The sequence below is a fragment of the Maritalea myrionectae DSM 19524 genome (genome assembly GCF_000423365.1).
In the GTDB taxonomy this organism is placed as follows: Bacteria; Pseudomonadota; Alphaproteobacteria; order Rhizobiales; family Devosiaceae; genus Maritalea; species Maritalea myrionectae.
The window spans coordinates 573,409-667,259 of the sequence record NZ_AUHV01000002.1; the positions used below are offsets into that span (position 1 = coordinate 573,409).

General features: G+C 52.9%; 108 protein-coding genes (1 of these 108 running past the window's edge). 42 read left to right on the plus strand and 66 right to left on the minus strand.

Features of this window, described 5'->3' with window-relative positions; all coding sequences use genetic code 11:
- Nucleotides 1–15, plus strand: the end of a protein-coding gene (locus G549_RS0102945) for an SDR family NAD(P)-dependent oxidoreductase (RefSeq protein ID WP_027833766.1). It extends 759 nt beyond the left edge of the window; the window shows 15 of its 774 coding nt (coding positions 760–774); its start codon lies beyond the left edge, outside the window; it ends in the stop codon at nt 13–15.
- Between the two features lie 28 nt (nt 16–43).
- Complete coding sequence (locus tag G549_RS18785) at nt 44–1,411, plus strand: MATE family efflux transporter (RefSeq protein WP_051213262.1); 1,368 nt, start codon at nt 44–46, stop codon at nt 1,409–1,411.
- Here the strand turns inward: G549_RS18785 and G549_RS0102955 are convergent.
- Entirely contained in the window at nt 1,408–2,520 is a 1,113-nt protein-coding gene (locus tag G549_RS0102955; protein ID WP_036220889.1) for a quinone-dependent dihydroorotate dehydrogenase, read from the minus strand. The genes G549_RS18785 and G549_RS0102955 overlap by 4 nt on opposite strands.
- The gene (locus tag G549_RS0102960) at nt 2,521–2,862 is read right to left on the minus strand and encodes a DUF952 domain-containing protein (protein WP_027833768.1); all 342 of its coding nucleotides are present in this window, start codon (nt 2,860–2,862) and stop codon (nt 2,521–2,523) included. It abuts the gene before it with no gap.
- A gap of 170 nt (nt 2,863–3,032) precedes the next feature.
- Here G549_RS0102960 and G549_RS0102965 point away from each other — a divergent pair, with 170 nt between their 5' ends.
- A complete protein-coding gene (locus G549_RS0102965) occupies nt 3,033–3,668 on the plus strand; it encodes a S24 family peptidase (protein ID WP_027833769.1) in 636 nt (211 codons plus the stop codon).
- Between the two features lie 82 nt (nt 3,669–3,750).
- Here G549_RS0102965 and G549_RS18790 read toward each other — a convergent pair whose 3' ends face one another.
- Nucleotides 3,751–5,361: a lysine--tRNA ligase gene (locus G549_RS18790; RefSeq protein WP_036220892.1), complete on the minus strand. Its 1,611-nt coding sequence runs from the start codon at nt 5,359–5,361 to the stop codon at nt 3,751–3,753.
- Between the two features lie 223 nt (nt 5,362–5,584).
- Here G549_RS18790 and G549_RS0102975 point away from each other — a divergent pair, with 223 nt between their 5' ends.
- Nucleotides 5,585–5,992 (plus strand): tellurite resistance TerB family protein, encoded by a 408-nt coding sequence (locus G549_RS0102975; protein WP_036220895.1) that lies wholly within the window; start codon nt 5,585–5,587, stop codon nt 5,990–5,992.
- A 110-nt stretch (nt 5,993–6,102) separates the two neighbouring features.
- Nucleotides 6,103–6,966 carry a sterol desaturase family protein gene (locus G549_RS18795; RefSeq protein ID WP_051213264.1) on the plus strand — a complete coding sequence of 288 codons (864 nt, stop codon included), beginning with the start codon at nt 6,103–6,105 and terminating at the stop codon, nt 6,964–6,966.
- On the opposite strand, the gene G549_RS0102985 is transcribed toward G549_RS18795, so the two are convergent.
- Nucleotides 6,935–7,774 (minus strand): transporter substrate-binding domain-containing protein, encoded by an 840-nt coding sequence (locus G549_RS0102985; RefSeq protein WP_051213266.1) that lies wholly within the window; start codon nt 7,772–7,774, stop codon nt 6,935–6,937. The genes G549_RS18795 and G549_RS0102985 overlap by 32 nt on opposite strands.
- Nucleotides 7,775–7,897: 123 nt before the next feature.
- On the opposite strand from G549_RS0102985, the gene G549_RS21140 reads away from it, so the two are divergent.
- The 7 genes from G549_RS21140 (at nt 7,898) to G549_RS0103020 (ending at nt 17,597) form a co-directional block, all read left to right on the plus strand.
- Nucleotides 7,898–9,784: a glycosyltransferase gene (locus tag G549_RS21140; RefSeq protein WP_169449598.1), complete on the plus strand. Its 1,887-nt coding sequence runs from the start codon at nt 7,898–7,900 to the stop codon at nt 9,782–9,784.
- A gap of 57 nt (nt 9,785–9,841) precedes the next feature.
- Nucleotides 9,842–11,101 carry a threonine ammonia-lyase gene (ilvA, locus tag G549_RS0102995; protein WP_027833772.1) on the plus strand — a complete coding sequence of 420 codons (1,260 nt, stop codon included), beginning with the start codon at nt 9,842–9,844 and terminating at the stop codon, nt 11,099–11,101.
- A gap of 5 nt (nt 11,102–11,106) precedes the next feature.
- On the plus strand, nt 11,107–12,861 hold the full coding sequence (locus G549_RS0103000) for a sensor histidine kinase (protein WP_051213270.1): 1,755 nt from the start codon (nt 11,107–11,109) through the stop codon (nt 12,859–12,861).
- Nucleotides 12,858–14,204 carry a sigma-54-dependent transcriptional regulator gene (locus G549_RS0103005; protein WP_027833774.1) on the plus strand — a complete coding sequence of 449 codons (1,347 nt, stop codon included), beginning with the start codon at nt 12,858–12,860 and terminating at the stop codon, nt 14,202–14,204. The genes G549_RS0103000 and G549_RS0103005 overlap by 4 nt, the downstream gene beginning before the upstream one ends.
- 266 nt (nt 14,205–14,470) lie before the next feature.
- On the plus strand, nt 14,471–15,472 hold the full coding sequence (locus G549_RS0103010) for a C4-dicarboxylate TRAP transporter substrate-binding protein (protein ID WP_027833775.1): 1,002 nt from the start codon (nt 14,471–14,473) through the stop codon (nt 15,470–15,472).
- Between the two features lie 80 nt (nt 15,473–15,552).
- Nucleotides 15,553–16,194 carry a TRAP transporter small permease subunit gene (locus G549_RS0103015; protein ID WP_027833776.1) on the plus strand — a complete coding sequence of 214 codons (642 nt, stop codon included), beginning with the start codon at nt 15,553–15,555 and terminating at the stop codon, nt 16,192–16,194.
- A complete protein-coding gene (locus tag G549_RS0103020; RefSeq protein ID WP_027833777.1) occupies nt 16,191–17,597 on the plus strand; it encodes a TRAP transporter large permease in 1,407 nt (468 codons plus the stop codon). Before G549_RS0103015 ends, G549_RS0103020 begins: the two co-directional genes overlap by 4 nt.
- 81 nt (nt 17,598–17,678) lie before the next feature.
- Here the strand turns inward: G549_RS0103020 and G549_RS0103025 are convergent, their stop codons facing one another.
- The 4 genes from G549_RS0103025 to G549_RS0103040 all read right to left on the minus strand — a co-directional run bounded on the left by G549_RS0103025 (nt 17,679) and on the right by G549_RS0103040 (nt 20,770).
- A complete protein-coding gene (locus G549_RS0103025) occupies nt 17,679–18,008 on the minus strand; it encodes a hypothetical protein (protein ID WP_156905459.1) in 330 nt (109 codons plus the stop codon).
- Nucleotides 18,009–18,013: 5 nt separating this feature from the next.
- Complete coding sequence (locus G549_RS0103030) at nt 18,014–18,646, minus strand: hypothetical protein (protein WP_156905460.1); 633 nt, start codon at nt 18,644–18,646, stop codon at nt 18,014–18,016.
- 177 nt (nt 18,647–18,823) lie between these two features.
- Nucleotides 18,824–19,267, minus strand: coding sequence for a cupin domain-containing protein (locus G549_RS0103035; RefSeq protein ID WP_027833780.1), 444 nt, complete (start codon nt 19,265–19,267; stop codon nt 18,824–18,826).
- A 12-nt stretch (nt 19,268–19,279) separates the two neighbouring features.
- Nucleotides 19,280–20,770 (minus strand): flavin-containing monooxygenase, encoded by a 1,491-nt coding sequence (locus G549_RS0103040; protein WP_027833781.1) that lies wholly within the window; start codon nt 20,768–20,770, stop codon nt 19,280–19,282.
- Between the two features lie 124 nt (nt 20,771–20,894).
- On the opposite strand from G549_RS0103040, the gene G549_RS18805 reads away from it, so the two are divergent.
- A complete protein-coding gene (locus G549_RS18805; protein ID WP_036220899.1) occupies nt 20,895–21,854 on the plus strand; it encodes an AraC family transcriptional regulator in 960 nt (319 codons plus the stop codon).
- A gap of 10 nt (nt 21,855–21,864) precedes the next feature.
- Here G549_RS18805 and G549_RS0103050 read toward each other — a convergent pair whose 3' ends face one another.
- The 10 genes from G549_RS0103050 to G549_RS0103095 all read right to left on the minus strand — a co-directional run bounded on the left by G549_RS0103050 (nt 21,865) and on the right by G549_RS0103095 (nt 30,224).
- The gene (locus G549_RS0103050) at nt 21,865–22,266 is read right to left on the minus strand and encodes a RidA family protein (protein WP_027833782.1); all 402 of its coding nucleotides are present in this window, start codon (nt 22,264–22,266) and stop codon (nt 21,865–21,867) included.
- Nucleotides 22,266–22,685, minus strand: coding sequence for an acyl-CoA thioesterase (locus tag G549_RS0103055; protein ID WP_027833783.1), 420 nt, complete (start codon nt 22,683–22,685; stop codon nt 22,266–22,268). Before G549_RS0103055 ends, G549_RS0103050 begins: the two co-directional genes overlap by 1 nt.
- Nucleotides 22,685–23,377: an ABC transporter ATP-binding protein gene (locus G549_RS0103060; protein WP_210162386.1), complete on the minus strand. Its 693-nt coding sequence runs from the start codon at nt 23,375–23,377 to the stop codon at nt 22,685–22,687. Before G549_RS0103060 ends, G549_RS0103055 begins: the two co-directional genes overlap by 1 nt.
- On the minus strand, nt 23,377–24,129 hold the full coding sequence (locus tag G549_RS0103065; RefSeq protein ID WP_027833785.1) for an ABC transporter ATP-binding protein: 753 nt from the start codon (nt 24,127–24,129) through the stop codon (nt 23,377–23,379). Before G549_RS0103065 ends, G549_RS0103060 begins: the two co-directional genes overlap by 1 nt.
- On the minus strand, nt 24,122–25,111 hold the full coding sequence (locus G549_RS0103070) for a branched-chain amino acid ABC transporter permease (protein WP_027833786.1): 990 nt from the start codon (nt 25,109–25,111) through the stop codon (nt 24,122–24,124). Before G549_RS0103070 ends, G549_RS0103065 begins: the two co-directional genes overlap by 8 nt.
- Complete coding sequence (locus tag G549_RS0103075; protein WP_027833787.1) at nt 25,104–26,024, minus strand: branched-chain amino acid ABC transporter permease; 921 nt, start codon at nt 26,022–26,024, stop codon at nt 25,104–25,106. The genes G549_RS0103070 and G549_RS0103075 overlap by 8 nt, the downstream gene beginning before the upstream one ends.
- Before the next feature lie 60 nt (nt 26,025–26,084).
- The gene (locus G549_RS0103080) at nt 26,085–27,233 is read right to left on the minus strand and encodes an ABC transporter substrate-binding protein (RefSeq protein ID WP_027833788.1); all 1,149 of its coding nucleotides are present in this window, start codon (nt 27,231–27,233) and stop codon (nt 26,085–26,087) included.
- Nucleotides 27,234–27,440: 207 nt separating this feature from the next.
- A complete protein-coding gene (locus tag G549_RS0103085; RefSeq protein ID WP_027833789.1) occupies nt 27,441–28,295 on the minus strand; it encodes an alpha/beta hydrolase in 855 nt (284 codons plus the stop codon).
- The gene (locus G549_RS0103090) at nt 28,288–29,433 is read right to left on the minus strand and encodes a 3-hydroxyacyl-CoA dehydrogenase NAD-binding domain-containing protein (protein ID WP_027833790.1); all 1,146 of its coding nucleotides are present in this window, start codon (nt 29,431–29,433) and stop codon (nt 28,288–28,290) included. Before G549_RS0103090 ends, G549_RS0103085 begins: the two co-directional genes overlap by 8 nt.
- Nucleotides 29,433–30,224, minus strand: coding sequence for an enoyl-CoA hydratase-related protein (locus G549_RS0103095; RefSeq protein WP_210162387.1), 792 nt, complete (start codon nt 30,222–30,224; stop codon nt 29,433–29,435). Before G549_RS0103095 ends, G549_RS0103090 begins: the two co-directional genes overlap by 1 nt.
- Before the next feature lie 137 nt (nt 30,225–30,361).
- On the opposite strand from G549_RS0103095, the gene G549_RS0103100 reads away from it, so the two are divergent.
- From G549_RS0103100 to G549_RS0103140, 9 genes are read left to right on the plus strand one after another with little or no spacing between them, the layout of a single operon-like run.
- Nucleotides 30,362–32,650 (plus strand): bifunctional salicylyl-CoA 5-hydroxylase/oxidoreductase, encoded by a 2,289-nt coding sequence (locus G549_RS0103100; RefSeq protein ID WP_027833792.1) that lies wholly within the window; start codon nt 30,362–30,364, stop codon nt 32,648–32,650.
- A complete protein-coding gene (locus G549_RS0103105; protein ID WP_027833793.1) occupies nt 32,647–33,393 on the plus strand; it encodes an SDR family NAD(P)-dependent oxidoreductase in 747 nt (248 codons plus the stop codon). Before G549_RS0103100 ends, G549_RS0103105 begins: the two co-directional genes overlap by 4 nt.
- On the plus strand, nt 33,390–33,857 hold the full coding sequence (locus G549_RS0103110; RefSeq protein WP_027833794.1) for a MarR family winged helix-turn-helix transcriptional regulator: 468 nt from the start codon (nt 33,390–33,392) through the stop codon (nt 33,855–33,857). Before G549_RS0103105 ends, G549_RS0103110 begins: the two co-directional genes overlap by 4 nt.
- The gene (locus tag G549_RS0103115) at nt 33,850–34,662 is read left to right on the plus strand and encodes an enoyl-CoA hydratase family protein (protein WP_027833795.1); all 813 of its coding nucleotides are present in this window, start codon (nt 33,850–33,852) and stop codon (nt 34,660–34,662) included. Before G549_RS0103110 ends, G549_RS0103115 begins: the two co-directional genes overlap by 8 nt.
- Nucleotides 34,662–35,798 carry an acyl-CoA dehydrogenase family protein gene (locus tag G549_RS0103120; RefSeq protein WP_027833796.1) on the plus strand — a complete coding sequence of 379 codons (1,137 nt, stop codon included), beginning with the start codon at nt 34,662–34,664 and terminating at the stop codon, nt 35,796–35,798. The genes G549_RS0103115 and G549_RS0103120 overlap by 1 nt, the downstream gene beginning before the upstream one ends.
- 19 nt (nt 35,799–35,817) lie before the next feature.
- Nucleotides 35,818–37,443 (plus strand): AMP-binding protein, encoded by a 1,626-nt coding sequence (locus tag G549_RS0103125; RefSeq protein ID WP_027833797.1) that lies wholly within the window; start codon nt 35,818–35,820, stop codon nt 37,441–37,443.
- Complete coding sequence (kynU, locus tag G549_RS0103130; RefSeq protein WP_027833798.1) at nt 37,440–38,636, plus strand: kynureninase; 1,197 nt, start codon at nt 37,440–37,442, stop codon at nt 38,634–38,636. Before G549_RS0103125 ends, kynU begins: the two co-directional genes overlap by 4 nt.
- Nucleotides 38,633–39,469, plus strand: coding sequence for a tryptophan 2,3-dioxygenase (kynA, locus tag G549_RS0103135; protein ID WP_027833799.1), 837 nt, complete (start codon nt 38,633–38,635; stop codon nt 39,467–39,469). Before kynU ends, kynA begins: the two co-directional genes overlap by 4 nt.
- Entirely contained in the window at nt 39,466–39,702 is a 237-nt protein-coding gene (locus tag G549_RS0103140) for an Lrp/AsnC family transcriptional regulator (protein ID WP_027833800.1), read from the plus strand. The genes kynA and G549_RS0103140 overlap by 4 nt, the downstream gene beginning before the upstream one ends.
- Nucleotides 39,703–39,848: 146 nt before the next feature.
- Here G549_RS0103140 and G549_RS0103145 read toward each other — a convergent pair whose 3' ends face one another.
- Nucleotides 39,849–40,469 carry a TetR/AcrR family transcriptional regulator gene (locus tag G549_RS0103145; protein ID WP_027833801.1) on the minus strand — a complete coding sequence of 207 codons (621 nt, stop codon included), beginning with the start codon at nt 40,467–40,469 and terminating at the stop codon, nt 39,849–39,851.
- 79 nt (nt 40,470–40,548) lie between these two features.
- Here G549_RS0103145 and G549_RS0103150 point away from each other — a divergent pair, with 79 nt between their 5' ends.
- A complete protein-coding gene (locus G549_RS0103150) occupies nt 40,549–41,190 on the plus strand; it encodes an HD domain-containing protein (RefSeq protein WP_027833802.1) in 642 nt (213 codons plus the stop codon).
- 24 nt (nt 41,191–41,214) lie between these two features.
- Nucleotides 41,215–42,252 (plus strand): carbon-nitrogen hydrolase family protein, encoded by a 1,038-nt coding sequence (locus G549_RS18810; protein ID WP_036220904.1) that lies wholly within the window; start codon nt 41,215–41,217, stop codon nt 42,250–42,252.
- Nucleotides 42,253–42,312: 60 nt separating this feature from the next.
- Here the strand turns inward: G549_RS18810 and G549_RS0103160 are convergent, their stop codons facing one another.
- A complete protein-coding gene (locus G549_RS0103160) occupies nt 42,313–43,482 on the minus strand; it encodes a M20 aminoacylase family protein (RefSeq protein WP_027833803.1) in 1,170 nt (389 codons plus the stop codon).
- 167 nt (nt 43,483–43,649) lie between these two features.
- On the opposite strand from G549_RS0103160, the gene G549_RS0103165 reads away from it, so the two are divergent.
- The 3 genes from G549_RS0103165 to G549_RS18815 all read left to right on the plus strand — a co-directional run bounded on the left by G549_RS0103165 (nt 43,650) and on the right by G549_RS18815 (nt 45,350).
- On the plus strand, nt 43,650–44,231 hold the full coding sequence (locus G549_RS0103165) for an ATP-dependent Clp protease proteolytic subunit (protein WP_027833804.1): 582 nt from the start codon (nt 43,650–43,652) through the stop codon (nt 44,229–44,231).
- A 263-nt stretch (nt 44,232–44,494) separates the two neighbouring features.
- Nucleotides 44,495–44,899, plus strand: coding sequence for a hypothetical protein (locus tag G549_RS0103170; RefSeq protein WP_027833805.1), 405 nt, complete (start codon nt 44,495–44,497; stop codon nt 44,897–44,899).
- Entirely contained in the window at nt 44,892–45,350 is a 459-nt protein-coding gene (locus G549_RS18815) for a hypothetical protein (RefSeq protein WP_036220906.1), read from the plus strand. Before G549_RS0103170 ends, G549_RS18815 begins: the two co-directional genes overlap by 8 nt.
- 556 nt (nt 45,351–45,906) lie before the next feature.
- Here G549_RS18815 and G549_RS18820 read toward each other — a convergent pair.
- Together G549_RS18820 and G549_RS21145 are read right to left on the minus strand one after the other, a co-directional pair.
- Nucleotides 45,907–46,695, minus strand: a complete 789-nt coding sequence (locus G549_RS18820) for an EAL domain-containing protein (protein ID WP_036220909.1) — start codon at nt 46,693–46,695, stop codon at nt 45,907–45,909.
- Nucleotides 46,696–47,116: 421 nt separating this feature from the next.
- Complete coding sequence (locus G549_RS21145; protein WP_051213272.1) at nt 47,117–47,647, minus strand: MarR family winged helix-turn-helix transcriptional regulator; 531 nt, start codon at nt 47,645–47,647, stop codon at nt 47,117–47,119.
- A 43-nt stretch (nt 47,648–47,690) separates the two neighbouring features.
- Here G549_RS21145 and G549_RS18830 point away from each other — a divergent pair, with 43 nt between their 5' ends.
- On the plus strand, nt 47,691–48,146 hold the full coding sequence (locus tag G549_RS18830; protein ID WP_084633924.1) for a VOC family protein: 456 nt from the start codon (nt 47,691–47,693) through the stop codon (nt 48,144–48,146).
- Nucleotides 48,147–48,150: 4 nt separating this feature from the next.
- Here G549_RS18830 and G549_RS0103200 read toward each other — a convergent pair whose 3' ends face one another.
- The gene (locus tag G549_RS0103200) at nt 48,151–49,128 is read right to left on the minus strand and encodes a DUF808 domain-containing protein (RefSeq protein ID WP_027833808.1); all 978 of its coding nucleotides are present in this window, start codon (nt 49,126–49,128) and stop codon (nt 48,151–48,153) included.
- 145 nt (nt 49,129–49,273) lie between these two features.
- Here G549_RS0103200 and G549_RS18835 point away from each other — a divergent pair, with 145 nt between their 5' ends.
- Nucleotides 49,274–49,810: a substrate binding domain-containing protein gene (locus tag G549_RS18835; RefSeq protein ID WP_051213277.1), complete on the plus strand. Its 537-nt coding sequence runs from the start codon at nt 49,274–49,276 to the stop codon at nt 49,808–49,810.
- A gap of 22 nt (nt 49,811–49,832) precedes the next feature.
- Here G549_RS18835 and G549_RS0103215 read toward each other — a convergent pair whose 3' ends face one another.
- A complete protein-coding gene (locus G549_RS0103215; protein WP_027833809.1) occupies nt 49,833–50,249 on the minus strand; it encodes a universal stress protein in 417 nt (138 codons plus the stop codon).
- A 305-nt stretch (nt 50,250–50,554) separates the two neighbouring features.
- Between G549_RS0103215 and G549_RS0103220 the strand changes: the two genes are divergently transcribed.
- The 3 genes from G549_RS0103220 (at nt 50,555) to G549_RS18840 (ending at nt 52,682) form a co-directional block, all read left to right on the plus strand.
- Complete coding sequence (locus G549_RS0103220; RefSeq protein WP_027833810.1) at nt 50,555–51,397, plus strand: urea carboxylase-associated family protein; 843 nt, start codon at nt 50,555–50,557, stop codon at nt 51,395–51,397.
- A gap of 89 nt (nt 51,398–51,486) precedes the next feature.
- Nucleotides 51,487–52,161 carry an SDR family oxidoreductase gene (locus tag G549_RS0103225; RefSeq protein WP_027833811.1) on the plus strand — a complete coding sequence of 225 codons (675 nt, stop codon included), beginning with the start codon at nt 51,487–51,489 and terminating at the stop codon, nt 52,159–52,161.
- 149 nt (nt 52,162–52,310) lie between these two features.
- Complete coding sequence (locus tag G549_RS18840) at nt 52,311–52,682, plus strand: DUF2513 domain-containing protein (RefSeq protein WP_084633925.1); 372 nt, start codon at nt 52,311–52,313, stop codon at nt 52,680–52,682.
- Nucleotides 52,683–52,706: 24 nt separating this feature from the next.
- Here G549_RS18840 and G549_RS21150 read toward each other — a convergent pair whose 3' ends face one another.
- The 4 genes from G549_RS21150 to G549_RS0103250 form a co-directional block, all read right to left on the minus strand.
- Nucleotides 52,707–53,213: a hypothetical protein gene (locus G549_RS21150; RefSeq protein WP_027833812.1), complete on the minus strand. Its 507-nt coding sequence runs from the start codon at nt 53,211–53,213 to the stop codon at nt 52,707–52,709.
- Nucleotides 53,206–53,814 (minus strand): response regulator transcription factor, encoded by a 609-nt coding sequence (locus G549_RS18850; protein ID WP_051213281.1) that lies wholly within the window; start codon nt 53,812–53,814, stop codon nt 53,206–53,208. Before G549_RS18850 ends, G549_RS21150 begins: the two co-directional genes overlap by 8 nt.
- Before the next feature lie 219 nt (nt 53,815–54,033).
- Nucleotides 54,034–54,417, minus strand: a complete 384-nt coding sequence (locus tag G549_RS21900) for a hypothetical protein (protein WP_169449599.1) — start codon at nt 54,415–54,417, stop codon at nt 54,034–54,036.
- Between the two features lie 132 nt (nt 54,418–54,549).
- Nucleotides 54,550–55,389 carry a DNA adenine methylase gene (locus G549_RS0103250; RefSeq protein ID WP_027833814.1) on the minus strand — a complete coding sequence of 280 codons (840 nt, stop codon included), beginning with the start codon at nt 55,387–55,389 and terminating at the stop codon, nt 54,550–54,552.
- 154 nt (nt 55,390–55,543) lie between these two features.
- On the opposite strand from G549_RS0103250, the gene G549_RS18855 reads away from it, so the two are divergent.
- Nucleotides 55,544–55,987 carry a hypothetical protein gene (locus G549_RS18855; RefSeq protein WP_036220912.1) on the plus strand — a complete coding sequence of 148 codons (444 nt, stop codon included), beginning with the start codon at nt 55,544–55,546 and terminating at the stop codon, nt 55,985–55,987.
- On the opposite strand, the gene G549_RS0103255 is transcribed toward G549_RS18855, so the two are convergent.
- The 31 genes from G549_RS0103255 to G549_RS0103415 form a co-directional block, all read right to left on the minus strand.
- A complete protein-coding gene (locus tag G549_RS0103255) occupies nt 55,941–56,270 on the minus strand; it encodes a hypothetical protein (protein WP_027833815.1) in 330 nt (109 codons plus the stop codon). The two genes, G549_RS18855 and G549_RS0103255, sit on opposite strands and share 47 nt — an antisense overlap.
- Before the next feature lie 54 nt (nt 56,271–56,324).
- Entirely contained in the window at nt 56,325–56,804 is a 480-nt protein-coding gene (locus G549_RS0103260) for a hypothetical protein (protein ID WP_027833816.1), read from the minus strand.
- Nucleotides 56,804–57,727, minus strand: a complete 924-nt coding sequence (locus G549_RS0103265) for a glycoside hydrolase family protein (RefSeq protein ID WP_027833817.1) — start codon at nt 57,725–57,727, stop codon at nt 56,804–56,806. Before G549_RS0103265 ends, G549_RS0103260 begins: the two co-directional genes overlap by 1 nt.
- 70 nt (nt 57,728–57,797) lie before the next feature.
- Nucleotides 57,798–58,382: a hypothetical protein gene (locus G549_RS0103270; protein ID WP_027833818.1), complete on the minus strand. Its 585-nt coding sequence runs from the start codon at nt 58,380–58,382 to the stop codon at nt 57,798–57,800.
- Entirely contained in the window at nt 58,382–60,265 is a 1,884-nt protein-coding gene (locus G549_RS22085) for a tail fiber domain-containing protein (protein ID WP_027833819.1), read from the minus strand. The genes G549_RS0103270 and G549_RS22085 overlap by 1 nt, the downstream gene beginning before the upstream one ends.
- Nucleotides 60,266–60,304: 39 nt before the next feature.
- Nucleotides 60,305–60,778, minus strand: coding sequence for a hypothetical protein (locus tag G549_RS0103280; RefSeq protein WP_027833820.1), 474 nt, complete (start codon nt 60,776–60,778; stop codon nt 60,305–60,307).
- Nucleotides 60,775–61,161 carry a hypothetical protein gene (locus G549_RS0103285; RefSeq protein WP_156905461.1) on the minus strand — a complete coding sequence of 129 codons (387 nt, stop codon included), beginning with the start codon at nt 61,159–61,161 and terminating at the stop codon, nt 60,775–60,777. The genes G549_RS0103280 and G549_RS0103285 overlap by 4 nt, the downstream gene beginning before the upstream one ends.
- Before the next feature lies 1 nt (nt 61,162).
- The gene (locus tag G549_RS0103290) at nt 61,163–61,585 is read right to left on the minus strand and encodes a hypothetical protein (RefSeq protein ID WP_156905462.1); all 423 of its coding nucleotides are present in this window, start codon (nt 61,583–61,585) and stop codon (nt 61,163–61,165) included.
- 3 nt (nt 61,586–61,588) lie between these two features.
- Complete coding sequence (locus G549_RS0103295; RefSeq protein ID WP_027833823.1) at nt 61,589–64,267, minus strand: phage tail protein; 2,679 nt, start codon at nt 64,265–64,267, stop codon at nt 61,589–61,591.
- Nucleotides 64,268–64,618, minus strand: coding sequence for a DUF6950 family protein (locus G549_RS0103300; RefSeq protein WP_156905463.1), 351 nt, complete (start codon nt 64,616–64,618; stop codon nt 64,268–64,270).
- A complete protein-coding gene (locus G549_RS21160; protein ID WP_051213283.1) occupies nt 64,603–65,184 on the minus strand; it encodes a hypothetical protein in 582 nt (193 codons plus the stop codon). The genes G549_RS0103300 and G549_RS21160 overlap by 16 nt, the downstream gene beginning before the upstream one ends.
- Nucleotides 65,184–65,828, minus strand: a complete 645-nt coding sequence (locus G549_RS0103310) for a hypothetical protein (protein ID WP_027833825.1) — start codon at nt 65,826–65,828, stop codon at nt 65,184–65,186. The genes G549_RS21160 and G549_RS0103310 overlap by 1 nt, the downstream gene beginning before the upstream one ends.
- The gene (locus G549_RS0103315; protein WP_027833826.1) at nt 65,828–67,618 is read right to left on the minus strand and encodes a hypothetical protein; all 1,791 of its coding nucleotides are present in this window, start codon (nt 67,616–67,618) and stop codon (nt 65,828–65,830) included. Before G549_RS0103315 ends, G549_RS0103310 begins: the two co-directional genes overlap by 1 nt.
- A 133-nt stretch (nt 67,619–67,751) precedes the next feature.
- Nucleotides 67,752–68,087 (minus strand): hypothetical protein, encoded by a 336-nt coding sequence (locus G549_RS0103325; protein WP_027833827.1) that lies wholly within the window; start codon nt 68,085–68,087, stop codon nt 67,752–67,754.
- Nucleotides 68,087–68,482 carry a hypothetical protein gene (locus G549_RS0103330; protein ID WP_027833828.1) on the minus strand — a complete coding sequence of 132 codons (396 nt, stop codon included), beginning with the start codon at nt 68,480–68,482 and terminating at the stop codon, nt 68,087–68,089. Before G549_RS0103330 ends, G549_RS0103325 begins: the two co-directional genes overlap by 1 nt.
- Before the next feature lie 9 nt (nt 68,483–68,491).
- Nucleotides 68,492–68,938, minus strand: coding sequence for a hypothetical protein (locus tag G549_RS0103335; protein ID WP_027833829.1), 447 nt, complete (start codon nt 68,936–68,938; stop codon nt 68,492–68,494).
- Nucleotides 68,938–69,264 carry a head-tail joining protein gene (locus G549_RS0103340; RefSeq protein ID WP_027833830.1) on the minus strand — a complete coding sequence of 109 codons (327 nt, stop codon included), beginning with the start codon at nt 69,262–69,264 and terminating at the stop codon, nt 68,938–68,940. Before G549_RS0103340 ends, G549_RS0103335 begins: the two co-directional genes overlap by 1 nt.
- Nucleotides 69,236–69,421: a hypothetical protein gene (locus tag G549_RS0103345; RefSeq protein ID WP_027833831.1), complete on the minus strand. Its 186-nt coding sequence runs from the start codon at nt 69,419–69,421 to the stop codon at nt 69,236–69,238. Before G549_RS0103345 ends, G549_RS0103340 begins: the two co-directional genes overlap by 29 nt.
- Entirely contained in the window at nt 69,396–69,932 is a 537-nt protein-coding gene (locus G549_RS21165; protein ID WP_027833832.1) for a hypothetical protein, read from the minus strand. The genes G549_RS0103345 and G549_RS21165 overlap by 26 nt, the downstream gene beginning before the upstream one ends.
- A 77-nt stretch (nt 69,933–70,009) precedes the next feature.
- On the minus strand, nt 70,010–70,942 hold the full coding sequence (locus G549_RS0103355) for a Mu-like prophage major head subunit gpT family protein (protein ID WP_027833833.1): 933 nt from the start codon (nt 70,940–70,942) through the stop codon (nt 70,010–70,012).
- Nucleotides 70,943–70,954: 12 nt separating this feature from the next.
- A complete protein-coding gene (locus G549_RS0103360) occupies nt 70,955–71,377 on the minus strand; it encodes a hypothetical protein (protein ID WP_036220920.1) in 423 nt (140 codons plus the stop codon).
- Complete coding sequence (locus G549_RS0103365; protein ID WP_084633927.1) at nt 71,377–72,768, minus strand: S49 family peptidase; 1,392 nt, start codon at nt 72,766–72,768, stop codon at nt 71,377–71,379. Before G549_RS0103365 ends, G549_RS0103360 begins: the two co-directional genes overlap by 1 nt.
- A complete protein-coding gene (locus G549_RS0103370) occupies nt 72,765–74,318 on the minus strand; it encodes a phage portal protein (RefSeq protein ID WP_036220922.1) in 1,554 nt (517 codons plus the stop codon). Before G549_RS0103370 ends, G549_RS0103365 begins: the two co-directional genes overlap by 4 nt.
- 14 nt (nt 74,319–74,332) lie before the next feature.
- Nucleotides 74,333–74,566, minus strand: a complete 234-nt coding sequence (locus G549_RS0103375) for a DUF6148 family protein (protein WP_027833837.1) — start codon at nt 74,564–74,566, stop codon at nt 74,333–74,335.
- Nucleotides 74,566–76,653 carry a terminase gpA endonuclease subunit gene (locus G549_RS0103380; RefSeq protein ID WP_027833838.1) on the minus strand — a complete coding sequence of 696 codons (2,088 nt, stop codon included), beginning with the start codon at nt 76,651–76,653 and terminating at the stop codon, nt 74,566–74,568. Before G549_RS0103380 ends, G549_RS0103375 begins: the two co-directional genes overlap by 1 nt.
- Complete coding sequence (locus G549_RS0103385; protein ID WP_027833839.1) at nt 76,646–77,287, minus strand: terminase small subunit; 642 nt, start codon at nt 77,285–77,287, stop codon at nt 76,646–76,648. The genes G549_RS0103380 and G549_RS0103385 overlap by 8 nt, the downstream gene beginning before the upstream one ends.
- 133 nt (nt 77,288–77,420) lie before the next feature.
- A complete protein-coding gene (locus G549_RS18875) occupies nt 77,421–78,200 on the minus strand; it encodes a hypothetical protein (protein ID WP_051213285.1) in 780 nt (259 codons plus the stop codon).
- A 243-nt stretch (nt 78,201–78,443) separates the two neighbouring features.
- Nucleotides 78,444–78,992: a hypothetical protein gene (locus G549_RS0103395; RefSeq protein ID WP_027833840.1), complete on the minus strand. Its 549-nt coding sequence runs from the start codon at nt 78,990–78,992 to the stop codon at nt 78,444–78,446.
- A 333-nt stretch (nt 78,993–79,325) separates the two neighbouring features.
- Complete coding sequence (locus tag G549_RS18880; RefSeq protein ID WP_051213287.1) at nt 79,326–81,125, minus strand: phage/plasmid primase, P4 family; 1,800 nt, start codon at nt 81,123–81,125, stop codon at nt 79,326–79,328.
- A complete protein-coding gene (locus G549_RS0103410) occupies nt 81,122–82,264 on the minus strand; it encodes a DUF7146 domain-containing protein (protein ID WP_027833842.1) in 1,143 nt (380 codons plus the stop codon). Before G549_RS0103410 ends, G549_RS18880 begins: the two co-directional genes overlap by 4 nt.
- A complete protein-coding gene (locus tag G549_RS0103415) occupies nt 82,261–82,509 on the minus strand; it encodes a hypothetical protein (RefSeq protein ID WP_036220924.1) in 249 nt (82 codons plus the stop codon). The genes G549_RS0103410 and G549_RS0103415 overlap by 4 nt, the downstream gene beginning before the upstream one ends.
- Nucleotides 82,510–82,640: 131 nt before the next feature.
- Between G549_RS0103415 and G549_RS0103420 the strand changes: the two genes are divergently transcribed.
- A complete protein-coding gene (locus G549_RS0103420) occupies nt 82,641–83,624 on the plus strand; it encodes a hypothetical protein (protein ID WP_027833844.1) in 984 nt (327 codons plus the stop codon).
- Nucleotides 83,625–83,632: 8 nt separating this feature from the next.
- Here the strand turns inward: G549_RS0103420 and G549_RS0103425 are convergent, their stop codons facing one another.
- The 3 genes from G549_RS0103425 to G549_RS22010 all read right to left on the minus strand — a co-directional run bounded on the left by G549_RS0103425 (nt 83,633) and on the right by G549_RS22010 (nt 86,269).
- A complete protein-coding gene (locus G549_RS0103425; RefSeq protein WP_027833845.1) occupies nt 83,633–83,890 on the minus strand; it encodes a hypothetical protein in 258 nt (85 codons plus the stop codon).
- Between the two features lie 112 nt (nt 83,891–84,002).
- A complete protein-coding gene (locus G549_RS0103435) occupies nt 84,003–84,560 on the minus strand; it encodes a GcrA family cell cycle regulator (RefSeq protein ID WP_027833846.1) in 558 nt (185 codons plus the stop codon).
- Nucleotides 84,557–86,269: an MT-A70 family methyltransferase gene (locus tag G549_RS22010; RefSeq protein ID WP_051213289.1), complete on the minus strand. Its 1,713-nt coding sequence runs from the start codon at nt 86,267–86,269 to the stop codon at nt 84,557–84,559. The genes G549_RS0103435 and G549_RS22010 overlap by 4 nt, the downstream gene beginning before the upstream one ends.
- 80 nt (nt 86,270–86,349) lie before the next feature.
- Between G549_RS22010 and G549_RS0103445 the strand changes: the two genes are divergently transcribed.
- Complete coding sequence (locus tag G549_RS0103445; RefSeq protein WP_027833847.1) at nt 86,350–87,495, plus strand: hypothetical protein; 1,146 nt, start codon at nt 86,350–86,352, stop codon at nt 87,493–87,495.
- On the opposite strand, the gene G549_RS0103450 is transcribed toward G549_RS0103445, so the two are convergent.
- Both G549_RS0103450 and G549_RS18890 read right to left on the minus strand, forming a co-directional pair.
- Complete coding sequence (locus G549_RS0103450) at nt 87,468–87,926, minus strand: phage regulatory CII family protein (RefSeq protein WP_027833848.1); 459 nt, start codon at nt 87,924–87,926, stop codon at nt 87,468–87,470. The genes G549_RS0103445 and G549_RS0103450 overlap by 28 nt on opposite strands.
- Nucleotides 87,927–88,215: 289 nt before the next feature.
- Nucleotides 88,216–88,434: a hypothetical protein gene (locus tag G549_RS18890; protein ID WP_051213291.1), complete on the minus strand. Its 219-nt coding sequence runs from the start codon at nt 88,432–88,434 to the stop codon at nt 88,216–88,218.
- 141 nt (nt 88,435–88,575) lie between these two features.
- On the opposite strand from G549_RS18890, the gene G549_RS0103465 reads away from it, so the two are divergent.
- The gene (locus G549_RS0103465) at nt 88,576–89,214 is read left to right on the plus strand and encodes a LexA family protein (protein WP_051213293.1); all 639 of its coding nucleotides are present in this window, start codon (nt 88,576–88,578) and stop codon (nt 89,212–89,214) included.
- Here the strand turns inward: G549_RS0103465 and G549_RS0103470 are convergent, their stop codons facing one another.
- Complete coding sequence (locus tag G549_RS0103470) at nt 89,215–89,553, minus strand: hypothetical protein (protein ID WP_027833851.1); 339 nt, start codon at nt 89,551–89,553, stop codon at nt 89,215–89,217.
- 171 nt (nt 89,554–89,724) lie between these two features.
- On the opposite strand from G549_RS0103470, the gene G549_RS0103475 reads away from it, so the two are divergent.
- The 6 genes from G549_RS0103475 to G549_RS0103500 are packed head-to-tail and all read left to right on the plus strand — an operon-like array spanning nt 89,725 to nt 92,259.
- Nucleotides 89,725–90,024, plus strand: a complete 300-nt coding sequence (locus tag G549_RS0103475) for a hypothetical protein (protein ID WP_027833852.1) — start codon at nt 89,725–89,727, stop codon at nt 90,022–90,024.
- Nucleotides 90,024–90,161 carry a hypothetical protein gene (locus G549_RS21770; RefSeq protein WP_156905466.1) on the plus strand — a complete coding sequence of 46 codons (138 nt, stop codon included), beginning with the start codon at nt 90,024–90,026 and terminating at the stop codon, nt 90,159–90,161. The genes G549_RS0103475 and G549_RS21770 overlap by 1 nt, the downstream gene beginning before the upstream one ends.
- Nucleotides 90,139–90,750, plus strand: coding sequence for an HD domain-containing protein (locus G549_RS0103485; RefSeq protein ID WP_027833853.1), 612 nt, complete (start codon nt 90,139–90,141; stop codon nt 90,748–90,750). Before G549_RS21770 ends, G549_RS0103485 begins: the two co-directional genes overlap by 23 nt.
- Nucleotides 90,743–90,994, plus strand: a complete 252-nt coding sequence (locus G549_RS0103490; protein ID WP_027833854.1) for a hypothetical protein — start codon at nt 90,743–90,745, stop codon at nt 90,992–90,994. The genes G549_RS0103485 and G549_RS0103490 overlap by 8 nt, the downstream gene beginning before the upstream one ends.
- Complete coding sequence (locus G549_RS0103495) at nt 90,991–91,215, plus strand: hypothetical protein (protein ID WP_027833855.1); 225 nt, start codon at nt 90,991–90,993, stop codon at nt 91,213–91,215. The genes G549_RS0103490 and G549_RS0103495 overlap by 4 nt, the downstream gene beginning before the upstream one ends.
- A gap of 18 nt (nt 91,216–91,233) precedes the next feature.
- The gene (locus tag G549_RS0103500) at nt 91,234–92,259 is read left to right on the plus strand and encodes a hypothetical protein (RefSeq protein ID WP_027833856.1); all 1,026 of its coding nucleotides are present in this window, start codon (nt 91,234–91,236) and stop codon (nt 92,257–92,259) included.
- Here G549_RS0103500 and G549_RS0103505 read toward each other — a convergent pair whose 3' ends face one another.
- Entirely contained in the window at nt 92,260–93,624 is a 1,365-nt protein-coding gene (locus tag G549_RS0103505; RefSeq protein WP_027833857.1) for a tyrosine-type recombinase/integrase, read from the minus strand.
- Nucleotides 93,625–93,851 lie beyond the last annotated feature (227 nt).

The following is a 93,851-nucleotide window of genomic DNA, read 5'->3' on the forward strand; positions in this document are numbered from 1 at the left end:
ATCACGCGCGGCTAATCGCACGCCCCCTTTAAGGTCCACCTTGATGACAGCGAAGACTTACCCCTTTGACGTGCGGCACAAGGATGTGTGGTACATCGCCCTGCCGACTGCGCTTGCCTTTGTCACCGAGCCGTTGCTCGGCATTGCCGACACAACCATTGTGGGGCGGTTGGGCGAAGTTGATCTGTTGGGCGGCCTGTTGTTGGGCGGGCTGGTGTTCGACTTCATGTTCGCCTTTTTCTACTTCCTGCGCATGTCGGTTACAGGACTGACCGCGCAGGCGTTTGGCGCACGAGATCAGGCCAAGCAAACCGCACAATTGGCGCGCGGCTTGGCCATTGGTTTGTTTGCCGGGCTGCTGATCATTTTGCTGGGTGGACCGTTGGCAAATTTTGCCAAAGTCGTTTACGGCGCCAGCGATGCGGTCAACGCCGCCTTCGACCAATATTTCTATATCCGGCTTTTGGCTGCGCCTTTCGCCTTGATGAACTTTGTGCTGGCCGGTTGGTTTTTGGGCCGCGGCCAATCCATCACCGCCTTAATGCTGCAGGCCGGGTTGAACCTGACCAATATTATCCTGTCCTATGTGCTCGTATTCGAGTTCGATATGGGCATTGCCGGCGTGGCCTGGGGCACTGTGATCGCCACAGGCATCTTCATGGTGATCGGTTTGTTTGGCGCTGTGCAAGCGCTTGGTGGCTTTTCCCAATTGGCGCGGCGATTGCACGAAGCCAATTTGTTCGACAAAGCCGAAATTAAAAAGATGCTTTCGCTCAGCAGCAATATTTTGCTGCGCTCGGTTTTGATCAATGCCGTCTTTTCCTTCTTCGCTCGCGAAGGGGCGCAAGCGGGCGATGTTATCCTCGCCACCAACGGCATTTTGCTGCATTTTTTGATGATCGCATCGTTCTTTTTGGACGGACTAGCCGCGGCCTCAGAACAATTATGCGGTAAGGCCATTGGCGCGCGATGGAAGCCTGCCTTTTTCAGCGCGATCAAACTGTCCTCCCTTTGGGGCTTCATTCTTTCGGGCTGTCTTTCGGTGATTTTTATCCTGACGGGGCCGATGATCATTGATTTTATGACCACGAGCGACGTGGTGCGCCAAACGGCTCGCGACTTTTTGTGGTTGGCGGCGCTCGCGCCTGTCTTTGGCGTGTTGGCCTTTGTGTTGGATGGAGTGTTTGCCGGCGCGGCCATGGGATCGGACATGCGCAATGGCATGTTTTTATCGGCCATCGCGTTTCTGGCCATCTGGGCCATCGCTGTGCCGTTGTTTAGCATCTATGGATTGTGGTTGGCGTTGCATGGCTTCTTTATTGCCCGCAGCGCGATCTTTTTGTGGTTGTTGCTGCGCCGCGTGCCCTCACTCTTTGAAGAAGGCACGCTAGAAAACGCTGCGGCGGGCTAAATCTCCAGCTTGCCGCTGGCCCAATCGTCGGTTTTATTGCCTGAGATTTCCGACACGCTCTTATAAGAGTGGCGCATCATTTCGCTCACCAAACCCTTTTTGATGCTGGTCATCAATTCCATGCCGCCAAACACGAGCGCGGAATATAGTTGCACAGCATCGGCACCGGCTTCGATTTTGGCCAAAGCGGATTCCGCAGAATAAATGCCGCCCACGCCGATGATCGGCATGTCTTTGCCCACACGTTGGCGCATTTGGGCCAAACGTTGGGTAGAGAAATTGAACAGCGGACGGCCGCTTAGCCCCCCTGCTTCTTCAGCATTTTCCGCCCCTTCCACCAGATCACGGCGGATGGTGGTGTTGGATATGATCAAACCGTCCAGATCAAGCGTTTCGATGACGGCGGAGATTTCGTCCATCTCCGTTTCGTTCAAATCCGGGGCAAGCTTCAAAAAGACAGGTACCCGCACCGATGCCCGGCTGCGTTCGGCCAGCACTTCGGTCAAAAGCCGCTTTAGCGCCTCCTTGCTCTGCAAGTTGCGCAAGCCCGGCGTGTTGGGTGACGAAATATTGGCGGTCAGATAATCGGCGATTGGGGCAAAGCGCTTCACGCCTTCCACATAGTCAGCGACAAAATCTTCGCTATCTTTGTTCGCACCCACATTAATGCCTATGGTGGTGCCTGGCTGCTTGTTACGGGTCAGGCGTTCAAATGCAGCTTCATGGCCTTCATTGTTAAAGCCCATGCGGTTGATCACGCCCATATGCTCGGGCAAGCGGAACAGACGCGGCTTGGGGTTTCCTTCCTGCGCACGTGGGGTAATGGTGCCCACTTCCACAAAGCCAAAGCCAATCTGCATCAGCTGGTTTGGCACTTCGGCATTTTTATCAAACCCGGCGGCCATGCCCACAGGGTTTTTAAGCTCAAGCCCGGCGATGCTGGTGGTTAAACAAGCCGGATCTACATCCTCTTGCTCTGGCACGGCACCAAGCTTCAACGCACTGATCGTTGTGCGATGCGCCTGTTCAGGGTCCATCTTCAGCAAAGCGTCCCGCGTTAGATTTTGAACCAGCGGGTTATTCAGAAATTTGGAAATGTAGGATTTCATTTATCGTATGTCATCGGGCAGGATAAACTGACCGTTCTCATCTGTTTCAAGGTCATGCGCTTTGATCACATGCGCCATATTCAGGTCGGAATAGAGATGAGGAAACAGATCCCCGCCCCGTGAAGGCTCCCACTTCAAATGGTTCTCCACCCGCTCTGCATCAACATAAAGGAGCACAAGCTCTGCCTGCCCTGAAAAATGTTTTTCCAAGGTTTCCCGCAATTGCGCAGCAGTGGAGAAATGCATATAGCCATCATCACGATCAATCGGCATGCCATAGTAGTGGCCCTCGGCTTTTGCCGCCTGATAGTCAGCATTTGGGCAGACTTTATAAATGATCATGAGTGTTAAACGCTAAATTGTTTAATTCAACAAAGGCTTAGTCCTTTCAGACAGAAAGTGCAAGCTCGCTAAATCGTTTTTGCTTTACAAATTTACCAAGAATAGTTACCAAGATATAGGATTTTAATCCGCTTTTGCGAAACTATTCCTGTAAACGACAGGGTCCAACCATGATTTCTCACCGCAATATTTGGAATGCGATTGACGCTTTGGCAGAGCGCAAGGGGCTCTCAGTGTCCGCGCTCGCACGCCTGGCGGGGCTGGATCCGACCAGTTTCAACCCATCGAAGCGCACCAGCAAAGATGGCCGCGAGCGGTGGCCCTCCACGGAGAGCTTGGCCAAGATTCTTGATGCCACCAACGAAGATATGGATGGCTTTCTAATCGGCGGCGGCGTCTACACCCAGCCTGATATTCATGAACACCCTATTCCGCTGTTAGGCTTTGCGCAGGCAGGCGCTGGTGGATTTTTTGACAGTGGCGGCTTTCCCGTTGGCCAAGGGTGGGATGAGGTGCATTTCCCTGTTGGCCCGGATGCAAACGCTTATGCGTTGGAGGTGAGCGGCGACAGCATGTTGCCGCTATACCGCGATGGTGACGTGATTATTGTATCCCCCACAGAGCAGGTACGCCGCGGTGACCGCGTGGTGGTGCGCACGCAGGATGGGGAAGTGATGGCGAAAATCTTGCATCGGCAAACCGCCAATCAGGTGGAGCTGCACTCAATCAATCCCGAACATGAACCGCGCATCATCAAGACGATAGATTTGGATTGGATCGCCCGTATTTTGTGGGCGAGTCAGTAGTTTCCCCTGACCGTTGAGCGATAAAAGGCATCCCCCTCCCCAAAATGGAGAGGGGTTAGCATAGGGGTGATCCCCATTTATACTAGGACGCGAATTTGCCCGCCAAGGCGTCAGCGATCAACTGCTTGGTTTCATTGACGCCATAAAGTGCGATGAACGAGCCGAAGCGTGGACCTTGATCCTGCCCCAACAGCACTTGGTAAAGCGCTTTGAACCAGTTGCGCAGCGGTTCAAATTCGAACTCTTTGCCGATTTCAAACACCAGTGTTTGAATGGCTTCCGCATCGCTTTGATCTTCAACTTCGTCCAAACGCGCAGCCAATTTTTCCATTGCCGCCCGCTCTTGGTCAGTTGGCGCGCGGAACTGTTTGGTTGGCTTCACGAAGTCATCGAAATAGCGAATGGCATAGCCCACCATCCGGTCCAACTCGGGATGCGTTGCCGGTGTCGCCTCTGGCGCATAACGGGTGATGAAGCCCCACAGCACTGATGCGTCTGATGCATTGGCGGCAGAAACCAAATTCAGCAACAATGCAAAGGTCAACGGCATGTCGTGCTTCGGCGGCATGCCTGCATGGATATGCACGGCAGGGTTTTCCAACACTTCAGCGGGTGACTGCGTCTCAGCTTTTGTGCAGAAGGTGTAATATTCATCCACCGCCTTCGGGATCACGTCAAAATGCAGCTTTTTCGCTGTTTTTGGCTTTTGATACATGAATAGTGCCAAGCTCTCGTCTGATGCATAGGTCAGCCAATCTTCAATCGATAGGCCATTGCCTTTCGATTTGGAGATTTTCTGGCCCTGATCGTCCAAGAACAATTCATAGCTCAAGCTCTCTGGCGGCGTGCCGCCCATGGCGCGCACGATGCGCGAAGAGAGTTTGACGCTATCGATCAAGTCTTTGCCGGACATTTCATAGTCCACGCCCAATGCATACCAACGCAGCGCCCAATCGGCTTTCCATTGGCATTTCACGGCACCGCCTGTCACGGGCACGACCACTTCTTCGTTGGTTTCTGGATCGACATAGGTCACGGTGCCATTTTCCACGTCGCGCGCGATCATGGGCACTTGCAACACAATGCCTGTGCGCGGACAAATGGGCAAAAACGGCGAATAGGTTTTCTGCCGCTCTTCACCCAAAGTTGGCAAAATGACTTTCATTACATCGTCATAGACCTCGAGCATGCGCAAAAGCGCCTTATCCAAGCGACCGGAAGTATAATAATCCGTGGCACTGGCAAATTCATATTCGAAGCCAAAATCATCCAAGAACTTACGCAAGCGCGCATTGTTGTGGTGCGCAAAGCTTTCATACTCATCGGAAAATGGGTCCGGCACTTTGGTCAATGGCTTGCCCAAATATTCGGCCATGCGCTCTTGGTTCGGCACGTTGGTCGGCACTTTGCGCAGCCCATCCATGTCGTCAGAAAAGCAGATGATTTTTGTTGGGATCTTATCATTGGTCAAAAGCCGGAAGGCGTGGCGCACCATGGATGTGCGCACAACTTCGCCAAAGGTCCCGATGTGCGGCAGGCCTGACGGGCCATAGCCCGTTTCAAAAATCGCTTCTTTCTTGCCGGTTTTTTCCACACGTTTGAGCACCTTTTTCGCCTCTTCAAAAGGCCATGCGCGGGCATTTTGTGCCGCGTCAAAAAAGTCTGCATCAAAAAGTGTGGGGGTGTTTGCCATTTTGGCGTCCCTTTCCGGAAAAATACTCTGTTTTAATGTGGGGCGCGCACCACATATTCGTAATGCGCGAAAGCCCGTGCCTGCGGCATTTCGCACGTTGCGCAGGTGGCGTCAATAGTATCGAATTTTTTGAAAATGGGTAAAGGCACGTGCAAACGCTTGTAATTGGTGCGCGTGCCGCCTAACTCTTAGTTAGGTTTTGGGGCAAGCAAAGAGGGTTATTATGTCGCTGTCACCGCAAGAAGCATTGATTTATATTATGGTTGTCACATCGGCAGCTGACCGCAAGATGGACGATTCAGAGCTCAAGCGCATTGGCTCGGTCGTGCGGCAACTTCCTGTTTTTAACGACTTCTCCGAAGACAGTTTGCCGCTTGTGGCCGCAGATTGCGCTAATATGTTGGACAATGATAGCGACCTTCAAAGCGTGATCAATGATATCACGGCTGATCTGCCCTCGCATCTAAACGACACCGCTTATGCCTTGGCGGTCGAAATTGCTGCGGCCGATCTGCAGATTCGGCCAGAAGAAAGCCGCGTGCTTGATTTGCTGCGTATGAAGTTTGGCCTTGATCGGCTGACCAGCTCTGCCATTGAGATGGCTGCCCGGGCCCGGCACCGCGTGGTCTAAGGCGATAGGTTTTTCGTACCGCTTCAAACACGCTCACGCAGTGTTGACCGCCATTTGACTTTTGCTGGCTTTTGTCGGCGTGGTAGATAGCGGGTGCGAAAGGAAAACAAATGCCTGAACTTGGATTTAATGAAGGCGCATGGCGCTTTGGCACATTTGCCGGGATTTTGTTGCTGATGATTGTGCTTGAGGCCGTTTGGCCACGGCGCAAACGGCGGCATACACGTCTGCGCCGGTGGGCCACCAATTTCGGGATTTTGTTTTCAGATTATCTTGCGGTGACACTCGTCGTGCTGTTGGTGCCCGTGACCGCTGTGATCACCGCCTTGTTCGCGCAACAATATCAGATCGGCCTGTTCTATTGGCTCGATTGGCCGCTTTGGGTTGAGTGGTTGATTGCATTTCTGGTGCTGGATTTTGTGATCTGGGGTCAACATGTCATCACCCACAAAATACCAATCCTGTGGCGTATTCACCGCGTGCACCATACGGATCAGGACTTGGATGCCAGTTCGGCTGTGCGGTTCCACCCTCTTGAAATCATCCTATCTATTTTTATCAAATCCGCTGCGGTGCTGTTGCTGGGCGCGGGTGCCGTTTTGGTGGTGATTTTTGAAGCGGTTGTGAACGGGTCTGCCCTATTCAATCATGCCAATTTCAAGATCCCGCCAAAGCTCGATCATATGTTGCGTTGGTTTATTGTCACCCCAGACATGCACCGCATTCACCATTCCATCGAGCGGCAAGAGCATGACACCAATTATGGCTTTGCGTTGAGCATTTGGGATCGGTTATTTCGCGTTTACAGTGTTGAACCGGAACTGGGGCATGACAAAATGATCATTGGCCAACCCGACGCGCAGGATACGGGGCCTGAGACGTTTTTGTGGTCGATATTGTTGCCGTTTTTCAAGCGGAAAATGCCTGCCTCAAACGCGCCGCCTAGCGATAAAAATTCACAGGAAACCACTTAAGGTAGAGTTCTGTAAATTTGCCGTTTTCCTGCACGCGGCGCAGGCCAATGTTAATCGCGCGCCGCGTTGCTTCGTTACCGCGTTTGACCGCAATCGTTAAACCCGAACCGAACGCCTCATTTGAAAAATAGGGGCCATCTGCAAAGGTGCAGCATTCGGGGTTTTCATTCAGCCAAAATGACGCCCGCATACCGTCGACAAAGGCGCGATCCACGTCAGCGAACTTCACCGCTTCCAGCGCCTGTTGTTCATTGTCAAAAGCGACGGCATCAAGTGCCTTGAAATGCTTGGCCAGAAATTTGGCTTGGGCAGACCCTTCGCGCACAGCCACCTTGTTTTTGATCACCTCACCTGAGGGCAATTGCCCCTCTGCCCGTGTCACAAAGCGGGCGGGAAATTTCAGATAGGCTTGGGAAAAATCCATCTTCGCAACACTATCCGCATTGATCGCAATGGCCGCAATCACTGCATCACCCTGATTGTTGTTAAGCGCCGTGACCAATTGCTCCCACGGCCAAGATTGCATGGTGCATTTGACGTCTAATTCCACGCAAATGGCTTCGGCCAGCTCAATGTGAAAGCCTGCAAGTTCGCCCTGTGAATTTCGAAAATTTAAAGGCGGGAAGTCAGTAGTGGTCAAAAATCGAATTGCACCAACTTGGCTGGCGTTGAATACATCCTCATGGGCGTCCAAATCCACGTGATTGGGCAAATTTTGCGCCAATGCGAGGCCGGCGAAAACGAAACAAACAAAACCCACGGTTGTGGATAGGGCTGATTTTACCAAACGGTTCAAATACTTATCCATAGTTTCTTTGACTCAGTGGGCGCGGTTTGGCACAGTAAACATTATTTTTTTGATTTTTTATAGTGATTTACATTAGTGCAGATGTGTAGCGATCTGCGAGACGCAGATCTTTTGCAACAGATATTGGCTCCATATCAAGTGGATCGGTCACAGGCCGCTGCGCTCATTTCCGATGCCAACGGGCAGCAGCTGGATGTGTTTCAACTCTGTATCGCCCGATTTGGCATTAGCGAGGCGGATATTTACGCGCGTGCCGCGGCCCTCCTCGGCCTCGCATATCACCCCACAATTCCCGTTGGCACTGTGCAAATGCGCCAAGTTGAACGGTTGGAGCAATTGCAAAATATCCGACAGGTGCGTGGCAAGGTGTTTGATCGGCCATTGATCTACGCGGCGCCCACACTTGAAAAATTTGTCCGCTTGCATGCACAACTGCAGCATTCGCCAGAAATACGCGGCAGGCTGTGCATCGTGCCGTTAAGGGCGCTACGTCAATCGCTGCAGGTTGCGCAAAACCCAGCGCTTTATCGTGAAGCAACCCAACGATTGGCGCGCAGCTGGCCGCACGCAAGCGCCCATCTGGGTTTGGGACGGTTTAAGCGTTTTTTGTTTTTAGGCGCGGTTATCGCGGTTGCACTGCTTTCGGCGTGGAACCCGCCCTTCCTTGCCGTTTTGATCTTTCTATTCTTGGCCCTCCTCTATGTTGGCCCGGCAGCATTTCGACTTTACGCCTCATTATATGGGGTGCTGCTCGGTACGTCTGACGACACAGAGCTGCTCGATGATGAGGCTTTGCCGACCTATACGGTTTTGGTGCCGCTATATAATGAAGCCAATCTCGTGCCGCAATTGGTGCAGGCGTTGCAGGCCATGAACTACCCACCGGAAAAGCTCGACATCAAGTTTGTTGTTGAAGCAAGTTCGCCCTCGACGGTGGCTGCTGTGCAGGCTGCGCTCACCCATGGTGCTTTTGAGCTGGTTGTCGTCCCCGATGGCAAGCCGCGCACCAAGCCAAAGGCTCTCAATTTTGCGCTGCCCTTGGCCCGTGGCGAGCATATTGTGGTGTACGATGCGGAAGACATTCCGCATCCGGATCAATTGCGCCTCGCGGCGACGCTGTTTGCCCAACATCCAGACATCGCCTGTTTTCAGGCAGAGCTCTTGATTGATAATGCCCATGAAACGCCGCTCACAGCCTTGTTTTCGGCAGAATATGCCACCCAGTTTGGTTTGATAATGCCAGCCCTGGCTGATCTCAACATGCCCATGCCGTTGGGCGGCACCTCAAACCACTTTCAACTTGCGGCTTTGCGGCATGTGGGGGGATGGGACAGTTTTAACGTCACGGAAGATGCCGATTTAGGTTTGCGCCTCGCGCGATTGGGCATGCGGTGCGCCATGCTCCCCTCGGCCACGCGAGAGGAAGCCCCGATCAGTATCTGGCCGTGGATTAAGCAGCGCACCAGATGGATGAAAGGCTGGATGCAAACATTGATGGTGCATTCAAGCCAGCTTCGCTTATTGCAATTGCAACTGGGTTGGCGCGACTTCCTTTTCTTCTACCTCTATATTGGCGGCATGGTGTTTGCCGCGCCGATGCACGGCATATTTCTGGCCAAGTTCTCTATGGAAGCCCTATATTATCAAGGCGACTTGCCAAGTCGGCTTGCCCATGCCTGGCCCTATTTTATTGTATTGTCCATGGCCTATGGCAGTGCGCTCATCACGGGCATATTGGGCCTCTTGCGGCTGCGCAAACCTTTGCTGATCGTCTTTCAACTCTTCCTGCCCCTTTATTGGCTGCTCACCTCATTCGCAACATTGCGCGCGGCTTGGCAGCTTGCTGTTGATCCGTTTAAATGGGAAAAAACCGCACACGGCAAAACGCGGGTCGCGCGCAAAATGTGGACATCGCGGCACCGCAAGTCCAAGCGATTGCTGGTGAAATATCGTCGCCTCCTTCGCCGCTTCGCGCCAAAAGACAAGACCACATTTTCCACCATAGATTGATCTTTGTTCAGAAAGCCAATAGGACAAAATATGGCGAGTAGGTAAAAAGAGGCACGCGTGGATAATTTTTTTGATCAAGTCACACAGGCAAAGAAGAACCTAAAATCGATTTTGCCCGCCACGCCGCTGCAGCGCAATGTGCATTTGTCGCAGCAATATGGTGCCGATATTTATTTGAAGCGCGAAGATTTAACGCCCGTACGGTCCTATAAACTGCGTGGGGCCTTCAATTTTATTTCCAAAGCATTGGCGAACCATGAGGGTGCCGAGAAGCCGCATTTTGTGTGTGCGTCCGCGGGCAATCATGCGCAAGGTTTTGCCTTTAGCTGCGCCCATTTCGGCGTGCATGGCACTATTTTTATGCCCGTCACCACGCCAAAGCAAAAGATCGACAAAACCAAAACCTTTGGTGGTGAATTTGTTGAAGTGCGGCTGACGGGGGATATTTTCGATCAGTGCTATGCTGCCGCGCAGGACTTCTGCACAGCGCAAAGCGCCCATTTGGTGCCCCCTTTTGACCATGCGGACATCATTGAAGGCCAAGCCACGATCGGCTTGGAAATTCTTGAGCAGCTTCAAAATGAAGCGCCGGACATGATTATTTTGCCTGTCGGGGGCGGCGGGCTAGGCGCGGGCTTGTTGCAATTGCTCGACACCCTTGCGCCGGACACAGAATTTGTATTTGTGGAACCTGAAGGTGCCCCGAGTTTAAAGCGCAGTTTGGAAACACAAACGCGGGTGAAGCTCGATAAAATCGATAATTTTGTTGATGGCGCCGCGGTTGCGCAGATTGGTGCGCTTAATTTCGATATTTTGAAAGACGTGCCCAGTGATGCAGTGCACCTGGTGCCGGAAAATCGTCTCTGCGCCACCATCAGTTCGCTGCTTAATATTGAGGGCTTGGTGCTCGAACCTGCGGGTGCCCTCTCAATCGATGTGTTGGCAGATTTGCCTGCTACAGAAATCGCCGGCAAGAAGATCGTGTGCATCGTTTCCGGCGGAAACTTCGACTTTGAGCGCTTGCCCGAAGTTAAAGAAAAGGCCATGAGCTATCGCGGCTTGAAGAAATATTTCATTTTGCGGCTGCCACAGCGCCCCGGCGCACTGAAAGACTTTTTGAACATGCTCGGGCCGAATGACGATATTGCCCGGTTTGAATATTTGAAAAAGTCCGCCCGCAATTTTGGTACGGTGCTTTTGGGCATTGAAACAGACGATCCCGCAAACTTTCAAATCCTGTTTGATAAGATGGTGGCTGGCGGATTTTCCTATCAGGACATTACGGAAAATGACCTGTTGTCCAGCTTGATTGTATAATCAAAATGAGTGAACGCGGCTCACCCCTTCGCCATCAACGACGACGCTTTGCTGTGGCGCTGATCGCGCTGTTTTTGCTCGCGGTGTCTTTTTTGGTGATTTATGCCGCTGCGTTCTCCACGTTCAAGTCCAGCGAGCTGGAACGGGCGCAAGGCCGTGCCGAATTCTATCGCACCACATTGGAAAGCGCGTTAGACAGGTTGGAGCACTTGCCCTTTATTCTGGGCCAAGATCCGGCGGTCGTACGCGGTTTGCAAGACCCCGAAAGCCGCTTCGCGCTCAATAGACGGTTGGCAGATTTTGCAGCCCGCGCCAATGCAGAGGCGCTCTATGTGATGGATTTAGATGGGCTAACCATCGCCGCTTCTAATTATAGCGAACCTGTGAATTTTTTGGGTGAGAATTACAGCTTCCGGCCCTATTTCCAAACCGCAAAAAACGGCCAGCGCGGCAAGTTTTTCGCCATTGGCGCCACCACCAAACGGCCTGGCTTTTTTGTGGCTGAGCCAGTGCGCGACAGCACCGATAACATTATTGGCGTGATCGCCCTCAAAATTGAGCTGGATGAGTTGGTGGCAGCGTGGCGCGCGTCGGGTGAGAAGATTTTGATCACCAATCTCGATACGATTGTGGTGCTGGCCAGCCAGCCAGATTGGCAATATCGCACCCTCGCGCCGCCGAGCGAAGAACGGCTTTTGCAAATTCGGCAAATGCGGCAATTTGGGCAAGAGCCGTTGGCACCGCTCGATTGGGAGCGACTGGAAAATGACGAGGTGGCGCTGGCCGGAGAACGACATATCCGTGTGCGCGTGCCAGTGACCAGCCAACCGTGGCAATTGCATTTTATCGTCAGCACAGCAGGACTGCAGGAACGCGCGCTGTTTGTTGTGTTTTTGGCCGCCATCTCGGTGGCGCTTTTGGCGATCATGTTTATCTTTTGGCGCTCAGAACGGCTGCGGCGTGCACTTGATGCATCGCACCAGGACCGCAAACGCCTATTGCGTGAAATCGAAGACCGTAAAGCCACGGAAAAAGCGCTGGCGAAAACGCAAAACGAACTCGAAAAATCAAGCCGAATGGCCGCGCTCGGCCAGTTGGCGGCCTCGGTCACCCACGAATTGGGACAACCCTTGTCTGCCATGCGCAATTATATCGCGATTGAAGAAATGAATGCGGCGCAAAAGCCTGAAAGTTTGGCAACGCGTCTTTCCGGCTTGGTCCGGCGCATGGAGAACATCACCCGTGACCTGCGCTTTTTCGCCCAACCCAAACAACATCAAAAAACCCCATTCGATGTGGCCAAAGCCATCGAAAATGCGGTTGGTCTAACGCGTCATGATTTACAAGCACGGCAAATAGAAATGGCGTTGAACCTGCCCACCCCCGCACCACAAATTTTGGGTGATGGTGCGCGCTTCGAGCAGGTGCTGGTCAATTTGTTGCGCAATGCCATGAGTGCGGTTGATGATGTGCCCGCGCCGAAAATTGAGATCGGTTGGGCACCTGCAGGAGACAACATTGCCATCTATGTGGCGGACAATGGCCATGGGCTGAAGGGCCAGCAGATTGAAGAGCTGCAAGAGCCCTTCCGCACTGACAAGCCTTCTGGCGAAGGCATGGGGCTTGGTCTTGCCATATCCGCATCTATCGTGAAAGAACATGCGGGTGAACTTTTCGCAGTCGATAATGAACAAGGCGGCGCAACATTTACAATTTTGCTGCCTCCCATTTCAAAAGATAAAGGGCAATCTGGCCAATGAGCGAAGCAGAGCAAAAACGGCGGCCCTTCCGTGCCTTGGTGATTGATGATGATAAGGAAATGCGGCTTTCGCTGGCCCATTTGCTGGAGGCTGCCGGATGGCGCTGTGAATTGTTGAGCGGCCCGCCACAGGTGGAGCAAAAGATCAATCAATGGCAGCCTGATGTTATTTTGTCCGACGTGCGGATGCCCAACGGCTCTGGTTTGGATTTGCTGCATTTGGATCAGCAAACCCCGCCGATTGTGCTTATTTCGGCGCATGGTGATATTCCAATGGCCGTGGAAGCCATGCGTGCCGGCGCCTATAGCTTTTTGGAAAAGCCGTTCGATCCGCAACGTCTATTGCGTATTTTAAACAACGCAGCAGAGCGGCATCGGCTAACCCAGAACACCCAGCGCTTGCAGGAGCGTTTGGCCAAGCTTTCCGGCATCGACCGGGTGTTGCTCGGGCAGTCGCCACAATTGCAAACTGTGCGCGAGCAAATCATTGATTTCAGTTCAACCCCTGCCCCGGTTTTGATCTCTGGCGAGACGGGCACGGGCAAAGAGCTTGTGGCCCGCGCCATCCATGATTTGAGTGATCGGGCAGATCAGCCCTTTATCGCAATGAATTGTGCGACCTTTGAAGCGAGCAGTTTTGAGCGCATGGTGTTTGGGGTGCAAAATGAAAGTCTGGGCACGTTCATGCAGGCGGAAGGCGGCACTTTGTTTTTGGACGAAGTCGCCTCGCTCAGCCCGGATATTCAAGCCAAATTACTGCGGGCGATTGAGCACCGTGAAATCACGCCGATTGGCTCAGACAAGCCGCAATCAGTTGATGTGCGCATCGTCTCCGCCTCCAATGAAAATTTGGATGATGCCATCGCCGCGGGGCGTTTTCGGGAAGATCTGTTTTATCGATTATCGACCGTGGTGATCGATTTGCCCAATTTGCGGTCACGGCGGGACGATATTGTTTTATTGATGCAGCATTTTCTGGCGCATTATGCAGCGCTTTATGAAACCACTGTGCCTGAGCTGGACGCGGAAGAGATCGCCACGCTTTTGGCTCATGACTGGCCGGGCAATGTGCGCGAATTGCGCAATGTGGCCGAGCGCCGCGTGCTCTCCGCCCGGCGCGGTGGAGGCTCCATCTCCACATCCATGCGGCTTGAAAATGATATGGGCAATGTGCCCGAAACATTGCGCGAAGCCGTGGCCAGCTTTGAGCGTAGCCTGATCGCTAAGGCCATTCAAACCCATCAGGGGCGCATGGATGCCGTGGCCGAGGCGCTTGGCATTGGACGGCGCACGCTGAACGAAAAAATCGTTAAACTGAATTTGGACAAGTCTGAGCTGTTATAGTTTCGGTTCCCTGTGTATCGGTGGTTTTGTGCCACCTAACCTGCTCAAAGCGATTGCTGTGAGCAACGGCGGCGCTTAAAAATTGGCGCCGCTTCCCTTAAAAACTCACCCTGCGGAAATCCGCAGGGCAGTGGTTTTCCCATCGGCAGTTTTCTTCATACCCAACAGATTTTGTGCGGCCTACTCTCTTGGCAGCACCGACTCGGCTCGTCCGAGTGCACATGGTGCATCGAGATTTGGTTCAGGTATTCCTTGGGAGGAACAAGATGAAGACCATTACGAAAACTGCAGTTGCGGCCCTTTTGGGCATGTCATTTGTCGGCGAAGCTGTCGCTGTTGAGTGGAATGTATCGCTTTGGGGTAAGAAGCGCGCTTTCACTGAGCACGTTGAAAAATTGGCCGAGTTGGTCAGCGAAAAGACCAATGGCGATTTTACGCTCAACCTGTCTTATGGCGGTCTGTCCAACAACCGTGAAAACTTGGATGGCATTTCCATCGGCGCGTTTGAGATGGCGCAATTCTGTGCGGGTTATCACGCAGATAAAAACCCATCCATCACTGTTTTGGAACTTCCGTTCCTTGGCGTTTCGTCTTTGGAAGAAGAAATTGAAGTGTCCATGGCGGTTTATAACCATCCCGCCACGCAAGCCGATCTGGGTCGCTGGAACGCAACCTTGTTGATGCCTTCACCGCTGCCACAATATAATTTTGTGGGCGTTGGCGAAGCGCCACGGAGCCTTGATGATTTCGAAGGTCTTTCTGTGCGTGCCACGGGCGGCATTGGCCGCGCGATGGAAAGCATTGGGGCTGTACCGAACTCTATGTCGGCTACAGAAGTGCGTCAGGCACTGGATTCTGGCGTGGTAAAAGCCGTTTCCTTTGCACCGCACGCGCATATGTCGTTCGGCACCATTGAGAGTGGCGAATGGTGGACCACAAACATGAATCCGGGCACTGTAAACTGCCCCGTTGTGGCCAACACAGATGCCTTGAACAGCTTGTCAGATGAGCATCGTGAAGCTTTGTTGAGCTCCATTCCTGCATCACTGCAGCACTATGTTGATAATTACAACAACAACACCATGGAAGCTTGGGGGCCTGCGCTAGACGAGCGTGGTATTGAACGCATCACCTATACCGACGAAGAGTTGGATAGCTTCCGTTCAGCCGCCGGTAGCATTGCCAAAACTTGGGTTGAAGAAAACAACGCCAAAGGCTTGCCAGCTCAAGAATTGCTGGACCTGGTGAATTCAACATTGGCAAATTAAGGCCGCAATAAACTTCGATCGGCCGCGCTGTTGCGCGGTCGATCTTCCCTTTTCGCTTTTGGTATTCGGGGGAGGACACCATGGCAGGCACTGCATCCGTTCTCACGGACGACAGCCTTTTAAGCCGTCTAGATCAACGGCTCTTTTCCATTGAAAAGATACTCGTTTTTATCGGTGGACTGGCGATTTTTTCGCTGATGGTCCTTGCCGTTTTTTCTGTAGGTGGGCGCAATTTTTTCAACCGTCCGCTTTCGGGCTATGTCGATTGGATCGAGCAAATCATGCCGCTCATTGCGTTTGTCGGCATTGCTTACACGCAACGCGTGGGCGGGCATATCCGCATGGATATTCTGGTCGGGCAGCTCAAAGGTCGCCCGCTGTGGTTGGCTGAATTTGTCGCCACTCTCGCCATGTTGCTGTTGATGATCTTGCTGGTCTGGGGCTCTTGGGCACACTTCCAGCGCTCATTTGATTTTAGCGTGCCGATGTGGAGTCGTGACTCTTCCATTGATATCGCTTTGCCCTTGTGGCCAGCCAAATTATTGGCGCCCGTTGCCTTCTTCATTTTGACATTGCGCCTCACCATTCAATTGGTTGGCTTTGGCCGGGCATTTGCCACCAACGCCACTCATCCAGTGGCAGTGCCGATGGTTGAAGACGCTGCGACACAGGCACAGCGTGAAGCTGAACATGTCTCCGGACTTGAGGAGGACAGCAAATGACCTCGATTGATATTGGTCTCATCGTTACGGCGATGCTGCTCCTGATGGTGATCATCGGGGTTCGCGTTGCTTTTGCTGCCGCCATGGCGGGCGTTACTGGGCTTGTGTGGATCTTCTGGTCCAAAAAGGGCTACGATCCGAACCAGTTTTTCTGGGCGCTCAGTGTTGCGGCGAAAACCGCAGGTCAGGTGCCGCACTCAAAGGTCTCCTCGCAGGCGCTATCGCTTATTCCGACTTTCATTCTGATTGGCTATCTCGCCTATTATGCGGGGCTAACCAAGGCTTTGTTTGAGGCTGCGAAAAAGTGGGTAGGCTGGTTGCCCGGCGGCATGGGCGTAGCCACAGTGTTTGCCACTGCGGGCTTTGCCGCTGTGTCTGGTGCGTCTGTTGCCACATCAGCCGTGTTTGCACGGATTGCCATTCCGGAGATGCTCAAGATTGGCTATGACAAGCGCTTTGCCGCAGGGGTTGTGGCTGCCGGGGGCACGTTGGCATCCTTGATCCCGCCCTCTGCGATTTTGGTGATCTACGCCATTATTGTGGAACAGGATGTGGGTGCTTTGCTGCTGGCTGGCTTTATCCCCGGCGCCGTCTCTGCGCTGATCTATGGCGGCCTCGTGGTGTTGATGGCCACATTCAACAAGAATCTGGGCCCATCCGTGAGCGGCTTCACCTGGGGCGAGCGCTTCAAGGCACTGCCACCTGCGTTGCCGATCTTTGCGGTGGTGATCATCATCATCTGCTTTATCTACAACCCGTTTGGCGGCGACGCGTGGGGCACACCAACAGAAGGTGGCGCGATTGGCGCGTTCATCATCTTTGTGATGGCGTTGATCCACGGCATGAAGTGGGGCCAGTTTAAAGATGCGCTCACCGAATCCGCCAAGCTGGCGGTGATGATCTTCACCATCATTTGGGGCGTGTTGATCTATGTGCGCTTTTTGGGCTTTGCCGATCTGCCCGGTGCGTTTTCTGACTGGGTCACCTCGCTAGATCAGCATCCGATGATCATCCTGATCATGATCCTACTCGCCTATGCGGTGCTGGGCATGTTTATGGATGCGATCGGCATGTTGCTGCTCACCTTGCCGGTGGTCTTCCCGGCGGTCATGGCGCTTAATGGCGGTATGGATGTTACTGCAGCTGAAAGTGCGTTCGGCATGAGCGGTTGGGGGTGTGCCATTTGGTTCGGCATTATTGTGGTGAAAATGGCCGAGCTCTGTTTGATCACCCCGCCCATTGGCCTCAACTGCTTTGTGGTGGCTGGGGTACGAGATGATATCTCAGTGCAAGATGTGTTCCGCGGCGCGACCCCGTTTTTTGTCGCGGATGCGATCACCATTGCGGTGCTTATTGCTTTCCCAAGCATTGTGTTGTGGTTGCCAAGCCTCTTGTTAGGCTAGTCATCTTCCATCGAGACCAAAAGGGCGGGGAAAATTCCCCGCCCTTTTTTCTTTGGTATGTTTCAACAATGTGAACTTAGGCTACGGCGTCGGCACACCGGATTGCGCGGCGTGCCAGGCCACAATTTTGCTGCCGAGGAAGAAGTTGAACCCCATCTTGTCGCTTTTCCGCTGCAGCACAGTTTCACCCGACAATTCAAAAACGGTGGTGCGGCCACCATCCTCCACTACAATCTCAAAATCTGGCGCGACCCTAGGATGTGCATTTGGCCCGGGAAATAGCCGCATGAGCAAACGGGCGAAGGGCCCCGGCTGCACGATCGAAATCTCGCTCGCCACCAGGTCCGCTTCTTGCTGAGAAAGCTGAACAGTTGTGTTGGTTTGAATGTCGGTTACAGTCACTTTTGCCATAGCACTCACCATGTCCCGTTCTTAAAACTGTTCCAGCAGGCATTGCCTGTCGCATCAACTGAGTTTGGGTAGGCGGTGTGGGTCACCACATCATCATATCCATAATAGGGAATGAACCCCAGCGCCCATTTCCACCGCCATCGCCTCTGGGTGAGTATCCGGGTGCACGTCTCTCCGCCCCTCGCGTGCGCGCCGGAAATATAGCCTTTGGCGCCATATACACGGATTTGGTGTGCAAAGCTTGAGGCGTTAAATGTGATTTCGCCAGCCAGTGTTTCAGCAACCGAGCCTGACCCCGCCGTCGTTTTCAGACCTGTGTTGCAACCGCCCAGATAAATGCTCGCGGTGTCGCACCAAGGCACCTTTTTCAGCTCCGCCCCCCAGGTCGCGGCATTTGCTAATTGCAAGCTATCAACACTTGTGGGATTGCCATGGGCGTAAATTTCCACATAGTCGACACACGCATTCGCATTGGCCGCAGATAGTGCTTTGATTTTTGCGACTAAGTCAGCAGCATCGGTATAGCCATCAATAAGGTGATACCCGCTGATCCCCTGCACAGCGTTGTAGTGACTGGCTTGGTTAGACGCCACAAAATCTTTTCGGTCGAAGGCAACAATCTTGAGAGTATTTACCATGACGCCCACCCAGGCGTTGAGAAACATTATTCATTTAATTATCCGGTTATATTATTATCATTTTCATTGAAGATGCAAGTTTTCGTCAGCAGTTGAGCAAGCTCACCTTTGTTTGACGCAACAAAAAAGGCGATGACCTAGAAGTTCACCGCCTTTTTCTACGTTTGGGAGACCATCTTATTCAGATGGTGGTGGGAGAAAGTTCACTTCGTGTAATGCGGAGAGGCGCACCACTTCGTCCGGGTCGCCCAAATCATGCAATGCTTCAAATAAATCAAAGAGTTTGCGGCTGGGGGCGACGCCAAAGAAGCAATTGGCGTCCTTGCCGGATTTGTTGGTGATGCCGTGAGCAATACCCATAGGCATGCGCACCGTGTCGCCCGCGCGGGCGGTCAAAATCTCATCGCCGAAGGCCAGTTCCAATTCGCCATCCAGCATGGTGATCCACTCATCCTGCGTGGGGTGGATGTGCGGCGGCACAAAGCTCTCTGCAGGCAAAAGTGCGTGCCAGATCATGGCGTTTTCCGAATAGAGTTTGGGGATATAGGTTTGGCCCAAAATGTTCCATTTGGTGCCTTCAATGCCTTCCCCTTTGGCGGTAATGCCTGGTGTTAATGTCATTTTCTTCTCCTCCTAATTCACCCGATAGTCCGGGGTTGAATCCAAAAAGCGGCGATAGGCGTCGGCATCGGGCGGGGTGAAGTTTTCCGCCAGCGGATTGCGCCGCCTGATCTTGGCGCCCATATCATCCAGCAATTCATCAAAATGTTTGAAGTGGTAAGGGGCCACGCACAGCCCGCCATAGACTTTGGCCGACGGTTTTTCATGCCGCTTCCAGTGCAGCATCTGCTCGATATTGTCGTTCATCTGCTGCTCTGTCGGCTGCTTGGCCAATTTGCCATCGGCATAGCGGACCAGCCAGTTGGCGGCGAGGTCGGCGCATAACACCGTGCAGAAGGATGAGTTGAAGCCCACAAAGCCCATGTCCGGCAAATCGGGATTAGCGATGATGCGGTAAAGGCGGTATTGCCCATCTTCTTCCACCAGCTTGTCCTGATATTCTTGCGGCAGATAAGGCACGCCCAACTTCCAGCCCACGGCCAGAATGGCGAGGTCTGTTTTCACCTTCTCACCGCCCGTCAACACCACGCTGTCGCCTTCATACTCTTTGAAGGTGCCTTTGATGCAGTTGATGCGGCCATCGGCGATCATCTCGAACAGGCCGGGGGTGACAATCGGCACCGAGCAATTGATTTCATCTTCAATTTTGATCTCTGGCCGCAGCCCCGTCTTTTTCAGCTTGAGCTGCATGGTCAGCAAGGCTTCAAGCGCGCGCCAATTGGCCCACACAAAGGGTTTGCCAATCACATGCGCAAACTTCTGCATTGGGTTCAGACCCCAACTGGGGAACATTTGCTCCTGCTTGCGGATATAAAGGATGCGTTTGAAATTGATCAGCCCGCCGATAAAATAGGGCACGCGCCACACCGATTGCAGATAAACAATGGTGACCGATTTTGCGCCAGACTTCACCGCATTCACCGCAATGTCGGTGGCGGATTTGGAGAATCCGAGCACGGTGACATTTTTGCCTTCCACAATGGACGGGTCGGTATATTCAGATGAGTGCATCACCTGCCCGCCCTGCGCTTCAAATGCCTCTTGGCCGGGATGGGTGAGAATATTTTTCTCGCTGAATTGTCCGGTGCAGACCGAGACGAAATCAAAGTCCTCTGTACTTTCCTTGCCAGCCTGATCCACCAAATGAAGCGTCCAGCCTTTTTGCCCGTCCGCGCGGCGGGTCATTTCTGAAACGCTGGTGTTGAAGCGGATATGGTCGCGCAGATTATAGTCTGCGGCATAGCTATCTAGATAGGCATGCACCTGCGGCCCCTTTGGCCATTCAGGATAATCATCCGGCATGGGCTTATCGGTATAGCGGTACAAATCTTTTGGGCTTTGGGTTTGCACATCGGGATAGGATCGCGACAGCTCCCATACGCCCCCTAGATCGTGGCTGCGTTCGATAATGGTCACATCGTGACCTTTTTCTTTAAAGGTTTTTGCGGTCACAAGACCGCTTACCCCAGCGCCGATTACGGCCACCTTTTTCTTCGTTGTCATCGTCCCCTCCTCCAAGCCGATTGCAACATTTATTATTTTATGCCTAAACTAAATGTCAGATAGAGGGAGGCGGCTATCCGAAAAACGCAAAATAATGCGGATGGCCGTTGGGAGAACAACAACAATGGAGCCTTTGGCTAAATATCGGCTGTTTCACTCGGCTGAGTTGGAGTGCGCACGGGAGATGGTGGCGCGCAAATACTGCGCCCATCGCTTGGATTTCGCGGCGCCGCAGTCGCGATTGGATGCAGTGCACAATCATGTGGCGCTACCCGGCTTGTCGTTTAATTATATGCGCTATGGCGGCGCTGTGCGCATCACCCCCGGTGAATTGGAGAGATTTTATCTGATCCAAATTCCATTGGCTGGTGGGGCGCAGATCACCAATGGCAAAATGGAAGTTGAGAGCACCATTGAGTTTGCCACCATCCTGAACCCCGATCTCAAAACCGATATGACCTGGCACTCGGATTGCGAAATGCTGCTGGTGCAAATTGAGGCAGAGCATTTGCGTAAGGAAGCCGAAATGATGCTGGGTCGTTCCTTGGATGCGCCCATTCGGTTCGATCCCAAATTACGCATGCGGGCCAAGCAGCTCCAGCCTTGGCGCAATCAACTGCGCCGCATTTTCGTGGATTTAGATGCGGGCGCCACCCCGCATGGCCTGTCGGAATTGCTGTTGCAATTTTTGGAAGCGGCGCCGAGCAATATTCAATGTTTCTTTGATGCAACGCCAGTGCATCTGGCCCCGGCGCAGATCAAGCGCGCCATGGCCTATATCAAAAGTGAATTCAGTGCCGAAATCGGCCTACATGATATTGCCCGGGCCGCTGGTGCCTCGGTGCGGGCGCTGCAATATGGCTTTAAACAGGCCTATGGGCTGACGCCGATGCAAATGGTGCGGCTGGAGCGTTTGCGCCGCGCCCACTATTTGCTGCAAGGGGCGTATGGGGCGCAAACCGTCACGCAGATTGCCTCCGCTTTGGGTTTCAACCATTTGGGGCGGTTTTCGCAGGAATATCGCGACGCCTTTGGCGAAACGCCGCAGCAAACGCTTAATTTCGCCAAGCGCCAATTGAGCTGAGGGCCGGCTCTTAGGTGTTGGGCAACACCGCAGTGCCTTCAATTTCGATCAGCGCTTCATCTTCCACCAGCGCCGACACCACCACCATGGTCATGGCCGGGAAATGATAGCCGAGTACGCGGCGATAGGCTGCGCCTACCTCTTTTTGGTGTGCCAGATAGGTTTGCTTATCGGTCACGTACCAGGTCAGGCGGGTCAAATGTTCGGCTGTTCCGCCGGCCGCTTCCACAACGTCCAGAATATTGCGCAGGGCTTGTTCCATTTGGCCGATAAAGTCCTTGGCTTCAAAGACTTGATCTTTATTCCAGCCGATTTGACCGCCCACATACAGCGTGCGCCCTTCAGCAAGCATGCCATTGGCATAGCCTTTTGCGGGCTTCCATCCTTCAGGGTGTACAACAATATGTGCCATTATTCTTTTTCCAAATAGAGTGTCATTTTGTCTTTAAGCTCTTGCGACCATTCAATGGGTCGCCCAGTGGATTTGGTGATGTGCACCAGCGTCATGGTGCTTTCCACCTTCGTTTGCGCGTCATGGGTGCCCCACACGCGCACTTTCACGCTGGTGCGGCCCACCCGCTCAACCGTCAGGTGCCATTGCCATTCTTCACCCAGCTTGCCCGGCGCGTTGAACGTTGCTTCCACACTGGCGGTGGGCACCGCCGTTTGGTCCGCCACATGCATTTGCGCGAAGGAATAGCCAATCGCCTTGTCGAACCAGCGCTCGATGGTGAGATTGATCATCTCAAAAAAGCGCGGATAAAACACAATGCCCGCCGGGTCGCAGTGCTGAAACAAAATGTCCTGATCGTGGGTGAAAATCTTGCTCATCAGACCCCCAAATAGCGATCGGCCAGATCGTCCGTTAGCGCATCCGGTGTGCCCGTCCACACGGTTTCACCGCGTTCCAAAATCACGCAGTGATCGGCAATCGGCAGCAATTCACTGAGGCTCTTATCCACGATCAAAATGGATTGGCCCTGCGCTTTCAACGCTTTCACAGCCCGCCAGATTTCCTCGCGGATCACGGGGGCCAAGCCTTCGGTCGCCTCGTCCAGCACCAGCAATTTTGGATTGGTGGTCAAAGCCCGGCCAATGGCCAGCATTTGCTGTTCGCCGCCTGACAGTGTGTTGGCCAATTGGTCCTTGCGCTCTTCCAGCCGCGGGAACAATTCATAGACCTTTTCAAGCGTCCATTCGCCATCGCGCTGGGCCGCCACCAGGTTTTCTTCCACGGTCAAATTGGCAAAGCAGCGCCGACCTTCGGGCACCAGCCCCACGCCCAATTTTGCCACCTTGTGACTGGGCATTTTGTTGACCAGCGTGCCATCGAAATGGATATCGCCCTTGGTGGGTTTGGACATTTTGCAAAGGGTGCGGATGGTGGTGGTTTTGCCCATGCCATTGCGGCCCATCAGCGCCACAACTTCGCCCTCTTTCACTTCAAGCGACACGCCAAACAGCGCCTGTGATGGGCCGTAAAACACCTCAATATCTTTGATGGAAAGCAGAATGTTTGACATTAGGCTGCACTCCCCAAATAGGCTTCGCGCACCGCTGGATTGTTGCGGATATCGTCCACCGATCCGGTGGCGATCACCCGGCCATAGACCAGCACGGAGATGCGGTCGGCCAGTGAAAAGACGGCGTCCATGTCATGTTCGATCAAAAGGATCGGCGCTTCGTGGCGCAGATCGTCGAGAAAGCCGATCAGCTTTTTCGAGCCTTCCGGCCCCATGCCCGCCATCGGCTCGTCGAGTAGGAAGGCTTTAGGATCAAGCGCCAGCGCCATGGCGATTTCAAGCTGCCGCCGTTCACCGTGCGACAGTTCCGCCGTCATGACATCGGCCCGCTCTTCCAGATTGACGCGTTTCAACGCCGCCATAGCAGGTTCAGTCAGGCTTTTATCGCCGCGCACATTTTTGAAAAAGCGATAGCTGGTGCCCAATTTGGATTGCACCGCCAACATCACATTGCGCAGGGCGGAAAATTCCATCACCAGTGAGGAGACTTGGAAGGTGCGCCCAAGCCCAGCCTTTGCCCGCTCGGCCATGTCCATACCGGCCAAGTCCCGGCCGTTAAAGATCACTTTGCCGCTGTCGGAGCTGAGCTGGCCGCAGATCTGTTTGATCAGGGTGGATTTGCCTGCCCCGTTCGGCCCGATAAGTGCGTGGATTTCACCCTTTTTTAGATCAAGGGTCACGTCATCGGTGGCGGTGAGTGCGCCAAAGCTTTTGTTCAGATTTTGAATTTGCAGAATGGGTTGATCAGTCATGACGCGCCTTTCCGGCCAGCAGGCCAATGGCGCCACCGCGGGCAAACAGCACCACGCCCAACAAGATGAGGCCGAGATAGAACTGCCAATAGTCAGTCAAACCGCCAAAGATAAATTCAAATATGATGTAGATGAGCGCGCCGACAACCGGGCCATAAAGGCGACCCACACCGCCCAAAATCACCAGCACCATAATCTCACCGGACATGTGCCAGGACAGCATGGAGGGGGAGATAAAGCGGTTCAGATCCGCCATCAGCGCCCCGGCCAAGCCGGTGATCATACCGGAGATCACAAAGGCGGTGAGTTTGATGTTGAACGGGCGAATGCCGGTGGCAGCTAGCCGCTCTTCATTTTGCCGTGCCGCTTGTAGCGCCGCGCCGAAACGTGAGTTTTTGATCATGGCCGACAGGCCCAGCCCTGCAAACATCAGCACCAGGCAGATATAAAAGAAGCTTGAGGGATCAAGCGTATTTACGCCCGGGAACTGGTTGCGCACATAGATGGACAAGCCATCTTCGCCACCATAGGTGGGCCAGGAGATCATGAAATAATAGATCATTTGCGCAAAGGCCAAGGTGATCATGATGAAGTAAACGCCGGAGGTGCGCAGGGACAAAAGCCCGATAAACAGAGCGGCAATGCCACTCATCACAATCGCCACCAGCCAAATGATCAGCATTTGGTTGGTGCCTTCAATCACGAAAGGCCAGGTGAAAATTGGCGTGTAGGTTTGCGCATGGCTGGCCAAAATGCCCATGGCATAGCCGCCAATGCCGAAAAAGGCTGCATGGCCAAAGCTCACCAAGCCGCCTGTGCCAAGGGCGAGGTTCAACCCCACCGCCGCGAGGCTCAAAATGGCCACGCGGGTCGCCAACGTGATGTAAAACGGTTCGTCCATTGCCGTAGCAATAAAGGGGAACACCAACAGCCCAAGGCTGATGAAAATGTTCAAATAGGTTTCGCGGGAAAGATTAGGCATTGTTGCTCACCAACCCTTCCGGCTTGAAGATCAGAATGATCGCCATCAGCACATAAATTGACATGGAGGACAGCGCTGCCCCGACCGAGTTAGCGGCAGCTGTGTCCATAAACAGGTTGAAAAAGCCGGGCAGCGTCACGCGCCCGAGTGTGTCGACAACGCCGACGAGAATGGAGCCGATCAATGCGCCCTTGATGGAGCCGATGCCACCGATCACGATCACCACAAAGGCCAGGATCAGCACTGGTTCGCCCATGCCCACCTGCACCGATTGGATGGCGCCCATCATTGCCCCGGCAAAGCCGGCCAAGGCGGCGCCGATGGCGAAAACGATCGTATAGAGCGTAGCGATATTTACGCCGAGCGCCGCGATCATTTCACGATCCGCCTCACCGGCGCGAATGCGAATGCCGAGGCGAGTTTTGGTGATGAGGAGATAAAGCCCCAGCGCCACCAGACCGCCAACAAGGATAATCGCCAGACGATAAGCAGAATATTGGAAGCCGCCAAACAGGGTGACGGGACCGGATAGAAAGTCCGGTGTGTCGAGATAAAGCGGGAATGAACCAAACACCATCCGACAACCTTCAGAAAGGATCAGGATCAAGGCGAAAGTGGCCAACACTTGGTCGAGGTGATCGCGATCATATAATCGTCTGATCACAAGCATCTCGATCAAGACACCTGCAAAACCCGCCGCCACGATAGACGCCACAAGGCCAAGCCAAAAGGAACCTGTGGCCGCAGCCACGGCGGCGCAAGCAAAGGCCCCGATCATATAAAGCGAGCCGTGTGCCAAATTGATCAGCCCCATCACGCCGAAAACCAGCGTCAAACCGGCAGCCATCAAAAACAGCGTCACGCCATATTGAAGGCCGTTTAAAAGCTGTTCGAATAAAAGAGTGGTGGACATATTTTCCCCAGCGGTTTGGATGTTGGCGGGACGCAAACGCCCCGCCAATCAACTCAGCTATTATTGCAATGGGCAATCTTCAGCATAAGCATCTTGGTGATCTGTCAGTGCCAGACCCAAGATCTTGTTGGTCAACACGTCACCCTCTTTCACGACTTCACGTACGTAAATGTCTTGAATGGGGTGGTTGTTGTTGCCGAACTTGAAGTCACCGCGGGTGGACTTGAAGTCAGCTTCTTTCAGTGCAGCGCTGAACGCTTCTGTGTCTTTTACATCGGCTTTGTCCAATGCAGAAAGGATCAGATTTGCCGCATCAAAGCCTTGGCTGGCATAAAGCGATGGCAAACGCTCATATTTCTCTTGGAACGAAGCAACGAACGCATTGTTGGTTTCGTTGTCGATGTCTTTGCTCCACTGTGAAGAGTTGCGCACACCAAGTGCTGCATCACCTACAGCGCCCAAAATGCCTTGGTCGAATGAGAAGGCTGGGCCCATCACCGGCAGATCAACACCAGAGGCTGCATATTGCTTCATGAACGCAATGCCCATGCCGCCTGGCAAGAAGAAGAACACACTGTCTGCGCCTGAATCGCGGATTTGTGCGATCTCAGCGGCATAGTCAGTTGCGCCCAATTTGGTGAACACTTCGCCCGCCAACTGGCCACGATATTCACGCTTAAAGCCGTTCAGCGCATCTTGGCCAGCCGGATAGTTCGGTGCCAAAATGAAGGTGTTTGTATATTCAGCCACATTGGCGTACGCGCCCATGGCTTCGTGCAAATTGTCGTTCTGCCATGCCACGTTGAAATAGTTGGCGTTACAGCCTTTGCCTGCCAAAGCAGATGGACCAGCGTTTGGCGACACGTAGATTTTACCTTGCGCCACGGCTGATGGAATAACCGCCATCGCCAAGTTGGACCAAATGATGCCGGTCAGAATATCCACTTTTTCAGACTGGATCATTTTGTCGGCGATTTGCACGGCCAAGTCTGGCTTGCGGGCATCGTCTTCGATGACAACTTCAACATCGTCGCGGCCGGCTTGTTCAATCGCCAGCATAAAGCCATCGCGCACATCTACACCCAAGCCAGCGCCACCGCCGGACAAGGTTGTGATCATGCCGATTTTTGCGCCTTCAGCCATGGCCGAGCCGCCAAGGGCTAAGCTCATCGCCACTGCGCTGGCCATTATTGTTTTTAGCGTCTTCATAGTTTCCTCCCAAACTGCGAACCTAGGTCCGCCGATTACAACACTTCACGACAGGTGAAGCATTTAATTTGCCCTTTGCCTCTCCCAAAGCAAAGGCCAATTCTTACAACAATGGGTATAGATACCCAATTGCCGCAAACCATTATAGTTACATCCATGCATGAATCTTAATATATTTCAATATTAAAAATTTCATGCTTAAAATATCTATTTCTCATTCACCCCAACGACCAATTTGGTCAAAGCGCTATCGGGCTCTTCCAAATCAGCGATTACGTCAAAATGGTGCTTGTGCGGTGCTTCCACCGCATTTGTTTCCACGCCAAGCCCGGTCCAAACATTGGCCAACAATTGATTTTGGCGCAAAAATTCCGGCCGTTCATCAGCACCCACCCAACAGGTGAGGCGCACATCCGCCAGTGGCTCCAATAGCGCTGCGCTTTCCGCGCGCGCTTCAGCCAAATCCAGTTGCAGCCCTTCATTCATGCGAGTGTTGAGCAGCGGGCGCAAATCATGCAGCCCGGACAAAGACACCACATGCTTCAACCGCGATTGCACTTCTTTGGACAAAGGCGTGTCTGCACACATCATGCGCGACACCAAATGACCGCCGGCAGAGTGTCCAGAAATGCGAATTGGCCCTTCAACTTTGGTCGCCGCATAAAGGATCGCCGCGCCAATTTGCTGGGTCATCGTGCTGATCCGCGCTTCAGGCGCCAGCGTGTAGGAGGGCAAGGCCACGGCCCAGCCATGGGCAAGCGCCCCCTTGGCCAAATGCGACCACGCGCTTTTATCAAAGCTCAGCCAATAACCGCCATGCACAAAAACAAACAGGCCTTTCGGCGTGCCTTCGGGCATAAACAGATCGAGCTTTTCCCGTTGCGCCTCGCCATAGGCCAAGTCTAGTTCCGCGCGGCCAGCTGCACCCATTTCCTCGCGAAATTGTGCCGACGCTTTCGCCCAATATTTTACATAGGAGTCCGAATCTTCGATATATGCGCTATTGGCATAGGCATCGTCCCAGTCGCTGGGCGTTGTCCAGTTTGGCAGTCCGTCACGCATCAAATTTTTCCCCTTGCAAGGCTGCGGCTGGCCGATAACGCCCTTCCAGATAGGTCGGGGCATTTTCTTCCAGATGCGCCAAAATCTCTCGCACTCGATCAAGCCCGATTTCGGCCAAAAATGCAAATGGCCCTTTGGGGAAATTCAACCCCAATTGCATCGCCAGATCAATATCTTGCGGCGCCGCCACCTGGTCATCCACGGCAGACGCCGCCTCATTGATCAGCGTGGCCAATATGCGCTCGGCAATTTGGTTCTGGTCGGCTTCAGCGAGGTCGACCTGAACGTCCTCGGTCACAAAGCCTTTGCCGCTTTTGCGGCCCAGGGCGCCCTCATCCACCTGCCGTTGCAGGCGATCAAACACATAGTAGCGCGGATTGTAATCAAAGGCTTTGGCCATGGTTTCGCTGGCGGCCAGATTTATGTCTGCGCCCACCAGATCGATCAGTTCAAATGGCCCCATGCGGAACCCCTGTGCCCGCATGGCCGCATCAATTTGATGGGCCGAAAAGTCACCTTCTTCCAAAATCGCCAGCGCCTCGCCATAAAAGGGCCGCGCACACCGATTGACGATAAAGCCCGGGCTATCCTTCACCTTGATTGCGGTTTTGCCGATCTGATTGAGATAAATGACGAGGTCATCACATCGTATCTGAGATACGGGTGGGGCTGTGATGACCTCGACAAGCTTCATAATGTGGGCAGGGTTGAAAAAGTGCAGGCCCAGCGCCCGGTCTTTATGGGTGAGATTGGCAAAAATATCGGCAACGCTGAGTGACGATGTGTTGGTGGCCAACAGCGTTTCTGCACCGCAAACTTCTTCCAATTGAGCGAAGAGCTGTTGCTTGATGTCCAACCGCTCGACGATGGCTTCGATCACCAGATCGCATTCGGCCAGATCGGCCAACTCGCTTGCCGCGCTCAGCCGCGCTTTGGTGGCCGCCGCGTCATCGGCACTCACCCGTCCTTTATCCACGGCCCGGGCCAAAGTTTGGCCCACCGCGTCCAGCGCTGAGGTCACCGCGTCATGGTTCACATCAAAAAGCTGCACCTGATGGCCGGATTGCGCAAAGAACAGCGCAATATTGCGCCCCATCACGCCTGCGCCCACCACGCCGATTTTATTCAGCTCAACCATTACTTGCCCTCAAATGTGGGTTTGCGTTTGTCGAGAAAGGCGGTCACGCCTTCGGCCTTATCTGCGGTGCCGAGCAGGTTTTCGAAATCGCCTCTGGTTTCGCCCATCACATGTTTGAGCGGGGTTTCGGCGCTGGCGACAATCGCCTTTTTCGCCGCCTGCATCGCCAAGGGTGCGCGTAGGGCCAAGCGCTCGGTCAGTTTCGCTGCAAAAGGCAGTGCGCCATCCTCGGCCATATAGCTGATAATGCCCCAATCATTGGCCGTGATCGCGTCGACAATTTCGCCGCCAAGCACAATGCGCCCGGCGCGTGCGCGGCCCACCATGGTGGTGAGGCGCTCAATGCCGCCTGCGCCGGGGATCAGGCCCAAATTGGGTTCCGGCAAGCCAAATTTGGCGGTGGTGCCCGCCACGATCAAATCGCACATCAGCGCCAGTTCAAACCCGCCGCCGAGGCAAAAGCCATCCACTGCCGCTACCAACGGCAGGGGGCAATTGCGGATACGTCTCCAATGGGCTTTGCGCGGATCGAGATAGCCTTCTTCCCGGCCTTTATCTTTAATTTCGTTGATATCGGCGCCAGCGGCAAAATGCTCGCCTTCGCCGCAAATCAGCACGGCACGCACGCTTGAGGATTGGGCAAAATCGTCCAGCGCATCGGCAATCTGCCCCAACAATTCTGTGTTGAGTGCGTTGCGTTGCTTTTGTCGATCAATGCTGAGAATCGCCCACGCGGCATTGTGGCCTTTAACGTCCACTTGCTCTATGCGCAGCATATTTTGCTCGCCCATATGTCCTCCCTATCGCCATTAAGTGTTCACCAAAATTAAATATATTTCAAGCCTAAAATTTTGAGCTTGAAATATCTTGTTTCTGATGCAATCATACCCGCCATGCGTGATCAACATTGCGCCATTGGGAGGACATTATGAAAATCGCATGTTTGGGCGGTGGCCCGGCCAGCCTATATTTTGCCATCAGCATGAAGCGGCGCGATCCGTCGCATGACATTACGATTTTTGAGCGCAACAAGCCAGATGATACATTTGGCTGGGGCGTGGTTTTGTCCGATGAAACCCTTGATAATATGGCCGAAAATGACAAGGAGAGCGCCGAAGCGATCCGTGAGCATTTCGCCTATTGGGACGACATTGCGGTGGTGCATGATGGGCACCGCACCGTTTCCACCGGCCATGGCTTTTGCGGCGTTGGTCGCATGCAGTTGCTGCTGACCTTGCAGGAGCGCGCCCGCGAACTCGGCGTTAAAATGGAATTTGAAACCGAAATCGACAGCGCCTCGCCCCTCATGAAAGAATATGATTTGGTGGTGGCGTCTGACGGGCTGAATTCCAAAACCCGCACCGAATTTGCCGACCATTTCAAGCCGCAGATTGATGTGCGGAAATGTCATTTTGTGTGGCTCGGCACCCATCAGAAATTTGATGATGCCTTCACCTTTATTTTTGAGAAAACCAAGCATGGTTGGATTTGGGCCCACGCCTATCAATTCGATAAGGACACGGCGACCTTTATTGTAGAGTGCGCGCCTGAAACATTCGAAAAGTTCGGGTTTGGCGAGATCAGCCAGCAAGAAACCATCGCCATTTGCGAAGAGATCTTCAAAGATCATTTGGGCGGCCATAGCCTGATGACCAACGCTAACCATATTCGCGGGTCAGCATGGCTGCAGTTCCCGCGCGTATTGTGTGAAAAATGGCACCACGAAAATGTCGTGCTGTTGGGCGACGCCTCGGCCACGGCCCACTTCTCCATCGGTTCGGGCACCAAACTCGCCTTTGAAAGCGCCATTGCGCTGGCTGAGTTTTTGCACACCGAGCCGACGCTTGACGCCGCGTTCCGCAAATATCAGGAAGATCGTCGCTTAGATGTGCTGCGCCTGCAAAGTGCGGCCCGCAACTCTACCGAATGGTTTGAAGATGTGGAGCGCTATCTCGATCTTGATCCGGTGCAGTTCAACTATTCATTGCTCACCCGCTCTCAACGGATCAGCCATGAAAATCTACGCTTGCGCGATCCGGAATGGCTGGAATCTGCTGAAACATGGTTTCAGGAGCAAGCTGGTGCGAAAGGCGTGCATCGTGCGCCAATGTTTGCGCCTTTCAAGCTGCGCGATATGGAATTGAAAAACCGCGTGGTGGTCTCCCCCATGGCCCAATATAAGGCCAAGGATGGTTGCCCCAATGACTGGCATTTTGCCCATTATGCTGAGCGCGCCAAAGGCGGTGCTGGACTTGTTTATGTGGAAATGACCTGCGTGTCGCCCGAGGGGCGGATCACACCGGGCTGCCCGGGGCTTTATGCCCCTGAGCATGAGGCGGCGTGGACCCGCCTTACTGATTTTGTGCATAGCGAGACCAGCGCCAAAATGGCCATGCAGATCGGCCATTCGGGCCGCAAAGGTTCGACCCAATTGGGGTGGGAAACCATGGATGCGCCGATCAAAGAGGGCAATTGGCCGCTCCTTTCCGCATCAGACATTCCTTGGTCGCCGGATAATGCTACGCCAAAGGCCATGGATCGGGACGATATGGATAAGGTGCGCGACCAGTTTGTCGCCTCCACCAACATGGCGGATCGGGCCGGGTTTGATATGGTCGAACTACACGCCGCGCACGGCTATTTGATTTCGTCGTTCATTTCACCCAAGTCGAATAATCGGCAGGATGAATATGGTGGCTCGCTGGACAATCGCATGCGCTATCCGCTGGAAGTGGCGCAAGCCATGCGCGATGCCTGGCCAGATCATAAGCCCATGTCCGTGCGGATTTCCGCCAATGACTGGGTGGGCGCAGAAGGTGTGACACCAGACGAAGCCGTGCAGATCGCGCAAATGTTCTCAGCCGTGGGGATCGACATTATCGACGTGTCCGCTGGCCAGACCTCAATTGATGCTGCCCCGATTTATGGTCGCATGTTCCAAACCCCGTTCTCTGACCGCATCCGCAACGAGACCGGGCTAAACACCATGGCCGTGGGCAATATTTATGAGCCGGACCATATCAATTCGATCCTGATGGCAGGCCGGGCTGATCTGGTGTGTCTGGCGCGGCCGCATTTGGCTGATCCTTATTGGACGCTGCATGCCGCAGCTGCCCTTGGCGACAAAGATAGCGAATGGCCCTTGCCCTATTTGCCTGGTCGGGATCAAATGATGCGACTGGCAGAACGGAATGAAGGCATCGGGATTAAGGTATGATCTTAGCGGGCAAAAACATATTGATCACAGGCGGCGGCACCGGCGTCGGCGCGGTGATGGCCAAGCGGTTCGCTGAAGCGGGCGGCACGGTCACCGTGGCGGGCCGCACGCGCGCAACGCTTGAGCAGGCGGCCAGCCAACATGCCAACATCAAAGTGGCGACGGTGGACATCACAGACGAAGAGTCGGTGAAGGCCCTGTTTGACGAGATCGGCGTGATGGACATTGTGGTCGCCAATGCAGGCGCCTCCTCCAGCGCCCCTTTGGCCAAGACCTCGCTTGCCGATTGGCAGCATATGATCGATGTGAATTTGACCGGCACCTTCCTGACCCTCAAAGAAGGTTTGGTGCGGCTGAAAGGCAAGGACTGGGGGCGCTTGATCGCTGTAGCGTCTACCGCTGGGCTGAAAGGCTATCCCTATGTCGCCCCCTATGCGGCGGCCAAGCATGGGGTGATCGGTCTTGTTAAAAGCATGGCGTTGGAAATGGCCAAAAGCGGCATCACCGCCAATGCGCTTTGCCCCGGCTTTCTCAATACGGAGATGACCGAGCGGTCCATCGACAATATTATGGAAAAGACAGGCATGAGCGCGGATGACGCGCTCAAGGCACTGGCGAAAAACAACCCGCAGGGGCGGCTGATCGAGCCGGAAGAAGTGGCCGCGGCGGCGCTTAATTTGTGCGGTCCGCATAGTGAGGGGCTGAATGGTGTGGCCCTTTCTATTTCAGGAGGTGAAATATGAGCGCAACTGACCCGGTGACGGGACACCCCATGAGCAAGCAGCGCTTGCGCCTATGGCTGCATATGCTGAAAACCGCCCGCTTTGTGGAGAATGAGCTGCGCGAGCGCATGCGCATCACCTACCAATCCACCCTGCCCCGCTTTGATGTGATGGCGATGCTGGACCGCACCCGCGAAGGGCTATTGATGAGCCAATTGTCTCAACAATTGATGGTCTCCAACGGCAATGTGACCGGGATTATCGATCGGCTGGTGCAGGATGGCTATGTGGTGCGAGTCTCTGTGAAGGGCGACAAGCGCGCCACGCTGGTGCGGCTCACCCCGAAGGGGGTCGAGAAATTTGCCGAAATGGCTGCCGAGCATGAACGCTGGATCGATGAATTGATGGACAATGTGCAGGACAGCGACATTGAGCATTTCGTCGACGCGCTCAACCATATCCGAAAGGATCATCAGCATGACTAAATTGGCCGATTATCAACCCGAACATTTTTTGCTGACCATGAAGGGCGACATTGCCATTGTGCAATTGAACCGCCCCGACCGGAAAAACCCGCTCACTTTTGAAAGCTATGCCGAGCTGCGCGATTTTTTCCGCGAGCTGCATTATGCCGACGATATCAACGCCGTGATTTTCGCCAGCAATGGCGGCAATTTCTGTTCCGGCGGCGATGTGCACGACATTATCGGGCCACTGGTTGGCATGGACATGAAAGAGCTGTTGGCCTTCACCCGCATGACCGGGGATTTGGTCAAAGCGATGCTCAATTGCTCCACCCCGATCATCTCTGCTGTCGATGGCGTGGCCGTGGGGGCGGGTGCGATTATCGCCATGGCCTCGGACATGCGGTTGGCGACACCGGAAGCCAAAACCGCGTTTTTGTTTACCCGTGTGGGCCTTGCAGGCTGTGACATGGGCGCGTGTGCGATGCTGCCCCGTTTGATCGGTCAGGGTCGCGCAGCGGAGCTGCTTTATACAGGCCGCTCCATGAGTGCTGAGGAAGGCTTAAACTGGGGCTTTTTCAACGCGCTGCACAGCGCCGATGAGTTGGATGATGCGGCCATGAAGCTGGCTGAGCGTGTGGTGGCGGGACCGACTTTTGCCCATGGGATCACCAAGACCCAGCTCAATCAGGAATGGAGCATGAGCCTCGAGCAAGCGATTGAAAGCGAAGCGCAGGCGCAGGCTTTGTGTATGCAAACCAAGGATTTTGAGCGCGCCTACCACGCGTTTGTCGCGAAAGAAAAACCAAAGTTTGAGGGCAATTAATGGCCGACCAAAGCTTTCTCAACTGGCCCTTTTTTGAAGAAAAGCACCGCGCCTTGCATGCCGAGCTGGAAAGCTGGGCCAGCGCCAATTTGCCCGTCGATCACAGCGATGTGGATCAGACCTGCAAAGATTTGGTGGCCGCGTTGGGCAAAGCAGACTTTCTGAAATATAGCGGTGCGAAGCAAGGCGAGACATTAGATGTGCGCAGCCTTTGCCTGATCCGCGAAACATTGGCGCGGCATGATGGCTTGGCCGATTTTGCCTTTGCGATGCAAGGCTTGGGCACCGGGGCGCTGTCGCTGTTCGGCACACCGGACCAGCAGGTCTGGCTGGACAAAACCCGCGCAGGCGAAGCGCTTTCTGCGTTTGCTTTGAGCGAGCCCAAGTCCGGGTCGGATGTGGCCAATATTGAGTTGAGCGCCGAAGATAAGGGCAATCATTATGTGCTCAATGGCGAAAAGACATGGATTTCCAATGGCGGCATCGCCAATGTCTACACGGTTTTTGCCCGCACAGGCGAAGCGCCGGGGGCCAAGGGGCTATCCGCCTTTGTGGTGCCAGCCGATAGCGAAGGTCTAGAGATTGCCGAACGCTTGGACGTTATCGCGCCACACCCACTCGCCCGGTTGAAGTTCAACAATGTGCATGTGCCGAAAACCGGCATGATTGGTGAGGCAGGTGCAGGCTTTAAAATCGCCATGAGCGTTTTGGACGTGTTCCGCTCCACTGTTGGGGCGGCGGCGTTGGGCTTTGCCCGTCGCGCGTTGGACGAAACATTGACCCGTGCCAAATCGCGGGAATTGTTCGGTGCGCCCTTGGCCGAATTGCAAATGGTGCAAGGCCATATTGCCGATATGGCCTTGGATGTGGATGCGGCTGCCTTGCTGATTTACCGCGCCGCCTGGACCAAGGATATGGGCGCTGCTCGCGTGACGCGGGAAGCGGCCATGGCCAAACTTTACGCGACAGACAAAGCGCAAGAGGTGATCGACAAAGCCGTACAAATTCACGGTGGCGACGGTGTGCGCAAAGGGTCGATCGTGGAGAGCCTTTACAGAGAAATTCGCGCCTTGCGCATTTATGAGGGCGCCTCAGACGTCCAAAAAATTGTGATTGCGCGCCAGACACTAAGCTAAAATTCCTTGGGAGGGGATCATGGAATTGGGACCAACAGGTCATGTGGACCATTTTTGCCGGGAGAACTTGCCGCCATTTGATCAATGGCCGCAGATCAACACGGAAGATTTCACCTATCCGGAATATTTGAATGTGGGCCGCGCCCTCACCGATGCGATGGTGGAAAAAGGCTTTGGCGACCACACCGCTTTGATCGGTAATGGCCGCCAGCGCACCTATAAGGAATTGGCCGACTGGACCAACCGTTTGGCCCATGCGCTGGTGGAAGATTATGGCGTGAAGCCGGGCAACCGTGTATTGATCCGCTCTGCCAACAACCCCGCCATGGTTGCCTGCTGGCTTGCCGCCACCAAAGCGGGCGCGGTGGTGGTCAACACCATGCCAATGCTGCGGGCGGGCGAGCTTAGCGGCATTGTCAATAAGGCCGAGATTGAATTTGCCCTTTGCGACACGCGGATGATGGACGAGATTGTTGCCTGCGGCAAAACCTCGAAACATTTGAAAACCATTATCGGTTTTGATGGCACCGCCAATCATGACGCCGAATTGGATCGCGTTGCCTTGGGCAAATCGGTCAAATATGAAGCCGTAAAAACGGGTCGTGACGATGTGGCCCTGTTGGGCTTCACCTCGGGCACCACGGGCGAACCGAAAGCCACCATGCATTTTCATCGCGACTTGCTGATTATCGCCGATGGCTATGCCAAAGAAGTGCTGCAAGTCACCCCGGAAGATGTATTTGTTGGCTCGCCACCTTTGGCCTTTACCTTCGGGTTGGGCGGCTTGGCCGTGTTCCCCTTGCGCTTTGGCGCAACGGCCACTTTGCTGGAAACAGCATCGCCCCCGAACATGATCGAGATCATCGAAACCCACAAGGCCACCATCTGTTTCACCGCCCCCACCGCCTATCGCGTGATGCTGCGGGCCATGGATGAAGGGGCGGATTTGTCCACCTTGCGCTGCGCGGTTTCGGCCGGGGAAACCTTGCCTGAGCCTGTGTTTGAGGAATGGCAACAAAAGACCGGCAAGCCGATGCTGGACGGCATTGGTGCCACCGAAATGCTGCACATCTTTATTTCCAACCGCTTGGACGATGCCAAACCCGCGTGCACAGGCAAGCCTGTGACGGGCTATGAAGCCAAAGTGGTCGACGACGAGATGAATGAAATGCCGCGCGGTGAACCAGGTCGGTTGGCGGTGCGTGGCCCAACAGGCTGTCGCTATTTGAATGATGAACGGCAGGCCAAATATGTCGCTGACGGGTGGAACATCACCGGCGACACGTTCGTGGAAGATGAGAATGGCTATTTCCATTTTGCCGCCCGCAATGACGATATGATCATTTCTTCTGGCTACAACATCGCCGGACCTGAAGTTGAAGCGGCGCTTTTGTCGCACGAGCATGTGCTTGAATGCGCTGTAATTGGCGTGCCAGATGATGCGCGTGGCCACATTGTGCAGGCGCATGTGGTGTTGACCGAAAACGCCACGCCATCAGAGGAAATGATCAAGACTTTGCAAGATCATGTGAAAGCCACCATTGCGCCGTTTAAATATCCGCGCTCGGTGATCTTCACTGATCAATTGCCCAAAACCCAAACCGGAAAAATCCAACGGTTCCAGTTAAGAGAGAAGCAAGCGTGACCGACATTTTCGCCCAGACCAAAGCCAAGTTTCATCTGCCCAAGGGCATGATTTATCTGGATGGCAACAGCCTTGGCCCGTTGCCAAAAGCGGCGATGGGCGCAGTGGAGCGCACCATTCAGGATGAATGGGGCGAGATGCTGATCACCGGGTGGAACAAGGCCGGGTGGATCAACAAGCCCAGCGAGATTGGCGACCGGATTGGCAAATTAATCGGCGCGCCCGCTGGTTCTGTGGTCATGGGCGACACCCTGTCGATCAAGGTTTATCAGGCTTTGGCTTCGGCATTGGAACTCAATCCGGGCCGCAAAGTTGTGCTATCCGACAAGGGCAACTTCCCGTCCGACCTTTATATCGCCGACGGTTTATTGAAGAGCTTGGGCGACGAGTATGAACTGCGCGTGGTCGCGCCGGAAGACGTTGAAACTGCGCTTACCGACGACGTTGCCGTGATGATGATCACCGAAGTGGATTATCGCACCGGGCGCAAGCACGATATGAAAACGCTGACCGAGAAAGCCCATGCCAATGGCATTTTGACCATTTGGGACTTGGCCCACTCCGCAGGCGCGTTGCCCGTTGACCTTGAAGGCTGCAACGCTGATTTTGCGGTGGGTTGTACCTATAAATATCTCAATGGCGGTCCCGGTGCACCTGCCTTTATCTATGTCGCTGACAAGCATAAAGATGCAGCCCGCCCTGCCCTTTCCGGTTGGATGGGGCACGAAGCGCCGTTCGCTTTTGATCTCGATTATCGCGCTGCGCCGGGCATTGAGCGGATGCGTGTGGGCACGCCGCCGATCATCGCCCTGAGCGTTTTGGAAGCTAGCATGGACATTTGGGACATGGTGGAGATGGACGCCGTACGTGAGCGGTCCATCGAGCTATGTGATTTGTTTATTGATGAAGTTGAGCGGCTTTGCCCGCAATTGCAATTGGGGTCGCCGCGTGAGGGCAAGCGCCGGGGTTCGCAAGTGTCATTCCATTTCGAGAATGGCTATGCGGCGATGCAGGCACTGATTGCCAACGGGGTTATCGGCGATTTCCGCGCCCCGGATATGATGCGGTTCGGGTTTACCCCGCTTTATGTTGATCATGATGATGTGCGTGGCGCTGCGGCCATTCTTGGTACTATTATAAATGAAAAAGTTTGGGACGATCCCAAGTACCAAAAAAGGTCAAAAGTTACATGATCAAGCCATATGATCCGAGCGAAGAAGGCGCTCAAATGTCATTTGATGGACGCATGTCCTATGGTGACTATTTGCAAATTGATACCATCCTCAACACCCAAAAGCCGCTCTCCACGGCGCATGACGAGATGCTGTTTATCATCCAGCATCAAACCAGCGAATTGTGGATGAAGTTGGCGGTGCATGAGCTGCATGCGGCCCGCGCGGCGATGCAGGAAAACCGCCTCGAGCCGGCCTTTAAGATGCTGGCGCGGGTGGCGCGTATTTTCGAGCAGCTCAACAATGCGTGGGACGTGTTGCGCACCATGACCCCGTCGGAATATACCCAGTTTCGCGAGACATTGGGCCAATCCTCCGGCTTTCAATCTTACCAGTATCGGCAGATTGAATATATTCTGGGCAACCGCAATCAATCCATGCTGAAGCCCCATGCGCACCGCGAAGACATTCACGCCATGCTCAAAAAAGAGCTTGAAGTGCCAAGCCTTTACGACGTGGCGCTGCAGCTGGTGCATGCCAATGGCGTTGATATTCCAAAAGCTATTTTGGACCGCGATGTCAGCAAAACCCATGTGGCCGACGAGGGTGTTGAAGCGGCATGGGCAACGATTTATAAGGACCCGGACAAATATTGGGTGCTGTATCAATTGGCTGAAAAGCTTGTTGATTTTGAAGATTATTTTCGCCGCTGGCGCTTCAACCATGTCACAACGGTGGAACGGATTATCGGCTTTAAACGGGGCACGGGCGGCACAGGTGGCGTGAGCTATTTACGCCGGATGCTGGATGTGGAACTATTCCCCGAACTTTGGCATGTGAGGACACAATTATGACCTGCGTATTTGTTCAATTGCGGTGCAAGCCGGGCAAAACTTATGAAGTTGCCGACCAAATTCACGAGCGCGAAATTGTTTCCGAGCTTTATTCAACCTCGGGCAATTTTGATTTGATGATGAAGATCTACATTCCCGAAGGCGAGGATGTGGGCATGTTCATCAATGACAATATTGTGGATATTGAAGGCATTGAGCGCTCGCTGACCACGCTGACCTTTAAAACATTCTAAGGGTCAAAATCATCGAAATTAGAAAGGGATTTCAGGTGTAAGCATCTGAAACCCCTTTTCTTTTGCGCAAAAACTGAAATCCGACGCCATAATTTTAGTTTATTTCAGCAAAATTACAGAAATTTACAGCGCCTTTTCAGCCTATTTTATGCCAGCGGTTTGAGGCTTTTTAAAAAGATATTTTTGACCTTTTGCAACTCGCCCAATGAGGCCCCTCCGCGCGCCTGAATCGCCAAACTGTGCAACGTGGAATTGACCAGGCTCGCCAACTCATCCGCACTCAAATCAGCTCCCTCAAAATGGGCTGGGAATTGTGCGGTGAGTTTTTCAGCAATCTGGACCTGCGCCGCATTCAAAAATTGATGCAGCGATTTTTGAATTTGATCATGTTCACCAGCGGCGGCGGGCATGGTGGTGAGCACCAAGCAACCTGACCGGCTGGGCGCGGCGGCAGCGAAGCGGGTGATTGAGATGTCCAACGTGCGCTCAATCGCCTCATAGAGCGAGCTTGCCCCCTCTATCCCCTTTTGCCATTCGGCCCATACATCCTCCATATAGGTTTGGGCCACCCGCTCGAACAATTTCGCCTTGTCGCCGAAAGCCCGGTAGAAGCTGGGTTTATTCAACCCCATCTCCTTGGCCAATTGGTCGATGCGCACCCCATCATATCCGGCGCGGCGGAACAGGTCTGTCGCCTTTTGGATCGCAATTTTCTCGTCAAATTGTTTCGGGCGCCCGCGTGGGCGCTTTTCATCTTTTGATACCATTTAGTACAAAACTCTTGCCAAGCAGATTTTTTTATGTACCTTTCAGTACACAAATTTAAACAAAGGAGCAAGTTGAACCATGTCCGCCCTTCAATCCGCCCCCGACATTACGTGGCCCGATTCTGATATTTGCGTGGCTGCCCATGATTTGGTGAAAGAGGTTTCGCCCGCCTTTTTGTACAATCACTTGATGCGTTCTTACGCGTTTGGGGCGGCCATCGGGCAAAAGCAAAGCAAAAGCTTTGATGCGGAGATGCTGTTTTTGGGCGCGGTAATGCATGACCTTGCCTTTGTTGACCAATTTGAAAATGGCCATCGTTTTGAAGTGGACAGCGCCAACGCCGCCAAGAATTTTTTGTCTGAACGCGGCTATGACGACAAGAAGATCGATGTCATCTGGCAGGCCATTGCCCTGCACTCCACACATGATGTGCCGCAGTTTATGGCCCCGGAAGTGGCGCTGGTGCAGTTTGGTGCCGGGTTGGATGTGGGCATGTTCCCCTATGACGCGCTTGAGGCGAAACAGATCGATCAGATTGTGGACCTCTATCCGCGCCTTGGGTTCAAGAAAGCCATTATCGAAACATTGGGCCATGTGGTGCAGCGCAACCCACGCGCCACTGTCACCACCTTTTTGGAGCATGTGGGCCACCGCTGTGTGGAGCATTATCGCGCGCCAAACTTTGTGGACATTGTGACCCGCTCACAATTTGCCGAATAACAACCAAGGAGATCGGGAGGAAATATGGGACGTTCTCATCCAAAATATATCGCAGGGGCGGTGCAGGCTGCCTCTGTTGTACATGACCTTGAAGGCGGGGTGCGCCGCACCATTGAGCTGATTGAGGAGGCCAGCGAAAAAGGCGTGAAAGTGCTGGTGTTTCCAGAAACATGGATCCCCGGCTATCCCTATTGGGCATGGCTTGGCCCGCAGGCCTGGGGCATGCAATTTGTGCAAGCTTATCATGACAATGCCATGGAAGTTGGCGACGAACATCACCAAGCCATTTGCGCCGCGGCGCGGGCCCACAACATGTATGTGGTGCTGGGCTTTGCCGAAAAGTTTGAAGGCAGTATTTACATTGCCCAAAGCATTATCGGGCCAGATGGCGTGGTGATTGCCAACCGCCGCAAGCTAAAAGCCACCCATGTGGAGCGGGCTGTGTTTGGCGAAGGCAGCGGGGTGGATCTTGATGTGCACCGCACCGAAGATGCGGGCAATTTGGGCGCGCTTTGCTGCTGGGAGCATATGCAACCGCTGTCTAAATATGCGCTCTACTCGATGAACGAGCAGGTGCATGCCGCCGCGTGGCCCACCCTGTCGCTTTATGAAGGCAAAGCCTTTGCCTTAGGGCCGGAAGCCAATATGTCGCTTTCGCGTACCTATGCCATGGAAGGGCAATGTTTTGTGATTGCGGCCACCTCTGTGATGACCAGCGGGATACAGGACGCGCTTGGCCTTGATGAGATGCAAAAGGATTTACTGCCCGTGGGTGGCGGCAGCTCTTCCATCTTCGCGCCAGATGGGCAATTGATCAGCGCGCCCTTGCCGCCCACTGAAGAAGGCATTGTGGTGGCGGAGCTGGACCTTAGTCTGATTTCCCTCGCCAAGGCCGCTGCCGACCCCGCTGGCCATTACGCGCGCCCAGACGTGACCCAGCTTGTGTTGAACCGCGCACCGACCCCCACCACATTGGTGCGCGCGCCCGAAAGACCTTCCGGACCAACTGCATTCGAATTTCGCGAGGACGATGTAGCTTTGGATGAAGAAGAGATGGTCTAATTCAGGGCGAACCCGTGGGCGCAAGTTTCCCGCTTGCGCCCACTTCCCTTTTAAAGGGACTTAGGAAAGAGGCATGCCCTCTTCGATCAGCTTGATCATAAAGCTGGAGCCGGTTGGGATGATTTCGTCGTTAAAATCATATTCCGGGTGGTGACAATTTGGCGTGTCGCCCTGCCCCAAAAACACATAGGCACCGGGCCGGGCCAAGAGCATGAAGGAGAAATCCTCCGCGCCCATCACTGGCTCAATATCGTCTTTCACCCGATCTTCGCCCACCACTTTTTTGGCCACGTCCAGCGCGAACTGGGTTTGCGCCGGATGGTTGATGGTGACCGGATATTCCTTTTGGTAATTCAGATTGACCTTGGCGCCGTGCAATTGGGCGATGCCGTTGCAGATTTCCTGCATCCGCTTTTCTGCATAGTCGCGCACTTCCATATCGAGGGTGCGCACGGTGCCGGAGAGTTTGGCGGTTTGCTCAATCACATTGTCCGCAGTGCCGCAATGGAAGGTGGTGACGGACACCACGATGGATTTCAGCGGGTCGACATTGCGCGACACGATGCGCTGAAAGGCTTGCACCAAATCGGTGCCGACAATGATCGGGTCAATGCCGTGGTCAGGATGTGCCGCGTGGGCGCCCTTGCCGATAATATCAATCTCAAAGAAATCCGCGGCCGCCATAAGTGGGCCGGTGCGGGCCTCAATATGGTTCACATCGGTGCCGGGGGAATTGTGCAGGCCATAGACTTCATCAATGCCGAAGCGCTCCATCATCCCATCTTTGACCATTTCATTGCCGCCGCCGCCGCCTTCTTCCGCGGGCTGAAAAATCATCACGGCGGTGCCGTCAAAATTGCGGGTTTCGGCCAGATATTTCGCGGCGCCGAGCAAAATGGTGGTGTGACCATCATGGCCACAGGCATGCATCACGCCTTGATTTTGTGACTTATAGTCGTGGTTTAAAATTTCGGTGATGGGCAGCGCATCCATATCGGCGCGCAGGCCGATGGTTTTGCCGGAATTGTTCTCGCGCCCTTTGATCACCGCCACCACGCCGGTTTTGCCAATGCCGGTGACAATTTCATCCACGCCATAGCTTTTGAGTTTTTCCGCCACCAGCGCTGCGGTGCGATGTTCGTTAAAGCCCAGCTCGGGATGGGCATGAATGTCTTGCCGGATTTCGGTCAGTTCTTTATGAAATTCAGCAACACGATTGATAACTGGCATTTGTCTCCCCTTGAACATTGGTGCAACCAATATCACGTAAGAGATCATGCCCCATTAACAATGGCAAATGGAATTGTTTGGCTGAACACAATTTTACGTTAGATTTAGCCGAATCATGAATTACAAAAGCCAAGATGCACTTCGAACGGCAAGGACAGATTTTAGCTATGGCAAATGAGAACGAAGACAAACAAGACAACAAGAACGACCCAACCGTTGAGAAAATCCTGTTTAAAAACCGCACGGTTTTGATCACAGGCGAAATCAACGACAAGCTCGCGCGCGAAGCTTCTGGTCGGTTGTTGGCGCTTGCCGATCAATCAGATGATCCGATCAATGTGTTTATCAGCTCACCTGGTGGCCATGTTGAAAGTGGCGACATGGTGCATGACATCATCAAATTCATCAAACCCACCGTGCGCACCATCGGCAGCGGCTGGGTGGCCAGCGCGGGCGCCTTGATTTTCGTGGGCGCGAAAAAGGAAAACCGGATGTGCCTCCCCAACACCCGCTTCCTGCTGCACCAACCAAGCGGCGGCGTGGGCGGCAAAGTGTCGGACATCCAAATTCAGGCCGAGCAAATCAAGCAAATGCGCGAACGGTTCGACATTTTGTTTGCTGAAGCCACGGGCCAAACCAAAGAAAAGATCGCCGAAGACACCAACCGCGATTTCTGGCTGAACACCAAAGAGGCCATCGACTATGGCCTGCTGGGCAAGGTGATCACCAGCATTGATGATCTGACCTAAGTGTTTTGAGAGAATGAGGAAGCCGCCGCGAGGCGGCTTTTTTGTTGGGGGGGGGTAATAACATAACGTTAGATTGCAAAAGAATATGTCATGTGCTTGGAGTTCAACCGAAATGGCTTCGGAGTTGACTACCCTTTCTACTGTACTCTAGACTCTGCAAGGAAACCATTGGCTATATACGAGCGACGAAATCCATCGCTGGCTGTAGCCTAATTTAATGCTGCAAGGTACTCCCGGGAACCAAAGTTTGAGGCTGCAATTCAGTGAGCAATACTGAATACCAAACACTTACCAACGAGGTCCATATCTCGCAAGAAGGGGTAATTCTCGGGTATGTAGTTAAGTACCCACTTCCAGAGCTAGAATTTGAGCGGATTGTCAATCCAGCTTCTCCAATCCGAGATCTAATCGTTGGCTCTATTGGCGTGACCCTATCTTACACGGTGACGGTACTGGTTAAACTAAACAACGAAGGTCTCAATTCATTTTCAAAATATGAATGGTGGATTTTGGCAGGGCTATTCATCCTACCACTTTGCATATGGTTGTTTGGCAGGGTTTTCTTAAATAACAAACGAAAAAACACGATTAGTAAGATAGAAGAGTTCTTTAGAAACCCATCATCTATCAGCCCGGAGTGGAATTCGACGGAACACGGCCATGAGTAAAAACAAGGAAAGACAAGAGAATAGCATAGCGAATTCCATTGAGCCTTATGATACTATTATCTTGTGTGGAAATAAAATCGTAGGTGGTGCCAATCTGTTTGATATTTCAGGAACCATACCACTTCAAATTGCCAAGGGAACTCCACCTAACATTTGGTTAAAAACTAAGCTCAAATCCGGTGGCGAACTCACCTTCGTTGAAGATTCAAAGTCCTCTCACCCAGACATAGAAGTTGCTGATATCGACGGGAAAATTCGTGTGACACTGGGCTCCGAAAAAATACTCGATCTCAGTGAGCTAGATGGCGAGGTCGTTGACATCGAATACTTAGACCTTCGACCAATAGGTCTTAACATACATGGAGACTCCAAGGCAGGTATTACAGTAGGCAACTCCAAATTTGTTGGAAATACTTTCAAAGGAAGTGGAACGTTTATAGGCATAGGTTAAGAAACCTTGAGCTATATTTGTCTAGATCCCCGGGTCAAGCCCGAGGATGACGTGTGCGGGGTGTCGGCGTTGTGCCAAATGGCTCCAACACCACCTAATTGTGCAGTCAAAATGTCTCCCCCCGTCACCCCAAGACTTGATCTTGGGGTCCATTTGCGATTGGCCAAGCGGCAGGCTTGTTCGGCCTTCTCATCTCTGGTGCCAAGAAGACAAGTGAAATGGATTGCAAGATCAAGTCTTGCAATGACGGTGGTGTTTGGGGCTTAGGCACTGCCATGGGCGCTGTTTGTGTGGCCCCCGGAACAAGTCCGGGGTGGTGGGTTTGATGGGCGCCACCAACACTTACCCAGTTCGGTTATCGCACCGCCGATACGTTCGTCATTCCCGCACAGGCGGGAATCCAGGTTGGACTTTCAGTTGGGCAAATCGTTTACGGCTTTGGCCTTGAGTTGTGCTGAACTGGATCCCCAGAGCTTTATGGGCGCTCGCGCCGTATGACTGGCCCCAGCATGACAAGCAGATCTGCTTTGCTGATGTCGATATGTCACGATAAGTTTCACGGAATAGCAAAGCCATCTGTGAGGACTGGCAAGTCAGCTTCACATGCAAAAGTCTCGACCGCGGGCTTAGCAAAGAAATAGCCTTGAAATAGATCGATGCCCAATTTGTGCAAAGTGCGGGTTTCTGCTTCCGTTTCCACACCCTCGGCGAGCACGTTGAAGCGCATGAGATTACTCATTGTCATGATCCCTTGAACAATGGCTTGCCGACTGGGTGACTTGTCAATATTTCGGACCAAGTCCATATCGATTTTGATAATATCAGTTTGAAAGCGTGCCAAAAGACCGAGACCTGAGAACCCTGATCCAAAGTCGTCAATCGCGGTCGTGAACCCCATTTTGCGATATTCTGTCACAATATGCTGAACATGGTCGGTGTCCCGCATTTCCTCTTGCTCGGTAAACTCGAACATCAGGCGTCGTGGACTGAAATTTGCCTTCGCCGAGGCTGCTAAGGTGGCGCGGATGCACGCCTTGGGCTCATAAACCGCGTTGGGTAAGAAGTTGATCGAAAGCATCGCATTTGACCGTGAAGGCATCTTCTCACCAGCCAGCTCGATGGCTTTTACACGACACGCTTGATCAAATGCGTATCTGTTCTCATCTGTGACTTGGCTGAGAACATCGAAAGCACTTTCTCCGTTTTGGCCACGAACCAGAGACTCATATCCCCAAACACGTTTTTTGGCCAGGTCAACGATGGGCTGAAAGGCCATCGTAAACGGCACCACAAATTGGTCAGCGTTCGCATCTTTACAGCCATTGCATCCAACATATTTAGACATTCCGTTCCAGCCTACTTTTAAAATATCCAGTATCTAGAAGTTGAGGCGAACTCATTAAGAATGGGATAATCCTGAAACAGCGAACCCCAACTCGCCCCGGTTTTCCTCTTCGATCACAACGTGCTGGGAAAAACGCATACGCAAAGCCAGGGGCTGCGGTGTAGATTTATCCGCAGGGGTTGATCGTTTTTGAGTTTTGCCAAACTGGATCCCCGGGGCAAGCCCGAGGATGACGTGGGAGAGTATTGGTGTTTTGCCATATGATTCCGCCCCGCTCTTGATCGCTTTTACGCTTGCGTCGGGCGGGTGGCCCTCACGGGGGCGGAGAAGCCCATTTGGTCGAGGGCGTGCAGGGATGATCGAGCCGCCGACCCAGAGCGTGGCGACGGTGTTGACGACCATGAGCGGGCTTATGATTGTGTCAGGTGGGTTTTTGAATTGCTGCGGCGCCTTCCATGGCGGCCTTGCGCAAGTTACCCATTGTTGGGGGCCCAAACATTTCGGCTAGTTCTGTCTCAATGCGGCTGAAGGCGGTGAGTGCGTGTTGGTGCAGCTCGAGCCCGGCATCTGTGCGCAGGATGATTTTTGCGCGCTTGTCGCTTGGGTCGGGGAAGCGGGCGAGGTAGCCCAGATCAATCAACTCCTCAACAATTTCGCTCATCGCCTGCTTTGTCATATCCGCCTTGGCCGCGAGTTCGGTAAGGCGGCACCCGTCGGCTGGCAAATGGATGAAAACCGGATTAAATGCCGCGCGCGCCTCCGGGAACACCTCACGCAGCAATTCGATAAGCCGGGTTTCGATCCATGCCACGATTGGCTTTATCGAAAAGATCAAAGGTGGGTTACGGGGACGATCGGTTCGGAATGCGCGAATGCCCTCGGCTTGAAGGCGTTCAAGCTCGGTGGGCTTTGGCGATTTGGGCGACTCACTTGATATATAGTCAGGTAACATGATTATATTTAGTCAGGCAAATTGACTAAATTGGAATGGAGCCATGCCTCTTAGCGATGGATGCAATCACGTCACGATGCTGACCAAGGATCTTGATCGGTTCGTGGAATTCTACACCCGTATATTCGATGCTGAGTTGCGATTTGGTGAGCTTGAGGGTGACCTTCGGCACGTCATGATTGACGTTGGCGGCGGCTTCTGCCTGCATCCCTTCGAATTGCCGACGCAGGACGCGCATGCCGAAGGGCTGCCCGATATTTTCCAACGTGGACATATCGATCATTTTGCGCTTGATTTTGTTGACGCGGAGGACTTCGAGACGGCGCGCCGCCGTTTATTTGAAGCCGGGGCGACGACAGGACAGGTTCGCGATTTCGGGATGATCAAGGTCCTCAGCTTCACCGACCCAGATCATATGGAATGTGAGATTGCACTTTGGAAAGAAGGCAAACCTTTGACCATGGCTCAAAGCACGGTCGAACCGTATGAAGTTGGGTGATGACCTATTCCGGTGCACCGACGGGCTTTGGGGCGAAGCGAGTCCAGAGGGGTTTGATGATTTTTACGCCGATGGGGATCAGGATGATGCCGAGGGTGAGGCCGAAGATGCCGTCTAGGCCCGCGGTGACGGTCCATTCTATGGCGCCTTGCCAGGTGCCGATGGCGTGGGCGGCGTTTACGGCGATGTGGTGAATCCAATCATAGGGGGCGGAGAAACCCATTTGGTCGAGCGCGTGCAAGATGATCGAGCCGCCGACCCAGAGCATGGCGGCGGTGCCGACGACCATCAATAGAGTCATGAATTTGGGCATGCCGTAAACAATGCCGCGACCGAGGGCGCGGGTGGCGCTCAGGCGGCCCTTTTCGGCCAGATAGAGGCCAACATCGTCGGCTTTCACGATCAGCGCCACGGCGCCATAAACCAGCACGGTGATGCCGATGGCGACCATGGCCAAAGTGGCGGCTTCCATCCACAAGGCGCTTTCCGGAATGGCGGCCAGGGCGATGGTCATGATTTCGGCCGAGAGGATAAAATCGGTTTTGATGGCGCCAGCCACCTTTTCTTTTTCCAGATGTGCGGCATCGCCTTCGGCGTGGCTGCCGTCCGGGCCGCCATGACCTTTGCCAAACCCCAAGAAATGCGCGATTTTTTCCGCGCCTTCAAAGCACAAATAGCCGCCGCCCAGCATCAGCAAAGGCGGAATCATCCATGGCGCAAAGGCCGATAGGGCCAGCCCGGCGGGCAACAGGAACACCAGCTTGTTGATCAGCGAGGCGCGGGCGATTTTGGCCACCATGGGCAATTCGCGCGCCGGGGAAAAACCCTGCATATATTTGGGGGTGACGGCGGCATCATCAATCACCGCGCCGGCGGCTTTGGAGCCTGCCTTGACGGCCTGCGCCGTCACATCATCCACTGACGCTGCGGCCAATTTAGCCAGCGCCGCCACATCATCCAGCAGTGCCATCAACCCGCTCATGCCTGTCTCCCGAATTATTCGCGCCGACAGTGCGGCGGGGTATATTCTGACCTGCCGAATGGCCTGTCTTTGGCAACATTATCGCCTGATTGGTTCGGTGGATCAAGGGTTTACCGCGTCACAAAACCTGGCTTTGCCCGACTGATTGAGCCAAGAGCGGCGCCCTCTGCTGGAACATGTTGCGGCGGAGGCCATTGACCTGGCCATTCGGCTGGTCCCTGCCCCAACGGCCGATTTGATCAGCACCCGCCTGATGAATACGCGCTACCGCGTTTGTGCGTCTCCGCATTATTTGGCGCACAATGAAGATTTGAAGGGGTCTCAAGACCCCGTTCGCCACCAATGTTTGCGCTTTGCGCTGCCGGAATATCGGACCCATTGGCGGTTCAAAACCCAGGAGAATGCGGCTTTTGAGGTGAATGTTTCAGGCCATCTTGTTATTGCCAACGCCTTGTCTTTGCGGCGTGCCGCCTTGGCCGGCTATGGCCCGGCGCTGATGGCAGATTGGCTTGTGGCATCAGACCTTGCTGAGGGCCGTTTGGTTGATCTGTTCCCCAACTATGAATCCACGGCCACTGAATTTGATACGGCCGCGTTTGCACTCTACCCTTCACGCGCATATCTGCCGCAAAAGGTGCGCGTTATGATTGACTTCCTGCGCGAGAAACTGGGTTCGCATTAGGAAGATGATCGGCTTGCCGCCGCTAAGGACGCACCAGCATGACGGAGCATTTCGCATGTTGTGCGATCTTGCCGCCATTGGATGGCCAGATATATTCCACGGCCCCGGGCAGATGGCTCGCCATCACAACAAGATCGGCGCCTGTGTCGTCAATCGCGTGTATCAGGGCATTATCGATTTCTGTGGCCGGGTCATTTGCCATGGCGGTGTGGGCCGTGGCCTCAATGCCGCGCTTATCGATCTCCCCATCCACAAAACTTTGCAGTTTCTGACTGAATTCCTTTGGGTTGTGGCCAAGCGCGCCGGGTGCGCTCGAGGTGACCCCGACATAGGTGATGGGCAAGCCATAATGCTTGGCCAAATCCGCAGCGCAGTCTAGCGCGCGCTCCAGCTTGTCGACATGGGCCAAGTCCACGGGTGTCATGATCCTATTGAACATATGCATGCTCCTTTTTGTGTTCGCGTGCACAGACTGTTCCAATTTTATCGCAGCAAAAGCTGCTGCATTCGATCCGTGCCTCTACTTCGTTTCACCCCCCAATGTTAAACGTTCCCAAAGGGTGTGCATTGATCTGCGTCACATTTTGTTAAATAACAATTTTGCACATTATTCCCGGATCGAAACCTGAAGGTTCGAACGGCAAATTAAAAGGGGCAGCACTTGATTGGCGGGCCAGAAAAAGCGATCTTGGCCCGCACCCAACGACCAGTTGTGGCCAATTGGCCAAAGCCTTGAGAGTGAATATGAAAAAGCCTATCGATGCCGAAGCGCGACGCGCCGTTAAACCTGTCATTTGTTACCCGGTGGACGCCCTGCCACAACCCGATATGACGGCTTATGAAGGATTTCGGGCGCAGGCGAAAAAGATCGATGAAGTGGTTGTGCCGCCGCGAGATGCGGCTACATTTAACGTGCCAGCAGGCGGATTTTTTCGCATCACCTCCGTCGAAGGCCCGCAAGTTGGCGATCTAAATTTGTGGCATGCCGACGATTTGACCGAGCGTTTTTATTCAGGCAAGACCCGCGCCCTACACGGCACCCATGTCACCACCGGCCAACGGTTGTGGTCGAGCTTTCCAGCGCTGCGCCCGATGGCCACAATCGTTCAAGACACGCTGGACTGGTATGGCAAGGATGAGTTTGGAGGATCGGTGCATGATGTGATTGGCACTCGCTGCGATCCCTATACGCACAATTTGCTGTCGGGCGGGCACTATCACCATTGCTGCCATTCAAACCTGACGCGCGCATTGGCAGATGCGACCGGATTGCCGCTGCACGAAGCTGAGACGCATGTGCATGATGTGCTCAATGTTTTTATGTGCACCGGATTCACCCGCGACACTGGACAATATTTTATGAAGGCCAGCCCAGTTCGGCCCGGCGACTTCCTTGAGTTTTTCGCCGAAGTTCCGTTGCTGGGTGCCTTATCAACCTGCCCGGGCGGCGATTGCTCTGCCGAGCATTCCTCGGACCAGGCCGCATGCTATCCGCTGTTGGTGGAAGTGTTTGAAACACCTCAAGGCGTACTGGCCGCATGGAACGAACCGCCCGCCAATGGCTATGACCGCAGCCATGGCCGATAAACGATCTTTTTGGCTGGCCGCTACGTACGAAACCAAAGCCGCGCGCATGCGTTGTGCTTAAAGCTGGTATTTAACCGAAGGAGTTTCTCATGAGCACGAAGACAATTTTGATCACAGGTGCATCAAGCGGCATCGGCGCGGCCACCGCACGGTTGGCAGTTGAAAAAGGCTGGCAAGTGGGCCTGTTTGCTCGGTCTGAAGAAAAGCTCAATGCGCTTGTTGAGGAACTCGGCGATAAGGCGACCGCATTGCCCGGCGATGTGACCGACTTTGACAGCGTGAAAGCAGCCATGGACGGTTTTGCCAGCAAGGTTGGCGGCATTGATGCGGTTTACGCCAACGCAGGCACAGGACTTTCTGCCCCCGGCACCGATGCGGGTGATCCAGACGAATGGGCAAATATGGTCAATGTGAACATACTCGGGGTGCTGTGGACGGTGAAGGCCGCCATGCCGCATTTGAAGGCACGCAAGGGCCATTTGCTGCTGACAGGGTCCGCCGCTGGTCGTCGGCATATTGCCGGTTCAGTTTATGGCGCCTCCAAATGGTTTGTTCATGGCTATGGCGGCAACCTTTCGGAAGAAATGAAAGAATTTGGCGGCCGCTGCACGGTGATCGCGCCGGGCATGGTGGACACGCCATTCTTTGATGAACCAAAGCCCGACAAATTGCAGCCAGAAGACATTGCCAATGCCGTCTTCCACGCGCTTGACGCTGATCCACGCTGTGCTGTGAATGAAATCTTCCTGATGCCAACGCAATAGCGACCGGCACCACAAACTCTGATGAGGGCGCCCCCGGATCATGTCCGGGGCCGCCACACGCCAAGCTCTGCCCCACTTGATCCAAAACAAGGCGCGACATGCTATCTGCTCGTATGCTTATATTTAGATAAGTGGCAAAAAGGTGGCTTATGAAGCGGGATATGGACTTGGTGCGCAAGATATTGATTGCGATTGAAAATTCGGTGGATGATGAACCCGGCACCATCGATCTGCCCCATGATGACTATAATGACGTGACCGTTTTTCAGCATGTGCGCCTGATGCATGAAGGCAATTTGATCCATGCCGTTGAAGGCCGCGGATTTGACAAATCTGCGCCATGGTATCCCCACTCGCTGACCTGGCACGGTCATGATTTTCTGGATGCCGTACGCGATGATGCGATTTGGGCCCGGGTGCGGATGCGCGAAAAAGAAAGCGGCTATACGCTGCCGCTGGAAGGGCTTTACCAGCTGGCCATCTTTGAGCTGAACAACAAGCTGGGCCTGATTGGCGGCTAGTGCACAAGGGTGCCAGATGCGGCGTTATTGCCCCTTTTTAATCGACTCGTGCAGCGAGTTGATCAGCTCGCTTTTTTGCAGTTTCACTTTATCATCATGCTCATGCTGCAGCGCCCAGCTGATGGCATTGATATGTAATTCCAGAATGTCTTGCTCTTTTTCCAGCAGATCGGGCACAGCACGAATGGCCGCACAAAGGCTTTTGCCGACCTCACCCACCAGCTGATAATTGAAAGTGGCGGCCTGCCCTTTCAGATCGTGAGCGCGCATAAAAATATCTTCCAACCGTTCCTTGAACGGCTTGCGCGCCGCCAGATCGGCCTTCATCGACGCCACCGCCTGTTTGACAATATCGGGATAGTTTTCGCCCAACTTGCGAATGCGTTGCTCTGCGGCAAACTCCATTTCTTTCAATGTATGCCCGGTATTCGGCCTTATGACCTCCGCCAGTCGATTGCGCGGGGTGTAAAACTCAACCTCATGATCGGCCTTAAGGCGCGGCGTGGAACTTGGCTTCTTGCCCTCACTCATGTGCTTGCGCCTCCTTTTGTTTTGTCATCTCGGGATTGTGCGGGGTTTGTATCGCCTCACCCTTGCCATCGTCAGCGATATTGGTGCCCTCCGGGTTTTTGCGCCGATCTTCCCCATCAAAACCGCGCAATGTTCGGCGACGATCTGGCCCCGTATAATCACTGGTTTTCACAAATTGGCGCGGATGATCCCGCATATAGGTGAACCGATCAAACAGGCCTGCCACGGAAACGGGTTTGCACAAAACCTCGTTGGCGCCACTGTCCCGCGCCTGGCGCACATGTTCCACTGTTGAATAGGACGTGAGCACCAAAACGGCCAAATCGCGGATGGCCTCATCATCGTGGTTGCGGACCTTTTTGATCATCTCAAATCCGCTGACCGGCTTCATCAACAAATCCACAATCATGATGTCGGGGAGTTCACTCTCGGCCATTTGCAGGCCCTCTTTTGCCGAAAGCGCATGGCGGATTTTCTTAATGCGCATGCCCAACAGCATGTCGCGCAGAATATTGTGCATGTGCTGATTGTCATCGACGATCAACACTTTCAAATCACCAAAATTATATTTCGTATTATGCCCGAATAAATTGCTCGACATGTGCCTGCCTATATCTTGGCGTTCAAGCTAACAGTCTTGAGTAAGGAAAAAGTGAATTGGCTGGGAAATGGAGCGGGTGAAGGGAATAACACCTGTTTTTCGCGGTAAAAGTTTCAACCGGTTAGCTCAAGTGCGCTCCAAAATGTACCGCAATATGTACCCCAGTTTGTACCACAGTTTGGAGCGCAGAACGGTCAGCAATCAAGCCGCCCGCATAGATCAATAATTCTCTTCTATCACCCTGGCGCCATGCTGCAGTGAAAGGCGCGCCTTTGGCCTTTCTTTCACCATTGCTTCAAATGCGGTCCTGGCGGTACCAGAGTCCCGTGCAAAAATTAGGGTGCTGACGTGTTTGTTGCCGTCCAGTTCCTTCACTACAAAAGAGTAATTGTTGATCACCAGTTCTGATGGACGTTGAAAATTTGCCCAAAGGAAGGATCCCCGGTGTCGGCACTTTGGGCAGCGCAGCCTTTCGCTAAAATGCAGTTCCCCCCGTCGTGGGACAAGCGGGTGATGCGCGCCTACATAGTGCGCCATCTTTCGCAGATCCAAAATCCGTGCATAGCGACATTCGATATTTGAGCAGACTGCCCAAATATCCATATGCTTGCAAACTGCATCCAAAATCGTCTTAATTTCACCTACCATACCTCCCAAATACCATGAGAACAAAAATAGAACAATTAGAATTCAGCGGGTAGAGATGCAAACCTCGACCCGCTGAATTGCCATCCGCTAAAGAGAAAACAGATTTCGCTCTTCGGGTAGATCAAAGTTATAGATCAACACCTCTTTTGCGTCTGTCGTGCGACCGGTTGCATGCCCAATCGTGTATTTGAGTTCAAAACTTTCTAACCGATGGCTGGCAAAGGCATTCCGTACACCTTCAGTGTCATTTAGCGAGACAATAGCTTTGGCAGCCATATTCGACATAGCGTTGCTGATCTTTTCAAACTCGGATCGAGCAAAAAGCTCTTTGCCATAATCATCCTCACAGCCCCAATAGGGCGGATCCAGATAAAACAAAGTGTCTGGCCGATCATAGCGCTCAACAAACTCCGCCCAATCTAGGTTTTCAATGATGACACCTGCCAACCGTTCAAAAATCTCTTCAAGCATCGGGCTTAACTTGCTCACATCAAACCGAGCTGGCCGACCCGGATCAACTCCAAAACCACGCCCCGTAACTTTACCACCGTACGAGGTGCGCTGAAGATACAAGAACCGCGCAGCGCGCTCTAAATCTGTTAGGGTTTGTGGATCCGTTGCCGAAAGGCGTTCAAATTCTTTCCTTGAAGTGAGCTGAAACTGCAAAAACTGCATAAAGCTCACATAATGGCGCTGTAACACCCGAAAAAGGTTCACCACCTCGCCACTTTTGTCGTTGATCACTTCTGCAGCGGGGCGGTGATTGCGTTTAAAAAACACCCCGCCCATGCCCACAAAAACTTCTGCATAGAGAACATGATCAACCCGATTGATACGGTCCACTATCTTTGAGGCCAGCAAACGCTTGCCACCCATATAAGGCGCAGGTGTGCTGACAGGGCGAACCATTTGATATTGATTATTCATTTAGATATTTGCCTTAGACATATCGACGCCAGCTGGCGAAGGCGGAGCCGATGTTTAAGGCTGACTTGACATTGGGCCGGGTAGATTGCCTAAATCTTTGTCCCGGTTAGGCGGCGTTGGCGCGCCGCTTACTCCGTCAAATGGAGATTGATGAATGATTTCGATTGAAGACGTAAAGTCACGTATCACTGGAGGCTTGCCAGAAAACATAGCTGACCAAGTCAATGAGCTTAATCAGCTGCATCCTGACGTTGTAACGAGCTTGTTGATGTCAGAGTCAACGAAAGCAGCCAGAATTCAAGTGTATGTTAAGGGCGACACATCAAAAATGGTGCAAAAGCTGGTCGCCATTGCTTGGTTAAGTGCTACGCGATACCAACAAGATGAAATCAAAGAAACGATCACCGAACGCCAAGAGAAAATAGCAAAATCCTCGGTTTATGCCGCTATTGCATCGGTAGTTTTCGCGTTCCTACTTGTAGTTTCATCAGCGACACAAGCGTGGATTGCTTTTCAAAAACTTGATGATCGTCCAGAAGCCTATCCACCTGTCATTTCCCCTCCGGTGGCTTCCGTCCCACCAACCGCAACACAATAGAAACGGGATCCTTTGAGCTTTCGCGCAGCCAGATAATCAGATTGCGTCCGGCAACGCCTAACGCGCCTGCCACAGCGTTGCCTGCAGTCTCATTGAGGCCAAACAGAACAATCACAGGTTCTGTGGCAACATAGGCGACAAACACGCCAGCGATCAGACTGATCGTTGCGGTCAAGAACGAATGATCGCGCAGATTAAGCAAGATGGAAATTACAGCTCCGACTGAAGCGGCGACGATAGTGGAAGACTTAGCGGCCAACACGGTCCAAAGATGATCCAGCATTAAAATTATCCAGAAATGAGCAAGAAAAAGGCGCACTCAAAGGCGCGCCTGAGATTATTTACGGCCACCGGTAATGTAGCCAGCAACTGTCGCAACCGTTGCGCTGGTCCCTAGCTTTACAGGATCAAAAATCCACTCCATCGACATTTTGAGATAAATGTCATAGGGCGGTGGAAAGGCTGCAATACTCCAAGGCTGCGGCCAGATACCATGCTCCCACCAGAGCACGTTATAAACCGACAGTAGCAAGTAGGTGCCCAATCCCGGTCCAACCGCCAATGAAAGAATGAACCAAAACACCTTGTGGTTCATTTTCCACTTTTGTCGCTCGGTACCCTCTTCAGCTGCCTTGGTTAGGAGGGTCACACGTCCCTCCCAAAATTCAACAGCCAGATCAGCCGCAATGCGCTGTTGCTCATTTTGTGCATTGAGACGATCTTTGTGCGCCTGGCTCAGCGCCTTAATGGCCTGTTTGCCCAGCCCGCCACCCAGCAGGCCGGTCACAAAGTCCGCAATAAGTTTGAAGAACTGCATTAGACCGTCACCACCTTATTCCGCATGGAGTTGAAGCGGCGAATAAATACATCGCGATAGCGCCACGCCGCCCACACAAACACGGCCAGAACAATCCAGGCCACAATCCAGCCCCAGGGCAGGCCACTAAAGAAAGCGGCCACACCGGCAAACAAGCCGCCACCAGCACCTTTTGAGGCGGTGTCTTTGACAATCTGGCCAGCGGCCTGCGCATCGCGGCGCAATTGCGCGAGGGTGGCTGGCCCCAAAATGCCATCATTCACAAGGTGTGGGTGCGCCTCTTGATAAGCCAGCACGGCGGATTTGGTGCGTTGCCCCATCCAGCCATCGATCGCGCCGGGGTTAAAGCCACGTTTGGTGAGGATCTGCTGTGCCTCTTTGACAACTGGATCAGGTTGATCTGGCGCATTGTGTTTGCGTTTGCGTGGCACGCCCTCACCCATCACATGAGCGGGATAGATACCATGCAACAAGATTTGTGCAGTTTCGCGGCGGCGGCGCACCAATCCGGCCAGCACCTTGCCATTTGCCTTGTGGTAATGGGTAGCCAGATATGTGGCAGCTTGGGTTTTCTTGCCCGCGCGCCATAGCTTCGCCCAATTCCAATTCAGCGATCGCGGCCCCATATTGTAGCAGCAATCAACACCGGCATCGAACTCATGCTGATTTGCGCCTGGCATCCCGTCGCGGACAGGCGGCTCATACTCTTCCTTCAGCATGGCGCGAAACAACTTGTCAGATTGTGCCTTGGTGATCTTGGTGACGCCAGGGATCAACTTGCCCCCAAAAAACTCATAAGCCACACGCGATCGCAATGTCGCGCCGGTGCCAATAGTAGGCACGCCAGCTGGATCCAGATAACAGGTCAGCACTTCACCTTCGTGGCCGCGCATATAGGCACGCCCACCGATTGAGGTTTCCATATCATTTCTCCGATTTCAGATATAAAAAAACCGCCTTGCGGCGGTGTGGTCAGGTTGGTTTAGCCAGCAACTATTCGGCAGGCGGAGTTAGGCCAAAAAGGGTGTCCACCTGCTCACTGGTAAGTCCGGCATAGCCAGCCCACAGATCAACCAAGGGATCACTGCGGCGATACCATGTGTTGTATTCCCAAATAATCCTCACCCGCTCAGCTTCGGCAGGATCATCGGCCTCCACTGAGGCAAAAACCTCCTCAATGCGGGTATTGTCAAAACCGATTTCCAATAGCTTCAAGCGCAAATCGGTCGCGCTGATGGTTCCCGCTGCCCCCTTGTTTGCCAGTTGTTGTTGAAGCTGTTGGATTTGCGCTGCCTTCGCGTCAACTTCATTCTGCTTTTCTTGAATGGTCAGGGCTTGCGATTGAACAGTCGCATTCAGGGCATCTACTTCCTCAGTCAGGGCGGTGACCCTTTCAGCATTCAAACCAACTTCTGTCCCCAAAATAGCCTCAATGTCGGCACGCTTGGCCGGTTCTTCAAACGGAGCGTCTGGGAAGGTGCCGGTTTCGTCGCGAGTAACACCCTGACGAATGACCTTGTGTTTGCCGTTTGCCTCATCCACATGGATCATGATTTTTGTTGTAATTTGAGAGGGCATTATGTGTTCTCCAAAGCTGTCAGACGCACCTCAAAGCTGTCTTGTTTTCGTTTAAGTTCTTGAATGGCTGAAAAGGCGGACATGACCAGTTTGGAATAATCCACCAGTTGGCTAACCGGGTCACCGTCAATGTCCACGGCGTCTTTTTCACCGGTCACCGCCCACGGGAAATGCTGCGCTATCTCATGGGCAAGCGCACCTATTTGGCGGCTGGTTTCATCCACAGTTGTGTCGGCCTCGTCACGCGGGTTTTTAAGGAAGGCCAGATCGTAAATGGGCAGCGCGACAATTTTGTCCAGAGCCGTGCTGTCTTCAATCTCACCAAAGGTAACTTTGAGGCGGTAATCAGAACTGGTGTTATAGGCCGTGCTAGAGCCATTTGTTGTGATTGAACCGATCTGGCCATTTGGGTTGTGAAAAGCGTGCAAAGTTCTGGTGCTTGTGGAATTGACCGATGTGCGCTGCCATGAGCCCGCCGAGTCAAACAGCACACCATCTGTTGCGCCATTCGTATCAAATGTACCAATCCCTACATCACCATTGTTTTCAATGCTCATGGCGTGCGCGTCAACACTTCCGCCGCCGCCGCCAGTTCGGAAAGCTATAGAACCTGTCCCGGCAGTTGCACCCCAGGCCCGCACTCGCAATTGGTTTCCCGACATGTCAAAACCACCAGCCAAAGTTTGATTGGCGGCTACGCCACCACGCGCAAGAACTGGGCCATTCACATCCAGTGCAGCCTTCCCGGATGAGCCACTTGCGGGTGTCGAAGTCCCAACACCTATATTGCCATCGGCATCGATGCGCATTGCTTCGGTGGCACTACCTCCAGTTTTAAATGCCAAAATGCCGGAGCTTGAACCATTTGTAGCGATCAGCTCAACAAGGCCAGACACGCCGGACGTTTTTATTTCACCATACGTGGCACCAGCAGATTGAACTCGTACGGCATTATCACCCGTTTTACTGATATGCAGAGCCGCTGCTGGGCTTGAAGTCCCAATGCCCAAATCCCCGACATCCGTTATCCGCAAACGCTCAACATCATTCGTTCCAAGGGATAGATCCTGCGCCCCATTGGTTTGCAAGAGTGACGTGCCGACACCAACCTTTAGATCAAGCCACTGCGATCCATTGCCAAAACGCATCGGGTTATTCCACAGATCGGCATTGTAAAAGTCAAACGCCGCGACTGCATCTTGGCCACCAAAGCCGATAAAGCCGTTGGGCAAAGTTTTGATATTGTTCAGTTCAAGATTGGTCCGCGCCAATCCCGCGTCCGTCAATTCAGAAAGGTTATTCGAACCAGACATATCGCCGGGGTCACCTTTTGGCCCCTGCGGCCCCTGTTCGCCTTGAATGCCCTGCGGTCCTTCCGGCCCTTGAATACCTTGCGGCCCTTGATCGCCAATGTCCCCTTTGTCGCCCTTATCGCCCTTTGGCCCTTTCATATTTCCAATCAGCGACCAGGCGTCATTGGATTTGCGATAAAGATCACCGGTCAGATTATCGATATAAAGGTTCTGATTATCGCCCAGCCCTGCGCTGGGGGCACCATCACCATCTAAAAAGGTGACCGGGTTCTCCAACGCCTCAATATAAGCGGCGATCCGTTCATTTACCGTGCGGTTCTGGCCCCATTCGTAAGAGGCATGCAAAATAACATAAGAAAGCCCTGAAGCACTTGCTGGGCCAAACGCCATGGACATATTCAGCCCGGTGGTGCTGGTCACCTCGTCCACCAGGTCAATATGCGCGCCGCCATCAATGATAACCAGATCGCCAGCCCGCACCACATTTTCAGTCCAGGCCCCGCCCGTAAGCACAAGCGCATTGCTGCCCTGCACCGCGGCAACGGTGCCAGCATTGTAAGTTTCAACCATGTTTGATTTACCTGTTGTGTAGGTTGTCGGTATTTCGGCCTAGAGCGTGTAGCTCATGACCGCATAGTGAATGGTCACGGGCTTAACTTCATACCCATCTTCAAAGGCCCATGTTTTAAATTCAAGATGATCATTGCGCGGTGTAATCACCACTTGTCCATAAGCCTTGGTGGTGTATAGCGATCCAGAAGGCTTATACACCTGCGATTTGAACATGGCCCCTGCAAGGCCGGGAACCCAGTTTACACCTGACCAACTATTGCTGCCCTGAATATGGGTGTTGTAAGCCCCTAACAGCACCATCGGCGGCACTGCAAAACTTCGTCCATAAGGCACCGTGATGGTCTTATATCGAAAATCAGCGCTACTCAGATAGCGCGTGCCACGTTTAACCAACCCCGGCGCGCAAAAGTCACTGTCAAACTGAAGCTGATAGGGAAGCGCAGTATCTGCATCTTGTCCCGGCGCAGAAACCTTCAGCCCATTTTGGTCCAGAATTACACGCTTGCTCAAAACTCATATTCCTCATTCATCACAGCCCAATAGATATCGCCGTTCAGATTTGGCGCTGACCCGAAAGTCGTGCGTTGGTCGAATGTCGTTTTGACGGTAAATCCAGTCGAGGTAAGAGTGCCGTTCTTAACCTCCAGCGACCAGCCGGAACTGGCGACCCAAATGCGCGGCTTTATACCGATCGCAGGGAAACTAACCGTCCGCTCAGCCCCAACAGAACCCGGATCTGCAATTACACCGGCATGCGCAAACTGAAAGCTCTTAAACCCTGTCGATAAAAACAACTGGTCATCCGCAGCGGCAAATACATCCACGCCGGGCTTGGAAACCTTCAGCCCATATTGCCCGCCACCAAGGTGTCCAAGTGCTAATCTAACAACCACATCATTGCTCCACATCTAGGATCAAAAGTGACATGGGCGTATAAGCGTCTCGCTTTATGTCCATTCCCGTCGTGGTCACGCTCACGCGAAACAGGCCCTGATTATAGTCAGACCGATAATCGACAATCCGCCCAATGGCAGCACCGCTCTTGCACTCATTTGGATTGAGGGAACTATAAGCATTCTGCTTGTCCATGTAGATAACCGGTGGCGGCAAGATGAATGTTTTATTGAAGGGCACATAAGTGCTCACAGAATTGTTGCCCAAAAAGGACACCTTCATATGCACTTTGATCTGATTGTTGAATGATGCATCAAAAGCTAATTCTGCGCCTTCAGCCACATTCACATCAAAACTCGGACGGGAAACCTTGAACACAAAATTTCCAGCCCCGTCATCACCCAGAAGAACTCGATCAACCATCATCTAATCCGAAATTATGATGCGGCTATCGTCCAGCTCAACCCGCATTTTGTCATCATCAGAGCGAATAAGGCCAGATGTCACTTCACCGATATTCGCCGAAATTGCCGACAAATCAGTTACTTCAATCATGTCAGAAGTAATTTGCGGGATCCGTGCGCCAACAAATGTGCCATCAGACTGGAACAAGGCAAGGGATGCACCCACATTATCCAGCACCACCGTTTCATCCGCCACCAGCACCACTTGCGATGTGCCGTTAGAATTGGCAATCAACCGTATGCCGCTATCCACAAAGCTGTCGCCCGTGCCTGCGCGCACCTTCAATGTCATGGTCGCACTAGCACCGCCGCCATCCACAGTGGCATCCACTTTGAACAGCCCTTGTGCATAAGCGGTGCCCATGGCTGCAGCCGTGTCGATAATTTGTTGCGCCAGCGCATCATCTTCAGTGGCCCGCGCCGTGCTTTCATTCACGATCGCAGCTGCATTGTCATCGACCTCAGCCGAAAGCACAGTCAACAAACTCGCCAACGCATCATCTTCACTGGCGCGCACCGTGGCTTCATTCAGGATCTCTGCCAAAGCATTGGCAATGCCAGCACTCAGCTTTTCACGCTGCACATGCGAGTTGACATTTTCGCCAATCGACACCACCGCCACCCGCTCAATTTCATCTTTCAAATGATCGATGATGGCGGAAAGCGACCCTGCGCCGGTGCCGTTCAATATGCCCACTTCATTGCCCAGGTCCGTGGCCAAATGGCTATAATCTACCTGCCCCGGCTGTAAAACCACAACCATCGGGCCAGTCGGCACATCGATCGGCATCCAGTTTGTCCAAATGGTTTCGCGCCCTGGCATGGCATCAAGCCGTGCCCGCGCCTCATAGGTATAGCCGGGCATCACCCCATCACTGGAATAATAAACACCATCGCCAACACTATTATCCACCGCCTTCAAAATCTCAGTGTCACCCACCACGCGATATTCAAACTTCACCGCACGAATGGCCGGATCTGTGATCGCGTTGTAGGTGAGTTTCAGCGCAGGCACGCGCGATCCGTCCGCGCCTTCAAGCGCTACCGCATCCACGCCAAAACCGTAGACCTGCTTTTGATAGCCAAACAAAGGCTGTTCGCGCGGCGGTTCAACCACATCATCAAGCGTGGCATTATCATCAAAAATACTGGCGTCGGTTTCCTCCAGCGACAGCTGAACCCGGCCGGCATACCAATCAAAAGTCGTGGCCACGATCTCATAGGTTCGGGTGCCCCGCAACGGATTTGCGCTGGCCCATATGATCCAGTCGCCAATCTCCAGAATAATATCTTTAATGTCCAACGTAATCTTACCGGATGCAGAAAAGCGTGAGCTAAGCACGGCCTGCTGTGTCAGCAAATGCGCCTGGTGTGCATTTTGCACTTCTGGCCAATCCAACCGATCCAGTCGGCTGCCCCCGTCTTCAGCCACATATTGCGCCGGTTCAATTGCCTTATAGGGCGCTTCGCGCAAATCATCCGGGCGCGTGTAGGTGCCATGCAAGCCGGTGAACTTCATGATCCCGGCTTGCTTGGGCGCAAACCTCACCGGTGCGTCTGCCACCAGATCATCATCTGTGATGGTTTTGACGATCGATTTGGCCTTGCCCGCAAAAAACGCGATATAGCCTTGCTTTTCCGCACGCCCACCGCCAGCTGTCGCGCATAGTCGGTCCAGCACATCGGCAAAGCGCTGATTATCAGTCCAGGTCAAATGGGCTTCAGCGCGATTGCGATAAGTGCCATCGGGCTGCAGCACCTGTTCGTCACAAACATTTATGCCGACAATGTTGGTGTCCAGATCCAGATCAGCCGCACTCAGCCCTGCCCCAAGCACACGACGGCCATTGTGGAAAAAACCCCGCGAAAAATGCTCGGCGGCCACAATTGGATTGACCGAATATTCCCATGTGGTCGGGTCATCAAATCGATGCGTGCCGGATCCGCCAACGCTGCTATCCTTGCGCCGATCATAAAGCCGCGCACCACGGGCGATAAACTCCATCCGGGGACGCTGACCGCCAAATTTCTCTTTGTCGCTGGTCAAGGTGATGGCCAGATAAGCCATGCCAGCATATCGCTTGTTGGCATCCCAGCCGGGCGAATAGGTCACCAAATCAGTGTCAGCCAATTGGCCGGGGCGACCATCATGCAAACGAATGTCGATCAGCGCCCCAAAACCGTCCACCTGAAAGCGTTCAGCTTCATTGTTGGTATATGGCCCTGCCACAGGCAAAAGTTCGTGCTGGCGGCCATTTATGACGATCCCCTCCAGCCCATCAATCCAATGGTCGGCCAACACATAAACGCACTGGCATTTTTTGGCGTCATCAAACTCATTGTAATGCACAAAGTGCCCGCCCAGCAGCTGGCGGCCAAAAAAGCCCTGGCGCGGCACGCGCTCACCATACGAAATCTGGCGCGGATCGTACTGTTGCTCTTGCTGCTTTGGGCTGAACCAGCGCGCCTGCACATATTGCAAGGCAAAGCTGGCAGCGGTGGTGAACCCGAAAGAGACCAACGCACCCGCAAAAGTGCCTGCAAATGCCTGACCAAACAGCGCAGCTGTCAACGCGGCAGCACTGGCGACCTCGGTCAAAGCCAAAACCAAGGCAAAAGAAAACAATAATGTTCTGAACATTTAGACCCTGTAAGCCTTGGTTAGCCGGGAAACCGGCAAGATGAATTCACCGAAAGGGGCAAGCCCCACCGCACGCCCGTTGCGCACTACGCAACCGGCTTCCAGCCCCTTGGCGCTGATCACGCCAATATCGCCATCGCGCGCCGATAGCGGGCTGATTTCTTCAAAGTGAGTGGCAAGCAAAGTGCAAAGCCCGCCAATCCGTTTCAACAGCGCCTTTGCACTTTGTTCATCTTCATATTCATGGAGATAATGCAAAATCGGATGTTCAGCATGCCGCGCCCGAATGGCCTTGGCCATATGGTGGGCACAATCATGCCGCCCCCACTCAAACTCTATGCCTGTCCCCATTTTGCATCTTTCTCCAACGCGCCACCCAATGTGCCGATACCCTCCAGTGAAGTATCGTTGGGATCAATCAGCTTTTGCGTGCTGTCATTTCGATAACCGCCCCCTGATCGAGACAGATCAATGGAGGTGGACACACATTTCGCCTCAATCCGGTTCACCTCACCTTCAACATATTCGGCATGTTCTAGCCGCCCGCGAAACTTCACCATCGCATGGGCAATCTGACCGGTATCAGGATCGAGCAGCCCATATTGCACAAGCACCTTTTTGTTGTGCCAATCCTCATCAAAAAGACGGATCAGCACATCATCACTAATGCCCTTTTCGGGATCCGCATTGAGGTGCAAGTTCATTCGTCCCACAGCGCCATTGGCTTTTTCAACAATACTGTCGATCTCAATCACGCTGCCACCGGCCATATAGGTCAGCCCATTATAGGGCATCTCGCCTGCCCCGGTCCAAAATGCATAGGTGCCGGTGCCAAACTCAAACACAAACAACCCCACACCTTCGCGATCATCACCGTCCAGGGCCGTTTGAAACGCTGTAGAAATGCTTATGGCCATCAGTTTGCCCTTGAAATTGCGCTAAAAGATATTGGGGAGGCGGACAGGTGATTTTCGATACCTGAAATTGACGATTGCTCCACAATAAATTCCCCGGTTGGTTCCTTGAAGCTCACAATGTCGCCAGCGACAATGGACGCCAGCAAAGGCGGGCGCACCTTAATGCTCACCGCACCACCTGCATCGCCGGTCACATCATCAGCGATCCGATGCAAATAGCGCCGTTCACCATGTCGCACCTCGACATAATCGCCCTGCTTCAATTCAAACAATGTGGGCAACTCATAGATGGTCAGATTGCGCCGGTCCTGGATGCTGAATATTTTGGCCAGTCCATCATCGAACGGATCTGTGGTCACGCTCAGCATGCCCGCAAAACTGTCATAGGCTTTAGGATAAAGCCGTTGCGGATCGGCAAGCAGCGCCACCGCCCCTTCCTCATTTAGATAGTCAAAAAAGGATCTCCAGGCGTCCTTTTCATCATTGTCCAGATTTGGCGTAGAGACAGTGGCAGCCCAATAGCTGGCGCCAAAGCGATATCCAAGCACCTTACCGGCGCGCAATTGATTGTTTGATCGCCGACCAACAATTTCAAAGCGGGCCGTTGTAGATCGCCAGCCAGGCGGTTTGATAAAATCAACCATTATGAATCCCGATAAATGTCATTTTCCATCTGCGCCTTGGCCACACGCTCATTGAGGCCCGCATCATATTCTTGAAGCGCCATACTCACACCGCGATGAACCATGTCCATGATTTCGCGATTGCCTTTGGCACCGACCACATTGACCTTCAATTCAAGCGGCCCGCCACCGCCACCAAGCCTGTGATTGGGAATAATCACGCCCTGGCTGTCGGGCACAAACAGCTCTTTGCCGCGCTCTCCAACCAAATAAGGCTCACCTACCGCCACATGCCCGCCATTGGCGCGTGCGCCGAACAGATCAAATGGCAGCCCGCCTGAAACGCCCGGCATCAGAAAGTCAAAGAGCTGATTGAAACCCTGCATGGCTTGCATGCGCAGCGCAGCAATAAGGATATCGTCAATTGTGCCGATAATCGCTTCTCCAAGGCTTTCAGTACCTGCGATCAGCTCATCAAAGTGGGTCATGGCCACGCCGGTCATATTGTCAATCTGCTGTTGCCGATCAGCTTCAGCCTTGGCCTGCGCCTCCACAGCGGCGGTCAGTTCGTTGTTGGCGATGACCTGCTTGCGAATTTGATCCGCCTCATCACTCATTACATCAACGCCCGCCCGACGAATTTGATTGAGAATGTCCTGTTCAACCTGCGCTTTGCCGATCAGTTCCGCCTCAAAACTCAGCGCTTCAATCACCTTGTCAAATTGCGAGATTTCATCGCTGCGATCCGATTTTGGCGGCTCGTAGCCATTGGTTTCCATGCCTTCAGGACGCACAGGTGGTAAGCTAGGAATCCCACCTAAAAATTTCTGCAGGTCACGTTCCGCAGTCCCTAGCCCAAGATCCTTGGTTTTGAACTGGAACGCAAAATCATCAAGCAAGTCCATATTAGGACCGTTTGCTCGCTGGTCATTCATCAAAGCCAGCTTTGCAGCAAGCGCTCCATTTTCACCATAGCGGTCGATCAGATCGGCATCACTCATCTCAGAAAGATCATTCACTGAAATCCCAGGATGGCTGTCGGGATTGGTGGTATCTCTCAGCCAACCAACCGTGCCCAGAACACTGCCCTTCCACCAGGCATCCCAGCGTTGCATCAAAAGATCGAACTCTTTGGCAACATCTTCAGCCGCGTCGCCCACATCATCTCGGAGCACAAGACCAAGCTCCTGGGCACGATCGCGCATTGCCACGATCCCGTCTTCACCCTCATTGATGAATCGGACAAATTGCTCACCAGCTGTACCGCCAAAAATCTCGTCAGCCACACGAAGCTGTGCGGCTGTCTCAAGCTCACCCAACCGCCCGATAATTTCACCGAAAAGGCGATCCGGCTCCACTAATTTTCGCGCCAACTCATCGCTGCTATAGCCGAGACGTTCAAACGCTTCTTTAGCCGGTCCCGCCTTGGTTTCGATAAACTCATCTGCACGCAGATTAAGCTCTTTCAACCCATCGGTCAGTGCCTCAATCCCGACACGCTGCTCCTGCGCAGCAAACTTTAGTTCCTGAAAAGCCTCAAAGCTAACGCCAGCTGTCTCGGCCTCTGCCGCCAAGTCCGCTACACTTTGGGCTGCATTATTCACGGCATATACGCTGGCAGTGATTGCAGTGGCAAAGGCCCCACCACGCATGATATTTGCGGTGGACATAAGCGACTTCGTAAACTGTCCAACATTCCGGTCAGCGACGGATATGCGGTCTCCGAGTTTATCCACATCACGCATAGCGTTGGTGAATGCGGGACGCCCGTCATACTGGGCTTTAATCCGCTGCATCAATGGCGTTAGCATTATTTCCGGCCTTCAATTTTCAAATAGGCAATCCACCCGTGAAATTCATCAAGGGTCATGTTCTCGATTTCCGAAACTGTTTTGTGAAGCCGATCCGCAAGACGGTATTTGTTCAATTCTTGCGGATCGGATTTTAGTTTTTTACCTGGTCAGCCACATTGTGATGCTGCTTCATCTGCAAGCCAATGCGAGAGACCACCCGTTCATCGGCGAATGTATATAGCGATTGGGCATCCCCTTCCGAAAACAACAGATTGCCGTCCTCATCCATCGCCTTGCGCACGATCATTTGGCATAGCGCTAAATGACTATTTCCATCCGATTTCTTATTGAACAAATGGGAGTCACTCAAAGTCGGCGGATCATAGAAGATGCACAACGGCTGGTCGCCTTCACCCCATTCTTCAACTTCAATCACAGATCGCTTCTGATCTTCATATTGCTTGGTGATGCGTTCAATTATGCTCATTACGCCACCGTTGTTTTGGTCAGCGATCCATTGGCTGAAGCGCTGAAATTTCGGGTCACAACACCATCTTTAGAACCGGATGAGTTGATCGCGGTGATGATGGCATTGCCAGCACAAGATTGATCGCCTGAACCATCGCCACCAGGAAACAAATCCAAGGCGACTTGAGATCCAACGGTTAAGGTCTCTTGTCCATCCGTATCTGTGGGGTCATACCAACAATCGATCGTCACCGACCAATCTTTGATGCCGCCAGGCTTGCGGGTTTTCGTGGTGTCACCCATGGCGGTGTCTTCTTTAACGTCAGCGGTTTCGCTCAATGACCAAGCCGTGACTTCAGCGATGATCGTTGTGCCAATTTTCACAACGCCATCATTGCCATCCAATGTGGACATGCTTGTCTCCTATTGTATCAAAATTGAAGGTTGGTCACTTTTGGTGCGATAGCGCACTTCATAGACCATTTGCATATTGGCGGCGCGCTGTTCACTGCCCCCACCAATGTCGCTTTCAGTTGAAGTCAGCCGGATTGATTTAATCAGCCCGCCTAATTTCGGATCGCTGCCAAACGCGGTTTCAATGTCCACCGCCAAATCGTCCAGATCGTCCTCAATATCCACATCGCCCTTCACATAGGCTTCAAGCGAGATACTTAAAGTGCGGTCCAGCGGTGGAGTGCTGCCCATCGCCGAAACGTCGATCTGTTCTTGTGGGGCGAAAACGATCAACACCGGCCCGTCAACCGGATCTACCCGATTTGTGCGGGCTTTCATCACCTTCGCATTGGCGATTCCAATTGCTTGAATTTTGGCGATCACAGCCTCACGGATCTGTTGCCTGGCATGTGCCATCAAACCAACTCCAATTGCAGTTCAACGACACCTTGTCCATCAACAGCCAATGGGGCACACACCTTGTATGCCTTGCCCCCGATCGTGACCAAATCGCCTTCACCAGCATTTTCTGGCAAATCATCCATTTTGCAGGTGATCGTCGCTTCATTCACTTGAACGGGCACTGAACCAAGATCATCAACTTGCGAGGATGAGTGGTCAAAAAGTCCGTTTAGCGTGTTGGTGACACCGCCAGATGCAAGCTGATAGGTAAATTCAATTGCGAACTCATCAGATCGAAAGAAACCGTCAATGTCACTTTTTAGCGTTTCGGCCAGCGTCACTGGATGGCTCCTTTTCAGTGTTCTTGTCGGCATATTCGGCTTTACCGACAGCCTTCAGATCGGCGGCTTCAGCAACGGGTGCATCAACAGTCTCACCGCGTTTTTTCCACTTGCCACCAACTGGTGCCGATTTAAGAAGTTTGATTTTGCGTTTCATTGGACGCACCGCCCTTCTTTGCATCCGCCTCATTTTCAGGTTTTTGACCACCTGTTTGGGCTGATGTACCGCCACTGCCAGCTTTGGCCGCTTCCAGCGTCGCCAGGGCCTCATCGGCTTCCGCTTTAGCCTTTTGGGCTTCTGCCTTAGCTGCATCGGCTTCCGCCTTGGCTTTATCAGCATCTGCTTTGGCTTTTTCGGCTTCTGCCTTTGCCTTTTCCAACGCTTCAAGGTCATCAGCGCTGGCAGCATCGGATAATGAATCAGGTGCAAGGCCACATGCACGCTCCTGATGGCGATCAAGTTTGCCCTCAATGCCAAGTTCTTCTTTGGCTTTGAAGTTCAGCAGTTGCAGCGCTTTATAAGGTTCACGCTTTTCAGCGCCTTTGCCTACCGCCTTGCCTTTAGCCTTGACGATCAGATGAGACCGCGCATCCGCCTGCGCCTTGGTCAAAAGAACAACGGTACCGGCCCCAACTGTTATGGCGGTAATTAACTTACGAATTTCCATTTTGGTTCTCCAAAGAGAAAAGCCCGCTCAAAGGCGGGCTATTTCTCAGCTATTGTTTTGGATTGAAGAAAATGTGCTTAGGTGAACGTCACCTTCACCGCACCAGACCATTGGCCATAGCCAACATTACCAGCCCAATCGACACCATAGAGGTGTTCTTTTTCCTTGACTTCGTGCTCAGTACCGTCACCAATTGCCCAAGGTTCGATCGGCTCTTCTTCTTGAATTATAAACGGCTTCACCTCAGAATCGGTCCGATAAAGCACAAAGCTATCCGACCAGGTCAAACGCGCATTGGGCACGATTTTGATCTGAAACTCGCCTTGCAATGAAGGCAAAACAGCAGACTTACCACCTTCACCCAAAACAGCGTTGACGGCTTTCAGCGCCGCACCCATCATCGCAATTGGCACCTGGATGGTGAATTGCGATGCAGACTGGTTGATCGGTTCTCCATGTTCATCCTTGAAACCAAGGATCGCCTCAATAGCTTTCAAAACCGCGTCTTCAAACTCACTGACAGTTGGGCTGGTGCCCGTTGCTGCAGTGACTGAAATGCTGTTTGATTGCACACCGCCCTTGGTGGGATGGTCCGTATCAAAGAAATATTGTCCATCGTAGCAAGGTGAAGATGCGCCATTCATGATCAGCTTCGAAATCAAAGATGCAGGCAAATCTTCTGCACGTGAAACAAGATCGTTCACCCGCAGCCGGATCATGCCGGTCTTGTCGCGCCGCATATCCTTCTTTTTGAAGGTGATTGAGTTATCAAAATCCTTATTCGCCAGGCTAAAGCTGTATTCCTTAATTTCAGCAGGAGAACGCGAATTGACAAATTCGCTCATGGCAGGCACGGCACCGAGCCAGCCATAATCTTCAGAGGCTTCATTAGAGGAAACCTTCATCGCACATTCATCAACCCAGCTTGTAGAGCCGGTATCAAGACGCGACATCATCATTGCAATCACCGCCTGAGACGAGATTGCCTTATATTGAGCAGCTGCTCCCATAGTCAAAAATCCTTATGCTTGCAACGCGGCTTTGGCCAGTGACGCATCATAAGCGACATCACACAGTGTGCCGCTGATGTGCCGCACAACATAGCCAATCAAAGAGTTGCTGGTTGCAGTGAGGGTGAAAGTGCCATCATCTGATGCATAGACAGGTGGGTGGTCATTGGAAGTGATATCCGCCCCCACCACATCAAGTTGAATGCGGCCGCGATGCTTGATTTGCACCTCAGTTTCGCCATTTGCGCCATCGCGGTTGTCGGCCTCGGCTTCGGCGAACCCACAAAATGGATCACCGGCATTGAGCGGACGGGCATAACCCGAGCCGTTTTCGCCAACAGCGCCACCTTGAAAGACACGGATGGATGCAGCCACCGGCAACTCAGATTTATCGCCGATCACATGCACCCGTGTTTGATTTGCTGTAAGTGCCATTATGATTTTGCCTCACGTTTTTTGAAGGCAACATAATCGGAGGCCTCGACAAACTGCTCTTGCAGTTCGGCGTTCGCTTCCCATTCAGCAGTCCACCCTTCAGGCGTTTGCTCTACTTTGTTGCCAGATTGCTGGGCAGCACTTGGGGCAGGTTCTGCGCCTTGTGCCAGTTGATCATCAGACTGAAGTGCAGAAAGGGTTTTGCCTTTCTTATATTCATCTGACGTCATTATCCGGTGCGCAGCTTCAGCCGGGGTGGTTTTCCCATCCGCCACCATTTCTGCGATCAGATCATCACAACCGGGTTCAGCCAAAGCTTGAATCCCGGCAATGCGGTCACGCTCTTCAGCTGCAGCTTTGTCGATCAGCGATTGCTGATCGTTTTTTGCTTCAGCACGAATTGCTTTGACCAATTCAGGATCATTGGCTTGAAGGGCCGAAACCCGTTCATCCAATGATGGCTGGGGCGCATCCCCAGCCGCCTGTTTATTGGGCATAGTCTTATGCTCCTTGCTCGTGGAAACCGCTGCGGCTCGGCCCCCTTGGTTTTCATCATTTGAACGGGCCGCAACCCCCGCCAAAACTTCATCAAATGTGGCAATGCCATCAATCATCCCGCGCGAAAGCGCTTCAGTGGCAGAAAACACCAACCCTCGACCGAATTGCGCCAATACCTGATCGGCTGAAATGTTCTTATATTCGGCAAGTGCCTCGACAAACATTTGCCCGGCATCATCAACGATTGCCTGCAACTCCGCCTGCCCCTCTTCACTTTCAGGGTCCAACCGTTTGTTTGGTGATTGCGATGCTGTAATTTCGATTTTGCGGGCACCCCATTTGGATAGGATCCCGTCCATTTCCCAATAGCTGATCACCGATCCTACGGAACCCACCATTGAGGTGCGCGTGGCCCATGCCTTATCAGCCGCACTTGCCAACCAAAAAGCTGCTGAGCAACCAATCCCATTGATCATGGCTTCAATCGGTTTATGCTTGCTAAACTCACGTATCCGTTTGGCTGCTTCATCCAAGTTGGAGCATTGCCCGCCTGGGCTATCAATTTCCAAAACCGCGCCAACAAACTCATCGCTTTTGGCCAGTTCCAGATCACGTTCAAACTCTTCATATGAATAGGTGTATGGATTGTTGCGGTGAGAAAGCGGCCCATATACTCGTATGACCGCAACATCGTCGCGCCGATAGGCCATCGATCCACGCACAAGCGCTTCAATTGGTGCGCGATCCTCAACGCTGATCTCGCCCAAATCCACTCCAAGTTTGTCGCCAACCACCCGCTGAAACAATTGAGGATTCCGCATTTGCAAAAATGCCGCCATGCTTGCCAGATTAAGCTGGTGGCGATCCATCATCCAATGTCCTGTAAAGCTCATTCTTCATCCTCATCATTGTCGGCATCTTCTGATGCAGGTTCTTCTTGGGTTGGGCTGGTTGTCGCATCTTGGGCTATGCGGCTGTCCTCATGCGCCAGCTGGTCATGCTTTTCATCAAACTGACCGCCCGTGCGCTCAATCATCACCTGCTGTCTTGTTTTGGTGCGCGTTTTGATATCCACCTCATCCGCTTTTGCTTCTTTTAGCGGATCGATAGACATGCGCTGCGATCCCAGCCACTCACCACTCAGCCAGGCTTGACGCTTGACCGGATCGTCATTGAAACCCGGCAGTTCAAGGCGACCGCTTGCGACCGCCTCCACCAAAATCCATTCAACAATCACATTGAGTGCATGACGCGACAGCCAACCACGGCGGCGCTTGAAATATTGCCAAGCCAACTCAAGCGCGGCACGGCTGGCCGTGTAGGACGCAGTAAAATGCTTGATGAGCAACTCAAAAGGGATCTCCAGTGCCACACCGATTTGGCGCAACATTGCAACGACAAACGGATCAAAACCTGAGTTTGGCCGACCATGTTCTGGTATCTTGATTGACTGCCCTTCCGGCAAATCAACAATCGAACCATCCTCGATATTGATTTCATCATCATCGGTTTTGACGTCCGAGCCGCCAGTATCCAGGACATGCTGGCCATCATCTATATCCGCGCCCGCTTGTCGCTCGATAAACCCAAATAGTTTCGCCGCATTCTTGGCCGCATCGGCCTCATAGACGGTGTAATCGGACAGTAGCTTGGCCAGTTCCATGATTGGCGCAAAATATGGCACCCCTCTTGGCTGGCCAGGGCGCAAATGCACCATGGGCAACAACATCAGGGGCAAGCCATTTTGTCCGACAGCTGGAACATAGCTCCACTTGCGATCTTCAGGTTTAGCGATGTCCCCCGGATGGTGCTTAGTGAAGTGATAGCCTTCCACCTTCCCATCTTTAGCGAATTGCACGCCACCTTTGATGCGGTCACTATCCGGCAGATTGCCCGGATTAGAAATCCGCTCGCCTTCAATCAGTACGATCTTTAAACCATAAGTATCCCCTGGGCGTTTTTGATAGCGTCGGGCAATGCCAATGTCGCCTTTTTCAAGCACCCCGCGCAGAATGATCTCTTGCAGATCAATCCAAGGGATATTCCCTTCCCAGCTCAATGTTTTGAAAGCCAGATTAAGTTCGCGGGTGATTTCATCGCTCTTTTTTTGCGCCTCTTCGCGGCTTAAACCCAACAGCTCACGCCGCAATGCGGGGCGAAACTGCAGACCCGTGCCGATCACGCCAGAAACATTAGTGTGCATCGCACCTGCAGCCAGCGGCGTATTGCGGATCAGATCACTTGATGCAGACCGCAATTCAGGTAGGTCCGGCAACGTTTCTGTCGCAGCGGATCCAGAACCCATTTGCCAGCCCCGAATGCGCTTGCTGCGCGATGGCACGCCTGTATAGCCAATGGATTGCGGCATCCGGACAAACAGATCACCGGAAAAGCGCGCAGCTATCCCGACCACCGACCGTCCAAGCCGTTGGCGAAGGTTCATTCTTTTCTTCATGATTATCCGACCAGGTTGACCGTGCGGCGGCGTTTGTTGGCGGGCAAGCTCAGTTGCCGCACCTTCTTATCCCAAAACTCAATCTGCTTTTGGATCCATGCAGCATTGGCACGCGTCAACGTGCGTGAACCAGTTTCGGTTTGAATGGTATAGCTTTGCGATTCCGCAACCCGTTCGCTGGCTTCCAACCATTTATCGAGGTTGGTTTGAGCCTGTTGCAATGTAATGCCCGGCATCAGTTTCCTTTCATGCGCCGCTTTCGTGGGCGCGAAGTTCTTTTGCGTTTTGCTTTTTCCATCAGTTCTTCAGCCTTGCCGATCGGCGCGGCAAAACTATTCTTCTCGACCGGCGCAGCCCAAACAGGTGGTGCAGCCCAATCAATTGTTTCGGCTTTCAAAACGATCACCAGCGCTTTGCCATAGACAGCCAAGTCCAGCTGCTCATTGGGTTGGGCTTTAACGATCTTGTCCCAACCTTTGTCAAACCGCTGTTCAGCGCATAGTTCCTCAAAAACACGATCCTCAAAATTGGATGAAAGATGGTGCTTGCCTGGGCCGTTTTCCTTACGGGTCAACGCCATGGTCACTTCATCTTTCAACTTGTCAGTGCCCACAAAAACGATGCGGATATCGGTGGTTTCTTTCCGCTTGGCCCCAAGCACTTTTTCCGGTTCACGATATTGAGCACGGTCTTGATCAAAACCACCCCGCCCCTTTGATAGATAGAACCGATTGCCATAGCCACGCGTGCGCATTGTGCGCAAAAACTTATAGGCATTTGATGTCGTACCCGGCGCGCCGCCGCTATCCACAATCATGGCGCGTGGCAACAATTCAAAGCCAGTGCCCACCACCTCGATCGGTTTATCAAGACACTCTTTCAACATTTCCCAATCTTCAATGTAGCGTGGTGGATCAATCCCACGTTTGTCCGCACCGTTTGGCGCGTCTTTGGGGGGCTGCACAATATCCAAGCGGTCAATGGTGTATCGTTCTAAATCCTCTGTCCAGGCATCCCAGCTCACCGCAAATTTGTTGGGTTGCACATCCACCTGCACAGTCACAAATCGAGTGCCCGTTGGTGCAATCCCAAGCGGATAGTTTTCGGACAGCTTTTTCAGCAATTCCACATTGATGGCATTTTCCGCAAGCAGCGCTTTAGGCAAATAGCAACGCCCCTGGTCAATGTTGGTCGTTGTCTTCAGCTTCGTTTCATCACCGGTGCGCTTAAAATGATCCTCAGCCTGCAATTGCCGGGACACAATCTGTTTCCATGACTGCAAAACCGCAGCTGGACCTTCATGCCAATAGCTCACAATGCCGCTGCCGCGTATATCCTCATGATCTATGCCCACCAACTCACCAGATGAGCTTTCATGCAGCCACTTGGATTGCCGATTAAGACCAGCCTTTTGGTCCGGATCAATCACGCCGCCACAATGTGGGCAGGCCATATAAGCAGATTCAGCGCTTTTGCCGGGATCTCCATGATCCTCCCATTTCAAATATTCAGTCAGCGGTTCAAACCAGTCTTCGCAAGAAGGGCACGGCCAATAGAGCTTGCCCCGGCTGCCCATATTGAACAGCGAAAGCAGCCCTGTTGTGGGAGGCGCTTCATGCGGTGACGCCGGTTTCCAGTCCGAGTCAAGTTGCGGACGCGAAGGCGAGCCTTCAGCTATGGCCATCCCGGTGGAGTAAAAAGACTGGATCCGCTTGATACCCAAATCAAACGGGCTACCCTCTTCATCCACGTCATCCGGCATGCGGTCATAGTCGGTCAAAAACACATCAGGCCAGTCCACCATTGAAAAGAAGTCGGCCACTGGCCATGCGATCTGCAAATTCATGCCGCCTTTGAATTTCTTTTCATACAGATTATCGGCCCCACGTCCCTTACCTTTACGTTCAGTTATTGCGGGCGATCCATTGACCAGCTTGTCCAGCTTGCTGGTCGAAAACAGTTTCGCCATTTTCTGGCTGGAGCACACCACAAGCATATCCCGTGGCATGCACACAATGCGCTGCCCGATCGGGTTTAAGATCATCGCTTCGGTCTTGATCGACCGCGCCGGTCCAACAAATATCACAGCTTCAAAGCGCCGGGATGTGGCCATACTCATCGGCTCGATCAGATGCGGCACGGTGTTGTTGTCCCATGGCCCCGTATATGCCGGTGTTTTGACCTTGCGGTCCTGTTCGGCCCAGGTCGGCACATCAATGCGTGAATGTGGCGCAATGCTGGGCAACGCTTCGGCGACAATTCCTTCCGGAGTCGCAAACGGTGGCGGCGGCATTGGTGGCAAAAACTTGTTTAGATCACGCATCAAACAAACTCCGCCTCACCGGCTTGCTTTTCTCATCATTAGCTTCAACAAAATCGGTCAATCTTGATTGGGCATCCGATAGCGTCTCATCGCAGATGATCACCGCCCTCTCCACCGTGTTCCCGTCAAGGTCACATTCACGCTCAAGCCGATCCGGCAACGTTGTGATCGTGTCCCGCAGTAAAACAAATACAGTGTCGAGTAAGGCCACCACCTCATCCCGATCTATCAATTCACCACGCTGCCGTTGAAAAGCCTCATAATCCATCTGGGCAGTGATGACTTCTTGCTTTTCCTTCGGCGTGAGGGCGTTGATCCCCTCACCAATGCTGCCTCCGGTCAGTTCCAACTGCATTGCCCGCACGGCACTTTCCGCTGCGCTGCTGCGGTTCTTGTCCGCCTCTTGTCGCGCATGCCACCACGCCCAGCAGTGCGACAATTGAAATTCGTAGGCTTGCCCGTTTCCCCCTTCATTCAGGATGGGCATGCCCTGATCGATCCACTTGTCGATTGTGTTGGTCGAAGTTGAAAAAGCATTCGCCAGCAGCTTTTTAGTGACGACCTCATCCGGCACATTCTCAGAAAGCGGAAAGCGCTTCACAATCTCATCAAGATCATAATCCTTGAAGTCCACAGCGCGCCTCGCCTTGGGCCGACAACAACATCAACGCCATCATCAACCCCAAAAAGTTTTGTTCCGAATAAAAGTAATGGGGCCCGAACTACCCACGGGCCGGTGTGTGCTGGCTGGAAGGACCCGCACTTTTTTATGGCCGGACGTTGGCCAGGTGATGGTTGAACCGTTGGGCGAAGTTGCGCCGCACATATTTCTCAGTTGGTTTGCCGAACGCATAACGTTTGCGATATTTCGGTGCGCCTTCCACAAAGATAAACACCGCCTTGATTTTAGTGCGGCTTTTGCGCTCATAGATGCCACGGGGCAATCGGTTGATGCCCCGGTCCATCCGTCGACCAGTTGGGACAAAATAGCGTGCTTTGCCCTGGCGAACGTTGCGGCGACCAGATCGCTTGGTTTCGGTTAGAGTTGAGTCCACACCAACGTGGCGCTCAAGCTGTGCCAAGATCTGCACGATCTTGTTGCCCGTGATGCCACCATACCGATCGCGCCGATAGCCTATGGCCGGGATTGCAAACTCATTTGGCCCGAGCAGCCCCAACCGACGCAACCGCACCTCAAATCCTTTTGCCCGGCGCGGCCCGCCATGCACTTGCGGTGCTATATATTTGGCGGGTGCGTTGCCCTTTGGTGCTTCATCCCTGATGAAAACAGAAGCTGTAAGTGTTTGCGGTGTCGCCTTGCGAACCTTTGGCGACTTCACCGTGAATGATTTAGGTCGATCAAATGACCGCCTGATCTTATTGCTTTCCGCTTTACGCGCGCCGAAGGCCACATCATTGATGGCATCCCGCAAAATGTAAGGCAGCTTGCGACGCTCCAATGCGGTCAGGCTATCGCTCACCTCATCAATGTTGGCAGCAACCTGCATCGCCATGCCGCTGTTGGACCGTCGCGTGATTGGTTTCATGATCCCACTACATCCTAACCCCCTAAACGAAAACACGCCGCCAAGCGGGTGCCGGGCAGCGTGTGGAATATTGGGCTTAGCCAGTTCAACCTTTTGCAAATTTGCACAAAGTCAATTGCGCAACAAAAAGGCGCGTCCGGTTGGTTTGTCCGTCGCGCCCGTCTTTGAACCTTTTTCGTTGTGGAAAATACTGTGCAAGTATGAGTGACTCGTCAACCCTCACTTTTCAGATTTTTTTAAACCTCACTCCCAGGGTTTGGCTGCAGCCCTTGGTGGCTGGGGATTATGGTCGTCCAAATTTTTTTCTAAATTATGCGCCAATTGCTCCAATGCGGCCCACCACACCGCATAAGCAGCACGCGCCTCATTCACGACATGCGGGGCAATACCATCCCAATCATAGATCGGATAGGCTTTGCCATCTGATTGCTTGATGGTGGCAGGCTTACCAAAGCGACCCACGCGCGGCACCCGCTTGCCAGCGCCTTCAGGATACCAATCTGGCCGCGTGCCCTTCTTGCCATGGAACAGAACCAAATCACGCGCCTCACTCGGCAAGGCTTGCACCGCATCGAACACGGCAAAGGCATCGGCATTGCAATTGTTGGCAATCAGCCGCTCCACTTCGCCCTCTTGCACATATGTTCCCAATTCCTGAACCGTGGCCAGCGCCCCGCGTGATGAACTATAGCCCAAGCCCACATGCTCACTCACGCTTGCTGCCACATCAGCTTGCTGATCAGCCAGTGCCCAATGCACCAGATTTTCAATATCAATCAACTTTTTCGGCATTTTCGGTCCTTTCAACGGCATGGGGAGGGTAAAACCCCGTCAGGGAGGCAAGGGGGAGGCAAAATCGTAAACTAATCGGCCAATTGCAAATTGCTATCTCATTGTTTTTATTATTATCTTTTCTCATTTGTAAGAGGCTAGGGAGCCTAGGGAGGGTAAAGTGAAGTCCTTGCGTGTGTAAAAATATGTTTCCCCCTAATACCCCGAATAACATACATGCGCGCGGGTAAACGCTAGGCTCCCTAGCCTCCCCCAATGGGGTAATATGTTGAATAATTTGAATAAATATGGGGAGGACAAGGATTTCTTGCCTCCCGCTAGGGTCCCTAAACCTCATCTGTGATAGCCAGGTGGATCAAATTTCGGGTCATCAAACCCATCCGCGACACCGGCTGGCACTTTCGGCACACCCATTTCAGTCTTTAATCGCACGCCGATATAGCGTGCTAAACCGTGGCGCTTGCCCTTCATACCCCCACGGCTTTCAATCTGATCGGGTAATCGCCGGGTGAAAGTGGTCGCAGCGAAGTGAGACCAGCCCTCCTTTTCGCGCACGCTTTCATAGAATTCATGAACTTCACCGCCTGCCAGTTCGTCAGCTTGATTGCCGGTAAACTCACAATAGGTGTCGAGAAACGCCCCAATCGGGTTACTGTCTGACCGATATTCAGCGGTGGCCGCCAACACGGCTTCAGGTGGATTGAGGCCATTGGTTAGATATTCCATCACCCCTTGCACCAACCAGGCAAAAATGCCGTTGCGTTCGTCCCACAGCTTTTTGCCCAACAATTTATCCACATTTTCCGATGGCACCTGCACTGACCAGGGCACCAGGTTCACCCGACGCCAAATCCCTTGATCATCATTGTGGATTTGCGGCTTGTGGTTGCCGGAAATGGTCAGCTTAAAATTCGGGTAAACCTCATTAAATTCCTTATTGAGACCACGGATCAAAATCGGCTCATCAGATGTGAGTGATTTGATCATGCTCTCCTTGAATTTCATGTTGCTTTCCGGCTCGGATGCACGCACCAGACGCGCGCCTGGGACTCGCATGAGGTCTGGAGTTGCGTCACTGCCCTTGCGTTTCTGATCCCCGGCCAAAGTCTCAATCGGCACCGTGGTCGAATAATCGTCCAAGATGCGGCAAACAATGTCCACCAGGGTAGATTTACCGTTGCGGCCACCACCATGGAAAAAGGCAAATACCTGTTCGTGGGTAAGGCCCGTGAGGCAATAGCCCAAATAGCGCTGAATATAATCGCGCACCTCATCATTGGGCTGCACCTCATCCAAAAACTTATGGAAATTCGGCGCACGCGCTTCAGGGTCATATTCAGCCTGCACCAATTTGGTCACATAGGCATCTTGCCGGTGCGGCTTTAGCTCCAAATCCCAATAAGGCCCGGTGTTATATTGATGCTCTTTGAACACCAACAGCCCATTCAAGCAATTGATCGCCAGTGGATCATTGTCCAACTCGCTCAATTCTTTGGTGATATAGGGCTGGGCTTCGCGCAAGATATTATCGATCTTGGACGAACCAGCCGAACTTTTGGCGTGGCGCTGGCGCGAACTGCGCCGCGACTGAAGTGCTTTTTTGGTTTGATCCGCCTCATCCATCAATTGGCGCAAATTGCGCAATCGATCGCGTTGTTTATCCCCAAGGTCGCTGGGCTTTTTGTTCTTCAACCCATTGTATTCGGGCATACCATCAGCAGCCTCATCAATAATGCGCTGCTCATAGCTGAGATATTCGATCAAAAAGCGCTCATTGGCGATGCGCTCAGCAGTATCGTGGGCCAGTTTGCGGATTTGGCTGTCCGTTTCATCCCACTTCCAACGCCGCCCATCATAGATGTGCCAACCCACATTGGGCACATGCATCACCTTGCTGCGATGCCGGTGTAAAAACCGCCGCCCATTACCGATGTCCGTTTCCGGTTCATCGCTGCAGTCAATCAGTTTTGGATCCTGCGCAATCAATTCCGCATTGCGCTCATCACGCGGCAATTTTTTATCGGCAACAGGGATGGTGCCTATATCGTCCGCTGGCGAACTTTGGGGAGAAGGGTTTTCACCCGCCTCAACCTCACGCGCATTATCAATCGCATCTTTTATCTTGCTGCTCATGCGCCCTCCACCAGCATATCGTTAAAGTCTTTGCCCGGCATGGCATCCGCAATCCGGGCTTTTAGTCCTGGCCGCAACGACATGGCGCGGCGCGCGCCGCGTATCAGCTTGTTTTCTGTGGCCGTGCTGTCGCTGTCGCCATCGCGCAAAAAGATCAGTTCCTGGCACCAATGCGGTGGCACAAAGGCGGGTTTGTTCAAATCGGGCATATCCAATTGCGGCTTATTGTCCGCATCGATCAGCACGCCACCAGCCATATTGTCGAGACTACAGCCCGCCCAATAGGCATAACCAGGCATAAACGCCTCTTGCATGGCGGTGAGTGTGGTTTCGATCCCCTCGCCCATCACAATCCCTTTGGGTTGCTTGGGCGTATAAAGCCGGATCGCCCCCTGCTTTTGAGAACCCATCATGATTTTGGCTTTCATCTCTTTGCCATCATTTGGGTCTGTCATTCGGGCCTTGCCCTTTGGCGCTGCAAAATCGAGAAACGTGAGATGCACGCCCATCGCCTGGTTGTTTGGCTGGCGGATAGAGGCCACCATCGCCGGCCCGGTCCAAATGGTTTTCCATGTTTTGGATGTGTCCGTGCCCACAAGCACGCGGCGTTCATAGGCGTTAATTTCAGCCAGCATCAGCTTTGAACGGCCCGCATCGATTGCGTCCGCAATTTTGCTCAGCCCACGGATACGCAAATAGCGTGAAACCGCGCCGTATGACTTGGGTGCATGCGCCTGTTTTAAGATGCGTCGTGCCCGTTCTTGCGATTTGCGCCGGGCACGTTCGGCAAATGCCTCTTGGCGCTGCTTTTTTGCGACCAACTCTCTGGCGCGCCGTTCCTGTTCTTTCGGGTCCACAGGATCCGCTGCCTTGCGGCCCGTAATGCGTTCCAGGGCAGTTTTAAAATCCACCTCTTCAACATGCATCACCAGGCTGATCACATCGCCGCCGCCCTTTTCGCACTTACGGCAATGCCATGCATTTTTGGTGATATTGATCGAGAAGCGATCTTCACCACCGCACTTGGGGCAAGGCCCGCATCGATCGACACCGCCGCGCGACAAGGGCCAGCCCTGTTGCAACGCCCAATCGATGATTTGCATGGCGCGTGCTTCATCTTTGAGAGGGTCAAGATTCAAACTGACACCTCCCGCCGCTTTGGCGCTTCAATATGCTCCCGCCCCAAATATTCCGTTTCAAACACCCCGTTACTATGCACACGCACAACTAGAAACTTATGCGCCGCGCTATGGCTTCCCTTCACAATGGAGCAGGTCATGCCAGGCACCGTTTGTTTGTCGCCTTCATCCGGCCAATCGAGAAAGATGAACGGGTCACCTGGCTTCAATTCGGCCAGCTTTTGCGGAAGTGTCTTAGTCTGCATCACGCACATCTCCAACAAAACTGACCCGGTTTACAAAGTACGATCTCGAGGATCACATCAACACTGGATTGACCTACCGAAAGAAATACGAAAGTCTGTTCATGTTTGTTTTGAAAGATACAGGTAAATAGATGACATTGCTTGAGTCTCTCGTACCGCTGATTGCCGCAATAATCAGTTTTGTCGGCCTTGTCACCGCGTCTGGTGCTATTAGAAAGCTTCCTCCCTGGACTGCGACTGCAGTTATCGTTGGCATCTATATTATCGGTGCGCTTGCCATGGGTTGGGCTAGTTATTCCTATTTTGGGCACGAGGCGCCTATCTTGGGCGAAGACCAATCGTTCTCCGACTTTATGTTCAAGGTCGCCACACTGTACGGCGCTATATTTGCTGGCGCGTTGGCCCTTTTTCGCACTCTGGAAGTTAGGCGCGCCAACAATCTCACCGAGCGATCTAAAACGACCGACGATTTGATAAAAGCGATAGAGCTTCTTGGAGAGAACAACCCGGTCAGTCAAATAGCTGCGGCGCAGATGCTCAGCAAAATCGCCCAGAACGACCACAATCACGAAGAGACTGTTAAATCGGCACTCGTAGCTCGCATCGATGCTAGTCATTTTAGAAAAAGGCGCGCAATCTTTAAGAACCCTGCACAAATACATGACGATCACGACGCCATAACTGATCTGATTACCGTTGGGTCTGCCTTGTTTGGCAATGAAAACCAAGCTTTTACAACAACATATTACGCCGTTATAAACTCTTACGTGACTGATGGTATGAAAAACTATCGCTGCAGGACCGCGGCAATTCGTGACGCCACCTTTAACGACATGGTGCTGAAAAACACAATTTTTGAAGATGCTCATTTTTTCGGCGAAAACAGATTTGAGAATGTTTCGTTTCACAACGTCCGAATTGAGTTGGTTGGCACAGAACAAATAAAAGATTGGAGCATTCATTTCGATGAACATTGTAGTGGGACGGTGAACTTGTCGCTGACAAACGAACAACTCGAGGATGTCAAAATTTCGCCCCCGCGCCTGCAGGGCTTGACGATTGATGCGGCGTGGATTGCCGATCAAGTAGCCAGTGCGCAACTTGAACCGAGTTAAATTTTTCATCATATCCCCTTCACGATCGGTTTAGGCACGACCCGGTCTCGCCCTTCTTCAAAGGTCAATTCGGCAACGCCCTGTCTCAGCAATTCAATTGCTTCAAGCGCTTCGCCCTGGCTCATTTCCAAAAAATAGGGCTGGCCACTCAGCGCCAGGCGCAGCCGGTTGTGGCCGGACGGATCCAACACCAATTCGCCCACCACATGGCGGCGGGGTGGCGTCAATGCCTGTTTCACAAATTCAGCGCGTTGGTGCCGGTTCATTGAACACCCCCAATCAAGCCGCACCAACAACCTGGTGCGATCCCGTCACACAGCAAGCCAATGCTCACCAGCAGCAGCGACAAAAGCGCCAAGCCGACTAAAAATTGCAGTTTCATGATGTGCCTCCAATCGGCGTTTCATCTTGCGGGGCCACCCATGTGCCATTGCTCAGCGCTTTGTGGGCGGCGCAATAGGACTTGGATGCGTCCGCCTTTGTGCAGCCGCAATATCGGGTGGTGGATCCCACCTCGATCGGCCAGCGGCATGAGTGGTCTTCAAGTTCAACAAGGGTCAACAAGAGCGCATTGCGGTTTGCCGGATGATCTGGTGAAAACACAGCTTTCACCGACTTCTTTTTAGCTTTGGCCCGCAATGATTGATCGAGCCGAAACGCCATTTTGTGATCAAAATCTCGCGACCTGCGCCCCCGCTTTCGTTTGATGGTGTGAGCTTTGTTTGCCGCCGCAGCCACCGCAACAGAAGTTGCCGCATCCGCCATCTTAATTTTATTGCGATAGGCAAAGCCGCAAATGGCACTGCGCGAACAATTCAGCAGTTCACCAAGGTCTTTGGCGCTTAGCCCTTCGCGGCGAGACATGCGCACAACAGATATTTTGCTTTCATGCGAAAGCTGATCCCAATCACCAATTTTGGAGAAAAGTGCATTCATGGCTTCACCGCTTTTTTGCGCGCCGCCACCGGGCTATCGCCCGTCCCCGGCTCCCCCGCCACAATCTCAATCTCAGCATCAATCGTGGGATCGATCGGCAATATCTTGCCGTTGATCGCCACCCAGCCGGTCATCCAGTTGTTGGCGCGGTGGTTTTTGTTCGGATCAAACCGCGTGGCCGAAATCGCTGCAATCGAATAGGTCTCATAGCCATGCCCGCCATAAGGACCATTCACCTTCAACACCACCAGATCCTGGCTTTTGCCATTGGCCGTGTGTTTGATGGCAGTGTGCGGCGGCAGCAGATCCTTGACCGTCTTTTGCCCTTTGGGCACGGGCCGATACATCGCGTTCGCCGCTTTATCCTTTTCCAACAGCCCTTTTTCAGCCTTGCTCAGCTTGCGCGGCTTGGGGTGTGGCGCGGGCAAATTGTCTTGGTCATCAGCTGATGGTGCAGGCGCTTCTTTGCCCCATACATCCCAGCCAGGACGTGCCACACGCGCATTCAATTCAATTTTGGGCAGATTGGGGAAATAGCTTTCAATGATCTGGTGAAACACCACAGGCTTTTCGCTGTGCTTGCCCACTTTCGCCTTCTGGATTGACCGCGCCTGTGTGCCTTGCGCCGGGCATGGCGGGTGGCCCCTAGTGCCGATCAGCAAATGCTCATGTTCATCCGTCGCCCAATAACCAGGGCCACGCTGTTTGCCGGGGCGGATTTTCTCCCAGGTGAAATCAGTCTGATGGGTAAATCCCCACGCCGCCATCACCTCAAGCGCTTGCGGCAGCATGGGGCGGGTGGCCCACAAAAACAGAACACAATCATCAGCTGCAATGCTGGCCACATCCCGCGCTTTGATGGTCTCCAAATCGCTGGTGGGGTAATGATTGTCCGCAGCCCGATCCATGCCCGTTTCGCGGCTATAAGGTTCGAACCGCCATTCAGGATCTGCCAGGATCACCCCATATTTTTTGCTGGGCAGCGCCATCTGCTTTTGCCCCAATGCGGCTTCACGCTGTTGGCGCTTGGCTTTCTTCTCAGCGGTCTTTTTGTCGCGCAATTCCTTCGCCACCCGGCCAAAGGCTTTGCTGTCCATTTGCTTGATCAGATCGGCTTGCTCATCAACAGATAAGCTGGTCAGATCAGCCGCAGCACTCACATGCACTTTGCCTTCGCGCACCGCTTCAGTCAGTTCGGGCGCAGCTTTGTCCTGCACCTTTTTGGCATTGGCCACCGAACGGGGCGACACATTCAACATCGCCGCCGCTTCTTTGATCGAAGTCTGCGCTTCAACCTTTTGCAAATTTGCATCTTTGTCCGGCGCATCTTCACCCTTGGCCAGGTCGCGCCGTGCCCCTTGCCGCAAATTGGCGATGCTGGCCGCCGCCAAGGCACGCTGGCTGGCGCTCAAATGGCGGCGATGGATATTGCGCGACACCACAAATTGCGCCGGGTCGGCATTTGTGCCCGTGCGGTTGCAGTAGTCTTCAAACGTCTCAAACCATTGTTCTTTAGCAAAGCCCAATTTCAGCAGCGCATTATAACGGTTGCGCCCATCCAAAATCATGCCATCCAGCATGATGATCGGCTCATGCAATCCATGCAGGGCGATATCTTCTGTCAGCCGCTCATGATCATCCCCTTCGATAAAGGGGAAGGCGTTGGCCAGGGGGTGAAAGTCGAGATCGCGAATAAAATCCCAGCTCATGCCGCCACCTGCCAATCTGATCCATTGACAAAGCCGCTGGCATTTTGCCCTATGAGGACATTGCTTTTGGGGGATTTTTTATGAACAGGCTTGCAGACAGAATTGCCACAGTACTTTTCTATCTGTTGGCAACCGCTATACTTGCGCTGGCCCTTTTGATCGCGACAAAAGCCTTGATCATCATATTTCCGGGATATGGTGAGCTCATTTCCAGTGACAAAATCAAATGGAGCATGCGTACTGGCACTCTTGAAGGATTTGGCTGGGCCGTGACCCTGCTTATTGCAGTGATAGGCATACAGCAAAGCATTAAACGCACGATCGCAATGGAAGACACACTTAGGCATAGTGTTGAAAACTCCAAGAGCCAGCAACTCCAACACGCCCTTGAAATGCTTGCCAGTGAAAAAGCCCCCCAACAGTTTGCAGCTATCACTTCCATGATCGCGATTAATGATGATTGTGGCGATGACTTGCGTAAGATAATGCTCAACGCACTTTGTCGCTATGCAAGTTTTAGAAATACCGCTGAAATGAACGAAGCTGAAAAAAGGGATGAGAATACACATTTCAATGTGACATTGGACGTAGGGACTGCGGAATTGCTTTATTCCGCCATCGCCAGCATCTCTAGCGCGATCGGTATCAAAACAGACGACCAAGTTTGCAAAATCGAAAAGGCAGAAGTCATTTGCGACGTCAAAGGTCTCGACTTTTATGCAATTGCATTCAATGAATGCACCTTTACAAAAGACGTCCTCGACTGCAGTTTTTGTCAATGCCAATTTCAAAGAACAAAATTGGTAGGCACCAAAGGAAAATGTGCATTTATTATCTGCGAGTTTAAAAGTTGCAGCTTCTATTATGCGGACTTTGAAAGGTTTGCAGATGGCGACTATGAGAACTTGCCCTTTTTTAATCCAAATGAGCCCACTCCTACAGTCAATTCGGCGTATTGCACATTTCAAGATTGCCGTATTGTGCGAATGAGGCTCGTTGCATATTTGTGTGAGGTAAGTGGCGGCTCTTATGAGGCAAACTCGGTTATGGATCTCTCGGCATGTTGGTATAAACAGCAGCCTATATGTGCATATGGCGATAGAACGCGGCCCTTCAAAAGCAACGACTACCAAAGTGTGGAAGGTTTGAAATTCAGAGAACGCCGCGGTCGGTTCTTGGACGTATATGGAGCCGAACATCACTCACCCTCCCCAACCGCTTCATAAAGCGCCAACAGCGCTTGGATCGCTTCCCAAATCTCAGCGCGGCACAGCTTGGTTTCTTTGGCATCAAACCGCCCATCGGCCATGCTTTCGCCAATGGTTTTGAACACGTCGCCAATCTCTTTTGAGGTTTGCCCCATCGCGCTTTGCAGCGCGCCATCGCCAAGGGATTTTGGCAGTGGGATCACCTCGCAATGCACCAAATGGGCAAAAGCGCGCACCAAAGAGGTGTCGCCACTGTCCAGCATCAAATCCCCGGCCACATCGATCGGCATAAAGATGTCCGGCTTGTTGTGGTTGCCATAATCAGAAAGGGCTTGATGCCGCACGCGGGTGACCATGGCGGCCCCCTCTTGCTTGCCTGATGCCCGCACCAGCTGGCGCGACGCGGCCTTTAATTCATGCAAATTATCTGCATTCATCATCCGGCTCATGCGCAAAACCTCCCTTTTTGCCGCATGACGCGCATTAAACGCCGCGCCAGAATGTCGGCATGAAAAACAAACCATGTTCCAATCTCAGTGCGGCCCTCACCCAATTGCGCCAGGCGCGGGCAAATTTGAAAAAGGTGGCGCAGCGCCAACAGGCTAAGGAGGGGCAAGTCCACCTTGCCAACCATGCAAGCGCTGCGCCCGGCCCGCCGCTCACGACGCCCAGGGAGACCAACGAAAAAGAAGTGCCCCGCCCAATGCGGGGCCCGTTTGGGAGGAAACAATAATGCGCTCATGCCCGCACCTCTTGCGCCACTGGCAACAACGCACCGGGCTTATTTACCCGCAACCATTCAAGCCGAACCTCATGCATATCTTGCGCGGTGACTTGGCCGTTGGTGAGATTTTCCAACCGAAATATCAATTCGCTGGGCATGGTCGCTGCGCCTTGTTCATAACGCTGCAAATTGCGCGCAGGATTCGCGCCAGCAATGCCTAGCTTTTCTGCCATTTCCCGCAATGAAATCTGTGCGTCAATTCGCCAATCACGTAACAACATGCCGGTATGTAGCACTGAATGCTACTTACATGTCAAGTTAGAAATAGCACTCAGTGCTAGGACAGATGTAGCATTTAGTGCTATCTGATTGATATGAAAAACAGAATTAAAGAACTGATGATCGAGAAAAAAATCTCGCGGGACGATTTGGCTCACGCTGTTGGCGTGCATCCCGTCACCATCAGTCGTCTGATTTCAGGTCGTATCGATTTGAGTGGCGAGCGGCTACAAGCGCTTGCAAAAGCATTCAATGTGTCGCCAGAAGCGATCATCAGCGACACACCAGTGGTGCCGATGCGCACCGTTAAGGTTGTGGCATTTGTACAAGCCGGTGCTTGGGCAGAAAGCAATGAATTGCCCGATGAAGACCAATTTTCTGTTGCTGTGCCACAAGATACGGATCTCGCGAAGTACAGTTTGACTGGCGTGCAAGTGCGCGGCCCCTCCATGAACCTCCGCTATCCTGAAGGCACTGTTCTGGTCATCACGAATGCCATTGAAACTCAGGAAGATATCCAACCAGGTAAGCGATATGTCGTGGAACGTGAGCGCCCAGATGGCCTGCGCGAATATACTGTTAAAACCCTTCACCGCGATGAAGAGGGCCACTTCTGGCTTATGCCAGAATCAAATGACCCTCGCCATCAACAGCCAATCGAAGTCAATGGTGATTTAGGCGACACCATCAGAGTACTAGGGCGCGTTGTCTATTCCCTACTTCGCGAAGACTGATCAATCTGAATAGTGTCCATCAACAATTGTCGCCAAAACATCACCCGACCGGTAACCGCGAATTGACACATTAGCGCGGCCATCCTCATCAGCGGCTGAGCAATACACAGCGACAGCAACATTTATCTTTTGATTGTGACTAAGCGTTCGCCATTCTCTTTCATTGGCCTTCCAACCGCTTTCTTTGACTAAAAATCCAAGTCGCTCTGCTTTTGCAACGTAGTCAGCCATCGCCCCCGGTCGAGCTTTACACTCTTTCCAGACAGCTTGATTCACGCCACCGCATGCAAACAACATCGCAGCGCCAATCACCAATAATGCTATTTTCAAAAAATTCACTTCATGCCCGTTGCTATAATATCGCCTTAAAACATCAACAACTTAGCAGAATTTGCAAATACCGATCAAACCAATTGAAGCGCACAAAGTAGCGCTCAATGCTACATTTATCTTGACATGTATATAGCACTCAATGCTACATTGCGCATCATCCAACAAAGGAGATGCGAAATGGATAGCCCATTTTTTGAAACTTATGAACCGGCCAATGATCCAGTGATGGACGATGCAGCTGCCAATTATGTGGAGCGCGGCAACCCCGAAAAGGGCGTGGCCGATTGTGATGTGCAGCACATCGGCATCAGCATTTTGCGCCAAACCCCGCCCAATGAAGTCGCCATCTATCAAGCGCTAAAAGATGCGGGCCTCACCCTGGAACAGATCCAACGCCGCCTTCCCGGCATGTTGCGCGCCATGGGCGGCACCTATGCCGAACTGGCCGACAATCTGCGCCAAAAGGATCTGCACTAATGCGCAGCCAATTGGTGTTTGGGATAGAGGCCATCGGCCTCATTCTGTTTCTCACCACCCTTTTTCTGTTGGCCACCACCCCGCACATGTTTGAAACCGCAAAGGTGATTGCAAATGCCCTCAAATCAGCAGCCTGATGTCGACCAGACCAAACAGTTTTTGGCCAACCGCATGGACGGGTCGCAGATCAATTTTGCCAATCCTGAATATGGCCTGTTTAATCCTCATGCCACTTTTCGCCAGCTTAGCTTTATCAATCGCTGGGCGGGCAATATCCAATATGAGTATTCGGTGCTGCAGCATTCGCTGTTGGTGGCGGAGCTGATCGATGAGCCGCATTTGAAAATCTATGGCCTGATCCATGACGTGCCAGAAGATGGAACAGGCGACGTCACCGGACCATTCAAGGGCTTTCTGGACATGTGGTGCAATGGCTTTGTGGCCATGCACGAACAGCGCATGTTTGCCGCTCTTTGCAACAGCATCGGGATTGGCGCGCCAGGCACGGCAATTCAAGCAAAGGTACACCGCGCTGATATGATTGCGCGCGCGACTGAATTGCGCGACGTGGTGGCCAACAAAAAAGGCATCACGATCCAATACGAACCGGCCAAACAACGGATCAAACCAATGCGCCGCGAAGAACTGGTGATGCAAGCACTAGACCTGTTTCACGTCTATCGCGAACTCCACTTCGATAAGTTTGGCGGAACGCAAAATGGCTGAGCAGATTGTGCCCTATCATTGGTTCGGCTGCAGCGATTGCGACACGGTGTGGATGGGCGCGCTAAAGCCCGTCAACGCCAAACAATATACCCGCATGTTCAAAGAGAACAAATTCTGCCCCCAATGCAACCGGCGCACCGCTTACCACCCCGGCCTGCCCAAAGGCCCAATCTATTCCCATCATTTCAGCGGCTCGATCCGCGAACTTACCCTAGACCTTCAATTGCAAAGGAACGCGGCGTGAAACCCGCTCCAAAGGATCCCCGGAAACGTATCGAGCTATGGGAGTGGGCACTGGATCAGTTGGCCCTGCGCATTGATCAGATGGGTGATGCGGGATTGGTCTATTTACCGCTGTATGAGCGGCTTGAACAGGAACTTGAGGCTGATCTGACAAATGCAGAAACAATAAACTCCATCAAACGACGCCTTGCAAATCGGGAAAAAGCAACGCAGTCGCTATAGTGAAATCTTGATGATTCCGTGCTATCAACTCGACATGCAGGTGAAGCCTCAGGAGATTTTATTGTCAAAACTGCTATCACCGGTTCGTCGGAGTCTTATTACCTCTTTGAAAATAAGATCGGCAGCAAAAAACTTCCAATAAATAAGAAACAGCACGAAGACATCAAAGACGCTATTTTGACAATAAAGTCAGCCGGTGAAATTGAAGAACTGTTTCAAATATTTGCAACATCCTTTCTGAGATTTGAGAAGGACCAGCTGGACACTAGTCTAGAATTTGCTTACTCGCAGCACAGTAAAGTAGATTATGTCACTCAATTATTTAAGAATGCTCGACAACGGTTCAATGTTAGCCTTATTACGATCCTCACTTCGTTTCAAAGCTATGTTGATCATAGTGATCGCATATTCAAACACTTGAAAAGCTTACCCGAAGCACAAGATTATAACAAAAGTTTGGGCAATACAGCGTACGATGGCCACTTGAGCTATCGAGTTTGCGCTGCACTTCGGAACTATGCTCAACATCACGCCCTTCCTCTCGAAGGCTTCGCTATTGATTCCACCAACATCTACCCCAATGATGACATTGCTGCAGGCAAAGCTGTGGCAAGAGCATATAACACGTCCCCTTGGCTCGACGTCCTAAAGTTTAGTGATTCATCAAAAGTAAAACGCAAGCTCAAAGATGAACTAGCAAACCTTGGCTACAAGCAAATTGACTTAAAATGGCTCGTTCGTGATTTCGTTGTTTCGATGTACAATCGCCACGCAGCATTGCGCGAATATCTAAAACCAACAGTTGAAACTTCAAGCGCCAAAATTACGGAAGCATACGGTCTCTACAACGCTAAACATAAAGGTGACGCAAGTCACCTTGCACTGCATGAGGAAGACGGTATTCATCATCTAAAACGAGGTTTGGCTGCGCAGGTTTTGGAGGACTTTAATACTTACACCTTATTAAAGTACGCAAACAAGGTGCACATTACATCCCAAATCAAATCAGAAAAATCTACATATACCGACCAACAATCCACCTAGTCAGCTACGCAATACGATCATTTCTAATTGCTCACGCTGCCACGCCAAATCACCAGCTTGCCCATATTTCGGCCTCTTAATGGCGTGCCCCATTAGCCGTTGACGCACTTCCAAATCCACGCCAGCCATGGCCATGCGATCTTCAAAGCTGTGACGCAAGCAATAGGCGGTATGCGCCTCACTCGGCACCAGACCGTTATTCTTCAGATACTTGTTCACCAAGGCCGACCAACTGCTGCTTTTGTCGCGATAGTGCGGAAAGCCTTCGGGGTGCGCTCGAAACACCTCCAAAGACGCCCCAACCAAGGGCACCAAGCGCTTTGAGCTGTCTGTTTTGATCTGGCGGCGATCTTCATAATTGTCGCGCGCGCCCACTGGCGCAATGATGATGTGCGGCACATTGTGCGTCAATTGGATGTGTTCGGGCAAAAGATTGCAAATCTCACTTGGCCGCGCACCCGTATCAATCAGTGCCAGAAAAATTGCCCTGGCTTCGCTGTTCAACCCCGCCAATGCATCGCCCTGCAAAAACTTGGTCTGGATCCACTCAACGCTAAATGATGGCCGCTGGCGCTCGTTCTCTTGTTTGAAGCTGAGATCCGCAAACGGGTTTTTATAGTCCGCTTTGGCAACACCAATATAGGTGTGATAATCGCCCAACATTCGTCGCAATGTGCCAATAACCCGATTGCCAGATGATGCCGTATGCGTTGGCTCTCTTCCACGCGGCGAAACGCGATCGCGCCATAGCCGATAGATCGCCAGCGCGTCCTCACGCGTCACTTCAGTGACAGCTTTGTCACCGCGCAATTCGACCAGCTGATCGATTGCCTTTTTCTTGATATTCCGCCAAATCCTGAATTGCGACTTAGATTTATCGCGCACCTCATCTGGTGCGATCTCAGCAATATAGAAATCCAACAGTTCACTAAGTCTAATGCTAGCGGTTTCTACCCCACCCAACAGGGCATCCGTAGTTTCCGGACGCGCGCCAACATCCATCAATTTTGTGATGCGTTGAAGCAATTCATCATCACTTGCTGTTGTCGCTAATGTAGTTGCCGGCTTGTATGAAAAGCTCAGCGCTTCCACTCTTTTCTGCGCTGCTCCCAGGGCAGATCGCGCACGCTGCAAATCGTCGCCATCGGTCAGACTGGCCCAATAATGATTGTCCGCCACTTCCAAAACGTCCCGCGCTTCACGGGCTGCTGCCAGATCCTTGGTCTTTAGCGACTGGCGCACCCTGGCACCACGCTCATCCAAATGCGCAGCCGCTTTGGGCACACGACGAACATAATAATATGTGCCGTTTCGCTGATCTAAAAACCGATCTGGATCATTATAATTTTTGCGCCCACGGCCCATAAAGAAAACTCAAAAACTGCGTTTGTACCACAATATGTACCGCAGTATGTACCACAAAATGGAGCCAAATCAAAATTAGAATTGAATTTCTCAATATAAGCTATTGTTTTATATGCATAATTCAACAGGAATATGGAGCGGGTGAAGGGAATAACACCTGTTTTTCGCGGTAAAAGTTTCAACCGGTTAGCTCAAGTGCGCTCCAAAATGTACCGCAATATGTACCC

Bases quoted from the DNA above. Each gene is read 5' to 3' on its own strand.
- G549_RS0103065 (WP_027833785.1), bottom strand. From the start codon at position 24,129: ATGACTGATCAACCCATTCTGCAAATTCAAAATCTGAACAAAAGCTTT.
- G549_RS0103225 (WP_027833811.1), top strand. From the start codon at position 51,487: ATGAGCACGAAGACAATTTTGATCACAGGTGCATCAAGCGGCATCGGC.
- G549_RS0103345 (WP_027833831.1), bottom strand. From the start codon at position 69,421: ATGAAACGCAAAATCAAACTTCTTAAATCGGCACCAGTTGGTGGCAAG.
- G549_RS0103035 (WP_027833780.1), bottom strand. From the start codon at position 19,267: ATGACATTAACACCAGGCATTACCGCCAAAGGGGAAGGCATTGAAGGC.
- G549_RS0103075 (WP_027833787.1), bottom strand. From the start codon at position 26,024: ATGTCCACCACTCTTTTATTCGAACAGCTTTTAAACGGCCTTCAATAT.
- G549_RS0103160 (WP_027833803.1), bottom strand. From the start codon at position 43,482: ATGCCAGTTATCAATCGTGTTGCTGAATTTCATAAAGAACTGACCGAA.
- G549_RS18810 (WP_036220904.1), top strand. From the start codon at position 41,215: ATGGGACGTTCTCATCCAAAATATATCGCAGGGGCGGTGCAGGCTGCC.
- G549_RS0103145 (WP_027833801.1), bottom strand. From the start codon at position 40,469: ATGGTATCAAAAGATGAAAAGCGCCCACGCGGGCGCCCGAAACAATTT.
- G549_RS0103360 (WP_036220920.1), bottom strand. From the start codon at position 71,377: ATGGCACTTACAGCAAATCAAACACGGGTGCATGTGATCGGCGATAAA.
- G549_RS0103295 (WP_027833823.1), bottom strand. From the start codon at position 64,267: ATGTTCAGAACATTATTGTTTTCTTTTGCCTTGGTTTTGGCTTTGACC.
- G549_RS0103420 (WP_027833844.1), top strand. From the start codon at position 82,641: ATGACATTGCTTGAGTCTCTCGTACCGCTGATTGCCGCAATAATCAGT.
- G549_RS18805 (WP_036220899.1), top strand. From the start codon at position 20,895: ATGGAGCCTTTGGCTAAATATCGGCTGTTTCACTCGGCTGAGTTGGAG.
- G549_RS0103485 (WP_027833853.1), top strand. From the start codon at position 90,139: ATGCCCTCAAATCAGCAGCCTGATGTCGACCAGACCAAACAGTTTTTG.
- G549_RS0103465 (WP_051213293.1), top strand. From the start codon at position 88,576: ATGAAAAACAGAATTAAAGAACTGATGATCGAGAAAAAAATCTCGCGG.
- G549_RS18880 (WP_051213287.1), bottom strand. From the start codon at position 81,125: ATGAGCAGCAAGATAAAAGATGCGATTGATAATGCGCGTGAGGTTGAG.
- G549_RS18855 (WP_036220912.1), top strand. From the start codon at position 55,544: ATGATTTCGATTGAAGACGTAAAGTCACGTATCACTGGAGGCTTGCCA.
- G549_RS0103505 (WP_027833857.1), bottom strand. From the start codon at position 93,624: ATGGGCCGTGGGCGCAAAAATTATAATGATCCAGATCGGTTTTTAGAT.
- G549_RS0103070 (WP_027833786.1), bottom strand. From the start codon at position 25,111: ATGCCTAATCTTTCCCGCGAAACCTATTTGAACATTTTCATCAGCCTT.
- G549_RS0103490 (WP_027833854.1), top strand. From the start codon at position 90,743: ATGGCTGAGCAGATTGTGCCCTATCATTGGTTCGGCTGCAGCGATTGC.
- G549_RS0103450 (WP_027833848.1), bottom strand. From the start codon at position 87,926: ATGAGCCGGATGATGAATGCAGATAATTTGCATGAATTAAAGGCCGCG.
- G549_RS18820 (WP_036220909.1), bottom strand. From the start codon at position 46,695: ATGTCTAAATATGTTGGATGCAATGGCTGTAAAGATGCGAACGCTGAC.
- G549_RS0103250 (WP_027833814.1), bottom strand. From the start codon at position 55,389: ATGAATAATCAATATCAAATGGTTCGCCCTGTCAGCACACCTGCGCCT.
- G549_RS0103445 (WP_027833847.1), top strand. From the start codon at position 86,350: ATGAACAGGCTTGCAGACAGAATTGCCACAGTACTTTTCTATCTGTTG.
- G549_RS0103425 (WP_027833845.1), bottom strand. From the start codon at position 83,890: ATGAACCGGCACCAACGCGCTGAATTTGTGAAACAGGCATTGACGCCA.
- G549_RS0103355 (WP_027833833.1), bottom strand. From the start codon at position 70,942: ATGGGAGCAGCTGCTCAATATAAGGCAATCTCGTCTCAGGCGGTGATT.
- G549_RS0103000 (WP_051213270.1), top strand. From the start codon at position 11,107: ATGAGTGAACGCGGCTCACCCCTTCGCCATCAACGACGACGCTTTGCT.
- G549_RS0103475 (WP_027833852.1), top strand. From the start codon at position 89,725: ATGGATAGCCCATTTTTTGAAACTTATGAACCGGCCAATGATCCAGTG.
- G549_RS0103050 (WP_027833782.1), bottom strand. From the start codon at position 22,266: ATGGCACATATTGTTGTACACCCTGAAGGATGGAAGCCCGCAAAAGGC.
- G549_RS0103010 (WP_027833775.1), top strand. From the start codon at position 14,471: ATGAAGACCATTACGAAAACTGCAGTTGCGGCCCTTTTGGGCATGTCA.
- G549_RS0102975 (WP_036220895.1), top strand. From the start codon at position 5,585: ATGTCGCTGTCACCGCAAGAAGCATTGATTTATATTATGGTTGTCACA.
- G549_RS0103140 (WP_027833800.1), top strand. From the start codon at position 39,466: ATGACCTGCGTATTTGTTCAATTGCGGTGCAAGCCGGGCAAAACTTAT.
- G549_RS18830 (WP_084633924.1), top strand. From the start codon at position 47,691: ATGCCTCTTAGCGATGGATGCAATCACGTCACGATGCTGACCAAGGAT.
- G549_RS21900 (WP_169449599.1), bottom strand. From the start codon at position 54,417: ATGGATATTTGGGCAGTCTGCTCAAATATCGAATGTCGCTATGCACGG.
- G549_RS22085 (WP_027833819.1), bottom strand. From the start codon at position 60,265: ATGGTTGAAACTTACAATGCTGGCACCGTTGCCGCGGTGCAGGGCAGC.
- G549_RS0103300 (WP_156905463.1), bottom strand. From the start codon at position 64,618: ATGGGGACAGGCATAGAGTTTGAGTGGGGGCGGCATGATTGTGCCCAC.
- G549_RS0103325 (WP_027833827.1), bottom strand. From the start codon at position 68,087: ATGAGCATAATTGAACGCATCACCAAGCAATATGAAGATCAGAAGCGA.
- G549_RS0103100 (WP_027833792.1), top strand. From the start codon at position 30,362: ATGAAAATCGCATGTTTGGGCGGTGGCCCGGCCAGCCTATATTTTGCC.
- G549_RS0103215 (WP_027833809.1), bottom strand. From the start codon at position 50,249: ATGTTCAATAGGATCATGACACCCGTGGACTTGGCCCATGTCGACAAG.
- G549_RS21145 (WP_051213272.1), bottom strand. From the start codon at position 47,647: ATGTTACCTGACTATATATCAAGTGAGTCGCCCAAATCGCCAAAGCCC.
- G549_RS0103125 (WP_027833797.1), top strand. From the start codon at position 35,818: ATGGAATTGGGACCAACAGGTCATGTGGACCATTTTTGCCGGGAGAAC.
- G549_RS21165 (WP_027833832.1), bottom strand. From the start codon at position 69,932: ATGGAAATTCGTAAGTTAATTACCGCCATAACAGTTGGGGCCGGTACC.
- G549_RS0103150 (WP_027833802.1), top strand. From the start codon at position 40,549: ATGTCCGCCCTTCAATCCGCCCCCGACATTACGTGGCCCGATTCTGAT.
- G549_RS0103265 (WP_027833817.1), bottom strand. From the start codon at position 57,727: ATGGAAACCTCAATCGGTGGGCGTGCCTATATGCGCGGCCACGAAGGT.
- G549_RS18850 (WP_051213281.1), bottom strand. From the start codon at position 53,814: ATGTCGAGCAATTTATTCGGGCATAATACGAAATATAATTTTGGTGAT.
- G549_RS0103330 (WP_027833828.1), bottom strand. From the start codon at position 68,482: ATGTCCACATTGGATGGCAATGATGGCGTTGTGAAAATTGGCACAACG.
- G549_RS0103030 (WP_156905460.1), bottom strand. From the start codon at position 18,646: ATGGTAAATACTCTCAAGATTGTTGCCTTCGACCGAAAAGATTTTGTG.
- G549_RS0103220 (WP_027833810.1), top strand. From the start codon at position 50,555: ATGAAAAAGCCTATCGATGCCGAAGCGCGACGCGCCGTTAAACCTGTC.
- G549_RS0103115 (WP_027833795.1), top strand. From the start codon at position 33,850: ATGACTAAATTGGCCGATTATCAACCCGAACATTTTTTGCTGACCATG.
- G549_RS0103110 (WP_027833794.1), top strand. From the start codon at position 33,390: ATGAGCGCAACTGACCCGGTGACGGGACACCCCATGAGCAAGCAGCGC.
- G549_RS0103020 (WP_027833777.1), top strand. From the start codon at position 16,191: ATGACCTCGATTGATATTGGTCTCATCGTTACGGCGATGCTGCTCCTG.
- G549_RS0103090 (WP_027833790.1), bottom strand. From the start codon at position 29,433: ATGGTTGAGCTGAATAAAATCGGCGTGGTGGGCGCAGGCGTGATGGGG.
- kynA (WP_027833799.1), top strand. From the start codon at position 38,633: ATGATCAAGCCATATGATCCGAGCGAAGAAGGCGCTCAAATGTCATTT.
- G549_RS0103310 (WP_027833825.1), bottom strand. From the start codon at position 65,828: ATGGTTGATTTTATCAAACCGCCTGGCTGGCGATCTACAACGGCCCGC.
- G549_RS0103415 (WP_036220924.1), bottom strand. From the start codon at position 82,509: ATGCAGACTAAGACACTTCCGCAAAAGCTGGCCGAATTGAAGCCAGGT.
- G549_RS18840 (WP_084633925.1), top strand. From the start codon at position 52,311: ATGAAGCGGGATATGGACTTGGTGCGCAAGATATTGATTGCGATTGAA.
- G549_RS0103365 (WP_084633927.1), bottom strand. From the start codon at position 72,768: ATGAGCTTTACAGGACATTGGATGATGGATCGCCACCAGCTTAATCTG.
- G549_RS0103015 (WP_027833776.1), top strand. From the start codon at position 15,553: ATGGCAGGCACTGCATCCGTTCTCACGGACGACAGCCTTTTAAGCCGT.
- G549_RS0103260 (WP_027833816.1), bottom strand. From the start codon at position 56,804: ATGCAGTTCTTCAAACTTATTGCGGACTTTGTGACCGGCCTGCTGGGT.
- G549_RS0103370 (WP_036220922.1), bottom strand. From the start codon at position 74,318: ATGAACCTTCGCCAACGGCTTGGACGGTCGGTGGTCGGGATAGCTGCG.
- G549_RS0102960 (WP_027833768.1), bottom strand. From the start codon at position 2,862: ATGATCATTTATAAAGTCTGCCCAAATGCTGACTATCAGGCGGCAAAA.
- G549_RS0103435 (WP_027833846.1), bottom strand. From the start codon at position 84,560: ATGAATGCACTTTTCTCCAAAATTGGTGATTGGGATCAGCTTTCGCAT.
- G549_RS0103040 (WP_027833781.1), bottom strand. From the start codon at position 20,770: ATGACAACGAAGAAAAAGGTGGCCGTAATCGGCGCTGGGGTAAGCGGT.
- G549_RS21160 (WP_051213283.1), bottom strand. From the start codon at position 65,184: ATGGCCATAAGCATTTCTACAGCGTTTCAAACGGCCCTGGACGGTGAT.
- G549_RS0103005 (WP_027833774.1), top strand. From the start codon at position 12,858: ATGAGCGAAGCAGAGCAAAAACGGCGGCCCTTCCGTGCCTTGGTGATT.
- G549_RS0103380 (WP_027833838.1), bottom strand. From the start codon at position 76,653: ATGCGTGATCTAAACAAGTTTTTGCCACCAATGCCGCCGCCACCGTTT.
- G549_RS0103255 (WP_027833815.1), bottom strand. From the start codon at position 56,270: ATGCTGGATCATCTTTGGACCGTGTTGGCCGCTAAGTCTTCCACTATC.
- G549_RS0103060 (WP_210162386.1), bottom strand. From the start codon at position 23,377: ATGTCAAACATTCTGCTTTCCATCAAAGATATTGAGGTGTTTTACGGC.
- G549_RS21150 (WP_027833812.1), bottom strand. From the start codon at position 53,213: ATGAGTGAGGGCAAGAAGCCAAGTTCCACGCCGCGCCTTAAGGCCGAT.
- G549_RS18795 (WP_051213264.1), top strand. From the start codon at position 6,103: ATGCCTGAACTTGGATTTAATGAAGGCGCATGGCGCTTTGGCACATTT.
- G549_RS18815 (WP_036220906.1), top strand. From the start codon at position 44,892: ATGAGTAAAAACAAGGAAAGACAAGAGAATAGCATAGCGAATTCCATT.
- G549_RS0103055 (WP_027833783.1), bottom strand. From the start codon at position 22,685: ATGAGCAAGATTTTCACCCACGATCAGGACATTTTGTTTCAGCACTGC.
- G549_RS18890 (WP_051213291.1), bottom strand. From the start codon at position 88,434: ATGGCAGAAAAGCTAGGCATTGCTGGCGCGAATCCTGCGCGCAATTTG.
- G549_RS18790 (WP_036220892.1), bottom strand. From the start codon at position 5,361: ATGGCAAACACCCCCACACTTTTTGATGCAGACTTTTTTGACGCGGCA.
- G549_RS21770 (WP_156905466.1), top strand. From the start codon at position 90,024: ATGCGCAGCCAATTGGTGTTTGGGATAGAGGCCATCGGCCTCATTCTG.
- G549_RS0103315 (WP_027833826.1), bottom strand. From the start codon at position 67,618: ATGCTAACGCCATTGATGCAGCGGATTAAAGCCCAGTATGACGGGCGT.
- G549_RS18785 (WP_051213262.1), top strand. From the start codon at position 44: ATGACAGCGAAGACTTACCCCTTTGACGTGCGGCACAAGGATGTGTGG.
- G549_RS0103120 (WP_027833796.1), top strand. From the start codon at position 34,662: ATGGCCGACCAAAGCTTTCTCAACTGGCCCTTTTTTGAAGAAAAGCAC.
- G549_RS0103105 (WP_027833793.1), top strand. From the start codon at position 32,647: ATGATCTTAGCGGGCAAAAACATATTGATCACAGGCGGCGGCACCGGC.
- G549_RS0103080 (WP_027833788.1), bottom strand. From the start codon at position 27,233: ATGAAGACGCTAAAAACAATAATGGCCAGCGCAGTGGCGATGAGCTTA.
- G549_RS0103335 (WP_027833829.1), bottom strand. From the start codon at position 68,938: ATGGCACATGCCAGGCAACAGATCCGTGAGGCTGTGATCGCCAAAATT.
- G549_RS0103270 (WP_027833818.1), bottom strand. From the start codon at position 58,382: ATGCCCTCTCAAATTACAACAAAAATCATGATCCATGTGGATGAGGCA.
- G549_RS0103290 (WP_156905462.1), bottom strand. From the start codon at position 61,585: ATGGTTGATCGAGTTCTTCTGGGTGATGACGGGGCTGGAAATTTTGTG.
- G549_RS0102985 (WP_051213266.1), bottom strand. From the start codon at position 7,774: ATGGATAAGTATTTGAACCGTTTGGTAAAATCAGCCCTATCCACAACC.
- G549_RS18875 (WP_051213285.1), bottom strand. From the start codon at position 78,200: ATGAAACCAATCACGCGACGGTCCAACAGCGGCATGGCGATGCAGGTT.
- G549_RS0103165 (WP_027833804.1), top strand. From the start codon at position 43,650: ATGGCAAATGAGAACGAAGACAAACAAGACAACAAGAACGACCCAACC.
- G549_RS0103200 (WP_027833808.1), bottom strand. From the start codon at position 49,128: ATGAGCGGGTTGATGGCACTGCTGGATGATGTGGCGGCGCTGGCTAAA.
- G549_RS0103025 (WP_156905459.1), bottom strand. From the start codon at position 18,008: ATGGCAAAAGTGACTGTAACCGACATTCAAACCAACACAACTGTTCAG.
- G549_RS0102965 (WP_027833769.1), top strand. From the start codon at position 3,033: ATGATTTCTCACCGCAATATTTGGAATGCGATTGACGCTTTGGCAGAG.
- G549_RS22010 (WP_051213289.1), bottom strand. From the start codon at position 86,269: ATGAGCTGGGATTTTATTCGCGATCTCGACTTTCACCCCCTGGCCAAC.
- G549_RS0103375 (WP_027833837.1), bottom strand. From the start codon at position 74,566: ATGCCGGGCATTACATTGCAACAGGCTCAAACCAACCTCGATAAATGG.
- G549_RS0103095 (WP_210162387.1), bottom strand. From the start codon at position 30,224: ATGGGCGAGCAAAATATGCTGCGCATAGAGCAAGTGGACGTTAAAGGC.
- G549_RS0103395 (WP_027833840.1), bottom strand. From the start codon at position 78,992: ATGCCGAAAAAGTTGATTGATATTGAAAATCTGGTGCATTGGGCACTG.
- G549_RS0103085 (WP_027833789.1), bottom strand. From the start codon at position 28,295: ATGCGTGACGGACTGCCAAACTGGACAACGCCCAGCGACTGGGACGAT.
- G549_RS0102955 (WP_036220889.1), bottom strand. From the start codon at position 2,520: ATGAAATCCTACATTTCCAAATTTCTGAATAACCCGCTGGTTCAAAAT.